General features: G+C 61.7%; 105 protein-coding genes and 1 riboswitch (2 of these 106 cut by a window edge). Of the genes, 48 read left to right on the top strand and 57 right to left on the bottom strand.

What is annotated here, in order from left to right; all coding sequences use genetic code 11:
- The 8 genes from J5286_RS28225 to eutC all read left to right on the top strand — a co-directional run.
- Positions 1 to 608, top strand: the 3' portion of a protein-coding gene (locus tag J5286_RS28225) for an ABC transporter substrate-binding protein (protein ID WP_051110757.1). It extends 625 nt beyond the left edge of the window; 608 of the gene's 1,233 nt are visible here — the last part of the coding sequence; its start codon lies beyond the left edge, outside the window; the stop codon is at positions 606 to 608.
- 150 nt (positions 609 to 758) lie between these two features.
- Positions 759 to 1,145: a c-type cytochrome gene (locus J5286_RS28230; protein WP_209193268.1), complete on the top strand. Its 387-nt coding sequence runs from the start codon at positions 759 to 761 to the stop codon at positions 1,143 to 1,145.
- A gap of 46 nt (positions 1,146 to 1,191) precedes the next feature.
- Positions 1,192 to 1,430: riboswitch (cobalamin riboswitch) on the top strand.
- 245 nt (positions 1,431 to 1,675) lie between these two features.
- A complete protein-coding gene (locus tag J5286_RS28235) occupies positions 1,676 to 2,707 on the top strand; it encodes an ABC transporter substrate-binding protein (RefSeq protein ID WP_209193269.1) in 1,032 nt (343 codons plus the stop codon).
- Between the two features lie 11 nt (positions 2,708 to 2,718).
- Positions 2,719 to 3,744: a FecCD family ABC transporter permease gene (locus J5286_RS28240; protein ID WP_449090086.1), complete on the top strand. Its 1,026-nt coding sequence runs from the start codon at positions 2,719 to 2,721 to the stop codon at positions 3,742 to 3,744.
- Positions 3,741 to 4,511, top strand: a complete 771-nt coding sequence (locus J5286_RS28245; RefSeq protein ID WP_209193271.1) for an ABC transporter ATP-binding protein — start codon at positions 3,741 to 3,743, stop codon at positions 4,509 to 4,511. The genes J5286_RS28240 and J5286_RS28245 overlap by 4 nt, the downstream gene beginning before the upstream one ends.
- A 6-nt stretch (positions 4,512 to 4,517) precedes the next feature.
- Positions 4,518 to 5,321 (top strand): class I SAM-dependent methyltransferase, encoded by an 804-nt coding sequence (locus tag J5286_RS28250; RefSeq protein ID WP_209193272.1) that lies wholly within the window; start codon positions 4,518 to 4,520, stop codon positions 5,319 to 5,321.
- 259 nt (positions 5,322 to 5,580) lie between these two features.
- Positions 5,581 to 6,966: an ethanolamine ammonia-lyase subunit EutB gene (locus tag J5286_RS28255; protein ID WP_209193273.1), complete on the top strand. Its 1,386-nt coding sequence runs from the start codon at positions 5,581 to 5,583 to the stop codon at positions 6,964 to 6,966.
- A complete protein-coding gene (eutC, locus tag J5286_RS28260) occupies positions 6,959 to 7,744 on the top strand; it encodes an ethanolamine ammonia-lyase subunit EutC (RefSeq protein ID WP_209193274.1) in 786 nt (261 codons plus the stop codon). Before J5286_RS28255 ends, eutC begins: the two co-directional genes overlap by 8 nt.
- A gap of 6 nt (positions 7,745 to 7,750) precedes the next feature.
- Here eutC and J5286_RS28265 read toward each other — a convergent pair whose 3' ends face one another.
- The 12 genes from J5286_RS28265 to J5286_RS28320 all read right to left on the bottom strand — a co-directional run bounded on the left by J5286_RS28265 (position 7,751) and on the right by J5286_RS28320 (position 22,127).
- Positions 7,751 to 9,406: a GMC family oxidoreductase gene (locus J5286_RS28265; protein ID WP_209193275.1), complete on the bottom strand. Its 1,656-nt coding sequence runs from the start codon at positions 9,404 to 9,406 to the stop codon at positions 7,751 to 7,753.
- A gap of 13 nt (positions 9,407 to 9,419) precedes the next feature.
- Positions 9,420 to 10,199 carry a 3-ketoacyl-ACP reductase gene (locus tag J5286_RS28270; RefSeq protein ID WP_209193276.1) on the bottom strand — a complete coding sequence of 260 codons (780 nt, stop codon included), beginning with the start codon at positions 10,197 to 10,199 and terminating at the stop codon, positions 9,420 to 9,422.
- The gene (locus J5286_RS28275; protein WP_209193277.1) at positions 10,196 to 11,701 is read right to left on the bottom strand and encodes an FAD-dependent oxidoreductase; all 1,506 of its coding nucleotides are present in this window, start codon (positions 11,699 to 11,701) and stop codon (positions 10,196 to 10,198) included. The genes J5286_RS28270 and J5286_RS28275 overlap by 4 nt, the downstream gene beginning before the upstream one ends.
- Before the next feature lie 21 nt (positions 11,702 to 11,722).
- On the bottom strand, positions 11,723 to 12,838 hold the full coding sequence (locus J5286_RS28280) for an ABC transporter ATP-binding protein (RefSeq protein WP_209193278.1): 1,116 nt from the start codon (positions 12,836 to 12,838) through the stop codon (positions 11,723 to 11,725).
- A gap of 4 nt (positions 12,839 to 12,842) precedes the next feature.
- Complete coding sequence (locus J5286_RS28285; protein WP_209193279.1) at positions 12,843 to 13,778, bottom strand: carbohydrate ABC transporter permease; 936 nt, start codon at positions 13,776 to 13,778, stop codon at positions 12,843 to 12,845.
- Entirely contained in the window at positions 13,775 to 14,728 is a 954-nt protein-coding gene (locus tag J5286_RS28290) for a carbohydrate ABC transporter permease (protein WP_209193280.1), read from the bottom strand. The genes J5286_RS28285 and J5286_RS28290 overlap by 4 nt, the downstream gene beginning before the upstream one ends.
- Before the next feature lie 85 nt (positions 14,729 to 14,813).
- Complete coding sequence (locus J5286_RS28295; RefSeq protein ID WP_018896757.1) at positions 14,814 to 16,076, bottom strand: ABC transporter substrate-binding protein; 1,263 nt, start codon at positions 16,074 to 16,076, stop codon at positions 14,814 to 14,816.
- 104 nt (positions 16,077 to 16,180) lie between these two features.
- Positions 16,181 to 17,695 carry an aldehyde dehydrogenase family protein gene (locus J5286_RS28300; protein WP_209193281.1) on the bottom strand — a complete coding sequence of 505 codons (1,515 nt, stop codon included), beginning with the start codon at positions 17,693 to 17,695 and terminating at the stop codon, positions 16,181 to 16,183.
- The gene (locus J5286_RS28305; RefSeq protein ID WP_209193282.1) at positions 17,689 to 18,468 is read right to left on the bottom strand and encodes an enoyl-CoA hydratase/isomerase family protein; all 780 of its coding nucleotides are present in this window, start codon (positions 18,466 to 18,468) and stop codon (positions 17,689 to 17,691) included. Before J5286_RS28305 ends, J5286_RS28300 begins: the two co-directional genes overlap by 7 nt.
- Positions 18,461 to 20,074, bottom strand: coding sequence for an acyl CoA:acetate/3-ketoacid CoA transferase (locus tag J5286_RS28310; protein ID WP_209193283.1), 1,614 nt, complete (start codon positions 20,072 to 20,074; stop codon positions 18,461 to 18,463). The genes J5286_RS28305 and J5286_RS28310 overlap by 8 nt, the downstream gene beginning before the upstream one ends.
- Before the next feature lie 5 nt (positions 20,075 to 20,079).
- Positions 20,080 to 21,084: a Gfo/Idh/MocA family protein gene (locus J5286_RS28315; protein ID WP_209193284.1), complete on the bottom strand. Its 1,005-nt coding sequence runs from the start codon at positions 21,082 to 21,084 to the stop codon at positions 20,080 to 20,082.
- A complete protein-coding gene (locus J5286_RS28320; protein ID WP_209193285.1) occupies positions 21,081 to 22,127 on the bottom strand; it encodes a LacI family DNA-binding transcriptional regulator in 1,047 nt (348 codons plus the stop codon). Before J5286_RS28320 ends, J5286_RS28315 begins: the two co-directional genes overlap by 4 nt.
- A gap of 271 nt (positions 22,128 to 22,398) precedes the next feature.
- Here J5286_RS28320 and J5286_RS28325 point away from each other — a divergent pair, with 271 nt between their 5' ends.
- Positions 22,399 to 23,565: a dihydrodipicolinate synthase family protein gene (locus tag J5286_RS28325; RefSeq protein ID WP_209193286.1), complete on the top strand. Its 1,167-nt coding sequence runs from the start codon at positions 22,399 to 22,401 to the stop codon at positions 23,563 to 23,565.
- A gap of 84 nt (positions 23,566 to 23,649) precedes the next feature.
- On the opposite strand, the gene J5286_RS28330 is transcribed toward J5286_RS28325, so the two are convergent.
- Positions 23,650 to 25,143, bottom strand: a complete 1,494-nt coding sequence (locus J5286_RS28330) for a Do family serine endopeptidase (RefSeq protein ID WP_209193287.1) — start codon at positions 25,141 to 25,143, stop codon at positions 23,650 to 23,652.
- A 513-nt stretch (positions 25,144 to 25,656) separates the two neighbouring features.
- Between J5286_RS28330 and J5286_RS28335 the strand changes: the two genes are divergently transcribed.
- From J5286_RS28335 to J5286_RS28345, 3 genes are all read left to right on the top strand, one after another.
- On the top strand, positions 25,657 to 26,448 hold the full coding sequence (locus tag J5286_RS28335) for a DeoR/GlpR family DNA-binding transcription regulator (RefSeq protein WP_047504578.1): 792 nt from the start codon (positions 25,657 to 25,659) through the stop codon (positions 26,446 to 26,448).
- A 39-nt stretch (positions 26,449 to 26,487) separates the two neighbouring features.
- The gene (locus J5286_RS28340; RefSeq protein WP_209193288.1) at positions 26,488 to 26,946 is read left to right on the top strand and encodes a YbaK/EbsC family protein; all 459 of its coding nucleotides are present in this window, start codon (positions 26,488 to 26,490) and stop codon (positions 26,944 to 26,946) included.
- A 107-nt stretch (positions 26,947 to 27,053) separates the two neighbouring features.
- Positions 27,054 to 28,088, top strand: coding sequence for a Tim44 domain-containing protein (locus J5286_RS28345; RefSeq protein ID WP_209193289.1), 1,035 nt, complete (start codon positions 27,054 to 27,056; stop codon positions 28,086 to 28,088).
- A 24-nt stretch (positions 28,089 to 28,112) separates the two neighbouring features.
- Here J5286_RS28345 and J5286_RS28350 read toward each other — a convergent pair whose 3' ends face one another.
- Entirely contained in the window at positions 28,113 to 28,784 is a 672-nt protein-coding gene (locus J5286_RS28350) for a J domain-containing protein (protein ID WP_209193390.1), read from the bottom strand.
- Positions 28,785 to 29,134: 350 nt separating this feature from the next.
- On the opposite strand from J5286_RS28350, the gene panC reads away from it, so the two are divergent.
- From panC to J5286_RS28375, 5 genes are all read left to right on the top strand, one after another.
- On the top strand, positions 29,135 to 30,004 hold the full coding sequence (gene panC, locus J5286_RS28355) for a pantoate--beta-alanine ligase (RefSeq protein ID WP_209193290.1): 870 nt from the start codon (positions 29,135 to 29,137) through the stop codon (positions 30,002 to 30,004).
- The gene (panB, locus tag J5286_RS28360; RefSeq protein WP_209193291.1) at positions 30,004 to 30,825 is read left to right on the top strand and encodes a 3-methyl-2-oxobutanoate hydroxymethyltransferase; all 822 of its coding nucleotides are present in this window, start codon (positions 30,004 to 30,006) and stop codon (positions 30,823 to 30,825) included. Before panC ends, panB begins: the two co-directional genes overlap by 1 nt.
- A gap of 303 nt (positions 30,826 to 31,128) precedes the next feature.
- Complete coding sequence (locus J5286_RS28365) at positions 31,129 to 32,202, top strand: efflux RND transporter periplasmic adaptor subunit (RefSeq protein WP_209193292.1); 1,074 nt, start codon at positions 31,129 to 31,131, stop codon at positions 32,200 to 32,202.
- Positions 32,202 to 33,278, top strand: a complete 1,077-nt coding sequence (locus J5286_RS28370) for an efflux RND transporter periplasmic adaptor subunit (RefSeq protein ID WP_209193293.1) — start codon at positions 32,202 to 32,204, stop codon at positions 33,276 to 33,278. The genes J5286_RS28365 and J5286_RS28370 overlap by 1 nt, the downstream gene beginning before the upstream one ends.
- On the top strand, positions 33,275 to 36,358 hold the full coding sequence (locus J5286_RS28375) for an efflux RND transporter permease subunit (protein WP_209193294.1): 3,084 nt from the start codon (positions 33,275 to 33,277) through the stop codon (positions 36,356 to 36,358). Before J5286_RS28370 ends, J5286_RS28375 begins: the two co-directional genes overlap by 4 nt.
- Here the strand turns inward: J5286_RS28375 and J5286_RS28380 are convergent, their stop codons facing one another.
- Together J5286_RS28380 and J5286_RS28385 are read right to left on the bottom strand one after the other, a co-directional pair.
- On the bottom strand, positions 36,359 to 37,567 hold the full coding sequence (locus J5286_RS28380; RefSeq protein WP_209193295.1) for a TIGR03862 family flavoprotein: 1,209 nt from the start codon (positions 37,565 to 37,567) through the stop codon (positions 36,359 to 36,361).
- Between the two features lie 140 nt (positions 37,568 to 37,707).
- On the bottom strand, positions 37,708 to 37,911 hold the full coding sequence (locus tag J5286_RS28385) for a DUF2735 domain-containing protein (RefSeq protein WP_047504555.1): 204 nt from the start codon (positions 37,909 to 37,911) through the stop codon (positions 37,708 to 37,710).
- Between the two features lie 480 nt (positions 37,912 to 38,391).
- On the opposite strand from J5286_RS28385, the gene J5286_RS28390 reads away from it, so the two are divergent.
- The 6 genes from J5286_RS28390 to J5286_RS28410 all read left to right on the top strand — a co-directional run bounded on the left by J5286_RS28390 (position 38,392) and on the right by J5286_RS28410 (position 44,245).
- Positions 38,392 to 39,432, top strand: a complete 1,041-nt coding sequence (locus J5286_RS28390) for a glutamine synthetase beta-grasp domain-containing protein (RefSeq protein ID WP_018896776.1) — start codon at positions 38,392 to 38,394, stop codon at positions 39,430 to 39,432.
- A gap of 260 nt (positions 39,433 to 39,692) precedes the next feature.
- Positions 39,693 to 41,642, top strand: coding sequence for an AfsR/SARP family transcriptional regulator (locus J5286_RS28395; protein WP_348529299.1), 1,950 nt, complete (start codon positions 39,693 to 39,695; stop codon positions 41,640 to 41,642).
- A gap of 120 nt (positions 41,643 to 41,762) precedes the next feature.
- Positions 41,763 to 41,888 (top strand): hypothetical protein, encoded by a 126-nt coding sequence (locus J5286_RS31575; protein WP_280637067.1) that lies wholly within the window; start codon positions 41,763 to 41,765, stop codon positions 41,886 to 41,888.
- Positions 41,889 to 41,899: 11 nt separating this feature from the next.
- On the top strand, positions 41,900 to 43,156 hold the full coding sequence (locus tag J5286_RS28400; RefSeq protein WP_209193296.1) for a YcaO-like family protein: 1,257 nt from the start codon (positions 41,900 to 41,902) through the stop codon (positions 43,154 to 43,156).
- Complete coding sequence (locus J5286_RS28405; RefSeq protein ID WP_209193297.1) at positions 43,153 to 43,896, top strand: TfuA-like protein; 744 nt, start codon at positions 43,153 to 43,155, stop codon at positions 43,894 to 43,896. Before J5286_RS28400 ends, J5286_RS28405 begins: the two co-directional genes overlap by 4 nt.
- A gap of 79 nt (positions 43,897 to 43,975) precedes the next feature.
- Positions 43,976 to 44,245 (top strand): hypothetical protein, encoded by a 270-nt coding sequence (locus J5286_RS28410; RefSeq protein ID WP_018896781.1) that lies wholly within the window; start codon positions 43,976 to 43,978, stop codon positions 44,243 to 44,245.
- A gap of 25 nt (positions 44,246 to 44,270) precedes the next feature.
- On the opposite strand, the gene J5286_RS28415 is transcribed toward J5286_RS28410, so the two are convergent.
- The 5 genes from J5286_RS28415 to J5286_RS28435 all read right to left on the bottom strand — a co-directional run bounded on the left by J5286_RS28415 (position 44,271) and on the right by J5286_RS28435 (position 47,994).
- Positions 44,271 to 44,669, bottom strand: a complete 399-nt coding sequence (locus J5286_RS28415) for a helix-turn-helix domain-containing protein (protein WP_018896782.1) — start codon at positions 44,667 to 44,669, stop codon at positions 44,271 to 44,273.
- 599 nt (positions 44,670 to 45,268) lie between these two features.
- Positions 45,269 to 45,763 carry a cupin domain-containing protein gene (locus tag J5286_RS28420; protein WP_209193298.1) on the bottom strand — a complete coding sequence of 165 codons (495 nt, stop codon included), beginning with the start codon at positions 45,761 to 45,763 and terminating at the stop codon, positions 45,269 to 45,271.
- Positions 45,764 to 45,817: 54 nt separating this feature from the next.
- Entirely contained in the window at positions 45,818 to 46,147 is a 330-nt protein-coding gene (locus J5286_RS28425; RefSeq protein WP_209193299.1) for a chaperone modulator CbpM, read from the bottom strand.
- 2 nt (positions 46,148 to 46,149) lie between these two features.
- Positions 46,150 to 47,067 (bottom strand): DnaJ C-terminal domain-containing protein, encoded by a 918-nt coding sequence (locus J5286_RS28430; protein WP_209193300.1) that lies wholly within the window; start codon positions 47,065 to 47,067, stop codon positions 46,150 to 46,152.
- Between the two features lie 126 nt (positions 47,068 to 47,193).
- The gene (locus J5286_RS28435) at positions 47,194 to 47,994 is read right to left on the bottom strand and encodes an inositol monophosphatase family protein (RefSeq protein ID WP_209193301.1); all 801 of its coding nucleotides are present in this window, start codon (positions 47,992 to 47,994) and stop codon (positions 47,194 to 47,196) included.
- Between the two features lie 215 nt (positions 47,995 to 48,209).
- Between J5286_RS28435 and J5286_RS28440 the strand changes: the two genes are divergently transcribed.
- From J5286_RS28440 to J5286_RS28450, 3 genes are all read left to right on the top strand, one after another.
- The gene (locus J5286_RS28440) at positions 48,210 to 49,223 is read left to right on the top strand and encodes a LacI family DNA-binding transcriptional regulator (RefSeq protein WP_209193302.1); all 1,014 of its coding nucleotides are present in this window, start codon (positions 48,210 to 48,212) and stop codon (positions 49,221 to 49,223) included.
- A gap of 120 nt (positions 49,224 to 49,343) precedes the next feature.
- Positions 49,344 to 50,228, top strand: coding sequence for a helix-turn-helix domain-containing protein (locus tag J5286_RS28445; RefSeq protein WP_209193303.1), 885 nt, complete (start codon positions 49,344 to 49,346; stop codon positions 50,226 to 50,228).
- A 171-nt stretch (positions 50,229 to 50,399) separates the two neighbouring features.
- Positions 50,400 to 52,568, top strand: coding sequence for a TonB-dependent siderophore receptor (locus J5286_RS28450; RefSeq protein WP_209193304.1), 2,169 nt, complete (start codon positions 50,400 to 50,402; stop codon positions 52,566 to 52,568).
- A gap of 105 nt (positions 52,569 to 52,673) precedes the next feature.
- On the opposite strand, the gene J5286_RS28455 is transcribed toward J5286_RS28450, so the two are convergent.
- Positions 52,674 to 52,820 (bottom strand): hypothetical protein, encoded by a 147-nt coding sequence (locus J5286_RS28455; RefSeq protein ID WP_209193305.1) that lies wholly within the window; start codon positions 52,818 to 52,820, stop codon positions 52,674 to 52,676.
- A gap of 283 nt (positions 52,821 to 53,103) precedes the next feature.
- Between J5286_RS28455 and J5286_RS28460 the strand changes: the two genes are divergently transcribed.
- Positions 53,104 to 56,046, top strand: coding sequence for a hybrid sensor histidine kinase/response regulator (locus J5286_RS28460; protein WP_209193306.1), 2,943 nt, complete (start codon positions 53,104 to 53,106; stop codon positions 56,044 to 56,046).
- A 65-nt stretch (positions 56,047 to 56,111) separates the two neighbouring features.
- Here J5286_RS28460 and J5286_RS28465 read toward each other — a convergent pair whose 3' ends face one another.
- Both J5286_RS28465 and J5286_RS28470 read right to left on the bottom strand, forming a co-directional pair.
- Entirely contained in the window at positions 56,112 to 57,053 is a 942-nt protein-coding gene (locus J5286_RS28465) for a dihydrodipicolinate synthase family protein (RefSeq protein ID WP_047504522.1), read from the bottom strand.
- Between the two features lie 128 nt (positions 57,054 to 57,181).
- Complete coding sequence (locus J5286_RS28470; RefSeq protein WP_209193392.1) at positions 57,182 to 57,886, bottom strand: GntR family transcriptional regulator; 705 nt, start codon at positions 57,884 to 57,886, stop codon at positions 57,182 to 57,184.
- Between the two features lie 281 nt (positions 57,887 to 58,167).
- Between J5286_RS28470 and J5286_RS28475 the strand changes: the two genes are divergently transcribed.
- On the top strand, positions 58,168 to 58,782 hold the full coding sequence (locus J5286_RS28475) for a biliverdin-producing heme oxygenase (RefSeq protein ID WP_209193307.1): 615 nt from the start codon (positions 58,168 to 58,170) through the stop codon (positions 58,780 to 58,782).
- A 47-nt stretch (positions 58,783 to 58,829) separates the two neighbouring features.
- On the opposite strand, the gene J5286_RS28480 is transcribed toward J5286_RS28475, so the two are convergent.
- Complete coding sequence (locus J5286_RS28480; protein ID WP_245206612.1) at positions 58,830 to 59,159, bottom strand: hypothetical protein; 330 nt, start codon at positions 59,157 to 59,159, stop codon at positions 58,830 to 58,832.
- Between the two features lie 246 nt (positions 59,160 to 59,405).
- Here J5286_RS28480 and J5286_RS28485 point away from each other — a divergent pair, with 246 nt between their 5' ends.
- A complete protein-coding gene (locus J5286_RS28485) occupies positions 59,406 to 61,415 on the top strand; it encodes a N,N-dimethylformamidase beta subunit family domain-containing protein (RefSeq protein ID WP_245206613.1) in 2,010 nt (669 codons plus the stop codon).
- Here J5286_RS28485 and J5286_RS28490 read toward each other — a convergent pair.
- The 9 genes from J5286_RS28490 to J5286_RS28530 form a co-directional block, all read right to left on the bottom strand.
- Entirely contained in the window at positions 61,412 to 62,194 is a 783-nt protein-coding gene (locus J5286_RS28490) for an ABC transporter ATP-binding protein (protein WP_018896797.1), read from the bottom strand. The genes J5286_RS28485 and J5286_RS28490 overlap by 4 nt on opposite strands.
- 1 nt (position 62,195) lies before the next feature.
- Positions 62,196 to 63,053, bottom strand: coding sequence for an ABC transporter permease (locus J5286_RS28495; RefSeq protein ID WP_113236043.1), 858 nt, complete (start codon positions 63,051 to 63,053; stop codon positions 62,196 to 62,198).
- 24 nt (positions 63,054 to 63,077) lie between these two features.
- On the bottom strand, positions 63,078 to 64,094 hold the full coding sequence (locus J5286_RS28500; RefSeq protein WP_209193308.1) for an ABC transporter substrate-binding protein: 1,017 nt from the start codon (positions 64,092 to 64,094) through the stop codon (positions 63,078 to 63,080).
- Between the two features lie 278 nt (positions 64,095 to 64,372).
- Entirely contained in the window at positions 64,373 to 65,665 is a 1,293-nt protein-coding gene (locus J5286_RS28505) for a cupredoxin domain-containing protein (protein ID WP_209193309.1), read from the bottom strand.
- A 41-nt stretch (positions 65,666 to 65,706) separates the two neighbouring features.
- Positions 65,707 to 66,444, bottom strand: coding sequence for a histidine utilization transcriptional repressor HutC (hutC, locus tag J5286_RS28510; RefSeq protein ID WP_209193310.1), 738 nt, complete (start codon positions 66,442 to 66,444; stop codon positions 65,707 to 65,709).
- Between the two features lie 49 nt (positions 66,445 to 66,493).
- Positions 66,494 to 67,507, bottom strand: a complete 1,014-nt coding sequence (locus tag J5286_RS28515) for a zinc-dependent alcohol dehydrogenase (RefSeq protein WP_209193311.1) — start codon at positions 67,505 to 67,507, stop codon at positions 66,494 to 66,496.
- A gap of 4 nt (positions 67,508 to 67,511) precedes the next feature.
- Complete coding sequence (gene hisD, locus J5286_RS28520) at positions 67,512 to 68,840, bottom strand: histidinol dehydrogenase (protein ID WP_112436544.1); 1,329 nt, start codon at positions 68,838 to 68,840, stop codon at positions 67,512 to 67,514.
- A gap of 230 nt (positions 68,841 to 69,070) precedes the next feature.
- Complete coding sequence (locus J5286_RS28525) at positions 69,071 to 69,841, bottom strand: SDR family NAD(P)-dependent oxidoreductase (RefSeq protein ID WP_209193312.1); 771 nt, start codon at positions 69,839 to 69,841, stop codon at positions 69,071 to 69,073.
- 85 nt (positions 69,842 to 69,926) lie between these two features.
- Entirely contained in the window at positions 69,927 to 70,730 is an 804-nt protein-coding gene (locus J5286_RS28530; RefSeq protein WP_209193313.1) for a potassium channel family protein, read from the bottom strand.
- Between the two features lie 173 nt (positions 70,731 to 70,903).
- Between J5286_RS28530 and J5286_RS28535 the strand changes: the two genes are divergently transcribed.
- Positions 70,904 to 71,113, top strand: coding sequence for a hypothetical protein (locus J5286_RS28535; RefSeq protein WP_209193314.1), 210 nt, complete (start codon positions 70,904 to 70,906; stop codon positions 71,111 to 71,113).
- A gap of 319 nt (positions 71,114 to 71,432) precedes the next feature.
- Here the strand turns inward: J5286_RS28535 and J5286_RS28540 are convergent, their stop codons facing one another.
- The 5 genes from J5286_RS28540 to J5286_RS28560 form a co-directional block, all read right to left on the bottom strand.
- Positions 71,433 to 72,497, bottom strand: coding sequence for an ABC transporter ATP-binding protein (locus J5286_RS28540; protein WP_209193315.1), 1,065 nt, complete (start codon positions 72,495 to 72,497; stop codon positions 71,433 to 71,435).
- Between the two features lie 24 nt (positions 72,498 to 72,521).
- Positions 72,522 to 74,042, bottom strand: coding sequence for a DUF5060 domain-containing protein (locus tag J5286_RS28545; protein WP_209193316.1), 1,521 nt, complete (start codon positions 74,040 to 74,042; stop codon positions 72,522 to 72,524).
- Between the two features lie 36 nt (positions 74,043 to 74,078).
- A complete protein-coding gene (locus J5286_RS28550) occupies positions 74,079 to 74,960 on the bottom strand; it encodes a carbohydrate ABC transporter permease (protein WP_245206634.1) in 882 nt (293 codons plus the stop codon).
- Between the two features lie 5 nt (positions 74,961 to 74,965).
- Positions 74,966 to 75,862 (bottom strand): carbohydrate ABC transporter permease, encoded by an 897-nt coding sequence (locus J5286_RS28555; RefSeq protein ID WP_209193318.1) that lies wholly within the window; start codon positions 75,860 to 75,862, stop codon positions 74,966 to 74,968.
- Positions 75,863 to 75,961: 99 nt separating this feature from the next.
- Complete coding sequence (locus tag J5286_RS28560; protein WP_037185902.1) at positions 75,962 to 77,200, bottom strand: ABC transporter substrate-binding protein; 1,239 nt, start codon at positions 77,198 to 77,200, stop codon at positions 75,962 to 75,964.
- A 232-nt stretch (positions 77,201 to 77,432) separates the two neighbouring features.
- On the opposite strand from J5286_RS28560, the gene J5286_RS28565 reads away from it, so the two are divergent.
- Positions 77,433 to 78,632, top strand: coding sequence for an ROK family transcriptional regulator (locus J5286_RS28565; RefSeq protein ID WP_209193319.1), 1,200 nt, complete (start codon positions 77,433 to 77,435; stop codon positions 78,630 to 78,632).
- Positions 78,633 to 78,659: 27 nt separating this feature from the next.
- Here the strand turns inward: J5286_RS28565 and dhaL are convergent, their stop codons facing one another.
- The 13 genes from dhaL to oiaX form a co-directional block, all read right to left on the bottom strand.
- Positions 78,660 to 79,304, bottom strand: a complete 645-nt coding sequence (gene dhaL / locus J5286_RS28570; RefSeq protein WP_209193320.1) for a dihydroxyacetone kinase subunit DhaL — start codon at positions 79,302 to 79,304, stop codon at positions 78,660 to 78,662.
- Positions 79,304 to 80,320, bottom strand: a complete 1,017-nt coding sequence (locus tag J5286_RS28575) for a dihydroxyacetone kinase subunit DhaK (protein ID WP_209193321.1) — start codon at positions 80,318 to 80,320, stop codon at positions 79,304 to 79,306. Before J5286_RS28575 ends, dhaL begins: the two co-directional genes overlap by 1 nt.
- A gap of 58 nt (positions 80,321 to 80,378) precedes the next feature.
- The gene (gene apnL, locus J5286_RS28580) at positions 80,379 to 82,256 is read right to left on the bottom strand and encodes a D-apionate lactonase (protein WP_209193322.1); all 1,878 of its coding nucleotides are present in this window, start codon (positions 82,254 to 82,256) and stop codon (positions 80,379 to 80,381) included.
- The gene (locus J5286_RS28585; RefSeq protein WP_209193323.1) at positions 82,253 to 83,287 is read right to left on the bottom strand and encodes a Gfo/Idh/MocA family protein; all 1,035 of its coding nucleotides are present in this window, start codon (positions 83,285 to 83,287) and stop codon (positions 82,253 to 82,255) included. Before J5286_RS28585 ends, apnL begins: the two co-directional genes overlap by 4 nt.
- Before the next feature lie 3 nt (positions 83,288 to 83,290).
- Positions 83,291 to 84,355: an ABC transporter permease gene (locus J5286_RS28590; RefSeq protein ID WP_018896822.1), complete on the bottom strand. Its 1,065-nt coding sequence runs from the start codon at positions 84,353 to 84,355 to the stop codon at positions 83,291 to 83,293.
- On the bottom strand, positions 84,352 to 85,896 hold the full coding sequence (locus J5286_RS28595) for a sugar ABC transporter ATP-binding protein (protein ID WP_209193324.1): 1,545 nt from the start codon (positions 85,894 to 85,896) through the stop codon (positions 84,352 to 84,354). The genes J5286_RS28590 and J5286_RS28595 overlap by 4 nt, the downstream gene beginning before the upstream one ends.
- 2 nt (positions 85,897 to 85,898) lie before the next feature.
- Positions 85,899 to 86,543 carry a DUF2291 family protein gene (locus tag J5286_RS28600; protein WP_209193325.1) on the bottom strand — a complete coding sequence of 215 codons (645 nt, stop codon included), beginning with the start codon at positions 86,541 to 86,543 and terminating at the stop codon, positions 85,899 to 85,901.
- A gap of 84 nt (positions 86,544 to 86,627) precedes the next feature.
- Positions 86,628 to 87,569: a D-ribose ABC transporter substrate-binding protein gene (locus J5286_RS28605; RefSeq protein ID WP_018896825.1), complete on the bottom strand. Its 942-nt coding sequence runs from the start codon at positions 87,567 to 87,569 to the stop codon at positions 86,628 to 86,630.
- A 76-nt stretch (positions 87,570 to 87,645) separates the two neighbouring features.
- Positions 87,646 to 88,473 carry a phosphogluconate dehydrogenase C-terminal domain-containing protein gene (locus tag J5286_RS28610; protein ID WP_112943306.1) on the bottom strand — a complete coding sequence of 276 codons (828 nt, stop codon included), beginning with the start codon at positions 88,471 to 88,473 and terminating at the stop codon, positions 87,646 to 87,648.
- Between the two features lie 76 nt (positions 88,474 to 88,549).
- Positions 88,550 to 88,987 (bottom strand): D-erythrulose-4-phosphate isomerase, encoded by a 438-nt coding sequence (derI, locus tag J5286_RS28615; RefSeq protein ID WP_018896827.1) that lies wholly within the window; start codon positions 88,985 to 88,987, stop codon positions 88,550 to 88,552.
- Positions 88,988 to 89,042: 55 nt separating this feature from the next.
- Entirely contained in the window at positions 89,043 to 89,801 is a 759-nt protein-coding gene (locus J5286_RS28620) for a triose-phosphate isomerase (protein ID WP_209193326.1), read from the bottom strand.
- Between the two features lie 2 nt (positions 89,802 to 89,803).
- Positions 89,804 to 91,138 (bottom strand): four-carbon acid sugar kinase family protein, encoded by a 1,335-nt coding sequence (locus tag J5286_RS28625; RefSeq protein WP_209193327.1) that lies wholly within the window; start codon positions 91,136 to 91,138, stop codon positions 89,804 to 89,806.
- Between the two features lie 4 nt (positions 91,139 to 91,142).
- A complete protein-coding gene (gene oiaX / locus J5286_RS28630) occupies positions 91,143 to 92,402 on the bottom strand; it encodes a 3-oxo-isoapionate-4-phosphate decarboxylase OiaX (RefSeq protein WP_209193328.1) in 1,260 nt (419 codons plus the stop codon).
- Positions 92,403 to 92,592: 190 nt separating this feature from the next.
- Here oiaX and J5286_RS28635 point away from each other — a divergent pair, with 190 nt between their 5' ends.
- Positions 92,593 to 93,303, top strand: a complete 711-nt coding sequence (locus J5286_RS28635; RefSeq protein WP_209193394.1) for a transcriptional regulator NanR — start codon at positions 92,593 to 92,595, stop codon at positions 93,301 to 93,303.
- Between the two features lie 117 nt (positions 93,304 to 93,420).
- Here the strand turns inward: J5286_RS28635 and J5286_RS28640 are convergent, their stop codons facing one another.
- Genes J5286_RS28640 through J5286_RS28650 form a run of 3 tightly spaced genes read right to left on the bottom strand, consistent with a single transcriptional unit; the run spans position 93,421 to position 97,092 of the window.
- Entirely contained in the window at positions 93,421 to 95,055 is a 1,635-nt protein-coding gene (locus J5286_RS28640; RefSeq protein WP_209193329.1) for a GMC family oxidoreductase, read from the bottom strand.
- A gap of 13 nt (positions 95,056 to 95,068) precedes the next feature.
- Complete coding sequence (locus J5286_RS28645; protein ID WP_209193330.1) at positions 95,069 to 95,596, bottom strand: sugar dehydrogenase complex small subunit; 528 nt, start codon at positions 95,594 to 95,596, stop codon at positions 95,069 to 95,071.
- Between the two features lie 50 nt (positions 95,597 to 95,646).
- A complete protein-coding gene (locus tag J5286_RS28650; RefSeq protein ID WP_209193331.1) occupies positions 95,647 to 97,092 on the bottom strand; it encodes a c-type cytochrome in 1,446 nt (481 codons plus the stop codon).
- A gap of 291 nt (positions 97,093 to 97,383) precedes the next feature.
- Here J5286_RS28650 and J5286_RS28655 point away from each other — a divergent pair, with 291 nt between their 5' ends.
- Positions 97,384 to 98,289 carry a LysR family transcriptional regulator gene (locus J5286_RS28655; protein ID WP_209193332.1) on the top strand — a complete coding sequence of 302 codons (906 nt, stop codon included), beginning with the start codon at positions 97,384 to 97,386 and terminating at the stop codon, positions 98,287 to 98,289.
- Between the two features lie 273 nt (positions 98,290 to 98,562).
- Entirely contained in the window at positions 98,563 to 100,503 is a 1,941-nt protein-coding gene (locus tag J5286_RS28660; protein WP_209193333.1) for a methyl-accepting chemotaxis protein, read from the top strand.
- 132 nt (positions 100,504 to 100,635) lie between these two features.
- On the opposite strand, the gene J5286_RS28665 is transcribed toward J5286_RS28660, so the two are convergent.
- Positions 100,636 to 100,923, bottom strand: coding sequence for a hypothetical protein (locus tag J5286_RS28665; RefSeq protein ID WP_018896837.1), 288 nt, complete (start codon positions 100,921 to 100,923; stop codon positions 100,636 to 100,638).
- Positions 100,924 to 101,241: 318 nt separating this feature from the next.
- On the opposite strand from J5286_RS28665, the gene J5286_RS28670 reads away from it, so the two are divergent.
- Positions 101,242 to 102,231, top strand: coding sequence for an aldo/keto reductase (locus J5286_RS28670; RefSeq protein ID WP_209193334.1), 990 nt, complete (start codon positions 101,242 to 101,244; stop codon positions 102,229 to 102,231).
- Positions 102,232 to 102,308: 77 nt separating this feature from the next.
- Here the strand turns inward: J5286_RS28670 and J5286_RS28675 are convergent, their stop codons facing one another.
- The gene (locus tag J5286_RS28675; protein ID WP_209193335.1) at positions 102,309 to 103,202 is read right to left on the bottom strand and encodes a LysR family transcriptional regulator; all 894 of its coding nucleotides are present in this window, start codon (positions 103,200 to 103,202) and stop codon (positions 102,309 to 102,311) included.
- Between the two features lie 130 nt (positions 103,203 to 103,332).
- Between J5286_RS28675 and J5286_RS28680 the strand changes: the two genes are divergently transcribed.
- The 13 genes from J5286_RS28680 to J5286_RS28740 all read left to right on the top strand — a co-directional run.
- On the top strand, positions 103,333 to 104,526 hold the full coding sequence (locus J5286_RS28680) for an MFS transporter (RefSeq protein WP_209193336.1): 1,194 nt from the start codon (positions 103,333 to 103,335) through the stop codon (positions 104,524 to 104,526).
- Positions 104,527 to 104,548: 22 nt separating this feature from the next.
- Positions 104,549 to 105,379, top strand: a complete 831-nt coding sequence (locus tag J5286_RS28685) for an aldo/keto reductase (RefSeq protein ID WP_209193337.1) — start codon at positions 104,549 to 104,551, stop codon at positions 105,377 to 105,379.
- A gap of 145 nt (positions 105,380 to 105,524) precedes the next feature.
- Positions 105,525 to 105,620 carry a pyrroloquinoline quinone precursor peptide PqqA gene (gene pqqA, locus J5286_RS28690; RefSeq protein ID WP_018896842.1) on the top strand — a complete coding sequence of 32 codons (96 nt, stop codon included), beginning with the start codon at positions 105,525 to 105,527 and terminating at the stop codon, positions 105,618 to 105,620.
- A 44-nt stretch (positions 105,621 to 105,664) separates the two neighbouring features.
- On the top strand, positions 105,665 to 106,588 hold the full coding sequence (pqqB, locus tag J5286_RS28695; protein ID WP_209193338.1) for a pyrroloquinoline quinone biosynthesis protein PqqB: 924 nt from the start codon (positions 105,665 to 105,667) through the stop codon (positions 106,586 to 106,588).
- Complete coding sequence (gene pqqC, locus J5286_RS28700) at positions 106,551 to 107,333, top strand: pyrroloquinoline-quinone synthase PqqC (protein ID WP_449090040.1); 783 nt, start codon at positions 106,551 to 106,553, stop codon at positions 107,331 to 107,333. Before pqqB ends, pqqC begins: the two co-directional genes overlap by 38 nt.
- Positions 107,333 to 107,626, top strand: a complete 294-nt coding sequence (gene pqqD / locus J5286_RS28705) for a pyrroloquinoline quinone biosynthesis peptide chaperone PqqD (protein WP_112819931.1) — start codon at positions 107,333 to 107,335, stop codon at positions 107,624 to 107,626. The genes pqqC and pqqD overlap by 1 nt, the downstream gene beginning before the upstream one ends.
- A complete protein-coding gene (gene pqqE / locus J5286_RS28710) occupies positions 107,626 to 108,753 on the top strand; it encodes a pyrroloquinoline quinone biosynthesis protein PqqE (protein WP_209193340.1) in 1,128 nt (375 codons plus the stop codon). Before pqqD ends, pqqE begins: the two co-directional genes overlap by 1 nt.
- A gap of 193 nt (positions 108,754 to 108,946) precedes the next feature.
- Positions 108,947 to 110,020, top strand: coding sequence for an ABC transporter ATP-binding protein (locus tag J5286_RS28715; RefSeq protein ID WP_209193341.1), 1,074 nt, complete (start codon positions 108,947 to 108,949; stop codon positions 110,018 to 110,020).
- A 28-nt stretch (positions 110,021 to 110,048) separates the two neighbouring features.
- Positions 110,049 to 111,011 carry an ABC transporter substrate-binding protein gene (locus J5286_RS28720; protein ID WP_209193342.1) on the top strand — a complete coding sequence of 321 codons (963 nt, stop codon included), beginning with the start codon at positions 110,049 to 110,051 and terminating at the stop codon, positions 111,009 to 111,011.
- Positions 111,012 to 111,039: 28 nt separating this feature from the next.
- Positions 111,040 to 112,719 carry an ABC transporter permease gene (locus tag J5286_RS28725; protein WP_209193343.1) on the top strand — a complete coding sequence of 560 codons (1,680 nt, stop codon included), beginning with the start codon at positions 111,040 to 111,042 and terminating at the stop codon, positions 112,717 to 112,719.
- A gap of 204 nt (positions 112,720 to 112,923) precedes the next feature.
- Positions 112,924 to 113,892, top strand: coding sequence for a 3'-5' exonuclease (locus J5286_RS28730; RefSeq protein WP_209193344.1), 969 nt, complete (start codon positions 112,924 to 112,926; stop codon positions 113,890 to 113,892).
- 165 nt (positions 113,893 to 114,057) lie between these two features.
- Positions 114,058 to 114,204, top strand: a complete 147-nt coding sequence (locus J5286_RS28735; RefSeq protein ID WP_209193345.1) for a DUF1127 domain-containing protein — start codon at positions 114,058 to 114,060, stop codon at positions 114,202 to 114,204.
- Positions 114,205 to 114,682: 478 nt separating this feature from the next.
- On the top strand, positions 114,683 to 114,924 hold the 5' portion of the coding sequence (locus J5286_RS28740; RefSeq protein WP_112435316.1) for an LLM class flavin-dependent oxidoreductase. Its footprint extends 781 nt past the window's final position; only the first 242 of its 1,023 coding nucleotides appear in the window; its start codon is at positions 114,683 to 114,685; its stop codon lies beyond the right edge, outside the window.

A 114,924-nucleotide genomic window follows, 5' to 3' on the forward strand; every position in this document is an offset into this window, starting at 1 on the left:
GCGCCGCCATGGCCGGCGATCCCGATGCGCTCTATCTCGTCAGCACCCCCGTCGATGGTGCCACCATCGCCCGCGCCTGGGTTTCCGGCGGTGGCAAGCAGACCTTCCTGTTGAACGACGGCATGAACTCCAAGGACTTCATCGAGAGCGTCGGCGCGCAGTATCTGGAGAACGCCTACGGCACCTCCTCGGGCACCAGCCCGACGGCGTCGACCGAGTATTTCAACGGCAACTACGAGGCCTTCTCCGGTGGTATCTCGCCTTCGGCCCCGGCCGCCGACCGTTCTTATGACGCGGGTGCAATCGTGGCGCTGGCGATCGCCAAGGCCGGCAAGGCCGATGCGGCCGCCATCAAGGCAGCCATGCCGGAAGTTGTCGCCGAGGGTGGCACGCCCATCCACGCCGGCAAGGAAGAGTTCGCCAAGGCGCTGCAGCTCATCAAGGAGGGCAAGCCGGTGAAGTATGAAGGTGTCATCGGCCCTGTCAGCTTCGACACCTATGGCGACATCACCGGTCCCTTCCGCCTGTGGAAGATCAGCAATGGCGAGGTGACGACGGTCGGCGAATTGAGCGCCGAAGAGGTCACCAAGATCAAGACCGCGCAGTAAGAAGCCAAGCGACATGGGAGCTGTGCTCTCATGTCGCACCAGTCCGGTCTGGGCGCATATGTGCTTTGTTGGGTAAGCAGTGTCGTTCGCGGATCGCGCCGTGTAAAACGGCACGATGCATTTGGCAACCAACACGACAGACCGTAGCACATGAAGAAACGTCCGACCCTTTCGTCGATCTGTTCGATCGCCAGCCTGCTCGTCATGACATCCGCGGCATCCGCCGAGGACCTTGAGCATGGACGGCGGGTGTTCAGGCTATGCGTTGCCTGTCACACGGCCGATTCCGATCGCAACGGCTTCGGCCCGCATCTGAAGGGTGTCGTCGGCCGTCCAGCCGGAAGCTTGCCCGACTACCGATATTCCGAAGCGATGAAGACGGCCGGTGCCGGCGGGCTCGTCTGGGACGAGGCTGCGCTGTCGGAATTTCTATCCAGCCCCAAGAAGAAAGTGCCGGGAACGAAGATGAGCTTCGGCGGCCTCTGGGCGACGTCGGAGATCACCGACCTTATCGCATATCTCCGAGCCAATCCCTAAACGCCAAATGTCGGTCCGCCACGGCTTGACGTCTCGGCGCCGGATCGCCTAAGTCACACGTGATGGTTCCCGAAGGGATGACTTCCGACGGGATTAATAGGGAACACGGTGCGGATGACCCGAATGGGGCCAAGACCGTGGCTGCCCCCGCAACTGTAAGCGGATTGCCTGATGTCCTTGTGGTGTTCGTCTCGAACACCATGCCACTGCGAAGCTCTTCGTGGGAAGGCAGATGTCAGGCGCATATTCGCAAGCCAGGAGACCTGCCGTCAAAACAGTGTCCACCATCCCGGACGGGGTTGTCCGGAGAGGAGCATCATATGATGGTTTTTGACGTCAGCCGCTGGCGCGGTCCCGCTTTATTCCCCTCCGCAAATCTCATGTCCGTGATTCCGCGATAGCTTTCGCCGCCGCATGATTTCAGGCGAGCGCCTTGCTGTGTCGTCCTGCATCATCCGCGGCGGTCCCCGCTTCGAGTTTCACAGCCACGGCCAGTCGGCTGCGGGCTTTAGCCATACATGAGGACCAATATGAACCGCATCATCCTGCGAACCGCGCTGCTTTCGATCGCGACGGCTTGCGCTTTCACCACCTTTCTACCCTCCGCCCACGCAGCAGCAACGACCTATCCGCTGACGATCACCAATTGCGGCCAGCAGGTGACATTCGACAGCGCACCGAAGAAGACGGTGTCGATCGGCCAGGGCATGACCGAAATTCTCTACTCGCTCGGCCTTGCCGACAAGATTGTCGGTACGGCGGTCTGGGTCGGGCCGGTGCTGCCCGCCTATGCCGAGGTCAACAAGAAGATCAAGCGGCTGGCGGATAATGATCCGAGTTTTGAATCCGTCGTCGGCCAGGAGCCGGACTTGGTTGCGGCCGAGTTCGAGTGGCATGTCGGCACGCAAGGTTCGGTCGGCAAGCGCGAGCAGTTCGCCGGTCTCGGCATCAAGACCTATGTTTCGCCGGCCGATTGCGTCGCGAAGGTCAACACCGATGGTGGCGACGGCGTGCGCAGCGAGCTCTTCACCATGGAGCTGATCTATCAGGAGATCGCCGAGCTGGCGGAGATCTACGACATCCAGGATCGCGGCGCGGCCCTGATCGCCGACTTGAAGAAGCGCGAAGCGGATGCCGTGGCATCGCTCGGCGGGTCGGCGAAGGATCTGCCTGTCGCCTTCTGGTTTTCCAGCAAGGAAGTGCAGGGCGATGCCTTTATCGCCGGCAAGAACAGCGCGCCGGCCTATATTCTGAAAACGCTCGGCGCCCGCAACGTTGTCAGCACCGAGGAAGAGTGGCCGCTGGTCGGCTGGGAAACGATCGCGCAGGCCAATCCTGCAGTCATCGTCATCGCCACCATGGACCGCCGCCGTTATGCCGCGGACGATCCGAAGGTGAAGATCGATTTCCTTGAAAAGGACCCGGTCACCAGCCAGCTCGATGCCGTCAAGAACAGGCACTTCGTCGAGATGGATGCGCAGTCGATGAACCCGACGATCCGTACCATCGACGGCCTGGAACGCCTTGCCGCCGGCATCAAGTCCTTCGGTCTTTCCAAGTGAGGCACGCGTCGATAGCCCACCGAGGATGGAGAGCGCTGCTCGTACTCTTCGTCCTTGCCGTCGTGGCATTGGGCTTTGTCATCAGTCTCGCTGTGTCTATCGGCGAGATCTCCATTCCTGTCGACACGACGGCCAAGGCCGTTGCGAACCGCTTGCTTGGCACCGGCTTTGAACTCAGCCGCATCCATGAAGGCATCATCTGGGATTATCGCCTGAGCCGCGCGCTTGTCGCCGCCAGCGCCGGAGCGGCTCTTGCGCTATGCGGCGCGGTGCTGCAGGCGTTGCTGCGCAATCCGCTGGCCGAGCCCTATGTACTCGGCATCTCGGCCGGCGCGTCCACCGGGGCCGTCGCCGTCATGATCCTCGGTTTCGGCTATGGCGTGTTGACGCTTTCCGCCGGCGCTTTCGTCGGCGCGGTCGCGGCGTTCCTGCTGGTGTCTTTGCTGGCGGTGGGCTCCGGCGGCGGGACGGACCGTATCATCCTCGCAGGTGTCGCCGGTTCGCAGCTCTTCAACGCGCTGACGTCCTATATCGTCACGACATCGGCAAATGCCGAGCAGGCGCGCGGCGTCATGTTCTGGCTGCTCGGCAGCCTTTCCGGCGTACGCTGGCCGGATGTCTATCTTGCCGCTCCCGTTGCAATCGCCGGCTTTCTCGTCTGCATGCTTTACGCCCGCGCGCTCGATGCCTTCACTTTCGGTACCGATGCTGCGGCGGCGCTCGGCATTCCGGTCGCTGGTATCCGGATCGTGCTGCTTGCGCTCACGGCGCTGCTTACCGCGACGATGGTCAGCATCGTCGGCTCGATCGGCTTCGTCGGGCTGGTCATTCCGCATGCGGCGCGTTTCGTGGTCGGGCCGGGGCATGGGCGCCTGTTACCGGCAACGGCGATATCCGGAGCGATCTTCATGGTGGTCGCCGATATCGTCTCGCGCGTCATCATCCCGCAGCAGGTGCTGCCGATCGGCGTCGTCACCGCGCTTTTCGGTGCGCCGGCGTTCGCGCTCATTCTCTACAAGGCGAGGCGGCCGGCATGAGCATTTCCATCAGCGATGTGCATTGGGCAACGTCAGGCGTGCTTGTCGTCAAGGGCGTCAGCCTCGAGGTCCCCACCGGGCAGACGCTGGGCCTGATCGGGCCGAACGGTTCGGGGAAATCCAGCTTGCTGCGGTTGATCGGCGGGTTGCGCAAGGTGAAGAGCGGCGTCATCGCGCTCGGCGATATCGGCATCGACACGCTGGCGCGCCGCGATATCGCCCGGCGCGTTGCCTTTGTCGAGCAGCAGGCCACGACGGAGACGCAGGTGACGGTCACAGAGGTCGTCCGTCTTGGGCGCACACCGCATCGCGGTCCATTGGCGCCGTGGAGCGCCAATGACGAGGAGGCGGTCGAGAACGCGCTGCGGCAAGTGGGCATGGTCGAGAAGGCGCGGCAGCTCTGGCATACGCTGTCGGGCGGCGAGCGGCAGCGGGTCCATATCGCGCGCGCACTGGCGCAGACGCCAACCGAGCTTCTGCTCGACGAGCCGACCAATCATCTCGACATTCAGCACCAGCTCGAAATCCTGTCACTGGTTGCCAAGCTGCCGATCACCAGCATCGTCGCGCTGCATGATCTGAACCTAGCCGCCATGTTTTGCGACAGGATTGCTGTGCTTAGCCAGGGTCGGCTTGTTGCGGTCGGACCGGCGGACGAGGTATTGACCGAAGGCCTGATCGCCGATGTGTTCGGGGTGCGCGCCCATATCGAGCGCTCGCCGCATCATGGTCGGCAGCATATCCATTTTCTTGGCTGTATTTCTTGAGGTCCGATGTCCATCAGACAAACCAATTTCGATTTGAAGGAAGAGATCCGGGACTATTGGTCCAAGCGCTCGCAAACATTCGATCTTGCCTTCGGCCACAGGATACCGCGTGGCCCGGAGTTCGATGCCTGGCAGCAGCCGATGCGCGATCATCTCGGGCCGACGCCCTTGCGGGTCCTCGAGCTTGCCTGTGGCACTGGCGAGGTCACGGCGGTGATCCACGATCTCGGCCACGATGTGACCGCGCTGGATTTCTCCGAGGCCATGCTGTCAATCGCCAGAGCCAAGCACACCGGCAAGGAACGGTTGCGCTTCGTGCTGGCGGACGCGGAAAACCCGATGGAGCCGGATGGCCGCTACGATGCCATTATCTGCCGGCATCTGGTGTGGACGCTGACCGATCCCGCAAAGGCATTCGGCGAGTGGCACCGGGTCTTGAAGCCTGGTGGCACGCTTCTGGTCTTCGACGGCGACTGGGCGAAGCCGACAAGGCTCGGCCGCGCCGCGGCATGGCTCATCCGCCGGATCGATCGTTTCTGCGGTGCGGACCGGCATTATGACGGCGCGATGAGCGAGCGCCATTCGGCGATCATGGCGGAACTCCCCTTCGGCGCCGGGCTGCGGCCGGACGATCTCGTTCCGCAATTGAAGCAGGCCGGCTTCGTGGGTTTCGAGATCTCGTCGCATGGACCGATCGCGAAAGCGCAGCGGCGTGGCGCCAATCTGCGCAACAAGCTCAGGACGCTGGTCTATCGGCGCTTCATTCTCGTCGCCAAATCCGCCGGCGTTTCGCAAGGTGGCGAGGCCTGATCTATCGCGCAAAGACGGTGGATTTGATGCCGTTGGCGAATTTTGCGGCGTCTTGCCATCGCAGCATGTTGACGTGATCGGCTAGACGAGGTCATCTGCACATAACGGCATGGCGCTCATGCTTGCGGTGATCGGCACGGGAGGCCGGATCATCGCCTTGAAAGGCAGAGCGCCGGCAGTCTCAAGGGAGGAATACGCCTGTCAGCCAGCCCGATCGGATCGGGATGGGCTGAGACCCTTGAACGCTAGGACTCCCGGAATGGCATACAGCACGACGATCGAACGAACGCGCTTCGGCTTTCGCGATCTCAAGGATCTCCTCGCGAAAGCGACGCCGGAACGCTCCGGCGACCAGCTCGCGGGCATTGCGGCCAGTGGACCGGTCGAGCGGCTCGCCGCGCAGATGGCGCTCGCCGATCTGCCGCTGAAGGCCTTTCTTGCCGAAGAGGTTATCCCATCGGAGAGCGACGAGGTCTCCGCGCTGATCGCGAGGCAGTTCGACGCGCAAGCCTTCGCGCCGATCAGTTCGTTCACGGTGGGCGAGTTTCGCGAGTGGTTGCTGAAGCCGGAAACGGATCAGCGGGCGCTCGAAGCCATCACCTATGGCATCACGCCGGAGATGCTGGCGGCCGTTTCGAAAATCATGCGGCTGCAGGATCTGATCGCCGTCGCCGCCAAGCGGCAGGTCGTCACGCGCTTTCGCAACACGCTTGGCCTCACCGGCCGCCTGTCGACCCGTAACCAGCCGAACCACCCGACCGACGATAGCCGCGGCATCGCCGCTTCGGCGATCGATGGTCTGTTGATGGGCTCCGGCGACGCGGTTATCGGCGTCAATCCGGCGACTGATAGTGTCGAGGACTATGTGCGGATCGTCTCGCTGCTCGACGAAATCCGCGAGCGGCTCGCCATACCCACCCAGACATGTTGCCTCGGCCACGTCACCACGGCCATTCGCGCCGTCGAGGCGCGGGCGCCGGTTGATCTGATGTTCCAGTCGGTGGCGGGATCGCAGAAAGCCAATGAAGGCTTCGGCATCGATCTCGCACTGCTGAAGGAGGCGCAGGATGCCGGGCGATCGCTGAAGCGCGGCATGCCGGGCGCCAACCTGATGTATTTCGAAACCGGGCAGGGGGCAGCGCTCTCCGCCGACGCCCATTTCGGCGTCGACCAGCAGACGATGGAGACCCGGGCCTATGCCGTCGCGCGCGAGTTCGATCCGCTGCTGGTCAACACGGTTGTCGGCTTCATCGGTCCGGAATATCTCTTCAACGGAAAGCAGATCATCCGCGCCGGTATCGAGGATCATTTCTGCGGCAAGCTGCTCGGCCTGCCGATGGGCGTCGACGTTTGCTACACGAACCATGCCGATGCCGATCAGGAAGACATGGACACGCTGTTGACACTGCTCTGCGCGGCAAACGTCAATTTCGTCATCACTGTCCCCGGCGCCGACGACATCATGCTGAACTACCAGTCGCTGTCTCACCACGATGCTGTGTTCTGCCGCGAGACCCTAGGCCGTCCGCCGGCGCCGGAGTTCGAGACGTGGCTGCGCGATGTCGGACTGACGAATGATGCCGGCGCGCTGTCCGGCGCACCCGCCATGCTGACCGATTACCTGTCGAGGGCCGCTCTTGTCTAAATCCACCGCCACCGAACTCAGAGCCGATTACCAGCAGGCCACCGTTGATCTGGCCGAGATGACCGATGCGCGCGTCGCACTGGGGCGCTTCGGGTCCGGCGCGCCGACCAAGGCGCAGCTGTCCTTCCTGCTCGATCATGCCCGCGCCCGCGAAGCGGTATGGTCGACCGTCGACGTGAACAGGCTGGAGAGCGATCTCAACGCGCTCGGGCTGGATGTCGTGTCCGTGGAGAGCATGGCCGAAGATCGCGGCAGCTACCTGCGCCGGCCGGATCTTGGCCGCAAGTTGTCGCGCGCTTCGGTCGAGCGGCTGGATGCTCTGCCGGCTGAGGCCAAAGGATGCGACGTCGTCATCACCATTGCCGACGGCCTCTCGTCGAGTGCGGTCGATATCAATGCGGTCGCGCTGGTGCGCGAACTCTCGGGCCTGTTGCGCTTAGCCGGCTTGTCGATCGGCCCGGTCGCCGTCGCCCGCCAGGCGCGTGTGGCGCTTGCCGACGAGGTCGGCGAAATTCTCGGGGCGCGGATGACAATCGTGCTGATCGGAGAGAGGCCCGGTCTCTCAGCGGCCGACAGTCTCGGCGCCTATATCACCTACGAGCCGTCGGTCGGTACGCCGGATTCCCGGCGCAACTGCGTCTCGAACATGCGCGAGGGTGGCCTATCGATGGAGCAGGCGGCGAAGACCATCGCCGGTCTCATCGCCGACATGACGAAGACAGGTGTGAGCGGCGTCGGCTTGAAGGAAGCGCTGGTCAGGCTGCCCAGCGCTTCGTAATCGGCTTCACCGGATGCCCGCCCTTGCGCGCGGCCGCGTGTCGTTGCGCTCGTGCTCGAAGATGGCGCCGGGAAGCGGCATCTTGCCGCGAATGATGTCCGAGCCCTTCTCGCCCACCATGATCGTCGGCGCGTTGGTGTTGCAGGAGGGAACACGCGGCATGACGGAGGAATCGCAAACACGCAGGCCTTCCAGCCCGTGCACCTTGAGATCGAGCCCGACGACCGCGTCCGCGCCCGTACCCATCTTGCAGGTTCCGACGGGGTGGTGATCGGTCTTGGCGTTGGCGCAGCCGTAGTCGAAGAGTTCGTCGTCGGTCATCACCTTCGGTCCGGGAAGCCGCTCGGCCAACACGAAGGGCTTCAGCGCCGCCTGCTGCATGATTTCGCGCGCGATCTTCAGGCCTTCGAGCGACATCGTCCGGTCGTGCGGATCGGACCAGTAGTTCGGGTCGATCAGCGGCGCTGCCGCCGGATCGGATGATTTGAGCCTGACGGTGCCGCGCGAGCGCGGGTGGAGATAGGCCGAGTTCAGCGTCACGCCGGCGTTCTTCAGCCGCTCCACGCCCGCCTCGATGCCCGAACCAAGCCCGAGGTGAAACTGGATGTCAGGGGAACGCGCATTCGGATCCGCATACCAGAAGCCGCCCGTCTCGAAGAGCGAGGAAGCAACCGGGCCCGTGCGGAAGAGAATGTATTCCAGCCCCGCCCAGACGGTCCGGTGCAGTTTGGCGACGCCGTCATAAGTGTGGTCGCCGGTGCACTCGCAAATGACGAAGAGGTCGAGATGATCCTGCAGGTTGCCGCCGACGCCGGGTAGATCGTGGTGCACCTTGACGCCGACAGATGTCAGATGATCGGCCGGGCCGATGCCGGATTGCAGCAGGAGCTTCGGCGAGCCGATCGCGCCCGATGACACCAGCACTTCGCGCGCGGCGCGGATCACCTCGGAGCCCTTGTCCGTCACCACTTCGACGCCGACGGCTCTCGTTCCCTCGATCACGATCCTGCTCACGCGGGCGCCGGTGCGGATGGTCAGGTTCTTTCGGCCCTTGATGGGCGAGAGATAGGCAAGCGACGCGGATGAGCGGCGACGGTTGCGCTGGGTCAGCTGGTAGAAGCCGACGCCCGCCTGCTGCTTGCCGTTGAAGTCGTGATTGTAGGGAATGCCGAGTTCCTGGCCGGCGCGGATATAGGCGTCGCAGATCGGGAGCGCGGAGACAGGCATCGAGACGCCGAGCGGCCCGCCATAGGCGTGGTAATCGTCGGCGAAGCGCTGGTTGTCCTCGGCGCGTTTGAAATAGGGCAGGATCGAGCGGTAGTCCCAGCCCTCGCAGCCATCCTCGCTGGCCCAGAGATCATAGTCGGCGGCATTGCCCCGGGTGTAGAGCTGCGCATTGATGGACGAGCCGCCGCCGATCACCTTCGCTTGCGTGTAGCGCAGTACCCGGCCTTTCATGTGCTTCTGCGGAACGGTTTCCCATCCCCAGCTCGCCACGCCTTTGGTCATCTTGGCAAAGCCGGCCGGCATGTGGAACAGCGGATTCCAGTCGCCGCCACCGGCTTCCAGAAGCAGCACGCTGACATCTGGATCTTCGCTCAGCCTGCTGGCGAGCACGCAGCCGGCGGGACCCGCGCCCGTTATGATATAGTCAAAGCCCATTGGTTCTATCCTGTCACAAGCGGGGAATGGAAAGGCCGCCATCGGCATCGATGACGGTGCCGGTCGCAAAGGCGAAGGCGCCGGAGGCAAGGGCCGAGCAAATCCGACCGATGTCGTCGGCCTCGCCCCAGCGCTTCATCGGCACGAGCCCGCCTTCGATCAGCGCGTCGTATTTCGAGGTCACGCCTGCCGTCATATCGGTGCGGATGATGCCCGGCCGGAGTTCGAAGACGGAGATACCCGATTCCGCCAGGCGCAGCGCCAGCCCTTGAGAGAAGGCGGCAAGCCCCGCCTTGCTGATGCAATAGTCCAGGCGCTCCGGTGAACTCGCCTCGGCCGATACCGAGGTGATGTTGATGATCGAGCGCGGGTGCGGCTTGTCGCCGGATACAAGCATCGCTTTCACTACCGCCTGGGTGAAGAACACGGTGCCGCGCAGGTTCGTGGCCATGATGGCGTCGAAATTGTCAGGCGTCAGTCCAAGGAAGTCACCCCTGACCACGGCGGCCATGCCGGCATTGTTGACCAGGCAATCGATGCGGCCGAAGGCCTGCAGGATCGCGTGAACGGTCTCCTCGTGCTTTTCGACGGCGGATATATCGGCCTGCAGGTAGATCGCGTCGCCACCATGCTCCTTCAGCTGCGCGACGGTCTCGTCCGCGGTCTCCGCGGCGCCGACGCCCGTTATCACGACATTGAAGCCTGATTTCGCCAGCGCGCCGGCGATGCCCAGCCCGATGCCGCGACGGCCGCCGGTGATCACGGCGACGGGCTTGTCCGAATGCGTCGTCATGCTCTCAAATCCTTTGAAGCGATATGGTCGGCGACACGCAATGCCTGGCTCGCCACCGTCAAGGCCGGATTGACGGCCGCCGAGGTCGGTAGGAAGCTTGCATCGACGACGAACAGGTTCTGGTGATCGAAGGCGCGGCAGTAGATGTCGAGCGGAGCCGACGCCGGGTCGCGGCCGATCCTGATGGTCCCGCACTGGTGCGAGGGCGTGCGCTTGTCGAACGGCCGGCTGAGCACCAGCGGAAAACCGATCGACTTCAGGATGTCCTTGAGCTTAGAGACCAGCGACAGGTGAGCATCCCAGTTGGTGCGATGCCATTTCAAGACGATGCGGTCGCCATCCACCATCACCCGGCTTTCCGGACTGGGAACGTCTTCGCTCATGGCGTAGAAATCGATCGCATGGCCGGTGATCCGATTGAGCAGCCATTCCGGGACATTCGGCAGTGATCCCTTCAATACCTTGCCGGAGATGCGGCCGAGCAGCTGGACATTGCCGAGCGGCGGTCCGCCATTGCCGTCGGACAGATAGAAATCGTTGAAGGCGAAGGTCTTCTGGTAGATCGAGGTGTTGCGATATCGCGGCGAGACGCCGATCACGGCCGAGGAGTTGTGGTTCATGAAGTTGCGCCCGACCTGGCCCGACGAATTGGCGAGGCCATCCGGAAACCGGTCATTTGCCGAGCGGAGCAAGAGCACGGCGGACTGGACGGCGCCGGCGCTCAGGATCACGAGCTTTGGATGAAGCGTTCGGGTTTCTCCACCCTGGCGGTAGGTAACGCCCGAGATGCGGCCGTCCGCATCCGTCTCCAGCTTGATGACGCGAGATCCGGTTTGAAGGCGGACATTGTCGTGTTGCAGCGCCTGCGAAAGGGCAGCCGTTTCTGCGTCCATCTTACCGTCGTCGGAGTTCGGGTGTGCGTCCCAAGGCGTTGGCGCCTTCGCCAGCCACTTGTCGATGTCGACACCCAGGGGGAGCGAGAAGGGGTGCAGCCCCTTCGCCTTCAGCCGCGCCCGGACATCGGCGATGGCGGGTTCTTCGCGCACCGGCGGGTAATCATAGGGTGTCGAATGGGCCGGCTCCGTCGGATCGTCGCCGAGCGCCCCGCGCACCCGATACAGCTTCTCGGCGCGACCATACCAAGGCTCCAGCTCCTCATAGGGAAATGGCCAAGCGGGCGAGACGCCTTCGCGATGATGGATTTCCTCGAAATCCTCGCGGCGGTAGCGCGAGAGCACCGCCCCGAAGAATTTCGAATTGCCGCCGACATTGTAGTAGTTGCCGGGATTGAAGCCGGTGCCGTCGGCCTCGTACCAGGTCTCCTTCGGGCGGAAATGGCCGCGCTGGAAGATCGCTCGCTGGTCGCGGTTGACAGGGTGGTCGGCGATCCGTTCGCCTGCTTCGAGAATGAGGATCTCGGCGCCGGTGGGAGCGAGCCCGGCAGCGACGGTCGCGCCACCGATGCCCGAGCCGATGATGACGATATCAGGTGTTCTGTTCATATTGCTGTCCCGCCGTCAGGATCACGCGATCCGCGCCTGGCTCTGCGGGTCGAAGAAGACCACCTTGTCGAGGTTGAATGCCAGCCGCGCGTTCTGGCCGGGCTGAATGCGGGCATCGGCGCGCAGCCGCGCGACGACCTCCTTGCCGCCAAGTTTCGTCACCGCGAATGTATCGGACCCGGCCGGCTCGACCACGTCGATCAGGCAATCGCCCTCGGCAAGTGTGCGCGCGTTGCGGTCGGCGCCATCGGGGTCGGTCAGCGCCTCGGGCCGGATGCCGAAGACGATCTGCCGGCCGGCATGCGCCTGCAGCGCTTCGCGGCCCGGTGCGATCGGCAAGCGGATCGGCTCGCCGCTGGGGCGGGCGAGCGACACGGAGAGGCCCGCCGCGCCCTGTTCGATGGTGCCGGACAGAAGGTTCATGGCCGGAGAGCCCATGAAGTCGGCGACGAACATGTTGGCGGGGTTGTTGTAGATTTCTGCCGGCGTGCCGAACTGCTGCACCTCACCGTCCTTCATCACGGCGATCTTGGTCGCCAGCGTCATCGCCTCGATCTGGTCGTGCGTGACGTAGACGATCGTCTTGCCGGTCGCCTGATGCAGTCGCTTGATTTCGATGCGCATGTCGACCCGCAGCTTGGCGTCCAGGTTGGAGAGCGGCTCGTCGAACAGGAAGAGCTTGGGATCGCGCACCAGCGCGCGGCCCATGGCGACGCGCTGCCGCTGGCCGCCCGAAAGCTGGCTTGGCTTGCGGTCCAGCAGGTGGCCGATCTGCAGCACCTTGGCGACCTTGTCGATCGCCGCCTTGCGTTCGTCGGCCGGCACGCCGCGCATCTCCATGCCGAAGGAGATGTTTCCCGCCACCGTCATGTTCGGATAGAGCGCGTAGCTCTGAAACACCATGGCGATGTCGCGCTTGGACGGATGCAGATCCGAGATGCTGCGGCCATCGACGCTGATGTCGCCCTCGGTGATGGCTTCCAGCCCGGCGATGGTGTTGAGCAGCGTGGACTTGCCGCAGCCGGACGGGCCGACCAGCACCAGGAAGCCGCCCTTTTCCAGCTCAAGATCGATGCCCTTGAGGATTTCCAGTGCGCCGAAACGCTTTCTGAGGCCTGAGATTTCGAGAAAAGCCATGGGATTATCCTTTGACCGCGCCCGCCATCAGACCGCGAACGAAGTAGCGGCCGGCGAGGATGTAAACGAGAAGCGTGGGCATGGCGGCGATCATCGCGGCGGCCATGTTGACATTGTATTCGACCACACCGGTCGAGGTGTTGACGACGTTGTTCAGCGCCACCGTCATCGGCATGGACTCGCCGGTTCCCGCATAGGCGGATGCGAACAGGAAGTCGTTCCAGATGTTGGTGAACTGGTAGATCACGGTCACGACGATGATCGGCAGCGAATTCGGCAGCATGATGCGGCGGAAGATCTGGAAGAAGCTAGCACCATCCACCTGCGCCGCGCGCACCAGTTCGGTCGGGAACGCCTCGTAGTAGTTGCGGAAAAACAGCGTCGTGAAGCCGAGGCCGTATACGACGTGGACGATGACCAGATTGACCGTCGGATTGCCGAAGCCGAGCGACATGCCGATCTCGTTGGTGAGCGTGTTGCCGAAGCGGCCGAGACTGCCGAGAATGGTCGCCATCGGCAGCAGCACCGACTGGAACGGAATGAAGCAGGCGAAGAGCATCAGCCCGAAGACCAGCGTATGGCCGGGGAATCGCCATTTGGTGAGCACGTAGCCGTTCAGCGCGCCGAGGATGGTCGAGATGGCGACGGCAGGCACCACCATCTTGATCGAATTCCAGAAGTAGCCCTTGATGCCGGCGCAGGTCAGACCGACGCAGGTTTCGCCCCAGGCCTTGACCCATGGCTCGAAGGTCGGCGCTGCCGGCAACGACAGCATGTTGCCGCTTTGGATCTCGTCCATCGTCTTGAACGAGGTGACGAGCATGACGAAGAGCGGCATCAGGTAGATGATCGCGAAGATGGCCAGTACGCCGTAGATGAAGATGCGGTTGAACATCCGCATGCGTGCCATGCTGGAGGCATCCGATGTGACCGTGCTCATCGTGATTTCTCCCGCAGTTCCGAATAGAGATAGGGAATGATGATGGCCGAGATAGTCATCAGCATGATCACGGCGCTGGCCGAGCCGACGGCCATTTCGTTGCGCTTGAAGGTGTATTCGTACATGAAGTTGGACGGCAGCCAGGCCGAGCCGCCGGGGCCGCCCGAGGTCAGCGCGACCACAAGGTCGTAGGACTTGATCGCCATATGCGCGAGCACGATGAAGGCGGAGAGGAAGACGGGCCTCAGAAGCGGAATGATGATGCGGCGGTAGAGCTGCACCGTCGAGGCGCCATCGATCTGCGCCGCCTTCATGATCTCGCTGTCGATGCCGCGAAGGCCTGCCAGGAACATCGCCATGACGAAGCCAGAGGCTTGCCAGACGCCGGCGATGACGACGGTGTAGATCACGAAGTCCTTGTTCTTGATCCAGTCGAAGTGGAAGCTCGTCCAGCCGAAATGGTGCAGCGTCTGTTCCAGCCCGAGGCCCGGATCGAGAAACCATTTCCAGGCAACGCCTGTCACGATGAAGGAGAGCGCCATCGGATAGAGGAAGATCGGCCGCAGAATGCCTTCGCCGCGGATCTTCTGGTCGAGCAGGATGGCGAGCAGCAGTCCGAGGCCCAGGCAGATGGCGATATAGAGGAAGCCAAAGATCCCCATATTGGTGATCGACGTGTACCAGGACGACGGCGGATCGCTCTCGAAGGTCCAGCGCCAGAGCCGTTGATAGGCGCGAGGCCCGGTCAGCGCATAGGACGGAAAGGTCTTTGAATTGGTAAAGGACAGATAGACCGTCCAGAGGATGAAACCGTAGACGAAGACCAGCGTGATGGCGAAGCTCGGCGCGAGCACGATTTTCGGCAGCGCGTCCTGCAGCCAGCCGCGCAAGGAAAACGACGTTCCGCGCTGTGCTGTGACGTCTGGTTTGGTGGTGGCGATAGTGCTCATAACATTCATCCCCCTCCCAAGGGTGACGTTGGCAGTCGACATCTTCCCCGCCATCTGAGGCGGGGAAGACCATGCTTGGAGCCGATTACTTGGCGTCGTCGATTGCCTTCACGAGTTCCTCGACAGCCTGGTCGGAGGTCTTGATCTGGCCGTGAACGAACTTGGAGACGACGTCCTTGTAGGCGTTGGCAACGGCCGGAGGCGCGCCATAGCCCTGTGCCAGCGAGCCGAACAGCGTGCCGCCTTCGTTGGCGGCCTTCAGGTCGGCGATGCCCTTCTTGCCGCAGGCGTCGAAGTCGGTATCCGGCACGTCGGTACGGGCGGGAACCGAGCCCTTGACGACGTTGAAGGCCGACTGGAAGCTCTTCGACAGGGTTGCCGTCGCAAGCGCCACCTGGGCTGCCTTGCGATCGTCGGGAACATTGAACATGCCGAACATGTCGGAGTTGTAGATCACGCTGCCGTCGGTGCCCGGGAAGCGGTAGCAAAGGAAGTCGGTGTCGGGCGTCTTCTTGGCGGCGACGAATTCGCCCTTGGCCCAGTCACCCATGACCTGCACCAGCGCATCACCCTTGATGACCATGGCGGTCGCAAGGTTCCAGTCACGGCCGGAGAAGTTCGGATCGACATACTTGATCAGCGTGGCCAGGTTGTCGAAGGACTTCTTCATGGTGTCGGACTTCAGGGACTCCTCATCGAGTTCGTTGAAGGCTTTCTTGTAAAACTCCGGTCCGCCGGTCGACAGTACGACGCTGTCGAACATGGTGGCTTCCTGCCAATTCTGACCGCCGAGAGCGAGCGGCGTGACGCCGGCTGCCTTGGCCTTGTCGAGCAGGGCAACGAGGTCTTCGAAGGTCTTCGGCTGCGTGCCGCCGATCTTGTCCATCACGGCCTTGTTGATCCAGAGCCAATTGACGGAGTGAACGTTGACGGGAGCTGCGACCCACTTGCCGTCATAAACGGAGAACTTCTGCAGCGCTGCCGGAACCGATTTGTCCCAGCCTTCCTTCTTCGCGGTTTCGGTGAGATCGCCCATCACACCGGCTTGCGCGTAGTCGAGAACGGTGTAGCCGAGCATCTGCGAAGCGGTCGGGTAGGTGCCTGCCGCAACCATCGCCTTCAGCGCGGTCATCGCGGCGTCGCCACCGCCGCCGGCGACGGGCACGTCTTTCCACGCGTAGCCTTCCTTCGCCAGGTCGCCCTTCAGCACGTTGAGCGCGGCGGCTTCGCCACCCGACGTCCACCAATGCAGCATCTGCACTTCCTTGACGTCGGCAGCGCGGGCCAAACCGCCCACAGCACCAACTGCCAATGCGACCACGGCGGTCGCCGTTAGAAATCTGCGCATTTGAAAACCTCCCGTTTTCAAGTTCGCGAAACGAGACCCATTCTCGTTCCGTATCCCCCGCCCTCCTCGAGCGTGGTTTCTGCAGACCGGCTCCCCGCCGGCTGTCAGTTCCTGGGCATCCACCAATTGGTGCGGCTGCCGATATGCATGTTGAGCGTCTTCGTCTCGGTGTAATCCTCCACCGCATGGCGGCCGAGTTCGCGTCCGAGGCCGGACTGCTTGTATCCCCCGAACGGCAGCTCCGATGCGCCGTCCATGAAGGTGTTCATCCAGACGGTTCCCGCGCGTACTCTACGCCCGATCGTCAGGCATGTATCGAAATCCTTGCTCCAGACGCCGGCCGAGAGGCCGTAATCGATGGAGTTGGCGATTTCGATCGCCTCCTCGGTGGTCTCGAAGGTGAGGACAGAGAGAACGGGGCCGAACACCTCCTCGCGCGCGACCGTCATCCCCGGCGTGACCTGAGAGAGAATGGTTGGCGCCATGAACTGGCCCATGCCCAGATCGAGCGCACCACCGCCATGGGCGACTTCGGCGCCGGCGCTCTTTGCCGCCGAGACGTAGCCGGCGATCTTGTCGAAATGCTGCGGCGTGATGATCGCGCCGACCTGCGTGGTCGGGTCGAGGGGATCGCCGACCTTCACATGCTTGGCGAGCGCCGCCACGCGCGCCACGACATCGCTGGCGATGGACTTGTGAAGGATCAGACGGGAGCCTGCATTGCAGCATTCGCCGGCGTTGAAATAGGCGCCGAACACGGCCGCGTCGATGAAGGCGTCGAGGTCCGCATCCGGGAACACGATCTGCGGGTTCTTGCCGCCGAGCTCCAGCGAAACTTTCTTCAGCGTCTGCGCCGCATTGGTCATCGTCAGCTTGCCAACGCCGGTCGAGCCGGTGAACGAAACCATGTCGACGTCGGGATGCGACGTCATGATCGCGCCGACTTCGGCGCCCGTGCCGGTCACGATATTGACGACGCCATCGGGAACGCCGGCTTCCTGCAGGATTTCACCGAGCACGATAGTCGAGCCCGAGGTCAGTTCCGATGGCTTGACCACGCAGGTGCAGCCCGCGGCCAGCGCGAAGGGCAACTTCTGGCCGACGATCAGGAAGGGAAAATTCCACGGCGTGATGATCGAAACGACACCGATCGCCTCGCGCAGCACGACACCCAGTGTGCCGTCGCCGAGCGTGTTGTAGCTTTCGCCATGCAGATCGCGGGCAAGGGCGGCGGCATAACGCCAGATGTCGACCGATCCTGCGATCTCGCCCTTGACCTGAGAGATCGGCTTGCCGGCCTCGATCGCATCGAGATAGGCGAGTTCATCGGCCCTGGCGGCAATGAGGTCGGCGGCCTTGAGCAGGATGGCGGAGCGCTCCGATGCAGTCATGCGCGGCCAGGGGCCGGTGTCGAACGCCTTGCGGGCCGCGGTAATCGCGCGCTCGGCGTCGGCCTTCGATCCGGCCTGAAAGCGGCTGACGACGACGCCGTGGCTCGGCGCGACCCGCTCGATCGGTGCGGCATTGCCGGAGATCCATTTGCCGTCGATCAGCATCTTGAAGTCGCGGATCGTTTGATTGGCGAGCGCCTTCGGGGTGACCAGAACCGTCATTACCATTCTCCCTTGAACTGTGCCGGGCGTTTCTCGCTGAATGCGGTCACGCCTTCCTTGAGGTCGCCGGTTTTGGCGACCAGGATCGAGCCGAGCGCTTCAACCGCCGTGCCGTTGTCCTCGCCATTGGCCGACGCGATCATCAGCTTGGTGATCTCGAGTGCGGCGGGTCCGCGTGTCGCGACGCGGCGCGCATAGTCTCGTGCCGCATCGACGGCTGTGCCCGTGGCCACGACCATGTCGACGATGGCGAACTGGCGCGCTTCCTCGGCGGTGAATATCTCGCCGCCCAGCGCCATGCGGCGGACGATCTGCGCGCCGAACCGCTTGACGAGACGCTGCGTGCCCGACCAGCCGGGGATCATGCCGAGGCCGGTTTCCGGAAGGCCGATCTTGATCTGCTGTTCGGCAATCCTGATATCGGCAAGGCCTGCCAACTCGAGCCCGCCGCCGAGTGCGTGTCCGTTCAGCGCCGCGATCAGGGGAACGCGAAGCGTGGCGAGCCGCTCGAAGACACGATGGCCGTAGCGCACCCAGGCATGCCCGAACTCCTGCGGTGCCATATGCCCCCAGGCCTTGATATCCCCGCCCGCCGAGAAGGCCTTGCCGTCACCGGTGAGGATGGCGACATGTACATCCGGATTGGCTTCCACCGCATCGGCGGCTTCCGACAGAGCCTTCAGCATGTCGAGGTCGAGTGCGTTCAGCTTCTCGGGCCGCGATACGGTCATGATGGCAAGAGAGCCGTCTATGTCGACGCGCACGGTTCCGCTAGTCATGGAAGGTGCCCTCCAGAACGCGGGCGCTTTTCACCGGCAGCGACAATCCGATCGGCTCTTCCGCACACAGCCTGGCGTCCATCACCTTGAGGTCCTTGGCGACCGAGAGTGGGAATTCCGACTGATCCAGAATATGCGTCTGCAGGTCGATGCCGGGTGCGATCTCGGTCAGCACGATCCCGTCGGGGGTGAGTTTCATCACGCAACGCTCGGTCACATAGGTGATGTCCTGTCCCTGTTCGATCGCCCGGCGGCCGGAGAAGGTCACGTGCTCGACCTCGTTGACCAGCTTCTTCAGCTTGCCTTCCTTCTCGATGACAAGCTTGCCATCGGCGATGCCGAGCTTGGCGCCGGCGTTGAACATGCCGGAGAAGACGATCTTGCGGGCACGGGCGGTGATATCGACGAATCCGCCGGCTCCAGCCGTCACATGAGGGCGGAAGGAGAGCTTCGAGACGTTGACCGAGCCATCCCGGCCGATCTCCAGGAAGGAGAGCAGCGACGCATCGAAACCGCCACCCTGGAAATAGGTGAACTGGTAGGGCGATGGCATGTAGGCATCGGCGTTCGAGGCGCAGCCGAAGGCGAAGTCGAGCAGCGGAACGCCACCAACTGCACCCTGCTCGATCACCCAGGTAACGGCTCCGTGCTGCCCTTCTTCCATCAGGATGCGCGGAACGTTTGCCGAGATGCCGAAGCCGAGGTTGACGCAGCTATTGGCCTGAAGCTCCTGCGCGACGCGACGTGCGATCACCTTCTGGATGTTGAATTCGGGAACGCGGAACGTGTCGAGCGGGCGGAAGATTTCGCCTGAAATCGCCGGGTCGTAGAGCGTCTGCGTCGTCTGCTTCTGTTCGGGATCGACAATGACGTAATCCACCAGCATGCCCGGCACGCGCACGTCGTGCGGCTTCAGCGAGCCCTGCTTGGTGATGCGCTTGACCTGCGCGATGACGATGCCGCCATTGTTGCGGGCCGCAAGCGCCTGGTCGAGCCCGCCGAGATAGGCGCCTTCGTGCTCATAGGTCAGGTTGCCGTGCGCGTCGGCCGTCGTCGCCCTGACGATCGTGACATCGGGCGCGATCGCCGGGAAATACAGCCAGTCGTCCCCCTCGAAGGAGACACGCTTGACCACGGGCGTTTCCTGGGCGGCGGCGTTCATCGCGCAGCCCTGACGCTTCGGGTCCACGAAGGTGTCCATTCCAACTTTCGTCAGAACGCCGGGCCGCTTGGCGGCCGCCTCGCGGTGCATGTCGAACATCACGCCGGAGGGGATGTTGTACGCCGGGATTTCGTTGCCTGATATCATCTGCCAGATTAGCGGCGGTTCGGCGGTCGATGGGCCGGAAGGGTAGGAGCCGCCGATGATTCGCTTCAGGAGACCCTTGCGCGCGATATGGTCGATGCCCTTGATCCCGCTCATGTCGCCGGCGGCGATCGGGTGCAGCGTGGTGATCTCGCGCGGATGGCCGGTGGCCTCGAAACGCTCGCCGATGGCTTTCAACATCAGGTCGGGGCAGCCGAGGCCGCTGGACGAAGAGACCGAAACGACGGCGCCATCGGGGATCAGGTCAGCGGCTTGCGATGGGGTGATATGCTTGTTCATCTCTGTCAAAGTCCTGTCTTGACCGGCACTGCAGCACCCGTGCGCGCGGCTTGCGCGACCGCGAGGCCCGTTGCCAGCGACCAGATGCCATCCTTGGCTGTTGCCGATGGCCTGCCATTGCCGGCGACGGCGGCGTGAAACGCGGTAAGAGCGGTCTCGTAGAGATTGCCGCCGGTAACCGGCAGCGACTGCTCGCCTTCGGCGGTCCGCAAGGTCACCGTGCCATCCGGCCGCTGGGTCATCACATTGCGGCCGATCAGCGAGCCCTCGGTGCCGTGCACCTCCAAACCGGTGTCGGCGTATTTCGTGGTGAAGCCGTCGTGGAACTGGGCGATGATCTCGTCTTCGAAGCGCATGACGCCCATGACGGCGTCTTCCAGACCTTCCTTGCCCATGCCGCCGGCCTGCGAAAATGCGATCACCTCGACCGGGTTTCGCCCAAGCACGTAACGCAGGGTGTCCGTGTCATGGACGGTGATGTCGAGAATGACGCCGCCGCCGGCCTGCGGCTTGTCGAGCCGCCAGCCTTGCAGATGCGGTGGCAGGTAGACGGCGTGGAACACGCGTGCCGAGAGCGGCTTTCCGATCTTGCCGGCCGCGATTGCGTCACGCATCGCGGTGTGGGTCGAGGCATTGCGCAGGTGGTGGTTGGTGGCGAGAACGACGCCCGCTTCATCGGCGGCCTTGGCCATCGCGTGGGCATCATCGAGAGACAGAGCCAGCGGCTTTTCGCAGAGAATGTGCTTGCCCGCGCGCGCAGCGGCGATTGCCTGGGCGCAGTGCAGCTCGTTGGTCGTCGAGATATAGACGGCATCGATCTCGGGGTCGGAGAGCAGAGCGCCGAGATCGGAGACATGCTTGCCGATATTGTTCTCGGCGGCATAGGAGCGGGCGCGCTCCGGGCTGGTGCTCATGACGGAGACGACCTCGCCGCCAGTGGCGCGAATTGCTCCGATCACCCATTCGCGCGCGATCGTACTCGCGCCGATGAGACCCCAACGAACCGTCATGCCATTTTCCTCCCAGGCTTGTTCATCGCGGCGCCGCAGCTTTCGCGCACGATCAGGCGCACCGAGCTCACGGCCGATTCCGCTTCCGGTTTCCCGGCGTTGATCTGCTTCAGCAGCATTTGTGCTGCGCGTTGGCCGATCCCCTGCGGATCGACCGAGATGGTGGTCAGCGCCGGCACCGTGGTCTTCGCCTCGATCACATCGTCGAAGCCGACGACGGCGAAGTCCTTGCCGGGCTCGATGCGGCGCGCTCTCAGCCCATCGCAGACGCCGAAGGCAACCGCGTCGTTGAAGCAGACGGCGGCCGTCGGCGGCTCTGGCATGGCCATGGCGCGGGCAAGCGCATCCACGCCGCCGGCGCGCGATGGCGCGGACGAAACCACCAGCTCTTCTTGGAAGCCGGTGCCGGTTTTCGACATGGCGTCGCGATAGCCACCCAGGCGCTCGTCGAAGACGGCGGTGTCCGGGAAGCCTCCGACGAATGCGATACGGCTGTGGCCGAGTGCCGCCAGATGTTCGACGGCGGCAAAGGTGCCGGCATGGTTGTCGGAGACAAGCGACGACACCTTGGCGCCGGGAATGTTGCGAACCACGAGCACGACCGGAATGCCGGCCATGACAAGCGGCTTCAGATCAATCGCTTCGGTGCCGCGCGCCGGCGAGATGATCAGGCCCGAGACACCGTGCTCGCGCATCGAGGCGATGACCTCACGCTGGCGATCGATGCTTTCGCTGGTGTTGGACAGGAACTGCACGAAGCCGGCCGACTGCACCACCGTGTCGACGCCCACGGCGAGTTCGGCGAAGAAGCTGTTGGTCAGGTCGTTGACGACGATGCCGATGATCTTCGATCGCGCATTCGCCTGGCGAAGGTTCGCCGCGCCGCGATTATAGACATAGCCCAGTTCCCGCATCACGGCGTTGACCTTCGTGCGGGTGCTCTCATTCACCAGGGGCGAGGCTTGCAGCACCAGCGAAACTGTCGACTTGGAAACGCCGGCAGCCTTTGCGATGTCGATGACGGTGACCCGCCCCTTGCCCATGAATGTCCTCCCTTGGTCTGCGCCAATTTTCACTGTTAATAATTGGAACGTTCCAACTTTGTCAAGCGGAGTTAATCGGACGGCGCCGGTGTCTGCGGGTGAATTCACCGGAAAGCATCTGTTGCGGTGCAAAATGGCGCAAAACAATCAATTTTGTCGCTGGCTTTCGTGTCGAAAGCGGTAAGTGACGCCTTGCTTTTGACGTCGAAAACAGGCTTGCAATTTGGAACGATCCAAATTATTGCATTGTCCACGTCTTGAGGAGGACCCCATGAGCTTGACCTTGAATCTGCCTGACGCCGATGGTGCTGTTCGCGAATATCGCCTTGTTGGAACCCCGATCGAGCGGCCGTCCAAGCCACCGGTATTCAATCGGATTGCCTATGCCGCGGCCCACGTCGTCTCCGATCCGCGCCGGGATTCAGACCCCTGGGGCAAGCCGGCGATCGACTGGGATACGACGATCGCTTTCAGGCGCCATCTCTGGAGCCTGGGTTTCAAGATCGCCGAAGCCATGGACACCTCGCAGCGCGGGATGGGGCTTGATTGGGCGGGTGCGCAGGAACTCATTCGCCGTTCGCTGGAAGAGGCGCGTCATGTCGAGGGTGCCGATCTCGCCTGCGGCGCCGGCACGGACCATCTGGCGGCCGCCGATGCACGCTCGCTGGATGACGTGATCAAGGCCTACGAGACGCAGATCGAATTTGTGGAAAAGCACGGTGGCCGCGTCATCATGATGGCGAGCCGCGCGCTTGCCCGCGTCGCCAAGTCGCCCGACGATTACATCAAGGTCTATAGCCGCATTCTCTCGCAGGCGAAGGACAAGGTCGTCCTGCACTGGCTGGGCGACATGTTCGATCCCAACCTTGCCGGCTATTGGGGAAGCGCTGATTTCGAGCCGGCGCTCGCGTGCGCGCTCGATATCATCAGGGAAAACCGGAGCAAGGTCGAAGGCATCAAGATCTCGTTGCTCGACAATGCCAAGGAAGTGCAGCTTCGCGACAGGCTTCCCGAGGGCGTCATGTGCTTCACCGGCGACGACTTCAATTACGCGGAACTGATCGAGGGTGATGGCAAGCGCTACAGCCATGCGCTGCTCGGCATCTTCGACGCCGTGGCGCCGTCTGCCTCTAAGGCGCTCGCGTTGCTGGCTGCGGGCGATACTTCGACGTTCCGCTCCGTGATCGAGCCGACGGTGCCGCTGTCGCGCAAGATCTTCGAGGCGCCGACGCAATATTATAAGGCAGGCGTGGTCTTCCTGGCGTGGCTGAACGGCCACCAGAGCCACTTCAGCCTGCCTGCCGGCATGCAATCGGCACGCGGCATCAATCATTACGCGGATATCTTCCGCCTGGCCGACAAGGCAAATGTGCTCGATAAGCCGGAGCTGGCGACTGAGCGCATGAAGAACTTCGTGGGTGTCTTCGGCGTGCAATAAGCCAAGCGGGAGGCCGCCCGGCTTATGGTGGTCGTATCAATGAATAAAAGGACCGGCGTGTGGTGACGCCGGTCCTTCCGAACGCTAGGCCGCAGCGAAGGGAACAGCCACGAAGGTCTTGTTGCCGCCTCGCTGTACGAGGAGCAGCACGGACTTCTTCTCGGTCTTTGCTGCATCCGCCACCGCGTTCTTAGCTTCACTCGCGTCGTGAACGGTCTTGTCGTTCACCGACAGGATAATGTCTCCGGTCTGCAGGCCGGCCTTCGCGGCGGGCTTATCTGGCGCCACGTTGGCGATGACAGCACCCTCGACCTTCTGCGACAGGCCAAGCTGCGCGCGGATATCGGGGGTGAGGTCGGCAAGTGCGACACCGATCCTCGGTCCGCTCTGCGCATGCTTTTCAGTGCCGCCGGCACTTGCGAGCTGCTGCCCGTCATCGCCTCCGCCGATCGCAACCTTGAGCTCTACGCTCTTGCCGCCGCGCCAGACCGTCACTGTCTGCTTGTCGCCGGGCGAGAGGTCGGCCACGAGGCGCGAGAGGTCCTTCGGCGATGTCACGCTGTCGCTTCCGACATTGGTCACGACGTCACCGGCCTTGAAGCCGGCCTTGGCAGCGGGCGAGCCTTCCGAAACGTCGGCGACCAGCGCGCCTTGCGGCTTGGCAAGGCCGATCGCATCGGCGACATCCTGGGTGACGCCCTGGATCTGGACGCCAAGATAACCGTGCTCGATGGAGCCGTTCTTCTGCAGCTTGGCGACGATCGTCTTGGCTTCATCCGATGGGATCGCGAAGCCGACACCGACGCTGCCGCCGTTCGGCGAATAGATGGCGGTGTTGATGCCGACGACATGACCGTCGCGATCAACGAGCGGACCGCCCGAATTGCCGTGGTTGATCGGCGCATCGATCTGGATGAAGTCGTCATATGGGCCGCTGTGCAGATCGCGGCCGCGTGCCGAGACGATGCCGGCCGTCACGGTGGTGCCGATGCCGAAGGGGTTGCCGATCGCCAGAATCTGGTCGCCGAGCTTCAGCTTGCCGGAATCGCCCCAGGCGATGGTCGGCAACGCTTTCGGCGCCTCGATCTTGACCACGGCGAGATCGGCCTTGGCGTCGGCGCCGATCAGCTTGCCGGGCAGTTCCGTGCCGTCGTCGAGCGTCACCTTGATATCGGTGGCGTTGGCGATGACATGGTTGTTGGTGACGATATAGCCGTCCGGGTTGACGATGAAGCCGGAGCCGAGGGCCTGCGCATGCTCACCCGATTGCGGTGCCTGATGCGGGACCGGAATGCCCTGCTGCTCGAAGAACTGCTTGAACTGCTGCTGCATCTCGGAATTGTCGGTGCTGTCATCGGCGCCCGATGCCTTCATCGTCGTCACGATGGTCACCACGGCCGGCTTGTCGGCATCGACGACATCGGCAAAAGAACCGCTGCCGTTGGGGGAGGTGGCGACCGACGCCGGCGACGCTACGGCCGGTGACGTTTCGAACGCATAAGGAAGCGAGGCCGCGCCAACGATGATTGCCGCACCGAGAAGGGCTGCTGACCGGCGGCGATTGAGGATGTTTGACATGATGTCTGTCCTTTGGATGTGTTGCTCGATCGCGTGATGGCTTTCACCAGTAGTAGACGCGTGAGATACATATCTGCCGACCAGGATGTATTTTCAAATTAAATATAGATTAGGTAATTGTTACGTTTTCGTCATTTATTACAAGAGTTTAATGATGTGACGCCTAGTATATGTCGCGCGCGCGAATGCGACGACTATCGCAGGCCGAATGCTCTTCTCCGGCCGGTCTATGGGTGGTTTTAAGGGGGGATTTCGACCGCGATCGGCCATGCTTTGTCCTCGGACAAGCTGCCGATCGCGGAAGAGCCTTGGGAGGCATTGCGTGGTCCGCCGCAGGGCTGGGACGCGGGGCTTCCCTAGCGCGGCACCATCGGCGCGTCGATACACACTAAAGTGACCCAAGCCGCGGATTTTGTTATGAACGAAACTCATCATCGTCATTTTGCGCGCTGGCTTGTGCTCTGTTATGGGTATTCGGGCAGAAAACGAAACTGAAGCGAAAGCACTCGCACAATGTTCCTTAGCGACCGTCAAACCGAAATCGTCGATATGGCCAAGTCGAAAGGCCGGATATTCGTCGAGGACCTGGCAGCGCATTTCTCCGTGACGCCGCAGACCATTCGCAAGGATCTCAACGACATCTGCGATGCCCAGATCCTGACCCGCGTGCATGGCGGGGCGGTCTTCCCGAGCGGCACGGAAAACGTCAAATACGAGGCGCGGCGCCAGATCGCGTCGAGCGAAAAGCAGGCCATCGGCCTGGCCGCTGCCAGTCTCATTCCCAACAATGCGTCCCTGTTCATCAATATCGGCACGACGACCGAGGCGGTCGGTGAGGCCCTCATCAATCACCATGAGCTGATGGTGATCACCAATAACATCAACGTCGCCAACCGGCTGAGGCTGTTGCCGGCCATCGAGGTGGTGATTGCCGGTGGCGTGGTGCGCAGCGCCGATGGCGGCATCGTCGGCGAGGCGGCGGTCGATTTCATCCGGCAGTTCAAGGTTGATTACGCCGTGATCGGCGCTTCCGCGCTCGATGAAGACGGCGCGCTTCTCGATTACGATTTCCGCGAGGTGAAGGTGGCGCAGGCGATCATCGCCAATGCCCGCCACGTCATCCTGGTCGCCGATTCCACCAAGTTCGAGCGCACCGCGCCGGTCAGGATTGCCCAGCTTTCCCAGGTGCACACCTTCATTACCGATCGTTGCCCGGTTCCATCCGTGCGGCAGTTCTGTCTTGAGAACGATGTGCGGCTGATCGAAACGAGCACGCAAAGGCAGCCGCAGACCGAGCTGGCGTGACACGCTTTCCAATATTCCCATCAAGGATGATTGTTGCTCATGAGCCTAGAGACCGTCCGCGCATTCCTCAGCGCATCCGCCCCCGATATTGACATCATCGAAACCGAAATGAGCTCCGCGACCGTCGCGCAGGCGGCCGAAGCGCATGGGGTCGATCCGGCGCAGATCGCCAAGACGATCTGCCTGCGGCTAGATGACGCGCCGATCCTGGTGGTGGCGGGCGGCTTGGCGCGGCTGGACAATCGCAAGTTCAAGGACACGTTCGGCACCAAGGCGCGGCTGTTGAATGCCGAAGAGGTCGTCGAGGCGACCAGCCACCCTGTTGGCGGGGTTTGTCCGTTCGGGCTTCCGTCGCCGCTGCGCATTTATTGCGACGTTTCCCTCAAGCAATTTGAAGAGGTGGTGCCTGCCGCGGGATCGACGAATTCGGCTGTCCGGATCGCCACGGATCGCCTGGCGGAGTTGACCAAGGCGACCTGGGTCGACGTTTGCCAATAGGCAGATACACGAACAATTGAACCAGATTCAACGCAAAGCTTAAAACGCGGAAAAAGAAACCTATATAAGAAGGCGAAACTCAACTGTTGCCATATGGGAGACTTTAGATGCCTCGTGCCGTTTCACGTTTTGCCAAGGTTGCGGCGATCGCCGCCCTGACAGGCGTTACCGTATTTGCGTCCATCGGCGATGCGGATGCGCGGCGGGCAGGAAGCTCCGGTTTCGGTAGCCGCGGTACACGCACGTTCCAGGCGCCGCCTGTCACCCGCACCGCGCCGGCCCCTGCGGCTCCGATGGATCGTTCGATGAGCCAGCGCCCTGAAGCCAACGCGCCTGGCGCCGCGACGCAGCCGGCCTTCGGTGGTGCTCAGCAGCGTGGTGGCCTGTTTGGCGGCTTCGGCCGGTCGATGATCGGCGGCCTGGTTGCTGGCGGCTTGCTCGGCATGCTGCTTGGCCACGGGTTCGGCGGCGGCTTTGGCTTCCTCGGCATGCTCTTGCAGTTCGCTCTGATCGCCGGCGCCGTCATGCTCGCCGTCCGTTTCTTCGCCAATCGCGGTCAGCAGCCGGCCTATGGCTCGGCGCGCCCGAGCGGCGTCAGCCCCATGGCATCGAATGGCAACTCGTCTTTCCGCATCCCGAGCATCGGTTCGGGCGCGGCCGGCTTTGGTCTCGGCGGCTCGAATGCCGCTCCGCAGCAGCCGCGCAACGATCAGCCGAGCGACGAAATCGGGATTAAGCCTGACGACCTTGACCGGTTCGAACGGCTCCTGACCGAGGTTCAGACGGCCTACGGTGCCGAGGACTACGGCACGCTGCGCAAGCTGACCACGCCGGAAGCCATGTCCTATCTCGCCGAGGAACTGGGCGAAAACGCTTCCAACGGCGTTCGCAACCAGGTCAGCGACGTCAAGCTGCTGCAGGGCGATGTCGCCGAAGCCTGGCGTGAAGACGGTTCGGACTACGCGACGCTTGCCATGCGCTATCAGTCCATCGATGCTGTCATCGAGCGCGATGGCGGCCGGGTGGTGAGCGGCGACACGCGCTCGCCGACCGAGAGCACCGAGGTCTGGACCTTCGTGCGTAAATCCGGCACCGACTGGAAGCTCGCGGCTATCCAGGGCACCGAACAGCGCGCAGCCTGATATCCATGTCGTTGAAAGCCTGCTTCAGCCCTCCTGGGCTGCGGCAGGCACGACCCAAAGCGGCCGATCTTCGCGCCGCGGCGCGGCAATCGTTGGAGCGGCTTCCTCTTCTGTGAGGAGGCCGTCTTCGTTTTCGCTGACGTCCACTTCATAGGCATAGTCGTAAAGCATCTCGCAGGCGCGCTCGTTGGCCTTGATCTTGGCCTCCGTCTCGCTGATCGCAGAGGCGATGGCTTTGACGCGGGCGCGCAGCATCGAGCCGAGAATATCGGTCGAAGGCCGCTTTTCCAGGCGCTCCAGGTGGTGCTCGATACGCGCGGCGTGGCGCTCGAGTTCGCGCTTGGAAAACCGCGCCTTGCGCATGTCTTCGGAGAGATCGTCACGCATCCGCGCGAGCGGATCGAAGGTGCCCGGCTCGCGCTCATCCAGCGTCAACTCATTGACGAGCTTCTCGATAACGATCAGCGCCTGCAGATCGACGGGATCGGCGAGTTCGACGTCATAGCCGGTATCGTCGAACACCTTGCGGCGAACGGGATCCAGCAGCAGTTCATAGGCCTTTTGCACCCGCCCGAATGCGTCGGGATCGCCACCGGAATCCGGATGCGTCGACTTCGCGCGCCTACGGTAGGCAGATTTGATCTGGTCATCGCTCGCGTCCCTGCGGACACCGAGAATCTCGTATGGATTGGTCACTGTCCCTCCGCTGCTGTCGGACATCGTCGTGACACCCGTGAAGGGCATTCGTCTATCAATGCCGTTCTTCTACCATCACTGGGGCAGAGTTTGGACAAAAGAATACATAAGTTTGCGTGAACGCCCGGATTGGCTGAAGGCATCCACCGTCTGTCCACAGTTTGATTGGACGCACCTGCTTGCCACATCGTTTTCCGCGCGGAAATCAGATCCATAGGAAAATCGGATGCCGAAGGAATGCTTAATCGATATAATGCCGGCGCTTGCGTTGACGCTGTCAGTCAAATCGAGTTCTATCCGCCACCTTCTTGCACTAGCTCTGCTGGTGGAGAGCTTCGGAGGACGGTTTCGTGCGTATTATCAAATCGATAGCGGATCTTAGGGCGTGCCTGAGGATCGATCGACGTGAGGGCAAAAAGATCGGTCTGGTGCCGACCATGGGCTTTCTGCATGTCGGTCACATGGAACTCGTCTCGCGCGCCAAGGCTGAAAACGACGTGACCGTGGTGTCGATTTTTGTCAATCCGCTGCAGTTCGGCGCCAACGAGGATCTTGCGCGTTATCCGCGCGATCTCGAGCGGGATTCTGCGCTTCTAAAGAATGCCGGCGTCGACTTTCTGTTCGCGCCCGAGGTGACGGACATGTATCCGCGCCCGATGCTGACGGTTGTCGATGTGCCGGAGATTGGCCGGCAGTTGGAGGGCGAGGTTCGCCCAGGTCATTTTGCCGGTGTCGCGACTGTCGTCACCAAGCTCTTCAATATCGTCCAGCCGCATGCCGCCTATTTCGGCGAGAAGGATTACCAGCAGGTCGTGGTGATCAAGCGGATGGTCGAGGATCTCGCGCAACCCGTCAATGTGGTCGCAGTGCCGACGGTGCGCGAGGCCGATGGCCTGGCCTGCTCCTCCCGAAATGTCTACCTGAGCGAGACGGAGCGCGCCGCGGCCGTCATCGTGCCGCGGACGCTCGACGAAGCGGCCAGGCTCTACGCCGGAGGCTGTAATGACCCCGCGCAATTGGAAGCCGCTTTGAACCGCTTTGTCGCATCCGAACCCCTCGCAAGCGCTGAGGTCGTCGCCGTCAGGCATCCCGAAACACTCGAACCGCTGACCTCGTTGCAATCGGCGCCGGCACTCGTGGCACTTTTCGTGCGCATCGGCAGCACGCGGCTGCTCGATAATCGCGTCATTGGCCTGACAGCGCAGTCGAGGACCGCCTGATGAGCGCGCAGGGCAAGCAAAAGCGACTGACCACGGCCTCGATCCGCTCGATGAAGGGAGGAGATCGCGTCGTTTGCCTCACCGCCTACACGACGCCGATCGCGCGCCTTCTGGATCCGCATTGCGATCTGCTTTTGGTCGGCGATTCCCTAGGCATGGTGCTTTATGGCATGGAGACGACGGTCGGCGTCACGCTCGACATGATGATCGCTCACGGCCGCGCGGTCATGCGCGGCACGTCGCACGCGTGCGTCATCGTCGATTTGCCGTTCGGCAGCTACCAGGAATCCAAGGAGCAAGCCTACCGCAATGCCGTCCGCATCCTGCAGGAAACAGGCTGCGACGGGGTCAAACTCGAGGGTGGCGAGGAGATGGCCGAGACAATCGCCTTCATGACATCGCGCGGCGTGCCCGTCTTCGCTCATATCGGGTTGATGCCCCAGCTGGTTAACACGGCTGGCGGCTTCCGGTCGCTGGGGCACTCGGAGCAGGAGGTGACGAAGATCCGCCGCGATGCGGCGGCGGTGGCCGATGCGGGCGCCTTTGCCGTCGTCATAGAGGGAACAGTCGAACCGCTGGCGCGCGAGATCACGGCATCTCTTTCCATTCCCACCATCGGCATCGGCGCGTCTGTCGCCTGCGATGGCCAGGTGCTGGTGTCGGATGATATGCTGGGCTTGTTCAGCGATTTCAAGCCGCGCTTTGTCAAGCGCTTTGCCGAGCTCGGTCCGCTCGTGTCGCAGGCGGTGGAGAACTATGCCGCAGACGTCCGCGCCGGCCGCTTTCCGGGCGTCGAACACACCTTCCCGCCACGCAAGTGAACGCGTGCGCCTTTTGCACGCTTGAGCGATCTTTCGTCGCGGGCCTTCCGCGGAAATTGCATCTTTGCGGAAGTGCGCTACAGTCAGCATGCTTCATGTGCAAGTCGTTTCCTGATGATGTCACAGGTCGCGTTCTGGTGAAGCAATGACGGTGTGATGTCGATCCCGGTGCGTTCGCAGCGGTTATAAGACCTTTTAGGAGTGAATTCATTGCTGTAGCCTTAGGCCATCCGCCGACAGGTCCTCAGCGCCAATAAGGCCTACTCTGCTTGTGTCAGTTTGGAATTCGGGGGAACTCCTAAGATGCACATCAAGACGTTCAGCCTGCTTCTTCTATGCCTCTCGTTTACCTCCTGCCAAAGAGAAGGCGGCGAGCCCGCCGAACTGACCATTCCAGTGCATGCGGAGCCGGTCGCGTTTCAGGATTTCCGCTACAGTATCAAGCTCACCGGCGCGATCGCCGCCCATATTGAATCCAATCTCTCGTTTCGCGTCAGCGGCAAGGTCACCGAGTGGACCGCCGATGTCGGCGCGCACGTAACCGCCGGGCAGGTGATCGCGCGGGTCGATCCGCAGCAGCAGAAGGCCGATGTTGAGGCCGCGCAGGCAGCGCTCGTCGCAGCGCAGGCCGATGTCGAGCAGGCGACCTCGGAGTTCGAGCGGCGCAAGACGCTGCTTGCCAGCGGTTCGATCTCTAAGGAATCCTACGATCAGGCAGCAACCGCCCTCGATACGTCGAAAGGTTCGCTCGACAACGCCAAGGCGCAGCTCGGCACGACCAAGGATGCGCTCGGCTATACAGAGCTGAAGACGGATGCCGATGGCATTATCACCGCCCGCAATGTCGAAGTCGGCCAAGTGATGCAGGCTGCGCAGACGGCGTTCACCCTGGCGCAGGACGGGCCGCGCGACGCGGTGTTTTACATCTACGAGACGCTGCTGCAGTCAAAACCCGATGCGCCGAGGGTCGAAATCGCGCTCGTCAGCGATCCTAATGTCACTGCCTTCGGCAAGGTCAGCGAGATCTCGCCGACGATCGACACCTCCACCGGCACCGTGCGCGTCAAGATCACGCTCGAAGAGACGCCACCGAGGATGACGCTGGGGGCACCGGTAACGGGCTTCGCGCAATCGGCGCCGACGAAGATGATCATCCTGCCCTGGACCGCATTGTTTGCCATTGACGGCAAACCGGCGGTCTGGATCATCGATCCGAAGGATGAAACCGTCAGCCTAAAGCCGGTCAAGGTTGCGACCTACGAGACCGGCCGCGTGATCATATCGGGCGGGCTCGATGTCGGCGAAATGGTCGTAACCGATGGGGGCAAGATGCTGCGACCGGGTCAGAAGGTGACGGTCGAAGGAGGGCAGAGCTGATGCGGCGGTCTTCTTTCCCGAAGCTTCTTGTCATCCCCATGATCATAGCGCTCAGCGCATGCAGCGAAGAAAAGGAGAGCGCGCCCCCGATAAGGCCGGTCCTGTCTAGCATCGTCGAGCTATCGGACTTGCCGACCCCGAGCTTTGCCGGAACGGTCGCGCCGAAGACGGAGACACCGCTCGGCTTTCGCGTCGGTGGGCTGATGGTGGCACGCGACGTCAACACGGGCGATGTCGTGACGAAGGGCGAGCTACTGGCCTCCCTTGAGCCGACTTCGCTGGAGCTTGCGGTCAGATCGGCACAGGCGCAGCTAGCCAATGCGCAGGCGCAGCTAGCCAATGCGAGATCCACCGAAGAACGTGCCCGCGCCACATTCCAGGGCGGAACGGCTACCAAGTCCAGCCTCGAGAGCAGCGTTCAGGCGACCCAGGCCGCGCAATCGGCAGTGGTGCAGGCACAGACCACGCTCGACAAGTCGAACGAGGATCTCTCCTACGCGCAGCTTCTCGCGACCTTCGACGGGGTCGTGACCGCCACCTCCGTCGAAGTCGGGCAGGTGGTATCGGCTGGCGAATCCGTGCTGACGGTCGCCATGCCCGGCGAACGCGATGCGGTCATTGACATTCCCGAGGGCGAACTGATCCCCGCGATAGGGGATGCCTATTCCATCCTGCTTCAGATTAATCCATCGATCACGTCGGCAGGTGTGGTGCGCGAGGTGGCGCCGACAGCAGATGCCGCCACACGCACCCGCCGCGTTAAGATAGCGCTGCAGAACCCGCCGGATGCCTTCAGGATAGGAACAACAATCACGGCTATCCGGCAGGCCCGCGATATCAAAAAGCTCTTCGTGCCGGCTTCGGCAGTCCTCAATCAGGACGGCAAGACCCTGGTCTGGATTGTTGATGAGAAAGCCGAAACCGTTCGATCCCAGGAGGTGAAGCTGCGTGACAAGACGTCGGCGCATCCGGAGGTGGTCTCGGGTCTGGAGCCGGGGACACGCGTCGTCATCGCCGGCGTTCATAGCTTGAAAGAGGGGCAGAAGATCAAGGTCGAGGGTGGTGCGCGCTCATGAACAAGTTCAACCTCTCCGACTGGGCGCTCGAACACAGGTCGATGATCTGGTACTTCATGATCGTCTTCGCACTGCTCGGGATTTTCTCCTACATGAACCTCGGGCGCGAGGAAGATCCGAACTTCACCATCAAGACGATGACGATCTCCACGCAGTGGCCCGGCGCTTCCGCCGAGGAGACCACGAGGCAGGTCACCGAACGCATCGAGCGCAAGCTCGAGGAATTGGATTCGCTCGACTATACCAATTCGCTGACGATCGCGGGCCAGACGACGGTGTTTGTTTATCTGAAAGATTCCACCAAAGCACGCGATGTGCCTGGGATCTGGGTGAACGTTCGTAACATGATAAGCGATATCGAAGGGCAATTTCCCTCGGGCGTGCAAGCGCCTACCTTCAACGATCGCTTCGGCGACGTTTTCGGTAACATCTACGCCTTCACCGCCGACGGATTCACGCAGCGCCAGCTGCGTGACTATGTTGAGAGCGTGCGCCGTAGTATCCTGACTGTCCCCAATGTTGGGAAGGTTGATCTCGTCGGGGCGCAGGACGAGGTAATCTTCCTCGAATTCTCGACCCGCCAACTCGCCGCGCTCGGCATCAGCCAGGCTGATGTCCTCAACACGTTGCAATCGCAGAACGCGATCACGCCATCGGGCGTGCTGCAGGCACAAGGCGAGCGTGTCAGCCTGCGTGTCAGCGGCCAGTTCACCTCGGAAGACAGTCTGCGCAGCGTCAATCTGCAGGTCAACAACCGCTTCTTCCGGCTGAGCGACATCGCGACCATCACGCGCGGCTATACGGATCCGCCCACGGCTCTCTTTCGCGTCAACGGCATGCCGGCGATTGCACTGGCCATCGGCATGAAGCAGGGCGCCAATCTGCTTGAGTTCGGCAAGGCGCTGCAGACCGAGTTGCGCAAGGTGCATGCGACGCTGCCGATCGGCATTGAGCCACATCTCGTCGCCGACCAGCCTGTTATCGTCGAAGAGGCGGTGTCGGGGTTCACGCGAGCGCTGGCGGAAGCGATCATAATCGTGCTCTTGGTGAGCTTCGTCAGTCTCGGCTGGCGCGCGGGGCTGGTCGTTGCCTTCGCGATCCCGCTGACCTTGGCGATCACCTTCGTCTTCATGGAATATGACGGCATCTCGCTGCAGCGCATCTCGCTCGGCGCACTGATCATCGCGCTTGGCTTGCTTGTCGATGACGCGATGATTGCCGTGGAAATGATGGTCGCGCGGCTTGAAGCCGGCGATCCGATCACCAAGGCTGCGACCTACGTATACTCGCATACGGCCTTTCCGATGTTGACGGGAACCTTGGTCACCGTCTCGAGCTTCATGCCTGTCGGGCTCAACAACAGCGCGGCCGGCGAGTTCACCTTCTCGCTTTTTGTTGTCATCGCGGTGTCGCTGGTTGTGTCGTGGATCGTGGCGGTGGTGTTCGCGCCCTTGCTTGGGGTGACCATCCTGCCCAAGACGATGAAGAGGCACGAGGAGAAGAGCGGATGGTTTGCCAACGGCTTCGCGAAGATCCTCGATGTCTGCATGCGCTTCCGCTGGGTTACCATCGCGGCGACGGTCATCGCGTTTGCCTGCGCGGTCTACGGCATGCGCTTCGTCCAGGAGCAGTTCTTTCCGTCGTCCGACCGACTGGAACTGATTGTCGACTTTTCACTACCCAATAACGCCTCGATCAACGAAACCGATCAGCAGATGGCGAAGTTCGAGAAGGAGAAGCTGCAAGGCAATCCCGATATCGAGCGCTGGTCCACCTATGTGGGGCAGGGCGCGCAACGCTTTGTGCTCTCTTTCGACGTGCAGCCGCCGAGCCCGTCTTTTGGTCAGGTGGTGATCATTACCAAGAGCCTTGAAGTACGCGACAAGCTGCGCGTGGATCTTCAGGAGTATCTTACCAAGACCTTCGTCGGCACCGACGCCTATGTGAAGCTACTCGACATCGGTCCGCCGGTCGGCCGCCCAGTCGCCTACCGCCTCAGCGGTCCTGATATCGAACAGGTCCGCCAGCGCGCGCTGGAACTCGGCGCGGTCATGAGTCAGAACCGGTCGCTTGGCGATGTAGTTTACGACTGGAACGAGCCGCAGCGTGTGGTCAAGGTCGATGTTCTCCAGGACAAGGCGCGTCAACTCGGCGTCACCTCGGAGGATATAGCGTCGGCACTGAATGGTATTGTAGGCGGCGCGTCAGTAACGCAGGTGCGCGACGATATCTATCTGATCACTGTTCTCGCGCGCGCCCAGGCATCCGAGCGGCGGTCGATCGAGACGTTGCGCGACCTGCAGCTACGCACCAGCAACGGCAACTCTGTTCCCTTGGCGGCGATCGCGAATTTCCGCTACGAGACCGAGCCGCCGAGGATCTGGCGCCGCGACCGCCTGCCGACAGTCACGATCAAGGCCGCCGTTATCGACAACAAGCAGCCGGCGACGGTTGTCGACCAATTGGCCAAGCCTATCGATGCCTACACCGCCCAACTGCCAACAGGTTTTACTGTCGAGGTGGGCGGCAGCGTGGAACAGAGCGCCAAGAGCCAGGCGCCGATCGCCGCCGTGGTGCCGATGATGCTGTTTACGATGGCGACCATCCTGATGATCCAGTTGCAAAGCTTCTCGCGGCTGTTTCTGGTCTTCGCGGTCGCGCCTTTGGCCCTGATCGGCGTTGTGATCGCGCTATTGTCGAGCGGCGCTCCGATGGGCTTCGTGGCGATCCTTGGCATCCTAGCCTTGATCGGCATCCTGATCCGAAACTCGGTAATTCTTGTTGTGCAGGTGGAGGAACTCAGGCGCGAGGGGCATCATCCATGGGATGCGGTGCGAGAGGCGACGCAGCATCGAATGCGGCCGATCCTGCTGACGGCGGCGGCGGCGAGCCTTGCGCTGATCCCGATTTCACGCGAGGTGTTCTGGGGGCCGATGGCCTATGCCATGATGGGCGGCATCATCGTCGGCACGGTGCTGACGCTGCTCTTCCTGCCTGCGCTTTATCTTGCGTGGTTCCGGATCAAGCGGCCGGAAGGCGAGCATGCAATGGAAGAGGAAGTGACTGGAGGCGCAGGTTGATCAGGTCTGCAGCCAGTCTGCGATGCCGCGCGCGGCCGCACGACCGGTCGCGAAGCACGCGGTGAGCAGGTAGCCGCCCGTTGGGGCTTCCCAATCGATCATCTCACCGGCGACGAAAAGGCCGGGGCGCTGCTTCAGCATGTAATGCTCGTCGATCCCATCCCATGCGATGCCGCCCGCCGACGAAATGGCTTCGGCGATCGGGCGCGGGGCGACGACGGGTATAGGCAGCGCCTTGATCAGCCGCGCTAGCCGCGCAGGGCCGCGCAGGTCGGCATCATCGCCGCATTCGCGAACGAGGTTAGCCTTGACGCCATCAAGGCCGGCGCCTTTGCGCAGCCGGTTGGCGAGGCTCGTCTTGGCGTCCTGCCTGGCGAGATCGCGCTCGATCCGCTCCAGCGTCCGCCCGGGCATCAGGTCGACGATGAGTTCGGCAGGCTGTCCAGATGCCAGTGCGTCTCGCAATGCCGCGGCATGGGCGTAAACTAGGCTACCCTCTATGCCGTGCTGGGTAACGACGAACTCTCCCTGCGTCGATCCCGCTGGAGACGTTGCCACCACGGATTTGACCGCAGCGCCGGCGAAGCGCTCGCGAAACACCGCGCTCCAGTCGACATCGAAGCCGCAATTGGCTGGTTGGAAATCGTGAACCGTAACGGCCTCATTTCGCAACCAATCGACCCAGCGACCGTCCGAGCCAAGCCGCGGCCAGCTCTGCCCGCCAAGGGCGAGCAGGGCGGCATCGGGTCGGATGACGAGGTTGCCTTGGGGCGTTGCGAACAGATAGCCGCCGTCGGAAAAACCCTGCCATCGATGGCGCGTGCGGATTGTCACCCCCTGCGCGTCCAGCCGCCTGATCCACGCGCGCAAGAGGGGTGATGCCTTCATCGCCACGGGAAAGACGCGCCCCGAGGTTCCAACGAAGGTCTCGGTCTCCAGATCGGCGGCCCATTGCTTGATGTCGTCAGGGCGAAAGGCGTCGAGCGCATCGCGCAGGCGCTGGTTGGCGCTGCCGAAGCGCGTCGAAAAGCGTTGATAGTCTTCGGAATGAGTGATGTTGAGGCCGGATTTTCCCGCAAGCAGGAATTTGCGGGCGACCGTCGGCATAGCCTCGTAGACCGTGACACTATGTCCGGCTGAAGACAGAATCTCCGCCGCCATAAGCCCCGCCGGTCCACCGCCGATGATGGCTACCTCTTTGTCCGACATGTATTCGCCCGCAATTGAACTCGCAGGCCCGTCATGACGCGTGCGCTGGATATACGCAACCCCGCCGAGGCGGAGCCGCGTGCAATCACGTTAGATGCCGATGCGAACAGGGCGCACCGATGCTCGCCGACAAGACGGCGTCAGTCCACGAAACGCGGGGTAAAGCGCGGTTGGGCCGAGGCTTCTTCTTCTTTCATGGCGTCTTCGTGGTACCAGCAGCTGTCGTAGACGCAGGGTTCCAGATCTTTTTCCAGGTCAACCTTCTGGCGAAGCGCCGATGAAGCGAAGCGCTTCGTCGGGAAAGCGTAAATCGTTGCCGACTCGTGATGCACACCAGTAACCATGTCATGCCTCCAAATTGAGTCCGCCCTAAAGCGTTAAGAGAGACAATAACACAGCTGCACAGAGAATGCTCTATATGATTGAAAAAAGTGCAACAAATGTTTGAATCGTGGGCAATCGCGATTTGAGCAGCTTTATATCAGAAATCCAAAGAATACAAAAAATATGCATATGCTTAATAAATAAGCAATACGGGCATTGTGCGGAAAAAACTGACGGCGCCGCTGTTCATCCTTTTCCAGCGCGAGGTTCGATCAATAGGCGGCGTAACCGCTTGAGTCCACTGGCACTTCAGGGCCTGCTCCGATTGCCTCGCACCTGTTCTATTGGCGCTGCAACGGCCCCTTCCGCCTTACCGTTTCACCCCTCGTCGCGAACTGGCACGCTACATGCATACTCATTGGCATCCCTCCACGGGCGAGGCGGCCTCGGCTTCCGCGTCCCTGGGACCTGCTGACACCTATGTTTTGAGAGACTCGCAAATGACCAAGTATAAGCTCGAGTACATCTGGCTCGATGGATACACCCCGGTACCGAACCTTCGTGGCAAGACGCAGGTCAAGGAATTTGCAGAATTCCCGACGCTCGAACAGCTGCCGCTCTGGGGCTTCGATGGCTCTTCCACGATGCAGGCCGAAGGACGCAGCTCCGATTGCGTGCTGAAGCCCGTCGCCGTTTATCCGGACCCGGCTCGTACCAACGGCGTACTCGTCATGTGCGAAGTCATGATGCCTGATGGCGTTACCCCGCATGCGTCCAACAGCCGCGCAACCATCCTCGACGACGAAGATGCATGGTTCGGCTTCGAGCAGGAATACTTCTTCTACGAAAACGGCCGTCCGCTCGGCTTCCCGGAACAGGGCTACCCGGCTCCGCAGGGTCCTTATTATTGCGGCGTCGGCTCCAGCAATGTTGGTCCAGTTGCGCGCGAAATCGTCGAAGAGCACCTCGACCTCTGCCTCGCTGCCGGCATCAACCACGAAGGCATCAACGCCGAAGTGGCCAAGGGCCAGTGGGAATTCCAGATTTTCGGCAAGGGCTCCAAGAAGGCCGCTGACCAGATCTGGATGGCTCGCTACCTGCTGCAGCGCCTGACTGAAAAGTACGGCGTCGATATCGAGTATCACTGCAAGCCGCTCGGCGACACCGACTGGAACGGTTCGGGCATGCACTGCAACTTCTCGACCAAGTTCATGCGCGAAGTTGGCGGCAAGGCCTACTTCGAAGCTCTGATGGCGCAGTTCGAAAAGAACCTCGATGCCCACATCGCCGTTTACGGCCCGGACAACGACAAGCGTCTGACCGGCAAGCACGAAACTGCTCCGTGGAACAAGTTCTCCTACGGCGTTGCCGATCGTGGCGCTTCGATCCGCGTTCCGCACTCCTTCGTCAAGAACGACTACAAGGGTTATCTGGAAGATCGCCGCCCGAACTCGCAGGGTTGCCCTTACCAGATCGCTTCCCAGGTTCTGAAGACGATCTCGGAAGTTCCGACGGCTGGTTTCGCTTCGGCTGCCGCCTAAGCCAAATCCTGATTGATTGTGATGGCGCTGGTCGAAAGGCCGGCGCCATTTCTTTTGGGTCACGGCTGATGTGCCTCGCATTGGCACGGCGATCGATGGTCGCTGCGATTTCTTCCCGCCGATCCCGATTTTTCTAAACCCTGTTTGCGATCGCCATCGTCTAACGGTTGAAAAACTCAACCGAACGGCCGCATTCCTTTTGCGTTATAGTCTCTTTTCACTATACTTGTGTTGGATCATCCAAACGCGAGTTACCCTTGGTGTCAGTGGCTAAGCACAGCCTTCTGCTTCGCTTGCTCGGAAAGCCCGCGCTTTTCGCCAATGACGGCGAGATCGTGCTTCCGGAAAAAGCCTATCCGCTCCTGGCCTTCGTCGCTGCATCATCGCAGTTCTCGATGGAGCGTGAGACATTGCGGGGCATGCTCTGGCAGTCCGACGTGTCGAAGCAGCGTGCCGGCAGTCTCAGACAGCTCCTTGCCCGGATCGATCGCAGCGTGCCGGAAGGCCTTCCCCGCCTGATCACCGCCACCAACACGCATATTGCACTCAATGCCGAGCACTGGGCCACCGATGTGCTGCTGCTGCGGGATGCCACGCATCCGCTGGCGCGGAGCGATTGGGCCCTGCTTCAAGGCGAGTTGCTCGAAGGTTTCCGCGCGCCGACGATGGAAGCCGATGAGTGGGTGACGATCGAGCGCCGCCGCATCGCCGAATGCCGTGACGCGCATCTGATGACGCTGCTTGATTCGCCCGAAAAACTGACGCTCGCCGATACCGTATTGCTGGCCGGCCTGCTTGTGGCCACGGATCCGGCGAACGAGGCGGCCTGCCGCGCACTGATGAAGGCGCATGCGACGGCGGGCGATCTTGGCTCGGCGCGGCAAGCCTATTTCCGCTGCCGCAACGAATTGAAGGCTGAGTATGGTGCCGAGCCGGATGCGGCAACCCAGGCGCTCGCGCTGGAACTCGGCATCATTGCACCGGTGGCACCTGCCGTGTCGGAAACTGCCGCCGTTAGGCCCGCGACCGCCGACCCGGTTGGCCAGCCGCGCGTGCTCATCCTTCCGCCGGAAACGATGCTATCAGAGCCGCTGCTGCAGCGTGTCGGCAGAGCTTTGCTCGAGGATGTCACGATCGGCCTCAGCCAGCAGCGTGGCTTCAAGGTCATTGCGGCGCATACGAGCGTCGAGATTCTGAACCGCAGTCTCGCCAGCGGCGAACTGCAGCCCATGCCGCCGGAATTGCGCTTCGATTACACCGTCTACGTGACGATCCACGGCCGCGAAGACGAGATCTACGCGACCTGCCGGCTGACCAAGACATCAACCGCCGAAGTGCTTTGGGCGATCGACCTGCCGCTCGCCATGCAGAAGGTCAACCAGTCCTTCGGCCAATTGGCACGGCGCATCGTCATGACGCTCGCCGATACGATCGAGCGGCGCGAATTGACGGATATGATGCACGATGTCTCGCCCTCGGCCTATCGGCTCTATCTCGAGGGCAAGCGGCTCGTATCGAAGACCGATCTGCAGCACCTCCGACAGGCGCGCAAGTGGTTCAAGTCGGCGCTGTCGAGACATGATCGCTTCTCCTCCGCCCATGCCGGCATGGCCCGGGTGCTGGGGATGGAGTGGCTCGTTCGCGGCATGAAGGACACAGCACTTCTAGAAGAGGCCGACCGCTCGGCATGGCAGGCGCGAGACAGCGATCCGAACAGTGGACGAGCCATGCGCGAGCTCGGCTTCGTCGCGCTCTATCGCCGCCGCTTTGCCGATAGCCTCGATTTCTTCGCCGAAGCGCAGATGCTCAATCCGAATGACGCGGATATTCTGGCCGATCACGCGGATGCACTTCTGCATGACGGGCAGAGCGACCGCGCGCTGGAACTCAGCCACGCCGCGCTGAAGCTCAATCCACTGCCGCCGGATTATTACTACTGGAACCTGGGCGGCATTCATTTCGTCCAGGAGAATTACGCCAAGGCGATCGAGGTGCTCGATCGCGTCAAGGACCGGCCGGCGACCTCGCGTCTGCTCGCCGCGGCGCATGCCAAGAACGGCGACAAGGCCACCGCAGCGCATTACGCCTCGGTTGTCCTCGAGAATTTTCCGGATTTTCGCACGGAAGATGTCTGGCGTTTCGTGCCGGATCGCAACCCTGACGATACTCGCCAGCTGATAGACGGACTCAGGATGGCTGGCCTGTCCTGAAGTGCTACAGATGGCGATTTTGGCCGTTAATTAGCGAAATTTCCAGTCACACCGGAATAACGCCGGCCGTTCACAGTCTCTCCTGTTCGCAGCAAATGCTGCCACCAAAAGGAGAAAACCATGACCAACGCAATCAAGTCCACCGTTCGCCTCTCCGCTGCTGCCCAGGCCGTCCTCAAGCAGAACGCCGTTCAGCTCGACACCAACGCGACCGCGAACATCGTTCACGCTCTGAAGTTCCGTTGAGGTTTTTGCGAATGTCTGTTCAGGCAGCACTCACGGATCTGGCTGGGGATCTAAGTCTTTCCGCGGCGGGCGTCAGCGCCTACCACGACCGCTCCCTGACGCCTGGACAGACATTCGCGGCGATCAAGCCGCACTTTGCCGAGCTTGGAATAACGCGCGTCGGCTTGTTGACGGCGCTCGATCTTCTTGAAATTCCGGTCGCCTTCGCGACCCGCCCCAATAGCTACACGCTGTCAGTCTTCCAGGGCAAAGGCATCGACGAGGACGCCGCAATGACCTCGGCTGCCATGGAGGCGGTCGAAACCCGCGTTGCCGAGATGCAGCCGGATGATCTGGTCATCGCCACGCTTGCCGGCATGAAGGCCGAGCGCGCGCCGTTGATTGATCTCGATTCCGTTGCGCGCTGCGTGCCGGACGAAATCGATACAGGCCCGCTCGCCTGGAGCGAGGGCCTCGACATCATGAACGACCAGCCGGTTTTCGTTCCGTGGTCACTTGTTGGCCTTGATCATCGTGGCACGCGCCCTTCCGGCTTCGAGCAGTCCAGCGACGGCCTGGCATCGGGCAATCGCCCTGCCGAAGCCGTACTTCACGGTCTGTGCGAGCTGGTCGAGCGCGATGCATGGGCGCTGACGCAGCTTCGCCCCTTCGATGAACTGCGCGGCTCGCGCATCGATCCGGCCGGCTTCGGCGATCCCGTTATCGAGATCATCACCGACCGCATCGCCCGCGCCGGCATGCGGCTCCTGCTGCTCGACATGACGACCGATATCGGCGTGCCGAGCTTCCTCGCCGTCATCGTTCCCGGCGACCTCGGCGACCGCGTTGATGCGCGCTGGACGAATGTCTGTGGCGGCTGCGGCTGCCATCCGGATCCGGTCCGCGCGGCACTGCGCGCCATCACCGAGGCAGCGCAGAGCCGGTTGACGGCGATCGCCGGCAGCCGTGACGACTTCTCGCCTCGCGTCTACCAGCGCCTTGATGGCGACGGACCGATGCAGCAGCTGATCGAACTCTGCGACGAGGCGCCGGTCGCGCCGCGCTTTGCCGAGCCTGCCAAGCGCAGTATCCAGCAGACGATCCGCCACATTCTGGATCGGCTGCGTGCACGGGGTATCGAGCAGGTCGTGGCCGTGCCGATCCCGCATCCGCGCCTTCCGGTTTCCGTCGTCCGCGTCATCGTGCCCGGCCTCGAGGTCGATGTCAGTGGTGAATTCATTCAACTTGGCTTGCGCGCGATCGGCGCCATGCAGGGGGCCCAGGCATGAGAGTCATTTTCGCAGGACCAAGCTTCGGCCGGGATCTCGACAGGCTTCAGGCCGAGCATCCGTCGATCGAGTTTCGCGGGCCAGCCGCTCGCGGCGATATCCTGCAGGCGGTGCGCGACGGCGCGCGCGCCATTGGCATCGTCGATGGCTATTTCGGCGAGATGCCGTCCGTCTGGCACAAGGAAATCCTCTTCGCGCTCGAGCAGAACGTCGTCGTCGCCGGCGGCGCCAGCATGGGGGCGCTCAGAGCCGCCGAATGCTCGGCGTTCGGCATGGTTGGCATCGGCTCGATCTATCACGACTACGCCGATGGCCGGCTCATCGACGATGAGGCCGTGGCGCTGGTCCATGCGCCGGCCGAGCTGGGCTGGCTGCCGCTCTCCGTTCCGTGGGTCGATTATCAGCCGACCATCGACGCGCTGAGCAGGCAGGGCCTGCTCTTGTCGGGCGAATACAAGAAGCTTCTTCTCTCGGGCCGCGCGCTGCATTTCTCCGAGCGGACCTATCCGAAGGCCGTGGAACGCTGCGCGTTCGACAACGCCGCGCGCGCCAAGGAAATCGTGCGTTTGATTCGCGCGAACAAGATCGAGCGCAAGCGCGCCGATGCCGATATGGTTCTCGACTATCTTAACAGCGTGAAATTCACCGCTGGAAAGCGCAGCTGGGGCTTCGCGGCAACGTCACACTGGGAGATGCTGCATGCTGAAATCAGCACCCCGGTAACGCCTGTAACGCTCTAATAACGCCACGCCTGAATGATGGAAGCACTGAAGCCCCAAAGTGGTGTTTGGGGCGTCTCAGAGAGGCGGAGCGGACGAGATGAACATTCAGACGATGGACGAGGGAAGCGGAAGCGAATATGCGAGGATATTCCGCTTGCTGTCGGCCGCGAAGGACGAAGCGCAGAAGCTCAAGTTGAACAACCTGACGCATCTGACGAACATGGCTCTGCTGCAGGTCGTCATCGATTGGGATGGAATCGACCCGGAGCGCGAGCTGGACGTGAATCTGGAAAAGCTGATCGGCACCAAGACGAAAGTGGCAATGAAAGACGCACGAGAAAACCTCGTAGTCTTGGAGCGCCACTAATCGTTATGGTATCCGCGAAGCCGCTTTATTCGGCGGCTTCGCTTTCGATCTGCTCCATGCCGGCAATCGCCTGCACCAGCTTGACGATCTTCTTGCGGACCTGCTCGTTCTTGATCGACAGGAAGGCAGCGTTCAGGAGCACGCCGTCGCGGGATACGACGAATTCGTCGCTCGGAGTCGGATTGTCGTTGGCATTGGCCGAGATATCTTCGAAGAAGGAGCGGACGTCGACATCGAGCGCACCGGCGATTTCGACGAGCATGCTTGCCGAAACGCGGTTCGAGCCCTTCTCGTATTTCTGAATCTGCTGGAACGTGACGCCGACGCGATCACCCAGTTCGGTCTGCGAAACCTTGCGCATCAGGCGCTTGATACGGATCGTCTTGCCTACATGAACGTCGACGGTATGCGGTGCTTCTTTCATGGCCTTATCCTTCTAACGCCAGTGCGGCGTGCTTATTATTCCCTGCGGCAACCTTACCAAGATATTTGAACGGATCAATTGTGCCGCCCATTTTTATTCCCGCCAACTCATGTGCCTGAAGACCCTGACTTTCAACTGAAAACAGCGCTTGGAACAGCAAATTTGTGTGACGTCGAATGCAATCATAAGTAAGTATTCCAGTTCAATCTGACCAAACGGGGCTTATATACATCCTCCGGTAGATAAATCGCCGGAATTTGAGATTCGCATCGAAGGCCGTTATATCCGCTGGGAACGTTCCTTTTAGGGCTTTTCCGCGCGGTAACAAAACGGTGTACGCGGCGAATTGACGATTGGATTAGTGCTTGCTGAACTTATTGTTGTGATCTGCGTTTGTTCGCGTTGGCAAGCGAAAACCCCTGCTGAGCAGTGCTTTTGACGTAAGGTGCTGGATGAAAACATGAATCCGGCTGTCGTTTTCTCGCAAATTTCGAGCGCGGGGATCGATGCATCGCTTCGCCTGGACGAAAGATTTATCTGAAGAAATTTGCGGGAGCGGCCGTCGATCAATTCTTCATTAGTACACTACCGAGAGTGGATTATTTGTGTATCGGATCGATCCACCGAACGTCTTCCGGCTTTTCAACCGGTTCAATATCGAGATTGACCACCACAGGCTCCTGCCCGGACCGGACGAGGACGCATTCCAGCGTCTCGTTTTGGCTCGCATTGATCTCCTGATGCGGCACGTAAGGTGGCACGAAAATGAAGTCGCCAGGCCCGGCCTCCGCGGTAAATTCGAGATTGTCGCCCCAGCGCATGCGCGCCTTGCCCTTCACGACATAGATGATGCTTTCGAGGTCGCCATGATGGTGCGCGCCGGTCTTCGCGTTGGCGTGGATGGTGACCGTACCAGCCCAGATCTTCTCAGCGCCGGCGCGAGCGTTGTTGATCGCCGTCGCGCGGTTCATGCCCGGGGTCTGCGCGGTATTCGGATCGAGGGCATTACCCGGGATGACCTTCACGCCGTGCTCGCGCCAGTCGATGGGTTGATGCGAATGATCGGCGTCGTGGGAGCCGTGATTGTTGCTCAAGTCGGGTCTCCTTTCCTTGTCCGGTCGCTTTTATGGGCCGCAAGCCGGAGCCGTTCAGCCCGCTCGCGTGGAAAGCGCGTCGAGCTTGCGGCGCAGACGGCGGCGTACGTCGTCGTCCTGCTGCTCCATGGCGCCAAGCATGTCACGGACGGCGCCGCGCAGCCCGTGTATCTGGTCGACGAGATCCATGATGAGATCGACGCCTGCTTCGTTGACGCCCATGTCGCGGGTGAGGTCGAGGATCAGCCGCGCCCGCGCGACATCGTCGTCGCGGAACTCACGATCGCCGTCATGGGCTTCGGGGATCAGCCAGCCCTGCTCGATCCACACGTCCACCACGGTCACGTCGATCTTCAGGGTTCGGCGGAATTCAAGATCATTCATGGCTACTCCTCCATGCCTTTTCTCGGATTCTGCGGATTGGCCGGCGTCCAGTCGCTCATGAATTCGGCAAGCTTCTGGTCCGGCTCATCCGGCAAGACGACTTTCAGCGACACATAGATATCGCCGGCGCCGCCACCGCGCTTCGGCGCGCCCTTGCCCTTCAAGCGCAAGACCTTACCGCTGCTGGAATTCGCGGGCAGCGTCAGATTGACCGCGCCCGATGGCGTCGGCACGCGCACCTTGCCGCCGAGCACCGCCTCGGGCAGCGATATCGGCAGATCGATGCGGATATCATCGCCATCGCGGACATAGAACTTGTGCGGGCGAACGCGGATCTCCACCAGCGCGTCACCCGGCGGACCGCCGCCGATCCCCGGCTCGCCCTTTCCCTTCAGGCGCAGCGTCTGGCCGTCGCGGGTTCCGGCCGGGATCTGCAAGTCGAGTGCCGGGCCATCCGGCAGGCGTATCTGCGTCTTGGTGCCGTTGATGGCGTCGAGAAAATCGACCTCCATCGAATATTGGCGGTTCTGCCCCTGCGAACGGAACTGCCCGCCGCCGCGTCCACGGCCGGAGAAGAAGCTTGAGAATATGTCGTCGCTGTCGCCGAAGTCGGCGAAGCCGGCATTGTTCTGGTAGCGGCCGCCGGCGCCGGCCTGCGAGGCGTAGTCGCGATAATAGTTGCGCTGCGCCTGCTCGGCGCCCGTCATGTCGATCTCGCCCCTGTCGAAGCGCTTGCGCTTGTCCTCGTCGCCGACGATCTCGTAAGCGGCGGAGATTTCCTTGAACCGATCCTCGGCCTGCTTGTCGCCGGGGTTGAGGTCCGGGTGCAGTTTCTTGGCGAGCTTGCGGAACGCGCTCTGGATCTCTTTTTGCGTAGCGTCCTTCTTGACGCCCAGAAGCTCGTACGGATCTCGGCTCATACATGTCTCCGTTCAGCCGGCGCGGATCGCCGGCAATCTTTGACATATATATAGGTTGCAAAATCGCGCGGGACGAGAGGCGCGATGTCGCTCCTGTTCTCAAATCAATCGCCGCGGCGAGCGTATTTAGACGCCGGCGATCTTGCGGAGATCGTCGATCGCGCCGGGTCCCGCCGCGAGCACCTTGGCACCCTTGGTCAATCCCTCACCACTGGTCGGGAAGGGATGGAACCAGCCGCCGGCTTCCTTGACCAGGCAATATCCGGCGAGGCAGTCCCAGGCGTGCATGTAGGGTTCGTAATATCCGACGAGGCGGCCAGCGGCGACATAGGCGAGCATGAGCGCGCCGGAACCGTTGCGGATGAAATTGCCGCCTGCGTCCAGCAGTTCCTCGACCATCCTGGCGACCGTGGCGGGCGAGACATGGCTGTTCGCGCCGATACCGGTCACCGCGTTGCGGATATTGCGTTCGGGGCTGAGCGCGAGCTTTTTGCCGTTCAAGGTGGCGCCCATGCCGAGGGCAGCGGCGTAGATTTCATCATGGCAAGGCGAGGCGATGACGCCGACGACAGGCACGTCGTCGTGCAGCAGGCCGATCGAGACGCACCAGTTCGGCATGCCGTTGACGAAAGGGCTGGTGCCGTCGATCGGATCGATCACCCAGGTGAAGCCCGACGTGCCCAGTGTGAGACCATACTCTTCGCCGAGAACGCCATCCCCGGGATAGGCTTCCGCGAACCGCGCGCGGATCAGGTTCTCGACCTCCCGGTCGGCGATCGACACCACGTCCTGTGCATCGCGTTTGGTCTCAATCACCAGCGTGTCGCGACGCTTGAAGTAGTCGAGCGCCACGGCGCCTGCCTCGCGGGCAACGGCCTCGGCAAGGGCCAGACGTGCTTCGAGCCCTGGAATAACGCGCAATGTCATCGCAACATGTCCTTTATCGGAAACGATGGCTGGATACAGCCGCTGAAAGTCGCGCTCGCAAGCCGCTTGGGGCATCGTTGCAAGCGCGTGCAAAGCGAACACTTCGCCGCGCGCGATGTCAATATTCGTCATGAAAACTTCATATTGGCTGAGGTCGTTATGGATTGCACGCAAGTGCAACTCGATGCAAAGGTGCGTGCAACAAAAGGATTGCCATGCCGTCTAAATTATTCGTCAGCGCGCAGGAAGTTGCCGAGAGGGCAGGGGTATCGCGTTCCGCCGTATCGCGAACCTTCACGCCGGGAGCGAGCGTTTCCGCCGATACCCGCAGGCGCGTGCTGGAAGCGGCCGAGGCGCTCGGCTATCACGTCAATCACCTAGCCCGCGGCCTGATGCGCAACGAGAGCGGCATCGTGTGCCTGATCGTTTCCGATGTCGCGACGCCCTATCGCTCGGCGCTTTTGCGGGAACTGACAATTCAGCTGCAGAACGCCGGCAAGGTCGCGATGTTCGTCAACACCGATCGCTCGGATGGCAGCGTCGACCGCGCTTTGCAGCAGGCGATCCGCTACCGGGCCGATGCGTCGATCATCCTCTCCGGTCTACCGGACAAGTCGATCACCCAGCTTTGCCTCCGCAGCGGTCAGCGCCTAGTCCTGATCAACCGCGATGACGACCAGCCCGGCCCCTTGAAGATCAACCTCGACGACTATGAGTCCGGCGGCAGGATCGCGACCGCATTCGTGCGCGCGGGATGCAAGACGCTCGCCTTCGCGAACTCCGAAGCGGGGACGCCGAGCCTGATGGGCCGCGAGCGCGGCTTTATCGCCGCAGCCACGAAGCTCGGTCTCGAGGTCGTCGTCGAGCGCTATGGATCGACGGGATACGAGGCGGGCCGGGTGCTTGCGCAGCGTATGCTGACGCGCGCCGAGCGGCCGGATGGCGTGTTCTGCGCGACCGATCTGCTCGCCTGCGGTTTCATGGATGCCGCGCGCCACCAGTTCGGACTGTCGATCCCGGATCAGCTGTGCGTTGCCGGCTTCGACGACATCGAGCAGGCGTCGTGGTCGTCGTTCAATCTCACGACTTTCGCGCAGCCGGTGATGGCGATCGCCACGCAGGCGGTGAAATGGCTCGCCTCGGGCGGCCATGAGGACGAGCCGGAGGAGGCTCATTCTGTCCGCTTGAAAGCTGAACTGATCTGGCGCGGGTCCATCCGCAAGGGGTGATCGAGATCGTACGGCCAACGCGCCCTAAAATATGGGGGGCTTTTTTAGCGCGGGATTGCGTTAGATCAACGCTTGCCTTAAACTTGAGTTTATTAAGAAGGTATAGCGCGCGCCCCATCCATGACATTTCAACCCCGCATGCAGAACAAGATCGAAGGTTTCTCCGTTGTCGGCGGCCTTCACAGGCGATCCTGGAACGGCATCGTCGCGGATGTTTGGGATGTGGAATGCGCGCCCTATGCCGGCGGCTACTATGTGTCCAATGATCCCAGGCTCTTCATCCTGCTTGATATGAACGGGGCTGGCCGCTCGACGATGAAGCTGAGTTCGAAGGGCGCGGGCGCCGCGGAAGAGGACGAGAACCAGCCGATTTCCTATGTGCCTGCGGGAATGGAACTCTGGGCCAATCTGAAGAACGTGCAATTTCTTCGTCATCTCGATCTGCATTTCGACGCCGAGATCGTGGCGCGCCGGTTGATGGAGGAGCTCGATCCCGATCGGCTGACGAGCCCGCGCTTGCTGTTTTCCGACGAGCGCGTGCTGACGCTGTCGCGCATGATCGCGGCCGAGTGCATGAATCCGGCACCGCTGCACGATCTCTATGGCGACGGTCTGGCGCTGGCGCTGATCATCGACGTGATGAAGCTTGGGAAGAGCGAAGTGCGCAAGCGCAGCAAGCTCGCTTCATGGCAATTGCGCAAGGCAACGGATTTCATCACCGAGAATTGCATGCGCAATATCCGGCTGGAGGAGCTTGCGACGCTCGCCGGGCTCTCGCAATCCCACTTCAGCCACGCCTTCAAGGCCTCCACCGGCATGGCGCCGCATCAGTGGCAGATGAATGCCCGGCTGGAGCGCGCGAAGGAGCTCCTACTGCACGGCGATCAGCCGCTCATGGTCATCGCCGCAGAGACCGGGTTTTCCGACCAGGCGCATTTCACGCGCGTCTTCCGCAAGAATATCGGAACGCCGCCCGCGACGTGGAAAAAGGCCCACGTTGCCTGAACGACACAGCATGTGAGCATTTGGCTGCACGTTGAAAAATTGCCCAAGAACATTCAATTCGTCCGGGATCGCGACAAGCTGGGCCGTTAAAATTGAGTTAATCACTCATCTTATTCGTGATGTTGGCCGGGCCGTTGGGACGACGGTGGCGTGAGTAGGGTGACAATGTATATGGGTGCGAGAGCAGACCGAGTGATCTTCAAGGCAAAGCTTCTGGCGGGTGTCGCCATCTTCGGCGCGAGCGCCACATTCGCGGTGGCGCAGGATGCAACCGAGCTGAAACCGGTTGTTATCCAGGGTGCAGGCAATTCGGCGGCCGACGGCGCCAGCGAGGCGACCGGCCCCGTGAAGGGCTATGTGGCCAAGAAGAGCACGGCGGGCTCGAAGACGGATACCCCAATCAACGAAATACCGCAGTCCGTCTCCGTCGTCGGTCGCCAGGAGCTCGATGATCGCGCCGTCGTCAACAAGGTCGATGAGGCCCTGCGTTACACGGCAGGCGTCGCCACGCAGACCTTCGGCACCGATCCGGATACCGACTGGTTCTACATCCGTGGTTTCGATGCCGGGCAGAGCGGCATCTATCTCGATGGCCTCAACCTGTTTTCGTATGGTTTCGGCAACTTCCAGATCGATCCCTTCATGCTGGAGCGCGTCGACGTCCTGAAGGGGCCGGCTTCGGTTCTCTATGGTGGCGCCAATGCCGGCGGCATCATCGACATGATCAGGAAGCGTCCGACCGACGATCCGCTCTATTATACCGAGATCGGCATCAACTCGAACGGCAACGCTTTCACCGGCTTCGACGTTTCCGACAAGGTCGGGTCGAGTGATACGATGACCTATCGCCTGACCGGCAAGATCGCCGGCGGCGACGGCTATACCGATTACACGCATGACCTGCGCGGCTTCGTCATGCCGCAGCTCACCATCTCGCCGGATGACACCACGAGCCTGACCGTCTGGGCCTATGCCGGTGGTCTCGATCAGGTTCACACAGGCAACGGCTTCCTGCCTTACGAAGGCACGGTCGTTGACCGGCCGGGTATCGGCAAGATTTCGCGCCGCTTCTTCCCCGGCGAGCCTGACATCGATACCGGCCGCTACGACCAGCAGATGATCGGCTACGAGTTCGAGCACGAGTTCGACGGCGGCTGGAAATACTCGTCGAATGCCCGTTACGGCCATCTCGGTAAGTATGAGCGCCTTGTCTATCCATATCTGTGGTCCGGCCCGACAGACCTTCAGCTCCTGAACTTCGAGGGCGACACGTCCGTCGATACGCTGGCCTGGGATAACCGCATCGAAAACACCTTCGATCTCGGTAGCACCGAGCACAAAGTCATGCTGGGCGTGGATTACCGCCTCTACCGTATCGACAACGTGCAGAACAACAAGTTCGGCTCCGGCTCGCTCAGCGTGACGAACCCGGTTTACGGCCTCCCGCAACTGCCGATGGACCCGCTCTACAGCGAGCAGGTCACCATGAACCAGATCGGCTTTTATGCCCAGGATCAGATCCATTTCGGCGATGGCTGGCTGGCAACGCTCAACGGCCGCTACGACCACGTCAACACCGATTTCAAGGATCGCTTGGCCTCGTCGAACAGCTTCGAGGATTCAGACGGCGCCTGGAGCGGCCGCGCCGGTCTCGCTTACGAGTTCGACAATGGCCTGACACCCTATGTCAGCGCCGCGACCTTCTTCAACCCGATGGTCGGCCGTGGCGGACACGGACCGCTGAAGCCGGAAGAAGGCGAGCAGTATGAAGCCGGCATCAAGTATGAGCCGACCTTCATGGACGCGTCCTTCACCGCCTCCGTCTTCCACATCAACAAGCGCAACAACTCGGTTTCGATCCCGGTCGCGCCGTGGACGGACCAGCTCGGCGAAGTGGAATCGAAGGGCTTCGAGCTGGAAGCCAAGGTCAACATCGACGATAACTGGAAGCTGCTCGGCGCCTTCGCCGCGACTGACGTCACCGTTAAGCAGAACGACCCGAATCCCAGCCTGATCGGCAAGACGCCTTACGTGGTGCCTGACTACACGGCTTCCATGTGGGTCGATTACACCGTGACGAACGGCCCGCTCGAAGGCCTCAGCCTTGGCGCCGGCGTTCGCCACAAGGGGCGTTCCTGGGCGGATGAGGCCAACACGCTTCGGGTTCCGGAATCGACCGTGTTCGACGCGGCCATCCGCTACGAAAAGGAAAACTGGACGGCATCGCTCAACGTCGCCAACCTGTTCGACAAGGAATATGTCGAGGCGTGCCGCACCAACGGCGCCTGCGGCTACGGCGATGCGCGGACCTTCACTTTCAAGCTTGCCAAGAAGTGGTAAGCTGACCCTACTTGCGAAAACGGCTGGAGGGCGATTTGCTTCGCTCTCCAGCCGTTTTCGTTTTAGCGGGGTCGTGTCTTAAATACGTCTTGCGGGGTGGCCGGATCAGCCAGCCAGCGTGAAATAGAGCCAGGCCGCGACAAAGGCGGCGATCACCACGACGATCGAGATCAGCTTGCGCAGCCATGGGCGTGGCGGCTTCGGCGTCTTCTGCGGCGCGGGCTTGCGGAACTGGATGACGTTATCGCTCATCTCGCCTGTTTCCTCGTTCTAACGGACGACATCATGCTCCCATAGCAGCGTCAACTTAAATGAAAAAGCCGGTGATCGCGCCGGCTGTCTTTTTTCTGCTGATGGCAACCGAAGTGCAACTCCAACGGCCGTCATATCAGCTTCTACATTTTGCGGTTTTCCGGTGCGTGTCTGCGCCAGGATATTATGCCTGCCGGCGTGCCTGTTCTCGCCCCAGCGCCATGGACAGGGCCATTCCTGTCCCCTATGAAACAAGAGAATTTCTGGTTCATTTGGTGGCTTTATGACTTATCAGTTCACGTCCGGCCATTGGCCCATCGGCGGCGGCGAAACCGGAGAACTTGTTCGCCGTTTCGATTGGGCGGCAACCTCGCTTGGCCCGATCAGCGAGTGGCCGCAGAACCTGAGAATCAAAGTCAATTCGATCGTCAATTCGCCCATCCCGCAGGTGCTTATGTGGGGCGATGATCACGTGATGATCTACAACGACGGCTACGTGGAAATTGCCGGCAACTATCATCCGCGCGCGCTCGGCGCGACGGTCCCCGGCATCTGGCCGGAGATCTGGGATTGGAACAGCAAGATTCTCGAGGCCGGCTTCCGCGGCGAAGTCCAATCCTACCGCGACCAGAAGATGGTCCTGCATCGCCACGGCGTGCCGGAGGAAGTCGTCTTCGACCTGTTCTACACACCGATCTACGACGACGACGGCAAGGTGAATGGTGTTCTCTGCACGGTGCTCGAAAACACCGACAAGGTGAAGGCGGTGGCTGAGCTCGCGGAAAGCCGCGAGGAGCTGAAACGGCTGACGGATGCGCTTCCCATCCTCGTCGGTTTCATCGATCGCGGCCATATCTACCGCTTCGCCAATCAGGGCTACATGGAATGGTTCGGCCTTGAGGCTGATGATGTCGTCGGCAAGCATGTTTCCGAGGTAATCGGTCAGTCGAGCTACCAGACGCGTCTTCCTCTGGTCGAGCAGGCCATGGCCGGCGACCGCATCATCACCGACACATCCATCACTCGGCCGGATGGAACGGATCGCAACGTCGAGATACGCTATGTGCCCCGACGAACATCGGGCGGCGATGTCGAAGGCATCTATGTTGTGATGATCGATATCGAGGATCGCAAGCGCTCCGAAGTCGCGCTGCAGCGCAGCAACGGCCGCTTCCGCGCGGCTGTGAACGCCGTTCACGGCGTGATCTGGACGAACGCCGCCGACGGACGCATGCTCGGCGAGCAGCCGGCATGGTCGGCGCTGACGGGACAGCCTTTCGAGAACTACCAGGGTTACGGCTGGGCGGATGCCGTTCACCCGGATGACCAGGACGGCTCGGTCGAGAGCTGGAAGGCGGCGGTCGCGGCAAAGGCGACCTATGTTCACGAGCACAGGGTTCGGCGCGCCGATGGCGTCTACCGAACCTTCGCCATTCGCGGCGTGCCGATCTTCGACGCTTCGGGCGAGATCGAGGAGTGGGTCGGCGTTCACACCGACATCACCGAACAGCGCGAGGCCGAGGCCAGCCTTCAGGAGCACGCCACCAGCCTTGAGCGGCAGGTCCGCCACCGCGTGCGGGCCGAAGAGCAGCTGCGACAGCTGAACGAAAGCCTCGAGGCACGGGTCGAGGCTGAAATCGCCGAGCGCCATCAGACCGAGCGCGCGCTGCAGCAGGCGCAGAAGATGGAAGCGATCGGGCAACTGACGGGCGGCGTGGCGCACGATTTCAACAATCTCTTGCAAGTGGTCTCCGGCAACCTGCAGCTCCTGTCCAAGGATCTGATGGGCAACGAACGGGCGGAGCGGCGCCTGGCCAATGCGCTCGCCGGCGTCAATCGCGGCGCGAAGCTCGCAAGCCAGCTGCTCGCCTTCGGCCGGCGGCAGGCGCTGGAGCCTCGGGTCATCAATATCGCCCGCTTCATCGGCGGCATGGACGATCTGTTGCGTCGTTCGCTGGGCGAAGCGGTCGAGATCGAAGTCATCACCAGCGGCGGGCTGTGGAACACTTATGCCGACCCGACACAGGTGGAAAACGCGCTGCTCAACCTCGCCATCAACGCGCGCGACGCAATGAGCGGTTCCGGCAAGCTGACCATCGAGATGGGTAACGCGGCGCTCGACCAGGAATATGCTCGCAGCCATCAGGAGGTCATGCCCGGCCAGTATGTGATGCTTGCGGTGACCGATACCGGCACCGGCATGTCGCCGGATATCTTGAACAAGGTGTTCGAGCCGTTCTTCTCGACCAAACCCGAGGGCAAGGGGACGGGGCTCGGGCTTTCCATGGTCTATGGCTTCGTCAAGCAGTCGGGCGGACATGTGAAGATCTATAGCGAAGTGGATCAGGGAACGACGGTGCGCATCTACTTGCCGCGTTCCGTCGCCGATGAGGACCGCGAGGTCACCGTCCATGGCGGGCCGGTGGTCGGCGGCACGGAAACGGTGCTTGTGGTCGAGGATGACGAGGAAGTCCGCTCGATCGTCGTCGAGACGCTGTCCGATCTCGGCTACAGCGTATTGACCGCCAAGGACGCGCAGGCCGGGTTGAATGTCATCGAAAGCGGCATGCAGATCGACGTGATCTTCACCGACGTCGTCATGCCCGGACCGCTGAAGAGCAGCGAGATGGCGCGGCGCGCGAAGGAGCGGCTGCCCGGTGTGGCGGTGCTCTTCACCTCAGGCTACACGGAAAACTCGATCGTGCACGGCGGAAGGCTCGATCCTGGCGTCGAGCTGCTGTCGAAGCCCTATACGAGAGAAGCTCTGGCGCGCCGGCTTCGGCATGTGATTGCCAACCAGAAGCAGATCAGCCATGCATCCTCGCCGCGAAACACGGCGCCGATCGATCAGCCCGTTGCGGCGGTGGGTCCGCGAATCCTGCTTGTCGAGGACGATTTCCTGATCCGCTCCAACACGGCCGAAATGCTGCTCGATCTCGGGCATCAGGTGACGGAAGCGGCGGATGGCGAGGAGGCGCTGGAGTTCCTGCAGGCTAACGAGATCGACGTGCTGGTCGCGGATATCGGGTTGCCAGATATCAACGGCATTGACCTTGCCGTTGCCGTGCTTCGCCAGCATCCAGACGTCGCCGTCGTGTTCGCGACGGGCGAACACAGTCTGCCGGCTGGCGCTCCCGCCAAGGCCTTCCTGTTGCGGAAGCCCTATTCCGAGATGGAACTGAAATCGGCTGTCGAACGCGCGTGGGCGACCAAGCGTCAGGGGTAGCCCGACCCCGCGAACGACGACGCCGGCCAAACGATTGGCCAGCGCATATGCTGTTGTCGTAAAACTCAGGCAGCGTTCGGATAGCGCGAAGCGTACCAGTTGCGGAAGAGTTCGTACTGCTTCTCGAGATGACGGCGCTGCGAGGCGCTGAGCTTGTCGCTCTCGTTGAAGTGCAGCGAGTAGCGATCGTCCCCGTTCAGCACCAAGAGATACTTGTAGTGCAGCACGAGATCCGGGCCTTCGTCATAGGTCGAGAGCACCATCAGTGCTTCTTCCAGTTCGCGCGCATCGCGGCGTGCTTGCGCGTCGCCCTTGGCGGCCTTCTCGCAGAGCGAGACGAGGTGCAGGACTTCCTTGGGAAGCGCGTTGCCGATGCCGGTGATCGCGCCGCCGGCACCGCAATTGACGAAGCCGTGGTAGACGCCCGTGTCGACGCCGACCATCAGGGTCAATGCGTCATCGCCTGCGGTGATGTTTTCAGCCGCATAGGTCATATCAGCCTTGCCGCCGAATTCCTTGAAGCCGACAAGGTTGGAGAAGCGCGAGCGGAGATCGAAGAACAGGTCGGCGCGGGTCGCGAAGCCGTAGTATGGGCTGTTGTAGATGACGGCTGGCAGGTCCTTGCCGGCGGCGAGTACGGCCGAGAAGTGATCGCGCTGCGCGGCGACGGAAGAGCCGCGCGACAGGACGCGCGGGATGACCATCAGGCCCTTGGCGCCGACCTTGGCGGCGTGCGCGGCATGGCTGACGGCCGACTGCGTGTTGATCGCGCCGGTGCCGACGACGACAGGCACGCCCGCTTCCGCGAGCCGCTTCACGCCTTCCTGGCGCTGTTCGTCGGTCAGAAGCGGCCAATCGCCCATCGAGCCGCAGTAGACGACGCCCGACATGCCAGCCGCGACGAGTTCCTTGCCCTTTTCGACCAGCGCGTCGAAGTTCGGGCTGCGGTCGGGATTGCACGGCGTCATCAGCGCCGGGATGCAACCTTTGAAAACTGAATCTGCCATCTGTATTTTTCCTCTTTTGATCGCCGAACGAAGGCCAGAAGGAAGCTCCGCCCATTTGCTGAGACAGTATCTATCATCGCGCCGACTTGTTGTCGACAATAAAAATACAAAGCCGACTCGCTCGAGAACTAGAGCGGCAGCTGTGCCGTCTGTCGGTTGTCGGCGGTGATGTAGGAGCGGATCTGGCTGACGATCTGGTCGGCATGGGCCGCGGCAAGCCTATCGGCGCCGTCGATGTCACGATTGATGACCGCCTGGATCATATCCTCGTGCTCGCCAACATATTGGCGCGGCAGCACGTCGTTGAAGGACGAATAGTAGAGCCTGAGGATCCTGCGGCCCTGGTCGAGCAATCGGGTGAAGAGATCCGTGTAATAGCGGTTGCGGCCGGCCTCGGCGATGGCGACGTGGAAATCGCGGTTGGTGGCGATCATCCCCAGCACGTCGCGCGCCTCGACGGCGGTCTGGAATTGCAGCTGCAGCGCCCGGATGCCGTCGATGTCGGATGGCTGATGATTGGCTGCCGCGAGCCGCGTCGTCACGCGGTACATCAGCGTCAGCGCATCGAAGACTTCGCCCAACCCGAGAAAGTCGATGTTGGAGACAATTGTTGTGCGATTGGTGAGTGTGGTGATCAGGCCCTCGGCCGCCAACCGCACCAGCGCCTCGCGGATAGGGGTGCGCGACAGCGAAAAACGGTCCGAAAGCTGCTGCTCATCGACGGGGCTGCCCGGCGCCAGCTTGAGCTCGATAATCTCGTTGCGCAGGGTTTCATAGACCGTCGAGACCCCGTAGCCTCGCTTGTGTACCGGCTGCTTCTCCGTGTCATCCACCAACTGTCGTCCTCCATAGGGTGCCGCAAATTCTAGTCTCTTGCTGCATAGCAGGGAAAAACTGCGGTAGCATCAAATAATATATTCCATGTCGACAACGGCCCATGCGTCGCGCATAAAAAGATGAGGGCTATTGTCATGAATCAAGCGGCCATGTTGGCGTCTTGATATGGCTCGCTCCGTCTCCACGAGATCTTTAGTCTTGTGGGGTGGATGGACGAAAGTGCCGTTATAGATTTATTTGCTAGGCCCGAGGGCCAACTGATTGAAGGGTTGAATGTATGTCGATTGCGACTGAGATCTCGCCGGTAACCGAGGACACGCGCACCAAGCGACTGAAAGCCGCGACGCATGCAGCACATGAGCGCCTGGACAAGCGCATCATGCAGCTCAATCCTTTCGCGGACCGGGAGAGTTACGTTCGCCTCGTCACCATGCAGTACCTGTTTCACCGGGATCTCGATGCCCTGTTCTTCAATGAAGAGCTCGACGCCTTGTTGCCGGATCTCGCCGGTCGCCGGAGGCTGGCTCTCATCGAACAGGATTTTGCCGATCTCGGCGTCGCGATGCCGAACGCGGATAGCGCACCGATATTCGCCAAGGGAGAGAAGGTCGCGCTTGGGGAAGCCCTCGGATGGCTCTACGTGATCGAAGGCTCCAATCTCGGCGCCGCCTTCCTGTTGAAATACGCGGCCAAGCTCGGCCTCGACGAGAACATGGGCGCGCGCCATCTCGCCGGCGCGCCGGAAGGGCGTGGCCTGCATTGGCGCACGTTTACGGCAGCGCTCGATAGCGTGGATCTGAGCGATGATGAGGAACGGGCGGCCATCGCCGGAGCGGACGCCGCCTTCGCGCGTGTCTACGATTTCGCAGAACTCGCCTTCGTCGGGCGCTGACCTCGCCTAGCCCTATCGCTCCAACCTGTGCCGGCGGCCCAGCCGGCTCAGGTCAGGATCAGGAAATTGGCGCAACTCGCATCGACGCTTCCGATGCGGATTCGGTGTTCGGTCGCGGCGGACAGCGGCCGGAAAATAACCCGCTTGGCGGCCTTCGCGCGACGCAGCAATTCTTCACCGGCAAACAACAGCCCGTCTTTCTCTGTCATTTCGTAGGCGACATGGCCGTTATGCCCGTCATCGGCAATAGTGATCGTCCCCAATCCTGAACGCATTATGTGAGCCTCCCTCGCATTGCGCATATCGTGCATTAGGGAGATGAAAAGTTCAATGTACTGAATGGGTTGTCCACCCTTTGGCGAAGGGGTGGCGGACAAAGAAAAAGCCTCGCGAAGGGCGAGGCTGAAGTTTCGGCCGCATCGGGGAAAACGAATGCGACCAAAGCGCTCTTAGCCTATTGCCTGCGTCGTTAACAGGCCAGAATCTGTCGGTTTGGTACGCATCGCAAGAATATCTCGGCCGGCTCTGTGCTTGACGGCGCAAAGATGTATAGACAAAATTCCGCCTGATAACTGGGTCGCCATCGGATTGCCGCCCGACTTTGAGAATACGGGGGTGCCGGCATGCGAAAGCGATTGAACCACGACGCAATGGCTGCGGTTGGTTTCATCGAGCCGTGGAGCGTGAAGGCCGGCTCCGCCACGGGCGCTTTTCTCTCCTGCGTCGATCCGAAGGCAAGCGTCAGGATCGTCACGCTTGATCGCGACGAAGCAGTGGCAGTCGAATGGGAGATCGAACGGCATTCGGATTCGCTTTCGATCCGCGAGTACGAGCTCGGCTCCTGGGCCGAGATTCCGGCTACCGCTCTTCGGTCCGACGTCTATGAACTGTCCCTCGAAATCCACTTCACCAGGAACGAGACAACCAAGCCGGTTATCGCGATCGGTCCCCTGCTCTTGAACCTGGAGCCGGATGGCCGTCTGGTTGCCGTGGTCGAGGGCGAAAGCCATACCATCGCCGAAGTCCGTAACGAGCGATGGTATCAGCTCGACGTCTCCGTTTCGCCGGGCGCGGTAGGTTACAGGGTCAGGCGTGCTGACCAGCAGGTCGCAGCGGAACGTACGATCCCGCGCGTCGCGACGGATATCACCGGGCCGATCTGCATCGGCGGCGTCTCGGATCGATCGCGCCAGACCTTGAACGCCAGGCTCGGCCGCATCCGGCTCACCAGCGCCGACCACGAGACGGAATGGCGCTTTCCCACCCGTGGCCCGGTAAGCGATATTTCGTCCGTGCAGCAGGGCGCCCCTGCGATCATCCTCCACAATACGCCGACATTTGCGGTCGCCTCGCCGCGCTTTACCGGCGAGATCCATGATCCCCGTCTGGCCCCCGATCATTTTGATGCCATCCACCTGCACGACGATGACTTCGGCGGTTTCGACTGGGCGGCGGATCTGACTATCCACATCCCCGACGATGCCCGATCCGGCGTCTATGCGCTCGAGATAAGGACCGATCGCAGCGTGGAGAGGCTGCCTTTCTTCGTTCGCCCGAGGGAGCCTCAATCGAACGTGGCGGTGTTGCTGCCGACCGCGACCTATCTCGCCTACGCCGACGAACAACTGCCGCCGCATCGCTACCCATGGCATGGCAGCGACCGCGCGCATCTGTTCGCGATCGACAACAATTTCCTCAGCCTCTACGACACGCACAGCGATCTCAGCGGCGTCAGCTTGACCTCGAGCCGGCGCCCGCGCGCGACGCTGAGGGACGACTATCATTACCCTCTGTCGAACTCGCCGCATCTGCTCTCTGTCGATCTGCAACTGCTAAAGTTTTACGCGCGGCATGGCATCGCGGTCGATGTGCTGACCGATCGCGATCTTCACGACGAAGGCGTCGACAGCCTCTCGCCCTATCGCCTGGTGCTGACAGGCAGTCATCCGGAATACTGGTCGTCGACGATGATGAACGGGCTGGATCGCTATCTCGGCTCCGGCGGCAGCCTCGGCTATCTCGGTGGCAACGGCTTTTACTGGGTGGTCGCCTTCGACGGCGACAAGATGGAACTGAGGCGCGGAAAGAACGATATCTGGAGTGGCCGGCCGGGTGAGATGCACCTCTCGATGACGGGCGAGCCGGGCGGAAACTGGGAAGATCGCGGCAACCGCCATCCTCAGGCGCTTGTTGGTGTCACCTATGTGATCATGAGTTTTGGCCCATCAAGACCTTATCGCCGCTTGGAGGGGAGTTACGGCGCCGAATATGCCTGGTTGTTCGATGGTGTCGGCGAGGTTTTCGGCAATAGCGGCACGGTTCTTGGCGGTGCGGCGGGGTATGAGGTGGATGCGGTGCTGCGCTCGGAGGAAACGCCCGCCAACCTGGTTCGGCTGGCGGTCGCCGATGGCTTCGACGACAGCTTTCAGGTGCGCCCCGATCTCTGGCTTGCCTATGGTGAAGCAGAGCGGGCCGCGATGCGGCGATCGGATATGACGATCTATCGGCACGAGGCCGGCGGATTGGTGTTTTCCGCCAGTTCCGTCGCATGGATCGGCGCGCTGCCGGCGCCGGGAGAAGACAACGACGTCGGCCGCATCATGCTCAATCTCGTCGGCCGCTTTACGGTCTAAAGCGCGTCGTCCTGCTGCGAACCAGCGCGGATCGCCGCCAGCACTTCCTTCTGGATGGAAATGAAGTCCGAGGTCGAGATCATGTCCTGATGTCGCGGGCGCGCCAGGCCGACGTGGAAAGTCGCGTTGATCCGGCCGGGATTGATGCTCATCGAAATGATGCGGTCGGAAAGGTAGACGGCTTCTTCGACGTCATGGGTGACGAACAGCACCGTCAGGCGATGTTCTTCCCAGATCTGCGTCAACAGCTCCTGCATCTGGTGGCGCGTCAGCGCATCCAGCGCCCCGAAGGGCTCGTCCATCAGGAGCATCTTCGGCCGATAGGACAGCGCGCGTGCGATGGCAACCCGCTGCTTCATGCCACCGGAGAGCTGCGAGGGGAAGGCATCAGCGAAACGGTCGAGCTTTACCAGATTGATATGGTGCCGCGCGACTTCCCTGCGTTCGGCGGCCGAAAGGCCTGCCGCCTGGAGCGCGAACTCGACGTTCTGCTGTGCCGTCAGCCAGGGCAGCAGCGTATAGGACTGAAAGACGACACCACGGTCGAGGCCGGGGCCGACGATCGGCGCGCCATCGGTCAGGAGCACGCCGTCATTGAACTTCTGCAGGCCGGCAACGATCGACAGAAGGGTGCTCTTGCCGCAGCCGGAGGCGCCGACCAGCGACACGAACTCGTTGTCGGCCAGTTCCAGATCGATGTCGCTGAGGGCGTGAACACTTCGCTTGCCCGATCCGTACCACTTGTTGAGCGATTGGATCTTGAGTTTCGGTTCAGTCATATCAATGTCTCGACGTATAACGGAAGAAAACACGCTCGAGAGCCTTCATGCTTTGATCGGTGATCAGACCAAGTATGCCAAGAAGCAGGATGTAGCCGATGATCGTCTGCGTCTGGAAATAACGCTGGGACACCACGATGCGGTAGCCAAGCCCCGAGGTGGCCGCGACAAGCTCGGCCAGAACAAGCCAAGTCCAGGCCCAGCCCATGCTGATCCGGAGCGTGTCCCAGATCCCCGGCAGCGACGACGGCAGAACGATGCGCCAGAGGATCTTCGGTTCCGACAGGCCGAGTGTTCGCCCAAGCCCGACGAAGTCTGGCGGCACGCGCTTGACGCTGTCCATCACCATCAGCACCTGCTGGAAGAACGTGCCGATCCAGATGATGACGAATTTCTGGATGTCGCTGGTTCCAGCCCACAGGATCGTCAGCGGTACGAAGGCGACGACAGGCATGTAGCGGACGAAGTCGATAAACGGTTCGATCGCCGCTTCCCAGGTGCGGTAGCAGCCGATCATGATGCCGATCGGGATCGCCATCAGTGACGCCAGCGCGAAGCCGACGAGCATTCGGTAGATGCTGATGCCGGCATCGTTGAGCAACGTCCCGTCGAGTGCCAGCTCCACCATCTTGGTCCAGACAGCGCCTGGGCTCGGAAGGAAGATGGGCTTGACCCAGCCGGTCGCGGTCGCTGCCCACCAAAAGGCAAACAGCAGTGCGAAGACGCACACCGCGATCAGGAGGAACGTTTTTGCGCCGAGCGGATCACCGATGCGGAATGCACTGGGCGGTCGCCCGACACCCGCGCGCGAGGACGCGCGGGTGTCGGTGCTGGCAGACGAGGATTGTGATGCCGACATGGATGATCCGTCTTGAGTAGCGCGTTACTTGTTGGCCGCGTCGACGAAGGACGAGTCGATCATCTGTTCGGCCGTCACGTCCTGGGTCAGGATCTTCGCGAGCTTGGCAGCCTTCAAGACATCGACGAATGTCTTGGTCTTGAACTCGCCGGCCAAGGCCTTGGACGCTTCGGCGGTCGTGTAATACTGCACGCCGTCGAATGCGGTTGCGAGGTCCTCAGGCGAGGCGCCCACGGCCTTGGCGATGATCGCGCGGTCCTCGGCGGTGTTGGCCTTGTAGTCGGCGAGCGCCGCGTCCCAGGCCTTCAGCATGGCCAGAACCTGGCCCGGCTTGGACTTCAGAACGTCTTCGCGAACAACCAACACGTCCGATACGAGGCCGGGATCCTTGCCGGCTTCGAAGAGAAGCTTGATGGCCTTGTCCTGCGCGCGTGCGGTCGAGATGTAGGGCTCGTAGGTCACGGCAACCGGAACCCGGCCGGCGATCAGAGCGGAACCCGCATCGGCGGCCGGCATTGGAACGCGGGTGATGTCGTCGATGGTCATGCCGTTGGCAGCGAGCGCGTAGTTCAGCAAGATGTCGCTCGTCGTGCCTTCTTCATAGGCAACGCTCTTGCCCTTCAGATCGGCGACGCTGTTGATGTCGTTGCCGGCGAGAATGGCGTCGGCGGTCAGGCTGAAGTCTAGGAGCGAGACGATCTTCACCGGCAGGCCGGCGGCGACCATGCCCATCGCGGTGTGGGTCGCGATGTTGGCTGCATCCAGCTGGCCGCTGGCGAGCGCCGCGTTCAGGTCCTTGTCTTCGGTGAAGTTGACGAGTTCAACTTCTTCGAGACCGGACTTCTTGAACAGATCCTTGCTGGCGGCGACGTGCCACTGGCCGTAGCCGAGCCACGGCTCGATGCCCAGCTTGAAGGTGCCAGCTTCCGGCTTGGCGGGAATGTCAGCTGCTGCAGCCGGGACGGCCTGCGTGAGAGCGCCGATCACGCCGGCGACGATGGCCAGGCGCGACATGTGAGACTTGATGGATGCGTATGTCATGGTAACCCCTCTTTTCTAAGATGATGTGTTCGCTAGGCTCGAAGCCGAGACGTCATTCGTGCGTTTTGTCTGTTCAGCCTATATTTTGGGCGGTCGGTCGAACAGCATTATGTATAGTCATTTCTTTGCCCGAACTTGTAAATGTGAATCTGCGTGATACCGCCAATTGGCGCCTCGCAAAGTCAGAAAACCTCTACCCCTCTATGAATGTGCCTGTCGATTTCGGCAATCGCCGATGTCGCGTTTTGGCGAATTCTTGATGTTCGAAAGCGCTCATCTCATGCCTGCTCCGGATCGATCGCGTCGAGGAACCGGGTCACGATATCCGTGTCCTCTATCGGCTCGCTGCCCACCATGACAGCCGTTGAAAAGCCGATCAGCGAGGAGGTCGGATTATGCGTGGCCGCGCCTGCGCGAAGGTTCATCACCAGCGTCGGGCAGAGGAAGAGCCCGAGCCGGATTACCGTCCTCCAATCCGCTGGAAGCAGCGCTCGGGTCTTCAGCTCCGTAAGCAATGGCTTCCAAAGCGCAGTTGCCTTGATGTCGAGAAGGCCCTGACGGACCGCGCTCGGCTGCCAGTCGAAATCGGCATGCAGTGTGCCATCTGTGTAGCGCGCCCGGGCTTCGAATTTCTGCTCGGCCAACGCCGGCTCGTAGAGCCAGAGCGGGTGCGCGAAGATGTTATGGAAAGTGGTTTTAACCTCGGCAAGGAGCGTCGGAATGTGCTCGCCGGCGAAAGCCGGGTCGAAGAAGGCGAGCGATGCGCCGTCCTCGCTCTTGCGATACCAGACGTTTGCGTTGTGGGCGTCGCCATGGGCGGTGACGCCGCCGGCATCGGCGAGGCGAAGCGGCGCAAGGCGATTGTGCGCATCGTCAAAAAGCTCGCCGACCGTCTTTTCATAGGCGATGCCGTTGACGACGAAACGCGCCGCCGCGAATTCGCTCCAATCGAGCGAAACGCCGGGGAAGGCGAAGTGCTTGCCGATGTAAAAGCTCTCGTAGCGCCCACCCGGGAATGTCGCGCCGGGTTCGCTGACGAGGCGGGCGGAAAACAGCCGGTTCACGGGTTCCTCAGCCACCTGCTCCGGCGTCACCGGGTGCAGCGTTTCCAGGTAGACCTTGAGCACGGCCTCACTGAGCTTGCGCTCGGCATCCACCGCCTCAGCGGCTGCCGCCGTGTCCGGCTCGAGATCGATCGCGCGCAGGACGTCGGAGAACCTGGGGTCGAAGCGGCGCTTGTAGACGAGGATCTGTTCGCCGGGCAGGGTCGACATCATCACCGGCTGATCGACGGGAAGTCCCGCGCGCGTCAGGATGTCGGCGCGGTAATACTCGCCGCCCATCTTCTCCTCGCCTTCCTCCTGGTGGAATTTGAAGAAGTATTTCTCCTCGCCGCTTTCGAAGAAGCCGTTCAGCGAGTTCAGGCTGTACTGGTCGAAATTGATCGCGAGATTCTGTGCATCGAGCTCGAACAGGTCGAAGAGCAGCTCGGCGAGAAGTGTCTCGGCCACGCCATCGCGCTTCTTGGCGTGATCGCGGATAATGGCGGTTCGGCTGTTCGTCTGGCTCATGAAATGCGCTTCTCGAATAAACTGGGTGTTGATGCGTGTTGTCAGGCAGGCTTGTGGGTCGGGCGATACCGGCTGCCGAGGGAGTAACGGCTGCCGACATGAGTGAAGGTGTTGACGGTCGCGACCGTGGCGCCGGTCCAGGTCTTGCGGTGCAGGACGAGGCAGCTGTCGCGCTCGGGCATCTGCAGCAGCCGCGCCTGCTCCGGCCCGGCCGGCACCGCGCTGATCAAGTGCTCGACCTCTGTCAGCGGCGTGCAGCGCTGCAGATATTCCAGCGTCGCGATCGAGGTGAAGTCCTGATCGAGATAATGCGGGACGAGAGCGGGGTTCACATACCGCTCCTCCAGTTGCACCGGAATGTCATTTTCGAAATGCACGACGAGTGAGTGGTCGACGGGCTTGGTCTGATCGAACTCGAATGAGCTGACAATCGCGGCTGCGGGATGCTCTACGCGCTCGAGCAGGATGACACCGGCGCGATGCTTGCCGCCGCGATCTCGGATCTCGTTGATGATGTTGCTGACTTCGATCAGCGTCGACTGCGCCTTGGGCGGCGCGACGAAGGTGCCGACGCCCTGGACCCTGCGAAGATGGCCTTCCGAGGTGAGTTCGCGCAGCGCACGATGGACGGTCATTCGGGAGACGCCCAGCGAATTCACGAGATCGTTTTCGGAGGGCAGCCGGGCATTCTGCGCCCACTTGCCGCTGCCGATGTTCGCCAGCACAAAGTCCTTGACCTTCTCGTAGAGCGGCGATGCCGAATCCGAAAGTGCACTCAATGACAAACTCTCCAGTTCGTTCTCGTGAACGGCTATCGCGTGGCGAACCTCAATCCGCGATCTCGACGATGGTCTTCAATTTCTGGCTCTGGCCCTTGAGCAGCCGCTGATAGGCATCCGGGACATCGTCGAGCGAGGCCAAGATCTCGCTGAATTCGATGAGCGCCGGTTCCAACTCAGGCAGCAGGGCGATCGCTTCCGGCAGCTCGGACGCGAAAGCGTGGCAGCCGACCAGCGATATTTCCCTTTCGACCAGGATATTCGGATCGAGATCCAGCTTGCCATGGCTGATGCCGACAAGCGCCAAGGCGCCCCCACCGGCAAGCAGATCAAGGCCGGCGGCAATCGCATGAACATTGCCTGTCGCATCGATGGCATAGCGTAGCCGTTCGCCATTCAGCGCGCTGTCGATCGCGGCCTTGTCCAGAGCGACAGCCGTCCCGCCACAGATGCGCGCGACCAGCGCCGCGCGCTCGGCATTGGTGTCGGCAAACAGAAGCTTGCCCCCATGAAGCCTCGACAGCAGCAGCCCGCTCAAGCCGCCGATCGTGCCGCAGCCGATAACGAGAACCGGTTCATTTTGTCTTGGGTTGAGCCGTCTCACGGCATGCAGCGCTACCGCCAGCGGCTCGGCCATCGCCGCGACCTTGGGTGCTAGCGATGGCTCATGCTTGAAGAGCAGCTTTGCCGGCAGCTGAACATGCTCGGCAAACCCGCCGTCGCATGCTTCGCCGACGAAGCCCAGCGCCTCGCATATATTGCTGCGGCCGGACATGCAGGCGGGGCAGGTGCCGCAATAGACGCGCGAGTCGGCCGCCACGTAGTCGCCGACATTGAGATGCTCGACACCTTCGCCGACATCGGTCACCCGGCCGCAAAACTCGTGGCCTGCCGTCGACGGGCGCCTGCTGATCCACTGGCCGGTGCGATAGTTGTGCAGATCGGAGCCACATATGCCGGCGGCGCGGACCTCCACATTGACGAAGTCGCTGGGTGGCGCCGACGGCGGGTCGATCGTTTCGACCCGCAAATCCCCAGCATCGTGGAGGCGCACCGCTTTCAAGGGCTCAGCCTTTCGTCTTCAGGTAGGCGTCGCGCACGTCGGATACGGCGTTGGCGTGCGAAGAGAAGCCTTCGTACAGCGCAAGTTTATGAGCATGCGCGGCGAACTCGGGATAAGCAGGTGCCGTGACGTAGCCGATCGAGCTGCGCTTGACGAAGTCGGTCACCGAAAGCGGGCCATAGGTGCGGGCCCATCGGCTGGTCGGCAGAACGGCGTTCGGGCCCAGGCAGAAATTGCCGATGCTGACGGGCGTGTGCGGTCCGAGCAGGATCTCGGCGGCCTCGGTGATGTGGCCGAGATGCGCGAAGGCGTCGGTGGAGAGAATTTCCAGGTGTTCGGGCGCATAGGCGTTGACGAAGGCGTAGCTCTCCTCGATCGAGGAGGTCAGCACGACGCCGCCGCACTTTCCTGTCAGCACCGTCTTGGAAAAGCCGACGCGCTGTTCCGTCATCCGGCCCCAATGCTCCGGGAGCGCCGCGATGGCTTCTTCCGCAACACGGCGGCTGTGGGTGACGAGATAGGCGGACGAATCCGGGCCGTGCTCGGCTTCGATCAGGAGGTCGAGTGCTGCAAGACCGCCATGCACGGTGTCATCGGCGAAGATCATCGCCTCGGAAGGGCCGGCCGGCAGGCCTGTGTCGATCACGCCGGAGAGGAGGCGTTTCGCGGCGACGACCCACGGGCTGCCCGGTCCGACAATCTTGAGCGCCGGCTTGATCGTTTCCGTGCCGTAGGCGACTGCGGCAACGGCCTGCGCGCCGCCAACCTTGTAGACGGTGTTGACCCCGGCAAGACGGGCCGCGACCAATGTTGCGGCATCAACGCTTCCATCCGGCGCCGGCGGGGTGACGATCGCAAGGTTCGGCACGCCGGCAACCACGGCCGGAACCGAGGTCATCATCGTGACCGAGGGGAAGGAGCCCTTTCCGCGCGGCACGTAGAGCGCGACGGACTGGATCGGCGTGAAGCGGTCGCCGGCGAAGGCGCCCGGGCGAATTTCCTTCAGCCACATGGCCTCGGGTTTCTGCTCCTCGTGGAAGGTGCGGATGTTCGATATGCCGAACTTGATCGCCTCGATGACGTCGTCCTCGACGAGCTTGAAGGCAGCATCGAACTCGGCCTCGGTCACCTGGATCGAGCTCTCCGACACGTCCGCCTTGTCAAGCTCGCGGCCGAAGCGCGCAACGGCCCGGTCGCCTTCCGTGCGAACCGCCTCGAGGATCGGGCCCACCTTCTCGATAAAGCCGGAGATGTCGGTCTCCGATCGGCGAAGCAGAGCCGATTTCTCGTCTGAAGAAAGCTTCGAATATTCGTAAAAGGAGACTTCAGTCATTGTGCACGTAACCTTGTTGGCGTCTTGGGCAAGCGCCGGCGAAAACCCAGCAATGGGCACAGCTTCGCCGCCGATGTCCGTTCGATCGGCTGTCTACTCAAACCAGTGGCTCAGGTCGAGGATTGATGTTCCGCTTTATTTATTTTGACCGAATGAAACATGTATATACATGCCATGTCAACGCACTTTACGCCGAGAATTGTGCGCCGCAACTGATACCCGATCACGCGTCAGATGGAAGCGAGGAAACCGCCATCGACAGGCAGGCAATGGCCGGTGATATAGCCCGCCGCATCGCTGGCGAGGAACACGACGGCGCCCCCGAGATCGGCTGCTTCGCCAAAGCGGCGCTGGGGGATCCTTGCCAGCATGCGCGCCTGCCAGTCCTCGTCCTCATAAAAGCCGTCGGTCATCGCTGTCCTGAAATAGCCAGGCGCGATTGCGTTCACCCGGATACCGGCCTCTGCCCATTCGGCGGCGAGCGCACGTGTCATCCCGAGCAGGCCGGATTTGGATGAGCCGTAGGGAACGGCAGTGGGTACGCCGACAAAGGACGTCAGCGAGCAGAGATTGATGATGCTGCCGCCGGTCTCCTGCTTGGACATGCGCTTCGCCGCCGCCTGCGACCAGAAGAATGCGCCCTTGAGATTGGTTCCGACAATGCGGTCCCACAGCGCTTCGTCCACATCCAGCGAAGGCGAGACCTGCTCGATGCCGGCATTGTTGACGAGGATGTCGATCCCGCCGGTCAGAGCGCAGGCGTGTTCCAGCGCGGCGTCGATCGAGGTAAGGTCGCTGACATCCTGCGCGACGGCGATGCAGTGCACACCCCGGCCTTCAACCTTTGCCTTCGTATCCTGCAGCGACGCCAACTCTCTCGCCGTTATGCAAAGGTCCGCGCCCGCATCCGCCAGCGCAAGGGCGATCGCCTGGCCAAGGCCGCGACTGGCGCCGGTCACGACGGCGACCCGCCCCTTCAGATTGAATGAATGTCCGGACATGTGATCCCTCCGATGTTGCGCCGAGGAAAGCATCTTTCCGCGATCATATCTATACATATAACGGTCGTGGATGATGGCGCCGCTGTCACTGGCCTTCGTCGGGGATGTTCAGCAGATGTCCGCAGGCCTTGCAATGCACGGCGTCGGCATCATGGCGCTGCAGGCCGCATTGCGGGCAAGGGAAGTTCACCTTGTAGGGTCGAACGACCGCCTGCGCGAGGCGGACGAAGAGCGAAATGCCGACGATCATGGTGACGATCGATGTCAGTTTTCCCATGACGCCTGGCAAGGTGATATCACCAAAGCCTGTCGTCGTGACCGTCGCCACGGTGAAATAGAGGGCATCCACGAAGCCTTCCCATCCGCCCTGGCCGTAGAAGAATGTCGTGTAGACGAAGCCGGTGACGATGAAGAGGAAAACCACGAGGTTGACGCAGGCGCGCACGACGTCCAGCAGATGCGCGCAGCCAAGCCGCCGCAACCCCTCCTTCAGAAATGGGCTGTTGCCGATCGCCCAAATCCGCATGGCCCGCAGGAAGGTGAAGTTGAAGAGCAAGTCCGGGAGCAGCAGTGTCGCCAGGATGAAGAGATCGATCCAGCTCATCGGGCGCTTCACGAAGGTCTTTACGCTGCCGGCGACGATGGCCTGGGCGATCAGCTCGATCGCCACCCACACGGCAATCATATAGTCGATGATGAGGTAGGAAGGCCCGGTCCGCAGATATGGGCCGAACAGGAAGAAGGCCAGAATGGCGAGGTCCACAAAGGCAAGCAGACCCTGCAGCTGAAGCGAACGGATATCCCTTCCGCGCTGCAGCCAGTTCAGTTGCTTTCGGAGTGTCTTGACGATGCCGACTGCATCGCCTGAATCGGTATGCGCGTTGCTCATGCGCCAGAACTATCAATCGCTTTCAGCTTTTCAACCGCCAAGCTGGACGGAGATAGAATCTGGGCGGCAACATACGGCAACTGCAACGTGTAGTTTGCCTTGATCCTGCCACGCTGGCGACATTTGGGTGTTACATGCGCGTAGTATCCCTCCTTGCAACAAAGGAGTGTGCCATGCAGGACATGACCATGTCGGAAGTGTTGAGGGATCCGATGATCCGCCAGATGCTGCGGGCCGATCGGATCAGCCTCGGCGTTTTCGCCGAATTGCTCGAAACGGCGGCCAAAAAGCGCGCGCATGCCTTTTCCGCAAACAGAACGGCCGCGTTTTGCGCCGGCATGCGTGCCGAAAAGGCTGAAACACAGGCCAAGACGGCGTCTTGAGCCACGGTCTACCGACGCCCGGTTTCGGGCGTTGAAAGCTACTTCATCGCATAATCGAAAGTTATGGACCCGTCCCTGCCCCGTAGGGACGGGTTTACCGATCCGTAACCCCACGGACCACGGTGTTTGGGACCGCTGTCCGTTTGATGGCATTGCTTCATGTTGCCATGCAACTGAAAGTACGTTGCTTGGTTAGCTGGTAAGGTTACCAGCCGCGCGATGGGGACAATACATGCCTTGAAGGCAATACTGCCTGCCAAAGCCTTGCATCCACCGTTCTGAGCCGACGGATGCAAGATCTTGTTCGTGGCGTTGCAGTCTAGATGCGGCGCTGCGTGGCCTTGTCGAAGAAATGCACGTTCGGCGATTTCAGCGAGAGCTTGACGACCTGGCCCGGTGTCAGGTCGGCGCGTTCGCGCATGACCCAGGTGATCTCCTTGCCTTCGACCTCAAGCGCGACATGCGTTTCAGACCCGGTCGGTTCCACCACGCTGACGGTTGCCGGCACGCCGCCGTCTTGCGCGAAGGCGAGGTCCTCAGGGCGAATGCCGACGATGACGTCGCGGCCATCGGCGTTTGCAGCGCCCTGCGAGAGCTCGACCTGTTGGCCCGATGGCAGTACCAGTCGCGGTGTGTCGCCACCCGTCAACTTGCCTTCGAGGAAGTTCATCGCCGGCGAGCCCATGAAGCCCGCGACGAAGACATTCTGCGGCCGGTCGTAGAGTTCCAGCGGCGTGCCGATCTGCTCGACCTTGCCGCCCTGCAGCACGACGATCTTGTCGGCCATGGTCATGGCTTCGATCTGGTCGTGCGTGACGTAGACGATCGTGGTCTTCAGGCGCTGGTGCAGGGCCTTGATTTCCGCGCGCATCTTGACGCGTAGCTTGGCGTCGAGGTTGGAGAGCGGCTCGTCGAAGAGGAACACCTTCGGATCGCGCACGATGGCGCGGCCCATGGCGACGCGCTGGCGCTGGCCGCCGGAGAGCTGCGCCGGCTTGCGGCTCAGCAGCGGCTGGAGGCCGAGGATGCCGGCAGCCTCGCCGACCTTCTTGTCGATCTCCGCCTTCTTCGCGCCGGCCAGCTCCAGCGCGAAGCCCATGTTCTGCGCGACCGTCATCTGCGGATAGAGCGCGTAGTTCTGGAACACCATCGCGATGTCGCGATCCTTGGGCTGCAGATTGTTGACGACGCGGCCGCCGATCGAGATCTCGCCCCCGGTGATTTCCTCCAGCCCGGCGATCATTCTGAGCAAGGTCGATTTTCCGCATCCGGACGGGCCAACGAGAATGACGAACTCGCCATCGGCGATATCGACGTCTACGCCGTGAATGATGTCGACGGCACCGTAGGATTTCTTGACGTTTCTAATGGCCAATCCGGACATAGAATTCCTCCCTGTGAGACCTGCTCAACGCTTGCTGCGCACGCGAAGTGCCAGATATGGCTTGCCCGGCAGCTCGACGCCGAATGCCGCATCCGCCTTGCCGCCGCGCACGATCGCGCCGTGGCGTGTCGGATGCGGGATCGGTGCTTCTACCTTCTTGGCGGGTGTGATCGTCATGTTCCACGTGTCGATGATGTCGACCTCATAGTTGTCGCCGTCTTTCGGGAAGCCCGAGGACCAGACGACGGGCTGATGCTCGCCGAGATAGATGTAGCGCAAGTCGGTGCTGCCATCACGCACGCCGGAAACGCGGGTCCACGGCCATTCGCCGACGGCGCCCATGGGATCCAGACCGTGTGTCACGTCCTGCTCCAGGAGGTCACGGAAGAAGCCGATGCGCTTCCACGCTTCGCCACGCAGCTCGCCGCCCTTGGCCCACCAGATTAGGTCATCGGGATGCGAATAGGTCTCGCCGTGGCCTGCATAGCCGCCGCGCGTCACGGTGATCCAGAAGCGGTGCACCAGTTCCTGCGCCGTCAGGTTGCCCCAGCACTGAACAATGTTGCCTTCATACTCCGGCTCGTCGTTGACGACGGGTTTGCCATAGGCGTCGCGCCAGGTCTGCGTCAGCTTGACGTCGGGGTTCTGAATGCAGGTATGCGTAACCCATGGCTTACGGTGATCGAAGTTCATCGATACTTCGCCGTTGTGGATCGACTTCAGGTGCTGGTAGGGATCGTTTTCTTCCAGGATATGGAAGTAACGGTCCCACTGCTCGACCGGCTTGGTGTCGAGCAGGAAGTCGTATTCGTTGGCGAGCGCCCACCAGACGTTGCGATAGGCCGCAAGACGAGCCGCGAGATAGGCGACATAACGGAAGTCCTGCTCGGCCGACATGTCGGCATAGCCCCAGCGATCGTAGGGGTGGAACATGATGATGTCGGCTTCGATGCCGAGTGCACAAAGGGCTGCGACCTGCTGTTCGAAATGGCGGAACATGACCGGGTTCGGACGATCGAAATCTTCCTTGCCGTCGGCGCCATTTTCAAATGAGGGATAGAGCGGTTCGTTGGTGTTATAGGGGTAGTCCTTTGGGAATACGCCCATGCGGATCTTGTTGAAGCCTGCGGTCTTCAGCGTCTCAAGCGTCTGCGCCTGCATCTCGAGCGGCTGGTGCGTCCAGGCATAGCAGGTCGTGCCGAAGGAGAGGAACGGCTTGCCGTCGGCATAGGCGAAATGGAACTTGTTGCGCACCCGAACCGGGCCATGGTTGCCCGCAGACGGTGCGGTCGCTACGAATGCGCCGGTCTTGCCGTTGAGCTCAGCGGTCTGCGAACGCGTCTGGAACGACCATTCGCCTTCGACGTCAGGCATGAAGCGCACGCGATAGACGCCATCGCCATCATAAAAGCCCGGCACGCGAACTTCGCGGCTCTTGTGGGTGAAGACGGCATCGAGGCTCACGTCGATATAGGGATTGCCGCCGGACGGGCCGTTGAAGGCCGCTTCGAACACACCCCATTTTTCGACTGTTGCTGTGGACATGAAAGATCTCCTCGAAAGACTTTAAATTTCGGTCGCTCAGCCTTTGACCGCACCAGAAGTGAGGCCGGAGACGAAGTACCGTTGGAAAATGAGATAGACGAGCGTCGCGGGCAGGACCGTCATCACGATGGCGGCGTTCAACTGGCCGTAATCGCTGGAGAACTGGCCCTGGAAGGACATCAGCCCGAGCGGCAGCGTCCACATGTGCTGGTCCTGAAGAAGCACGAGCGCCATCGCGAATTCGTTCCAGGTGGACACGAAATCGAGGATGAGGAGCGCAGCCAGAACCGGCAGGCAGACCGGCAGGAAGATGCGCCGGAAGATGGTGAAGTGAGTGGCGCCGTCGATGAGTGCTGCCTCGGACAGCTCTTTCGGCAGGCCCTTGAAGAAGCCGTGCAGGATGAAGACCTGGTAGGGAACGCCGAAGGCGATGTAGGGCAGGATGACGCCGGGATAGGTGTCGATCAGGCCGAACGAGTTAACCAGCGTGAAGAGCGGCGCCAGCATGACCTGGAATGGGATCATGGTTCCGAAGACGACGATGAGCAGCAGGAGCTTGCTTACTTTCATCTTGATCTTCGCCAGTGCGTAGGCCGCCATCGCCGACATGGCGAGGCCAAGCGGCACCTTGAAGACGGTGATGATCACGCTGTTCATGAACGACTCGGCGAAGTTGCCGCGGCTCCATGCGCTTGCGTAGTTCTCGAAGGCGAACTCGACCGGCGGCATGAACGCGCCGGTGCTTGTTACCGCCGCCTTCGTCTTCAGCGATGTGAAGACGATGAAGACGAAAGGTGCGAACCAGATAAGCGCGACGATGATCAGCGCGATCCACAGGCCGATCAGGACGGGGTCACGGCCGGGCTTGTTCGTGGTGGTGATGGTTTCAGACACAGAGATCGGTCCTGATGATGTCATCGTCATTATTCGGTGTCCTCATGCTTCTGCGTCCAGCGCAGGTACGGCACGACGATCGCGATGGTGATCAGCAGCAGGACGACCGAGATGGCGGCGCCGCGACCGAAGTCGAAGATCTGCATCGCCTGCGTGAAGGCCCAGAGCGCCAGCATCTGCGTGGATTGCGCCGGTCCGCCGCCGGTGAGGCCGTAGACGATATCGAATGCCTTCAGCGACGAGATGATCGAGAGAACGAGCACGATCGTCATCGTGGTGCGCAGCGCCGGGAAGGTCACGTGCTTGAAGATCGCCCAGCGGCCGGCGCCGTCGATGCGGGCGGCTTCGATCAGCGTCTGCGACACGTTCTGAAGGCCGGCGAGGAACAGCACCATCGAGAAGCCGACGGACTGCCAGAGATAGGCGACGAAGACCGAGTAGAGCGCGATGTTCTTGTCGCCGAGCCAATCCTTGATCCACATCTGCAGACCCATATTGGTCATGAGCTGGCTGAACAGGCCGAAGAAGGGATCGTACATCCACTTCCACATCGTCGCGACCGCGATCGGCGCGATGATGACGGGGAGGTAGAAGATGGCGCGAAACGTGTTGCGGCCGAAGATCTTCTGATTGAGCGTCAGCGCGAGAAGAAGGCCGACCATCGGCGGGAAGGCCACCGACATGATGGTCCAGATGACCGTGTTCTTGAAGGCGACCCAGAACACCGGATCGCGCGCGAAGATGTACTGGTAGTTCGCCAGACCGACGAATGGGCGTTGCGGATCCAGTCCGTTCCATTTCTGGAAGCTGAGGACCACGACGTTCAGCATCGGGTAGAGCGCGAAGACCGCGTAGATCGCCATGGCAGGCGCGAGCAACAGGAGCGCCTGGAAGCGCGGGTCGTGTGTTCGATTTTTCAGTGACATGGGTATCTGCTCCGCGCGACGTGTGTCTGGCGAGTGGCATTGGATTGAGCGGTGGTCGGTCCCAGCGAGGTGTGGGACCGACCAATGTCCTGGGAGGACTTAGGTGCGACCGGCGATGAACGTCTGCAGCTGCTTTGCTGCATCGGCCGGTTCGGTGTTGCCGGCTGCGACGTCGTTGATCACGCGGAAATACTCGGTCGTGACGTCAAGCGGGAAGGCCTGGTCGCCGTTCATGTAGACCTTGCCGTAGGTCTTGAAGACATCCAGCCATTCGGCTTCCAGCGGCTTCTGGTTCGCGTACTGGACGTTCTTGTTGACCGATGTCGAGCTGATCTGGCCGACGAGATCCTGCTGGACCTTGGTCGACAGGAAGTAGTCGAGGAACTTCGCGGCGAGATCCGGATGCGGGCTCTTGGTGCTGATGTAGTTGTACTCGGCAAAACCGTAGAGGCGCTGCGTGTTGGTCGGGAACGGGAACATGCCGTAGTCGTCGAGGTTGGCGCCGCTGGTTTCCAGCTGGCTGACCAGCCAGTCGCCTTCGAGCATCATCGCCGCGCGTCCTGCCGTGAACAGGCTATAGGACTGCTTGTTGTCGATGCCCATGAAAGGCTGCAGCGTATAATCCTTCGTCCACTTGGCGAATTCGGTGAAGGCGTCGGTGGCGCAAGGCTCCGTGGACCAGTCCGCCTTCATGGCCTTCAGCGCGTCGTGCTTTTCGGCACCGCATTTCGTTTCCAGGATGACGTCCATCAGGCGCATGACATGCCAGTTGACCGATCCGCCGAAGGTGAAGGCGGGAATGCCGGCAGCTTTCAGTTTTTCGGCGTCGGCCAGAAACTCTTCATAGGTCTTCGGCTCTTCGGTGATGCCGGCCTGCTGGAACAGCTTCTTGTTGTAATAGACAGCTTCGCCCTTGAAGGTGAAGGGAACGCCATGCTTGCCACCCGGATAGAGGTCTGCGAATGCGGCAGCAGCCGGCAGCAGCTCATCGTTCCACTTGTATTCGGTGTAATATTTGTCGAGCGGCGCCGAGAGGCCAGCCTTTACATATTCGCCGCCCAGGCCAAGCCCTGCCCAGCTGAAGTAGATGTCGGGGCCCTTGTTCGAGCCGGCCGCGACACGCAGCGCGGTCTTGTGCTCATCGATGGCGCGCTGAACGATTTCAACCTTGGTGCCGGGATTTGCAGCTTCGAAGTCGGTTGCGACCTTCTTGAGCGCGACGTTGGCGGCGTTGTTGTCGAAGTTCAGCGTCCAGAGCGTCAGGTCTTCCGCCTTCAGGCTCGTGGCAGTGATCGCGAGCACGGATAGCGTGGCCATGAGTGTAGTCTTGATCGTCATTAAACCCTCCCTTGTGCGGTCCTCTCCGCTAATGTGCACACTCTCGAAAATTCCGATTGGAGTCAAGACTTATTTCGAAAATGAACAAAGTCGATTGCATAAATAGCCATAGTCGGGCTTAATATTTCGAAACGGCGGATAACGCTTATGAAATAGGCGCGATTATTTTCTAATCAGAAATATGTTGCCGTCGAGTGGCGAGTCAGGCCTATTTCATGGAGAGGAGCTATGAATGGTTGGCATCAGGGAACTTTTCGAGGATCAGACCGCGCCGGCGGGGCGCATCGTGCGCGCCATCGCGGCAATCGGGTCGGCGACCGCGACGCAACTGGTGAAGTCGACGGGGTTGGCGCGGTCGACCGTGTCCACGCTTCTCACCGAGCTGAAAGACAGTGGCGTCGTTCTCGACGTCGACACGAAAAGCAATGGTTTCGGACGACCGTCGCAGCTCTTGTCGTTGAACCCGGCGGCGGGTCGCTGCGCCGGCGTGCTCCTCGGGCTTGGTGAGATTCGGATCGCGATCTGCGATCTCGCCCACACCGTGTTGTCTGACATCTGGTTCGCGATGGATACGGACTATACGCCTGATGACGCCGCCAGATGCGTGCGCGCCAGCCTTGAGGAGCAATGTGCCTTGCTCGGCATTGATATGTCCGAGCTGCTGGGTGTGGGTTTGGCGATTTCCGCGCCTGTCTCCTATGACGGCGAAATCCTCAACGGCTCCATCTTGCCGACATGGTGCGGCACCAATATCGCCAATGTGTTTTCCGAGCAGCTCGGTTGCCCGATCCATGTCGAAAACGAGAGCCATTGCGGCGCGCTTGCGGAAATGACCTGGGGAGCCGCGGTCGGGGAGACCAACTTCGTCCTTTTCAAGTTCGACCTCGGCATCGGCGGCGCCATCGTCATCGACAGCACGGTGCAGCGCGGCGCTCATGGATATGCCGCCGAGTTCGGCCACATGTCGCTTGATCCCCGCGGACCGCTATGTCGCTGCGGCAATCGTGGCTGTCTCGAGACCTTCGCCGGCGGGTTCCAACTGCTCAGATACGCCGAGCAGTCCTTCGGCGCGCCCGTCAGCATCGAGCAATTCGTCGAACGCGCGCGCAATGGCGATCCCGGATATGCGCGGCTTGTCGATGATGCAGCCGAGATGGCGGGCTGGGGAATGGGGATAGCCTTTACCATCCTCAATCCGCCGCTGTTCATCATCGCCGGCAAACTGGCTGAGGTCGGGGAGAGTTTCATCGATGGCCTAGAGCGAAGTTTCGCCCGCCACTCCGTCGCCCCGCCCGCCCATTCTCCCGAAAAGCGCAGGCCTCGCTTCGTGGTCGGCACCTTCCGCGGCAACGACGACACGGTCATGGGCGCGGTGGCGCTCGTGCTGAGGCAACACGGACGGATCGCCAATGAAGCGTCGCCCGTTTCCTGATTGCCGAAACGGCGGTTCGGCGAAGGCCTATTCCGCCGACAGGGCGTTTCGGATGCTCGATATGACCATGGTGGCGGACGCCGCTCCAGGGTCGATATGGCCGAGGGACCGCTCGCCGAGCCGCGCCGAGCGCCCTTTGCTCGCAACCATTTCCTTGGTCGCATCGCGACCCTGTTCGGCCGCTTGCAACGCCTGCGAAAGGCATTGCCGCAAGCTGTCGCCGCGTGCTCTGGCCTCTTCGCAAGCCGCGGCGGCCGGTGCCCAGGCATCCACCATCGTCTTCTCGCCGATCTCGGCCTTGCCGCGGTCCTGAATACCTTTTGCCAGCGCGGCGAAGACGTCGAGCAGATCCTCATCGCTAAGAGTAGCCTTGCCCTTCACCGCTGCGCCGGCGCGCATGAAGGCGGTCGCGTAAAGCGGGCCGGAAGAGGCGCCGACAGCATTTAGGAACGCCTTGGCAGCCGTGTTGAACAGCGTGGTCGGGTCTGTAGCGGCAGCGTCCAGCGCGTCGGTCGCCTTGGCCGCAGCCGTAAAGCCGAGCTCCATCGCGATCCCATGGTCAGCGTCGCCAATGACGCCGTCCAGCTGGCACAGATTGTCTCGTTCGGCGGTCATCACATCGGCGATGTCCTGGAAGAGGCGCTGAAGATCCTTGGTGGTCACGTCACCCATCAGATCGCCTTTCCGCTGCGAAACATCGCGCAGTCGCAAGGATGATCGATCAGCGTCTGCAATTCGTCATCGAGCGCCATAAGCGTGACCGATGCGCCGGCCATTTCGAGAGAGGTGCAATAATTGCCGACGAGCGAGGTGTGAATGACAACGCCAGCCTCGTCCAGCCGTGCCTTCACCCGGCGCATGATGATGTAGAGCTCCATCAGTGGCGTCGAACCGAGCGAGTTGATCAGGACGGCCACGCGCGTACCCGGCGCGATGTTGGCATCCTTGAGGATCGCATCGAGCAGTTCGTCGGTAACAGCATCGGCCGGTCTCAGCGTTTCGCGCGAGACGCCAGGCTCGCCATGGATGCCCATGCCGACTTCCATCTCATCGCCGCCGATCTCGAAATTCGGCCGCAATGTCTGCGGCAGCGAGCAGGGGGACAGGGCGACGCCCATGGTGAAGGTGTGGTCGTTGGCCTTGCGCGCGACGCGCTCGACCTCGTCGAACGCGTACATCAGATCACAGGCAGCACCGGCCGCCTTGAAGACGAAGACGTTGCCGGCCACGCCACGGCGCTTTTCTTTCTGGTCGCGCGGTGCGGAGGCGACGTCATCGGTGGTCACGACGGTGCGCACGTCGATATCGTCCATGGCAAGCATTTCAGCCGCCATGTCGAAGTTCATCACGTCACCGGCATAGTTGCCGTACATGAAGAGAACGCCGGCGCCATGATCGGCCGCCTTTGCACATTCGATGATCGGATCGGGCGGAGGCGAGGCAAAGACGTTGCCGACAGCGGCCGCGTCCGCGAGCCCCTTGCCGACGAAGCCGAGGAAACTCGGCTCGTGGCCGGAGCCACCGCCGATCACCAGCCCCACCTTGCCATCGCGAGGCCCGTTTTTCGCAACAATCGATCGCGGCGATCCTTCGATGGCGTAGAGATGATCGGGATGTGCCGCGAGGATGCCCTCGAGCATTTCGTCGACCGCCGCGCCGCCGTCATTGATAAGCTTTTTGGTCTTCACGCTGGTCCTCCCGATTGCTGCGTCTGGAAGGCTATAGCTACGCCTTCCAGACGCAAGATCAATCCGAAAGCGCGACGGAGGTCGCCTGATTTGGGGAAAGAGTGAGCACGCCGCCCATCAGCGCGTCGGAGAGCCTGAGCGATCCCAGATCAACCTCCTGGTCCTGGCCGGTGATGTTGACGATCCAGAGTGTTGCGCCCGTCGCCGCCTTCGTCGCGAACGCAAGAACGCGCGATGGGTTGGAAGATAAGCACTCCCGCCACTCGGTGCCGGCGAGACCGGCGAGTGTTTTGACCGCGTTGAAGAGCGGGCGGCGCCCATCGGCGGTGAAGGGCTCATCCTGTCCGGCAAGGAGGCCGAAACTTCCGGTCACAGCCGAGAGCGTCAGGCATTCCAGCTCGGCGTCCAGCACCTTCGACACATAGCCCATCGCGAAGGCTTCCGCGAAAAGAACGTTGTGACGCGGATCGGTGTTGGCCATCGGTATCCGGCCGCCCTTCGGGTTGTCCATGGTTCGGCTCCCATAGGGATTTTGCCGCATGGGAATGGTCGATGGGCCGATACGATAGGGCTTGTCGCCATAGATGGCGCGGACCGATCGCGTGATGAAGGGCAGGGCCTCCAATGTCTGCATGACGCTGAGGTCGTCGGCGGCATGGACGATCGGATTGGTGCAATGGCTGATGAAGGCGAGCGGCTCTGAAGGAACGCGCTTGCGGTTGAGTTCGGTGAAATAGCTGAGCATGCCGCCGCCGATGCGGATATCGGGGAATGCCGCATGCGCGGCCTCGTAGACATCTTCGAGCGGCGGGCATTCCGGCCACTTGCTGCCCGGCGGGGTGGATTGGCGGTCGACCGATGGCGAGATTATGATCGCGTCCGGCTTGAAGCCGGCATCGCGCATCTGCGTTGCGATCAGCTTGGTTTCGTCGAGGAGCGGCTGCTTGCACGGCAGGGCGATCTCAAGCGTCGAGGTACCGGGATGAAGTCCGGCCACCTCGGCGAAGCGCTTGAAGGCTTCCGCCCCATGGCCGGCTGTCGGGTCAAAGTGGAAGAGCAGTTCCTGCGGCTTGATCTCGTCGAGCACCGCGCTCGCCTTGACCACGGCGTCCGCTTCTTCCGGCGTTACGATCATGCCGATCGCGGGCATGCGTCCGCTGCGCTCGCCGAGCGTCAGTGTCGTCAGCGACGAATGCCCATTCGTCGTCGCGGCCAATGGCTTCGGGCGCTTGTCGGCAATATCGAGGACGATGCGCTGTTTGACCGTTTCATCCGCCGGGATCTGGTAGGGCCAGGGCAAAGCGAGTGGGCGCACATAGGTCTTGTAGGAGGCATCCGACCAGTTGCGCTGGTCTTCCATCTCGAACACGTCACCTTCCATGCCGCATCGCGCGGTCACGTTGGTCATGACGGTATGGGTGATCGCGCTCATGTTCATGAACGGCTGCCACGGTTCGATCAGGTCGGGGAACCGCGTTTCGACGCGCTGTCCGTCGGCATGCTCGACGGTCACGGGCGCGCCGGCAACGCCGACGATCGGGTGGAGAATGCAGAAACCACAGCGGTTCGTTTCAAAGCCCGTACCGGAGATGGCATCCGCTTCGAAAACGAGTGGCGAGCCAGCTTGCGCCGAGATGCGCACACCGATCGCCAGCTCGGTCGCATCCGGTCCCTTGCAAAGGGCGGTGTAGCGAACCGAAAAGGCATCGTCGCCCTGCTCGATGGTCAGGTCGGCGATCTCGGGCGAATAGGTGCCCCAGTCGCGGTCACGCACGAGATAGGAGACGGCGCGCAGCACCTCCACGCCGTCATAGGCGATCGAGCGCAGATTGCCGTCGCTGAGATCAGCGGTCAGCCTGCCCGCAGTGAGGCGGACCGGTTTCTGCTCGAGCGCATGCGTTCCGTAAATGCGGAAGCTGTCCGACGACGTGCTCATCGCAGCATCGCCTTGACATCGACCGTCTGGCCGCTGGCTGCGCTGTCATAAGCGGCCTCGACGAGTGCGAATGTCTTGAGATTGTCCGCGCCCGAGGTCGAGGTCTCGCCGCCGGCGGCCAGCCGTTCGGCCCAGTGCTGCTGAATGGCGTAGACGCTTTCCTGGATATTGTGCCAGGGGCGCGATGCCCATGAGAGCAGCGTGGGCGACACGTCCGAGATCTCGGTGCCGTTCTTGCCGGTCACTTCGAGCTTGTAGCCCTGGACCAAGCGGATGCTGCCTTCGGTGCCGTCTAGTTCGATCAGCGTCTCGGGGAAGGGCTCGGTCGAGAGCTTGGAGGCATAGCTGACATCGACGATCGAGGTGGCGCCGTTTTCATGGTCGAGCAGGATCGTGGCGACGTCCTCGCCCTTGATCTTGGGGTTGACCCGCTTCGTGCGGGCGCTGAGCGCTGCCACGTCGCCCAGGATATAGCGGGCGATATCGAGCGTATGGATGCCGAGATCTTCGATGATGAAGCGCTCGCCTTCCGCGAGATAGGGCTGACCCGAAAAGACGTCATAGCCCGAACGGAACGAGAAGCGGCCCCAGAAAGGCTGGCCGATGGCGCCGGATTCCAGAACCTTCTTCACGGCCTGGATCGGCGTCTGCCAACGGAAGTTTTCGTGTACCATCAGGGGCAGCCCGGCATCGACGCAAACCTTGACCATGGCCTTGGCGTCGTCGAGCGTCTTTGCGAATGGCTTCTGGCAGATCGCCGGCACATTATGCGCGGCGGCCATCTCGACCAGAGCGCGGTGGCTCTGGACGGTGGTGGCGATGTCGACGAAATCGAAGCCGCCATCGGCGAACATCTGGGCCGCATCGCTATAGCGCCTGTCGATGCCGAACTGGTCGCCGACGATTTTCAGCCGCTCGGGGTCGCGATCGCAGATCGCCACGATCGAAGCCCCGGCCACGTCCTGCCACGCATGCATCTGGTTGACCGCGAAAAAGCCGCAGCCGATGAGTGCGCCATTCAATTCCGTCATTGCTTATCCTGCCTTTGCCATTTGCATGAGAGTCACGCGCTGTTGCAGACGGCGCTGCGCCTGATCCACAACAACCGCGATAATGATCACCAGCCCCTTGATGACCATCTGCCAGAAGGACGATACGCCCATCATGACCAGTCCGTCCGACAGGATGCCAATGACGAAGGCGCCGATGATCGTGCCGCCGATCGTGCCGCGCCCGCCCGACATCGAGGTCCCGCCGAGCACCGCCGCGGCGATCGCGTTCAATTCGAAGCTTTCGCCGGTGGCCGGATGCGAGGCCATCAGTTCGGACGAGATGATGAGACCGACGATGGCTGCGCACAGGCCCGAAAACATGTAGACGAAGATCTTTACCACATCGACCCGGATGCCTGACATGCGCGCTGCACGCTCGTTGCCGCCGACGGCGAAGATATGCCGGCCGATCGGCGTCGAGCGCGCCACGTAGGCGGCAATTAGGGCGAGCACGATCAGAATCCAGATCGAGACAGGCAGGCCCAGCATGCGGCCGGCGCCGAAGACGTCGAAGCCCGTCGTCATGTATTCCGGCTTGCCGACGAGATTGGGGAAGGTCTGACCGTCAGAGGAGAGCAGCGCGAGGCCGCGTGCGATATAGAGGGTGCCGAGCGTCGCGATGAACGGCGCGACGTTGAGCTTGGTGATTAATAGCCCGTTGATCAGGCCGATCGCCAGACCGACGGCCAGTGTGATCAGCACGATCTCATAGATGTTGAAGAAGATCGTGTAGCCGATCGGCAGTTCCACGCCGTTGAGGATCAAGGCGCCGGCGACCATGCCGCACAGGCCGACGATCGAGCCGACCGAAAGGTCGATGCCGCCGGTAATGATGACGAAGGTCATGCCCATGGCCAAGAAGGCATTGAGCGCGACGTGCTTCGACATCAGGATCATGTTGGCCGTGGATGTGAAATTCGGCGCGAAGATCGCGAAGAAGATGATCACGGCAAAAAGGGCGATGAAGGTTCTGAGCTTCATCAGGGTGAGGAGAATGGAGCCGCTCGAACGCTTTGCCCCGAATGTGGATGAGGTGTCCGCCGTCATGACGCGAGCTTTCCCTGGTGTCCGTGACCTTTGGCAGATGCCGCGATGATAGCCTCTTCCGTTGCTTCGCTTCGATCGAAGACGGCGACCAGCTTGCCGTTGCTGAGAACGGCGATGCGGTCGGAAAGGGCCATGACCTCTTCAAGGTCTGAGGTTGAAAACAAAATTGCAAGGCCCTTGGCGGCCAGTCTGCGCATTGTGCGGAACACGTCCGCCTTGGCGCCGACGTCGATGCCGCGGCTGGGCTCGTCCATCAGGAGAACCTTCGGATTGGTCATCAGCGCCTTACCGATGACCACCTTCTGCTGGTTGCCGCCGGACATCGAGGTGACTTCGAATTCCGGGTTCGGCGCCTTGATGGAGAGATCACGGATCATGTCGTTGATGCCCTGCCTTTCGGCACCGGCCTTGATGTGAAAGAGCCGCGTGAAGTGATCGAGGCTGGCAAGCGTCAGATTGCTGGCGATGGATAGCACCTGCACCAGTCCTTCGCGCTGACGGTCCTCGGGGATGAGGGCAAGGCCCTTCCTGATCCGCCCCGTCGTGTCTTGCGCGCGCACTTCCTGGCCGTCGATGAAGATCTTGCCGGTCGAGTGTTTGTGACGGCCGATCACGCATTCGAAGAACTCGCTGCGTCCGGCACCCATCAGGCCGTAGATGCCGAGGATCTCGCCCGCGCGCACCGAGAGCGAGACGTGATCGACGGCCAGTCCGCCGGTTCTGCGTGGCAGGCTGATCTCCTCGGCGCGGAAGGCTTCTGGCCCCAGTTCGTGGTCGGCCGCCTTGGCAAAATCCTTGGCGTCGGAGCCGATCATCGAGCGGACGATCCACTTGGTGTCGATGTCGCGGACCATTGCATGGCCGGTGATCTGGCCGTCGCGCAGCACGGTGATGTAGTCACCGATCCGCATCAGCTCTTCCAGCCGGTGGGAGATATAGACGATGGCCACACCCTGCGCCTTCAGTTCGGCGATGACCTTGAACAGGATCTCGACTTCGGCCGCCGAAAGTGCCGATGTCGGTTCGTCCATGATCAGGATGCGGGCGTTGAGCGACATCGCCTTGGCGATCTCGACCAGCTGCTGCTGACCGATCGGCAGGTCCTCGACCATGGTTTCGGCATTGATGCCGGCATCCAGCCGTTTCAGAAAGGCGTTGGCCTTTTCGATCTGTGCCTTGTGATCGATGCCGCGAATACCGCGGGTGATCTCGCGGGTGGCGAAGATGTTTTCGGCCACCGTCATGTTGGCGAAGAGATTGAGTTCCTGGAAGATCATGCCGATGCCGTGCGCCTGCGCGTCGGCCGGGCTGTCGAAGGAGACCGTTTCGCCATCGAGGATGATGCGTCCAAGCGTTGGCCGCTCGACGCCGGCGATGATCTTCATCAGCGTCGATTTTCCAGCGCCGTTTTCGCCCACCAGCACATTCACCGCGCCACGCCGGAGCTCGAGGTCGGCGCGCTTGACGGCGACGATGCCGGAATAGACCTTGGACACCTCTTCGAGGCGCAGGATAACGTCGTGTTCGATCGTCTCGCTCATCGCTACGGCCCCACCGTCAGTTCGGCCGGGGTCACCAGCGGCAACTGGCCGGATGCCGGCAGCGGGAAGGCGCCGGTGACCGTGACGCTCTTGCCGGTCAGACCGTCGCGCGGTAGCGGCGCCAGGAGGGCGGTGTTGATCTTCTCGTTAAACGCCTTGCCGAATTGCGCCCACTCGATCTGGTTCTTGAACTCGTTGAAATTAACGAATTCCAGCGTGTCGCGCAGCGCCGTTCCGCGCACGGCGGGACCGATCTGCACCTTGGCGTCGGCCTTGCCATCGCCATCGGCGTCAACGTCGATCGTGGCCGCGCGCGATGCCGTATCGGCCGCGACGACCTTGCCGCTCAGCTTGACCGCATAGGTCCAGGGCGCGCTCGCCTGTTTGCGGGGATTGCCGTATTTCTCGCCGGCCTGATCCGGGCTCGACGCGGCAAGCGCCACGACGTCCTTAAGCTCACCGGCCCGCTTTTGCAGATAGGGAATTGCCTGCGACTGCCAGATGGCCTCGACTTTTGCCGCGGGATCGAAGGCGCTCTTTGCGGTTTCCGCAGCCTTTTCTTCCGCCGTCGGCGTTTTGATGATTTTGCAGCCCGGCAGTGCCATCGCAAGCAATGCGATCACAACCGCGCTTCTGACCCTCGCCATCCACGAAACTCCAATCTTATGGAATAGGATAAAGAACGAAGAGCGCAAATGAGTGCGCTCTTCGCCATTCGTCTCAAGCTGTCGTTACTTGGCGATCGCGAAGGTTTCGAGCTTGGAGGCGTTGTCGGCGTTGATGAGAATGCAATCCATCAGCTGCTTCTCTTCCTTGGGAAGAGTCTTGTTCTTGATGTAGGCATCGGCCTGTTCGACAGCCATCTGCGCCTGTGCGTAGGCGGGCTGCAGAACGGTGGCCTTGATGCCGCCGGACTTGATGGAGTCGCGGACGTCGTTGGAGCCGTCGAAGCCGACGACGATCACGTCCTTGCGGCCGGCGGCCTGGAGGGCGGCGATAGCGCCCATGGCCATCGTGTCGTTACCGGAGATGACGCCCTGGATATCCGGGTTTGCCTGCAGGATGGTTTCCATCTTGGCGTAGGCTTCCGTCTGGCTCCAGTTGGCCGACTGCTTGGCGACCGACTTCAGGTCCGGATAGTCGTCGATGACGTCATGATAGCCCTGCGAGCGGATGCCGGCATTGGTGTCGGATTCCTTGCCGACGAGCTCGACATAATTGCCCTTCTCGCCCATCAGCTTGACGAATTCCTGCGCACCCAGCTGGGCACCCTGGTAGTTGTTGGAAACGATCTGTGCTGCGGCAACGCCCGTGGCGTTGATTTCGCGGTCGATGAGGAACGACGGAATGCCCGCGTCCTTGGCCTTCTTGACGGCTGCAACGGTCGCGTCAGCGCCGGCGTTGTCGAGAATGATGGCCTTCGCACCGCGACCGATGGCGGTGTCGATCATCTGGGATTGCTTGTTGGCGTCGTCGTCATGCGTCATGACGAGCGCTTCATAGCCCAGTTCCTTCGCCTTGGCTTCAGCACCTACGGCTTCAGCCTTGAAGAACGGGTTGTCGTGTGCGGGGGTGATGATGGCGATCAGGTCCGCCGAAAAAGCGGGCATGGCAACGCCGAATGCAAGCGCGCTGGCAAAGGCAGCGACGGTCAGTCTACGTGTCAGTCTCATTGGTTTCCTCCCAAAAGAAGCCCTGTTCCCAGCAGGGCGGTGAAAGGGGAGGGGTTGCCCCCTCCCGGGATCGGTATCAGGTGATACGCTTGATGCTGTCAGCGATCTCCTGAGGTTCGAAAACGCGCTTCCAGTCGTCCTTCATCAGGGCGGGAATGCCGAATTCGATAGCCTTGTTGCAAGCGTCCGAGAACACGCCCTGGACTTCGCCGAAGATGACGGCGCCGAGTACGTTCAGGTGGCCGAGCAGGAAGTCGCGGGCAGCTTCTTCCGGAACGCCGCGTGCGACGCACTCATCCATGGCCTGCTTCATGACGACGAGCAGCGAAGCGGCAACGGTCTCGGAGAGACCCGGCTCCAGCATCGCCATCTGCTCGACGGTGACGCGGTGCGAGCGCATGACCGGTGCCCAGATCGTCTTGGCGATTTCTTCGCCGACGGCGTAGGCTTCTTCCGGACCCTGCATGAGAGCCGAAACGATGTGCTGCTTAGCGAAGAGGCCGCCGAAGTGGTCCTTCTTGGCCTGCATGTCGGTTTCGTCGTTGAAGATCGGCGGATGGCACGGATGCGTGACGAAATACGTCAGATCAGGACGCTCCGGGAAGTGGCCAGCGAATGGCGCGGCAGCGTCAAGCGCAACAACCATGGTGCCGGCCTTGAGCTTGTCGTTGATGCTGGCGGCAACCTTGCCGATATGCGTGTCCGGAACGGCCAGGATGACGACGTCGACGCCATCAAGCGCTGCGTCTACGTCCACGGTCGAAAGGCCGAGGTCGTCCTTCAGGCGTGCCTTGCCGACATCGCTGATTTCGACGTGGCGAACGTCGTAGCGCGAACCCTTGAGGTTCTTTGCAAGCCGGTAGCCCATTTTGCCGCCGGCGCCGAACAGAGCAATGGAAGTCATGTTTCCTCACTTCGTGTTTTGCTGGAATTGTTAACGTTGCTGGTATGATGAGTCAATCACCACCCCAGAATAAGTATTACTTAACCGCGTCGAGCCTGTTGATGGCGTCGACGTTGCCTGCCGAAGCGCCCTTCGGATCGAATTCGGAGGCGAGCCACGTGTCGACGATCGACTTGGCAAGTTCCGGACCGATCACGCGTGCGCCCATGGTGATGATCTGTGCATTGTTGGATTTCGCGGCGCGCTCGGCCGAGTAGGTGTCGTGCGTCAGCGCGGCGCGAATGCCGGGAACCTTGTTGGCAGAAATCGAAACGCCAATGCCGGTGCCGCAGATCAGAATGCCGCGCTCGTGCTGGCCGTCGACGATGGTCTGCGCGAGGTTCTGCGACAGGTCGGCGTAGAAGCCGGCCTGGCTGAGATCGTGCACTTCGAGGCCCGCCTTGGTGGCGAGGTGGGCGGCGATCACGTCAAGCAATGGCTTGCCAGCGCTATCCGCTCCGATGGCGATTTTCATGGTCCGTGTCCTTTCAATCATTCGGGGGCTGGATGAGTGGAATTGGTGGCTGCGATCAGATGACCGCGGCAACGCGCTTCAGAATGTCGAGATAGCCTTCGACGGCCCAGGCAGAGCGGCCGATGAAAAGGCCGTCGATGTGCGGCTGCGTGATCAGCTCCTCGCAATTGCCTGGATTGACGCTGCCGCCGTAGAGAACCGGAACCGCGCGACCGAGCGCCTTGGCGGCCACATCAGCGATGCGCGCGTGGCGCTCGTCGGCGTAGTCAGCGGTCGCCGGAATGCCGTTGACGCCGATCGCCCAGACCGGTTCGTAGGCAAGCAGGATCTCCGCGTCCTTGCTAGAGCTAGTGACGCGCGCCAGCGCGCCCTCAATCTGGCGCTTCAGTACCGCGTCGGCATCACCGGCATTGCGCTCGGCAAGCGTTTCGCCGATGCAGATCAGCGGGATCAGGCCGTGATTGACGGCGCTCTCGACCTTCAGGCCGACGGTTTCGTCGGTCTCGCCGAAGTGTTCGCGACGCTCGGAGTGGCCGAGTTCGACGATATCGAGGTTGCAATCCCTCAGCATCGGGGCCGAGATCTCGCCTGTCCAGGCGCCGGCCGCGTCCCAGTGCATATTCTGCGCGCCGACCTTCACCGAGCTATCGGCGAGAGCCTTCTTGACTTCGCGCACCGCTGTGAAGGGCGGGATGACGAAGCGCTGGATATCCGCATGGCGATCGCCATCGGCAGCGGCGAGCTTTTCGGCAAAGGACAGAGCTTCGCCAAGCGTCTTGTTCATCTTGAAGCTGGTGCCAACCCAATAGCGCATGTTCAAGCCCTCCGTCCGTCGCGGATCTGTGCGAAATAACCGTCGGTTCCGACCTGGCCTCCCTTGAGCGCGATCTGCAGCCCGTTCGTCGGCGCGTAGTTGCCGTGCGCGGTGCAGAGCGGCGAGCCGGGTGTCTGCGGCAGCGGCAACAGGGTCGTCAGAGCATCGACGCGCAGCTGCTGCAGCGCGTGGCTCGACGTGTCGCCGCCGGCGATGACAGCGCGGGGCAGCTTTTCGGTTTCGATCAACCGGCGCAGGATCGTGCCGAGAGCGGAGCCGAGGCGATGGCGGGATCCGGGAATACGGTCGATATCGGTTCCCTTGTCAGACGATGAGCCGAGCGCCGTATGAAGGATGACGCTGCGGCCATCCTTCAGGCGCTTGACGCCCTCAGTGACAGCGGTGTCGATGGCGCGGTCACCGCTTTCGCCGACGAGGTCGAGCGGATCGACGGCAATGCCGTCAAAGCCGTTTTCCGTCGCGTTGCGGATCTGCCGTTCCGTGGTGGGCGATACGCTTCCCGAGACGACGGCGAGGCGATCGACCTTGCCCGGTTCAGCAAAGGTCGTCGGTTCGCCAAGCAGGCCTTCAGCCTTCCACGCCTGCAACAGCGCGTATTCGACGCCGGAAGAGCCGGCGGTGAACAGGCCGCCGTCGCGTTTTGCCCGCCAGACCTGACGGCCGGCCAGAGCCTGCGACTGGGCGCTATCCACGTCGATCAGCAGGATGCCATCGAGGTCGGCGATCGTCTTGTCGATGCGCTGGTCGGCATCGGCGGCCGCGGTGGTGACCAGATCGGCGAGTGCCACGGGTAGCGCTGTCTGCTTTGCCAGATGCAGCGTCAGGTCGGCTTCGGCCATCGGCGTTACCGGATGGCGGCTCATGACGGGATGGCGGTCGATGCGGTAGTAGCGATCCTGATAGGCGGCGAAGAGATTGCCGAAAGCCGTGAAGCGCTTCAGCTGCGGGGCGCCGACGATGACAGGAACCACCGGCTGGCCATAGAGCGCCTTGCCGATTTCGATCGCCTTGCCGATGTTGCCGATCGCGGGGCTGGAATCGAAGGTCGAGCAGACCTTGTAATGGCAGATGTCGGCATCGAGCGCCTTCAGCCACTCAAAGATCGCGGGCAGATGCTTTTCCATCCACTCCGGCGTTTCGCTGCGGCTGGTGCCGGCGATGCCGAAGGCGCGGTAATCGGCGAAACGCTTGGCGGTTTCGGCGCTGGGGATGCCGAGAAACAGCACGGTCGGTACGCAGTTGGAGGCGAGCGCTTCCATGACGTCGGCCGAGCCGGTGAAATCGTCACCGTAATAGGTAAGCAGAGGTTTGGTCATGGTCTCAAGCTGCCTTGCCGTCGCCGAACTTCGCGATCGAGGCCGCGAGTTCCGGGTGATCCTTGGCGTATTCGTCGAGCGGGATGTCGGCGACCGCCGCCTGCCAGGCCTGCTGCACGGCGCGAACGCCGGCCGCCGGGCCACCTGGATGGCTGACGATGCCGCCGCCGCATAGATAAAGAAGATCGGTGGTGCGGCCGGTGCGGTTATAGGTGTCCGGCGCCTGGCCACCCCACTGGCCGGAGCCAGCGACCGGCAGCGGGCAGTCGGCCTTGCTGAACAGCGGCGTGCTCACGGCCTTGAAGGATTCGACGAAACTGTCGTCCGGTTCCCAATACTTGATGCGGATGCCGTTGATCTGGAACTGGTCAACGCCGAGCAGGCGCCAGAACTGCTGGTAGACCTTGAAATCGAGGCCGGCGCCGGGATCGCGGGTCAGGATGTCCCAACCGTTGCGGTGCGCATGCAGTACGAGGCCCGAGCGCTTGCGCAGGAAGCTCATGCCGCCGAAGCCGATGGAATTGATGTTGACGACGGCGCAATTGCCGCCGGCCTTCAGGACGAGATCGTGATTGCGCATCATCTCGTCGGGATCGGCATGCGAGATGCCAAAGGCGTACATGACCTTCTTGCCGGTCTTCTGCTCGTGATCGAGGATCCTCGGCATGATGGCCGCTACGCGCTCCTTGAGCGGCGAATAGGCCGGACTCATCAGCTTTTCGTCGTCCTTGATGAAGTCGACGCCGGACTCGATCAGTTCGCCGACCAGCTCCGCCGTCTCATGCGGCCGCAGGCCAAGCGCCGGCTTGACGATCGTGCCGATGATCGGCCGACCTTCGACGCCGGTCAGCCTACGGCTGCCGGGCAGGCCGAATTGCGGGCCGGGATGGGCTGTGGCGAAGGCTTCGGGCAGCTTCATGTCGACGATGCGGATGCCGCTCATGCCCTTGATCGAGAATACGCCGCCGATGGCGATGGTCATCAGGGCGGAGAGATCCGTGCCGATCGCGTCCATCGGGAAGGCGATATCGGCATCGGCGCGGTGAATGGGGCCGCTGCCGGGTGCTACTTCCGGCCAGGTCGGATATTCCGCATCGGGCAGGTGACGGATGGCGATAACTCGCGCGGCGACGCGCGCTTTCAGCTCTTCCGTTTCGCCGGGAACGGGGACGAACGTGCCGGTCGACTGATCGCTGGCGATCTTGGCGGCCATGGCCTCGACGCTGCCGGTCGTTTCGATGCGGTAGGTAACTGTGATCATCATGAGGTTTCGTTGCTCCTCCTGCCTAGGCCTAAAGTTTGCCATGGCGTCAACTCATGAACTGGTATAATGAGTATTCCAATTTCTGCAATGAAAATTTTTTGAAAGAGCACTGACCGATTTCAGACGACGGCCTTTCGTGCCGGGACGCTAGCATGCATAAAGGAGGGATATTGTGAGCCAGCGAGACACCATGAGCCAGCCAATCGAACAGATCGTGCGTCGCAAACTATCCGATGAGGTTTTTGATCGACTGGAGCGAATGATCACGTCCGGCGAGCTTCGCCCCGGCGACGAGATGCCTTCGGAGCGGGTGCTGATGGAGCGCTTCGGGGTTGGAAGGCCGGCGATCCGCGAGGCGATGCAGTCGCTGGCCAACATGGGCTTGGTCAACATCTCGCACGGGGAGCGCGCCAAGGTTCTGCAGCTGACCGCAAGATCGATTTTCCGCCAGGTGGATCTGACGGCGAAGATCATGCTGGCGCAGTCCGCCGACTCGCTCGATCACCTCAAGAGCTCACGCATCTTCTTCGAGCGCGGCATGGCGCGCGAGGCGGCGGTCAAGGCCACGCCCGCCGACATCACCGATCTCCGCGATATCATCGAGGAGCAGCGCCGGTCGCTTGGCAACGCGGAAGACTTCATCGCCGCCGACATGCAGTTCCATACGCGTATCGCGCAGATCTCGGGCAACCCGATCTTCGTCGCCGTCAGCGAGGCAATGCTGGCATGGCTGAAGGCCTATCACACGGACATGCTCATCTGGACCGGCAAGGAGAAATTCACGCTGGTGGAGCATGAGCAGATCCTCGACTGTCTGGCGGCTAACGATGCGAATGGCGCGGAAGCCGCGATCTTGAAGCACCTCGAGCGCTCCAGTGCGCTCTATACCAATCGCGACTGACGTCGCTTTCATCGGTGAATACGAAAACAGCGACCGGCCTGCGAGGCGGTCGCTGTTTTCGTTTTGAGATCGGGAAGGTCTCGACCAGTACGGCCGAGACCTTCGTGAGCGCTAAAATCAGATCTCCTTGATCAGCTGCTCGGCAATACGCACGCTGAGCGCCGCACCCGTCAGTGTCGGGTTCATGCACGATGCCGACGGCATGACGCTGGTGCCGGCGATGAACATGTTCGGGTGATCATGGGTGCGGCAATCGCGGTCGACGACGCTGTCCTTCGGATCGTCGCCCATCCGGGTGGTGCCCATGACGTGCTGGCGATTCTGCCACTTGACGTCGGTCGACAGAACCTCGGCGTCGAGCAGCTGGGCGATCTTGTTCAGATCTTCCAGGCCACGATCGCGACCGGCGTTCCAGTAGTCGGTGACCGAGTAGTAAAGAACGGGAACCGGGATGCCGAGCGCGTCGAACTTGGTCTTCGACGGCGTTACGCGGTTTTCGGCGAGCGGCAGCGGCTCGAAATCGATCGCCCAGTTCAGCGAGCGGGCCGAATACTGGCGGATCATCTCATCGAGCTTGGAACCCATGATGCCCTTCTTGATGAAGCCTTCGGTCATCTGGGCTGTCGGTACCGTGTTGCGGACCTTGATCTTGTAGCTCGGATAATCCTTGCGGAAGGCGCCGTCGCGCTGGTTGAGATAGACCAGGAGCTCGGTCGGGCCTTCGCCCGGCCACATGTCCTCCTTGGTCAGCATGTTCATGCTGATGCCGGTGTGGTCCATGAGATTGCGGCCGACCTGATCCGACGAGTTGGCGATACCGTTCGGATATTTGTCCGAGGTCGAGATCAGCAGCAGCTTGGCGGACTCGATGCCGTAGGCGGCAAGCACGAAATAGCGCGCCGTCAGGCGATGCTCGGAATTGTCGGGCTTCTTGTACCAGACGGCGGTGATCTTGCCGTCGTCGCCGGCTTCCACCTTGTAGACAGGCGAGTTGTCCAGCAGCTTGGCGCCATGGCGTTCGGCTTCGTCGATGTGCATCGAGCCGTCATACTTGGCGCCGATCGGACAGACCGGATTGCAGTTGTTGTTGCCGGCGCAGACCGGGCGGTTGCCGTAGGGGCGCGAGGCGCGGCCATGCGGCTCAAGTACCGGGTTGAAGCCGCCAACCGAGAGCTTTTCAGCCAGCGTCGTGAACATGTAGCTGGAATTCAGCTGCTTCATCGGGAAGGGCATGGAACGCGGCGGCATCGGGCCACCGCCCTGGCCGCTTTCGTCCTGGCCGTCGGTGCCGGTGACGCCGAGCTCCAGCTCCGCCTTGTTGTAATACTCCTCCAGATCGTCATAGCCGATCGGCCAGTCGCGGCCGCGGCCGTAGAGCGACTGGATCTTGAAGTCGTTGGGGATCATGCGCCAGAGCGCCGAACCGAAGTGCCAGGTCGTGCCGCCGACGACGCGCAGGTAGGAGGTGTTGTATTTAACCGGGCCTTCGTATTGCAGGTAGTCGCCATAGGTTGACGGCGCCCAGGGCATGCTCGGGAAGGGGGAGCCTGCGCCCTGCAGCTTGGCGTTTGCCAGCGAGAGCTTGACCGGAGCGTTGCGGAAGGTCTCGACGATCTCGCGGCGATCGACACGCGGGCCGGCTTCGAGAATGATGACTTTCTTGCCGGCCTTGGCGAGCTGTGCGGCGACGATGCCGCCCATGACACCCGATCCGATGACGATCAGGTCCGCATCATATGCGTCGTTTGCCATTGTCTATATCCTGTCAGATCTTGCTGCCGGGCTTCGGTCCCCAGGCGTTCGGGCCGGGACCGTAGGTCGGAATGGGAAGGAGGCCCTTGGTCGGGCGGTACATGAGCGATTTCTCGTAGGTGATGAGTTCCGCGTCCTGTGGCTCGCCGACCACGCCGAGATACCAGGCGGAGACAATCTTCGCGGAAGTCTTCATCTCAGGCTCGGCGGGCTTGGAGGCGAGAAAGCCATCCATGTCCTTGGCGCCGGACTGGCTCACCGCCTGCTGCAGGGCGGCGATGTCGGCCTTCAGCGTCTTGCTGCGCTTGGAGAGTGCCGCAAGGAAGCGTGCGCCGAGCACGGGGTCGAGCTCGTAGCCGGTCAGGAATTCGGAAAGCTTGGTAAAGCCCTGGACGTCATCGTCGGCCGCGAACGCTGATACGGGCGCTGCGAAGGAGGAGAGGACGGCCAGTCCCCCGACGGCCACGGTGGCGCGCAGGAGGTCTCGGCGGTGGAGGGGCCGGCTCATGAGAGAGCCCGCATTGTTCGGGTCGATTGGCATCGCTGATATCCTCGATGAGGCAGTCAGAACTGGGAGAAAGGGTGAAACGATCAGGCGCGGGCCGGCTGCCGCCTGCGGCGGGCAACGAGCAGCGCGATGACGAGCGCGGCGAGGATCAGCGCCACGGCGACTGCCGGAACGATGAACGGTGCAACCGCAGCCAATACAGGCTTCTCTCCACCCTCGCGGACACGCAGGACGTCGGCTGCGGTGACGGTCACCTTGCCGTTGCCGAAATGACCAAGCACGTAGTTGCTGACATCGGCGACGTCCTTGTCGGAAAGACGATCCGTGTAGGCGGCGTTCTCGCCGAAGGCCGGCATGAATGTCGGTACGCCGTCGATGGTGCGCGACAGGCCGAACAGGATCGTTGCGATCAGATTGTCCGGGCTGTTGCCGCCGGTTGCGGTATTGTGGAAGAGCGAAGGATAGTGGTCGTTGCCCTCGCCATCAACCTGGTGGCAAGCGGCGCAGGAGCCGCTGAAGATATGGAAGCCCTTCTCGGTCACGGCCTGGCCAGGCAGGCCACGTAGATCGAGTTCGGCCGTGGAGGGCTTGCCGACGTCGTAGCGCGGCGTGGCTTCGCCAGTGGTGATCGGCTTCGTATCTTTCAGGTAGACGACGAGCGACTTGAGGTCGGCCTCGGTCAGGTGCTGCATGCTGTGCTCGATGGCTTCCGCCATCGGGCCGGCCGCCTGAGCCTTGCCTGCGACATGGCCGGTGCGCAGATACTGCACGAGTTCTTCGTCGGACCAGCCACCGATGCCATCAACCTTGTCGGAGGTGATGTTCGGCGCGAACCAGGAGCCGATGGAGCCGCCCGAAAGCGCCTGGCTTCCGTTCTCCGCCATGAAGAGATTGCGCGGCGTGTGGCAGGTGCTGCAGTGCTCGAGAGCCTCGGCCAGATAGGCGCCACGGTTCCACTCGGCGGACTTGGATGCATCCGGCTGGAAGCGGTCCTTGTCGAGGAAGAGCAGGTTCCACACCGACATCGAGGCGCGGATGCTGAACGGGAACGGCAGCGCGGTTTTCTCCGGCGCGTGGTCGATCGGCTTCACGTCCTGCATGAAATAGGCGTAGAGCGCCGAGATGTCCTCGTCGGAGATCTTGGCGTAGGCCGTGTAAGGCATCGCCGGATAAAGATGGCTGCCATCCTTTGCAACGCCGTCGCGAACAGCGCGCGCGAAGTCTTCCTCGCTGTAGTTACCGATGCCGTCGGTCTTGGATGGCGTGATGTTGGTCGAGAAAATCTTGCCGAGCGGCGATTCGATCGCATAGCCGCCGGCGAAGGGCTGTCCGGAGTTCGGCGCGGTATGACACGCTGCGCAATCGGCCGCGGTCGCGAGATAGCGTCCCCTCATGATCAGGTCGTTTGGCGTCGCTGCTTGATCTTGCGCCGAGGCTGCGCCGGTGATCGACACCAGCGCGGACAGACAGAGTGCGATCGATCGCAGGCGTTTGAAGGGAAGCCGAGAGGGTGCGGTGTGCAAGTGCATTATCGACGTGCTTTCATCAAGCATGAATAAACGACAACAGGCTTTGCATCACCTCCCACGAGCGTAGCCGATCCACGTCGCCGCGAGGCTGGATGCGACAAGCACCGGTTAAAGCCAATGTTAGAAAAGCAAATTACTGAAATTGCTTTGCAAATTCACTCTAAAGGAGGAACTGACTTTATGCGTCGATGTGTCACGTTCGCGACTTGGCAATCGTCATAGCCGCGCTATACTGCGTTTGAAAATCAATTTGTCATACAAACAGTTTTCACGAAGAATGAAAGCTTCAATGTGAAGTTCGACCTTATCGATTTGCGTATCTTCCTGGCTGCCGTCGACGGAGGAAGCCTGACGGTTGCGGCCAAGCAGAACAATGTCGTCGTTGCCGCCGTCAGCGCGCGCTTGAAGCGGCTTGAAGAAGCCTTTGATCTCGAACTCTTCGAGCGCACTGGCCGTGGCATCAAGCCCACTTTGGCGGGCGAGATGCTGGCCAGCCATGCGCGGCAGATCATGGACGATGCGCGCCGTATCGAGGCCGACCTCGATGCCTTCGCCGATGGCCGCAGTGGCCGCGTCAGGCTGCTGTCCAACACCAATATGCTTGCCGAGCATCTACCACAGGCGCTTGGTGCCTTTTTGGCGCAGAACCCCGATATCAGCGTCAGCGTCGAGGATAAGCCGAGCCTCGAGGCGGTGAACATGTTGAAACAGGGGCAGGCCGATATCGCGATCGTCGCTTCGTCCGCCGATATGAACGGCCTCGAGCGTTTCCGCTTCGTCCCCGACCGGCTGGTGTTGATTGCCCCAGGTGACATGGCGATGCCGTTGGGGCCAATCGCGTTCTCGCGGGTTCTCGATTTCAAGCTCATTGGTCAGCAGGGCGATCCGGCGCTGATGCAGTTCCTCAGACGCCACGCCAACGAGCTGGGGCGCACCCCGCATTTTCGGATGCTGATCAACGGTTTCGAGGCGACATGCCGTGTCGTGGAGCAGGGCGCCGGCGTCTCCATCGTGCCGGAAAGCGCTGCCCGACGCTATGCGGGCCACATGAAGCTCCAAGTCTTTCCGATCGACGAAGCCTGGGTCGAACGAGAGCTATATGTTTGCGTGAAGAACGAAATGCAACTTCCGGGATACGCCAGAGCGTTGCTGGTGCATCTCAAGAATTACGTGCGCGATTTTGATGAGGTTGCGTGAGCGCGGAGGCGCTCTGCTGGCCAGTAAGGCCGCGATTACATGAATTCGCGCGCCGATGTCAATATAGACGGGCATGAACGTGGTGGTTTGAATTTATACATTGTTAAAGCATTTAAGATTTTAACTATATGCAAGACATCGGCAATCGCTCGATCTGCATGACGCAGCCAGTCTAACTCCCAAAAATTCAGCGAGTGCGCACATCGCGGCGATGTGGCGTCGTATCATTCATTCATACCGGCGCCTGGATCAGGCCACCGCATAGGTTTTCTTATGTTGCAAAATTGGAAGATTAAGACCAAATTTCTCGTCGCCATCGCTCTGCTGGCGCTCATCTCGTTCTCGGGCTTGATGTATGTCAGCGCCAAGTTCCGCGATGCGAACCAAGCCTATACGGGTTTCCTGCAGCATGAGAGCGAAGCGGCGATGCTTGGCGCCCGCGCGGCGGCCGGTATCTGGACGTCCACGACCTGGATGGCGCGTCTAATGACCATCGAGCCTGATTCCCCGGCTTTCGATAATGCCGCTGGTCTATTCGCATCGAACTACGATGGTGCCAGGGCGAGACTTGTGCAGGTGCCCGAACTGGTGCCGAGCCGCAAGGACGCCATTGCCGAACTGCTGGCCGGCAGCGATCAGGTCAGGAACATCGGCGATCAGCTTGTCCAGGCGCGCAAATCCGGCAATGAAGCGCTGGCGCGGAGCCTGATCGAAAAGGTCGATAGCCTGATGGGTGCCCTGTCGCCAAAGTTCGGTGACAACAACACGGCGCTGACGGAGATGCTGAGCAAGGGCGGCCGCGAGCTGTCGGATTCCGTCTTGTCCACTATTCTGAACAGCATAATCGGCCTTGTCGTCGGTATCGCGGCCGCGCTCGCATTCGCGCTCGTGGTCGCCACCAAGGGCATAACCGCCCCGATGGCGCGGCTGCGCCAACGTATGGTTTCGCTTGCCGAAGGCGAAACGGCCGAGGAGATCAACGGCGTCGGCCGTCGTGACGAGATCGGCGATATGGCCGGCGCCGTGGCAATCTTCCGGACCAATGCGCTCGAAACACGGCGTCTCGAACAGGAAGCCGAAACCAACCGCAACATGAGCGAGAGCGAGAGAGCCGATCGCGAGGCGCAGAAGGCGCGCGAATCCGCCGAGCTTCAAAAGGCCGTCGATGCGCTTGGTGGCGCTCTGCAGCGCCTGTCCGATGGCGATCTGGCTTGCCACATCGACACGCCGTTCGTGGCTCATCTGGAAACGCTGCGTGCCGACTTCAACAACTCGGTCACCAAGCTGAACCAGGCCATGCAGGCCGTTGGACACAATGCGCGAGCAATCTCAGGCGGGGCCGAAGAGGTCCGCTCGGCCGCTGACGACCTGGCCAAGCGCACGGAACAGCAGGCAGCCTCGGTCGAGGAGACCGCGGCTGCGCTCGAAGAGATCACCACAACGGTACGCGATGCGGCCAAGCGCGCCGGCGAAGCGAGCGACCTCGTCGCCCGCACCCGCACCGGCGCGGAGAAGTCCGGCGAGGTCGTTCGCCAGGCGGTCGATGCCATGCAGCAGATCGAGCGGTCTTCGAGCGAGATCTCCAACATTATTGGCGTGATCGACGACATCGCTTTCCAGACCAACCTCCTTGCGCTGAACGCAGGCGTCGAGGCTGCGCGTGCGGGCGAGGCCGGCAAGGGCTTTGCGGTGGTCGCGCAGGAAGTGCGCGAGCTCGCGCAGCGCTCCGCCAAGGCGGCAAAGGAGATCAAGGACCTGATCACCACCTCGGGCCAGCAGGTTCAATCCGGCGTGACCTTGGTCGGTGAAACGGGCCAGGCGCTAGAAGTCATCGTAAACGAGGTCCAGGAGATCAATCGACATGTTCACGCGATCGCCGAAGCGACACGCGAGCAGTCGATCGGCCTGCAGGAAATCAACACCGCCGTGAACACAATGGACCAGGGGACGCAGCAGAACGCCGCCATGGTCGAGGAATCGAACGCGGCGAGCCACAGCCTGGCAAGCGAAGCGCGCGCGCTCGCAAAGCTTCTGGAGCAGTTCAAGCTCGGTGGCGCTCCGTCGGCACCGGTGTCCGCGCCAGTTGCTGCCAGCCAGCATTCCCGTCCTGCAGCATCACCCGCACGCCAGCTTGGGAACAGGCTCGCCAAGGCCTTTGGCGGCGGCGGGGCCGCTGCTGCGGTCCGCCAGGAGCCGGAGTGGTCGGAGTTCTGAGTCTGCCGGTTGTGCAAGGCTTATGCGCCTCAATAAAGAGAGCTCGCTTCTGGCGGGCTCTTTTAGTATTCGCGGCGAAATTTATGTAAGATTATGCTTACTTATGTCTCGCTGCACGCAAGCCGCCCGGCGTCAATGAAGCGTAAGTGTTTCCGGCCGGTGGGGGTCGCGGAACCGGAATTGCTCGATCAGCGTCATAGCCTGCTGCAGCAGAAATTCCGCGGCCTTGAGGTCCGTGCTCGCCAGCCCGTGGACACTGCTGCGAATTGTCAGCGCCAGGTCGCCGGAGCTCGCGGCGAAGCCGGCATTGCCCTCGATCAGTGCTTCCTTTGCGCTGGTCTCGAGCGCATCGGCGACGGCGGCCAAGATGTCCCGCCGCTCGCGGACACTCATCTGGTTGATCGTCTTGGATCCCTTCATGGTGGCTTCCCCAAAGGCGCGTGGTGAAAGTGCCTGCTGACATTGATGTAGGCGCAATCCACGGTTCATCAATGCGTGTGCCTCTTCCTTTGGATGTCGGATACCGCTCAAACTATCGCCATTCATGAGCTGGAGATATAAATTCATGCCGAAATGATGATCTAATATGGGTGCTCCGGTGGTGCTATTTTCGTGGTGTTGAAATGGATCCGGCATGATCAGCCGCTGGGACCGCGGCGTGGCGCGTGGTTTTCGAGGCCAAGCGGTGGCTGCTGATGCCGGGGAGTAACGGGCGAAGCCGTTCACGAGGAGTATATGATGCAAAAGCGGACACTTGGAAAAAGCGGACTTGAGGTCTCTGCCCTCGGCTTTGGCTGCATGGGTCTGAACTTCAGCTACGGCCATGCGCTGAGCACAAAGGACAGCGTCACACTGGTGCGCCAGGCCGTCGAGCGTGGCGTGACGTTCTTCGACACCGCCGAGGTCTATGGACCCTACACCAACGAAGAGATTGTCGGCGAGGCGCTCCGGCCGATGCGTGACCGGGTAGTGATCGCCACGAAGTTCGGCTTCAATATCGTCGATGGCAAAATGGCCGGCGTTAACAGCCGCCCCGAGCAGATCCGCAAGGCGGCCGAGGGCTCGCTGAAGCGCCTCGATGTCGATGTCATCGACCTGCTCTACCAGCACCGCGTTGACCCCAACGTGCCGATCGAGGACGTCGCCGGCACGGTCAAGGATCTGATCGCGGAAGGCAAGGTGAAGCATTTCGGCATGTCCGAGCCGGGCGCACAGACGGTCCGCCGCGCCCATGCGGTGCAGCCGGTCGCCGCGCTGCAGAACGAATATTCGCTGTGGACGCGCGGGCCGGAGACCAACGGCATTCTCGAAGCCTGCGAGGAGCTTGGCATCGCGCTGGTTGCTTACAGCCCGCTCGGCAAGGGCTTTCTCACCGGCGCGATGAACAAGGACACGAAGATCGGCGAAGGCGATTTCCGCAAGATGCTGCCGCGCTTCACGCCGGAGGCGATGGAGAAGAACCAGGCGCTGATCGATCTGCTGAAGCGCATCGCCGAAGACAAGAAGGCGACGCCGGCGCAGATCGCACTGGCATGGCTGCTGGCCCGGAAGCCCTGGATCGTGCCGATCCCCGGCACGACGAAGCTGCATCGCCTCGACGAAAACCTCGGCGCGGCCGACGTGGCATTGAGCGCCGACGATCTCGCGCAGATCGAGACCGCCGCAGCCGCCATTCAGGTCGAGGGCGAGCGTTATCCGGAGCAGTTGATGAAGACGACCGGTCTCTAAGATACGAGCCCGGAATTGGAACATGAAACGGCGCGCCTCGGGTGCGCCGTTTTCGCTTGGTTGGCCGACGTTCGTGGCTAGATCCGCTCCACGAGAAAGTCGATCAGAGCCCGGATCCGGCTCGCAAGATGTGGATGGCCGGGATAGACGGCGTGGATATGCTCGATATCCTCGGGATTGAACGCTTCCAACACCGGTACCAGCCGCCCTTCGTCGATATGCTCCTGGACGTGAAAAGCGCCCACCCGGATCAGCCCGACGCCGGCAAGGCACAGATTGCGAATGGTCGGCCCGTTGTTCACTTCGACATTACCATGGACCGCCTTCGAGAAGGCCTGCCCGGTTGCGGGATCTCGGAACGGCCACTCTTCCCATGTTTGCCGGAAGTTGAAGGTCATGCAGTTGTGCCGGTCGAGATCGACGGGCTTTTCGGGATTTCCCATGCGCTTGAGATAGCTAGGGGCCGCCACGACGACGCGCCGGCTGTCCATCAGCTTGCGCGCCTTCAGCGAGGTGTCCCGTAGATTGCCTGAGCGGATAGCGACATCGGCCCGCTCCTCGACGATATCGATGATCCCATCGGTCAATGAAAGATCGAGCTGGACGCCCGGGTAGCGGGCCAGGAACTCCGGCACCAGCGGGACGACATGGCTAATCCCGAAGGCGACTGAGGCGCTCACCCGTAGCCGTCCGCGCGGCGCGGCTTCGCCGCCTGTCGAGACGATCTGCTCTGCTTCCTTGATGTCTTCGAGAATGCGCTGCGCGCGCTCAAGATAGACCTCGCCCTCCGGCGTGAGCTGCAGGCTGCGCGTGGTTCGGACGATAAGGCGGGTCTTCAAGCGTTCTTCCAGCCGGCTCACCAGCTTGCTGACCGCCGAAGGCGACATGCGCAGCAGGCGGCCGGCTGCCGAAAAGCTCTGCAGCTTCGCCGTATGCACGAAGACTTCCATCTCGCCGACGGTGTTATCCACTGCTCGCTCCTGTGAATTCAATTCATAACTATTGAGGCAATGTAGCTGCTTATCGCGATAATGTCAGTGGTCCATATTCCAGCCATCCCAAATCGCCACTTGTCCGGCATCGCCACTGGATGGATTCACAATGCCCCTTGCCCTGTTTGCCCTAACGGTCGCGGCTTACGCGATCGGCACGACGGAGTTCGTCATCGTCGGGCTCTTGCCCACCGTTGCCAATGATCTCAATATCGATCTGCCGCTCGCCGGCCTGATTGTCAGCGTTTACGCGCTCGGCGTCACATTCGGCGCGCCGATCCTGACCGCGCTGACCGGTCGCCTCGATCGCAAGCTGCTGCTTCTCGGTCTCATGGCCCTCTTTATCCTCGGCAATACGATGGCGGCGCTCAGCCCGGGCTACGCGCCTCTGCTTGTCGCCCGCGTTCTCTCCGCCTTCGCCCATGGCGTCTTCTTCTCGGTCGGCTCGACGATTGCCGCCGATCTTGTTCCAGAAAACAAGCGCGCCTCGGCGATCGCCATGATGTTCATGGGCCTGACGGTCGCGATCGTCACCGGCGTTCCCCTAGGCACGCTCATCGGCCAGACATTCGGCTGGCGCGCGACATTCGTGGCCGTCGCCGGCCTCGGTGTCCTTGCCTTCGTGGGTCTCTGGATACTCCTGCCGGCAAACCTCAAGAAGGCGCCGGCGGCAACGATCGGCGAGCAGGTCAAGGTTCTCGGCAGCGGCCGTCTGCTGATCGTCTTCGCCATGACCGCTCTCGGTTACGGCGGCACTTTCGTCACCTTCACCTTCCTGGCCTCTATCCTCGAGCAGGTCACCGGCTTCCAGGCCTCGGCCGTCAGTCTGATCCTGGTGCTCTATGGCATCGCGATCGCCATCGGCAACATCGCCGGCGGACGTCTGGCCAACCGCGATCCGATCAAGGCTCTGGCCTGGCTTTTCACCGCGCAGGCCGTAGTGCTCGCCATCTTCAGCTTCACAGCGGTGTCGCCATGGCTGACGATCCCGACGCTGGCCGCCCTTGGTTTCCTATCCTTTGCAAATGTGCCCGGCCTCCAGATTTATGTCGTGCAGCTTGCCGGCGTGGTTCGCCCGGCAGCGGTCGATGTCGCCTCGGCCTTGAACATCGCCGCCTTCAATCTCGGCATCGCGGCGGGCGCCTGGGTCGGCGGCATCGTGGTTGCCTCGTCGCTCGGCCTTGGGGCCACGCCATGGGTCGGCGCCATCTTCGTCATCGGCGCGCTTGTTCTCACGCTCTGGAGCGGCTCGCTCGACCGCCGGACGCTTGCTTCAACCAAGACCGCCGCTTCCGCGGCCTGATATGATCGAAAGGAAAACCCTCATGAAACTCGTCAACGCCAATGGCGCGTCCATCCCGGCGCTCGGATTCGGCACGTTCCGCATGGAAGCCGCCGATACCGAACGGATGGTCTCTCATGTGCTGAAGACCGGCTACCGCCACGTCGATACCGCGCAGATCTATGGCAACGAAGCTGCCGTAGGGCAGGGTATCGCGTCGTCGGGCGTGGCCCGCGCCGACATCTTTCTCACCACGAAGGTGTGGGTCGCGAACTATGAGCGCAACGCTTTCCTGGCCTCGGTCGATGAAAGCCTGTCCAAGCTCAAGACCGATTACGTCGATCTCCTGCTGCTGCATTGGCCGAACACCGCCGTTAGCCTGGAAGAGCAGATCGCCTCGCTGAACGAAGTCGCCAAGGCAGGCAAGGCACGCCACATCGGCGTCTCCAATTTCAACACGACGTTGATGAAAAATGCCGCGCGCCTGAGCGAACGGCCGCTCGCAAACAATCAGGTCGAGTATCATCCTTATCTCGATCAGCGTCCGGTCATCGAGGCGGCGCGCGAGCTGGGCATGTCGCTCACTGCCTATTACGCAATGGCCGATGGCAAGGTTCTGAGCGATCCTGCCCTCAGCGACATCGCGGCCGCGCATGGCCGCTCGATCGCGCAGATCGTGCTTCGCTGGATCGTCCAGCAGGGCTTCGTCACGCTGTCGAAGACGGTCTCGGAGACCCGCGCTGCTGAGAACGCCGCGATCTTCGATTTCGCCCTGAGCGATGAAGACATGGCGCGCATCCACGCGCTTGCTCAGGCCGACGGCCGCATCGTCAGCCCCGACGGTCTGGCACCTGAATGGGATCCAGCAGCCTAATATGGACGCTTTGCCCGCCCGATCTCGCGATTGTGATGGCCTTGCGACATTGGGCGGGCAGCCATGCTGAAAACGCTATTGCAGTGCAGCATGAGTGGGCCTAGGTGAACCCTTGTAAGATAAACCAGCATGAATGGAGACACACATGTCTTGGCACGCCCCTAAGTTCATCGAAGTCAGCTGCGGTATGGAAATCAACCGTTACGCTCCTGCCGATGGCAACGAACCGATCCTTTTCTAAGGTCGGCTAAACCCAATTTGACTTGTAATGTTTGAGGTCCGCGCGTGACAGATTCATCTGGCTTTCGCGGTCTGGTTCTTGGGGCCGCCGCGGGCGGCGGCCTTCCGCAATGGAATTGCGGTTGCCAGAATTGCCGCCTTGCGCGCGATCCGGCATCCGGTGTCAGGCCACAATCGCAATCATCGCTCGCCGTCAGTCTCGATGGCCATAGCTGGGCGGTTTTAAACGCTTCTCCCGATATCAGGCAGCAGATCATCGACAATAGCGCGCTGCATCCCAAGGCGCTGCGCGACAGTCCGATCAAGAGCGTGCTGATCACCAATGGCGATATCGACCACCTGGCCGGCCTGTTGATCCTGCGTGAAAAGCAGCCGCTGGACATCTTCGTGACGGCGGCGATCGCCGAGATCATCGACGACAATCCCGTCTTCCGCGCGCTTGATCCCGCCTTTGTAAAGCGCCACGCAATAACGCTCGAGCAGCCGTTTTGGCTGCTCCCGGGCGTCGAGGCCCGGTTGTTTGCTGTCCCCGGCAAGGTGCCGCTGTTCATGGAAAATGGCGAACCCGAGCTTCAGCTGGAAGGCGAGCAGACTGTTGGTGTCGAACTGATCGGCGAGGGCAAGCGCGTCTATTACATTCCGGGCTGCGCCCATATCAGCGATGACCTCATCGCACGGATCGACGCCGCCGACGCCTTGTTTTTCGATGGCACCGTGTTCACCGCCGACGAGATGATCACGCTTGGCGTCGGCCAAAAGACCGGGCAGCGCATGGGCCATATGGCGATCAGCGGGCCCGATGGCAGCTTCGCCACTCTGTCGAAGCTCGATATCGCCAAGAAAATCTACGTCCACATCAACAACACCAATCCGATCTGGCGGGCCGGGCCCGAGCGCGACATGCTCGAGGCGAGCGGCTTCCAGATTGGCCATGACGGCATGGAGATCGACTTTGACGCAAACACCTGACCGGCAGGCATTCGAAGCGCGGCTGATGGCGATCGGCGCGGATCGGTATCACGACAAGCACCCGTTCCACAAAATGCTGCATGGCGGCCAGTGCACCATGACGCAGGTACGTGCCTGGGTGATCAACCGCTATTGCTACCAGAGCCATATCCCGATGAAGGACGCCGCCTTCATGTCGCGTCTCACGGACGCCGACATGCGGCGCGCCTGGCGATCCCGCATCGAGGATCACGATGGCGGCCTCACCGAAGGTGGAGGCATCCGCCGCTGGCTGAAGCTCGCCGAAGCCGTCGGCCTCGATCCTGATTATGTGGCCTCCGGTCGCGGCATCCTGCCCGCGACGCGCTTTGCCGTCGAAGCCTATGTTCATTTCGTTCGCGAGAAGCCGCTGCTTGAGGCCGTCGCGTCATCGCTAACGGAGCTTTTCGCGCCGAAGATCCATGCCGATCGTATCGCCGGGCTGTTGCAGCACTACGCTTTTGCCGACGATCAGGCGCTTTCCTATTTCCGCCAGCGTTTGAACGAGGCACCCGTCGATGTTGCCTTCGGCCTTGCCTATGTGCTCGACAACGCGAACACGGTGGAAAAGCAGGATGCGGCGGCGGCCGCATTGACGTTCAAGACCGAGGTGTTGTGGGCGCAGCTCGATGCGCTACATTTCGCCTATGTTACGCCGGGCCTGATCCCGCCGGGTGGCTGGAATGGTCGCGAGGGCGTAATCGGCGAGCTCGAGGAGATCGCGTGATGAGCGAAGATACGGTCGCGATAACCGGCAGCATGGTCGTCAAGCTGGCCCGTGGCGTGCGTTTGCGCCACGATCCGGTGCGCGGGCAGACCGTTCTGCTCGCACCCGAACTCGCGATGGCGGTGGATGAGATCGCCGTGAAGATCATCGAAGCGCTCGATGGCGAAAGAAATCTCGACACGATTGCCGACGACTTCGCCGCCGAATTCCAGGCACCGCGCGAGCAGATCGCGACCGATGTCCTGGCGTTCATCCGCGAACTCGCCAATCGTCGCATGTTGCAGGTGCTGTGATGGGCGTCGAGGCAAGGGTCGTCAAGCAAACGGTCGCTCCGCTGTCTTCGGTAGCGCCGCCGCCGATGGCGCTGCTTGCAGAGCTAACGCATCGCTGTCCGCTTGCCTGCCCCTATTGTTCCAATCCGCTGGAGCTCACGGGCATCAAGGAAGAGCTGTCAACCGAGGAGTGGATCCGTGTCTTCCAGCAGGCCGCCGAAATGGGCGTGCTCCACCTTCATCTTTCCGGCGGGGAGCCGGCCTCGCGCCGCGACCTCGTGGAGCTGACGGCAGCGGGGGCGGCGGCCGGCCTTTATACCAATCTCATTACATCGGGCGTCGGCCTGACCGAAAAGCGGCTGCTTGAGCTTGCCGATGCCGGCCTCGACCATGTGCAGCTCTCGCTGCAGGGAACGAACCCCGCGAGCGCCGATCGCGTAGGTGGCTACAAGGGCGGCTACGATCGCAAGATGGCCGTCGCCGCCTGGGTCAAGGCAAGCGGCATACCGCTCACGGTCAATGCCGTCTGCCACAAGCAGAACATGGACCAGCTGGACGATATGCTCGATCTCGCTGTGAAGCTCGGCGCCCGGCGTATCGAGATCGCCACCGTGCAGTTTCACGGCTGGGCCGAAAGAAACCGCGCCGCATTGATGCCGACGCGAGAGCAGGTCGAACGGGCCAACAAGACCGTCATCGAGGCCCGCAAGCGGCTGGAAGGCATTCTGGTCATCGACTACGTGCCGGCCGACCACCACTCGTCCTATCCCAAGGCGTGCATGGGCGGCTGGGGGCGGATCGGTTTGAACGTCACGCCTTCGGGTCGGGTTCTGCCGTGCCACGCGGCGGAGACGATCCCTTCGCTGACCTTCGACAATGTTCGCGAGAAGTCGCTGTCCGACATCTGGTATCACGGCTCCGCCTTCAACGCCTATCGCGGCGAAGACTGGATGCCGGAGCTTTGCCGAAGCTGCGACCGCAAGGCGATCGACTTTGGCGGCTGCCGCTGCCAGGCAATGACGCTTGCCGGCGATGCCAGCGCAACCGATCCCGTCTGCATTCGCTCGCCGTTGCGCGATGCGCTGACGCTACAAGCCGACAAGGATGCGGCGGCCATTCCTGGCGAGTTTGTCTATCGCGGCCGATAGAGGGTTGTCCTCAAGCTTTACGAAATCACAAGCTGTTGGAAACACAGCGGCGCGGATCGCGCCCGCCCGCCCGAATGCGGGCGGCTTGCCGCGCCACAACTCTGTGATGTCATACATCCTACGTTAACAATTGCGTCACGAAAGTGTCATTCCGTCTGACTATAAGCGGCTAAATTTCTTTCCGTTGATAGTCATGATAACCAATTTTTCTGCACAACCAGCCGCCGTGTCGGTGTCGGGTCTCAGCCTGCATTTTGGCTCAAACACGGTTCTTGATAACGTCGATCTCGCGCTTGAAAAGGGCAAGGTTCTGGCGTTGCTCGGCCCGTCCGGTTGCGGCAAGACCACGCTTCTGCGTCTGGTCGCAGGCCTGCTGGCGCCGACCAAGGGTAGCGTAGAGATCAACGGAAGCGTGGTGGCCGATGCCGCCGGTGGTCTGTTCGTGCCGCCGGAAAAGCGCGGTCTCGGCATGGTGTTTCAGGACTATGCGCTCTGGCCGCATTTGAGCGTCGCGGACAATATCGCCTTTCCGCTGGAGATGCGCGGCGTCGGCCGCAAGGATTGCGAGCGGCGTGTTGCGGCAGCACTTGAACGGGTCGGTCTCGGCGGCTTCGGCGTCCGGCGCATCAGCGATATGTCCGGCGGGCAGCAGCAGCGCGTTGCAATTGCCCGCGCCATCGTTGCCGAGCCGGCTATCGTCCTTTTCGACGAGCCCATGTCGAACCTCGACCGCGAGCTTCGTGAGACCATGGTGCGTGAGATCGGCGCCTTGATGTCGGATCTTGGCCTCACCGCGATCTATGTCACCCATGATCAGAGCGAGGCGTTTTCGCTGGCCGATCAGGTTGCCGTTATGCGCGGCGGTGTTATCGAGCAGATGGCGGCGCCCGAGACGCTGGTGAGCGCGCCGGCGACGCCCGAAGTCGCGGAATTCCTGCGCCTCGGCTGTGTCGTTCCCGTCGCCCGCGATGAGGGCGGTCTGCGTCTCAACCAGACCGGTATCGTCCTCAAAGACGACAATGCTCCCGCCGGCGCGACCCATGTGTTGCTGCCGTCTCAGGCCGTGCGCCTGACGTCGGGGGAAGGCTTTCCCGCCGAAGTCGTCCACTCGCAGTTTCGTGGCGATGGCTATCTGACCACGGTTGCGCTGGGCGCCCGGCCGGCTGCAAGCGAACTCACATTCCTGGCGCGTCAGCGCGCTGTCGCGGGTGAGGTGGTCAACCTCGTCATCGATAGCGGAGACATGCGCTGGTTCACGCGTAACTAAAGCATATCAAACACTTATGGAGGCACATATGAGCAGATCATTTCTTGGTGCGGGCTTCGCCCTCATCGCTGGCGTACTTGCGGCAGGCGTCGCCCACGCTGACATCACCGTCTATTCCGCCGGCCCCGGCAGCCTGATCGAGAAGCTTGCCGCCGGCTACACCAAGCAGACCGGCCACAAGGTCGAAGTGTTCCAGGCAACGACCGGCAAGATCATGGCGCGCATCGAAGCCGAAGCCGCCAATCCCGTCGTCGACGTGCTGATTTCGGCCTCTTGGGATACGGCGACCGATTTCACCAAGCGTGGCTGGCTGGTGTCCTACACGAGCCCGAACGCTGCCAAGGTTCCTGATTTCCTCAAGTCCGAGACGGCTGTTGCCCAGGGCGTTTCCGCACTCGGCATCGCCTGGAACCCGGCAAGCAACACGCCGAAGCCGACCGAATGGGCCGATCTCGCAAAGCCTGAATACAAGGATCTCGTCAACCTGCCGGATCCCGCCCAGTCGGGTGCCAGCTTCGAACTGGTGGCCGCGCTTGCCGGTAGCCAGGGCTGGGACCTCTTCACCAAGCTCGATGCCAACGGCGCAGTTGTCGCCGGCGCCAATGCCGAAGCCCTGAACCCGGTTCTCCAGGGTGCGAAGGCCGCCGTATTCGGTGCCGTCGATTACATCTCACTCGCCGGCAAGGCAAAGGGCGAGTCGATCGACGTTATCTTCCCGGCTTCCGGCACCGTCGTCGCGCCGCGCCCGGCCATGATCCTCAACTGGTCGAAGCATCAGGATGAAGCCAAGCAGTTCATCGACTACATGCTGTCCGACGAAGGCCAGAAGCTGGTCGCCGCCACCTACCTGATGCCTGCCCGTAGCGACATCCCTGCAAACCGTCCGCTGGTTGCCGATCTCAAGGTTCTGCAGATCGACGCCGCTGCCGTTTACGGCAAGCGTGACGAGACGCTGAAGGAATTCGGCAAGATCTTCGCTGCCGGCAACTGAGACTGAAGAGTAATCGAGACTGAAGAGCATGAAAGCGAACGGCACAGCCGGCACCGGGCCGATAGCATGGGCGGCGACATCGGGTTTGATTGTCGTCGTGGCCGTGCCGTTCGTCTTCATCGTCCTCCAGGCGATTTTCCCTGAACTGGGGCGGAGTTCTCTCGCCGCCCCGTTCCTGCACCTTCCCGAGATGTTGTCCGATCCCAAGCTTTTGCGGATGGGCGGCAATTCGGTCATTCTCGGCATCTGCGTCATGCTGGCGGCCGCGTTGCTGGCCGTGCCGCTTGCCGTCTTTCGCGCCTTGTTCAAGGTACCCTTCGCTATCTTCTGGGACGTGGCGCTGCTCGTTCCCTTCATGATCCCGCCCTATATCGCGACGCTCGGCTGGATCATGACGCTGCAGCCGCGCGGCTATCTGCAGCAGTTGACCGGCATTCACCTTGCGCCCTTCCTGTTTTCCCTGGCGGGGATGACGACGGTGATGGCGCTCAACACGTTTCCGCTGGTCTATTTCGCGGTCTCGCGTACGATCGAGGCGGTCGGCGCGCGCTATGCCGATGTGGGCCGCGTGTTCGGCGCGTCTTCCTGGCGCGCCTTCTGGCGCATCACGCTGCCGCTATCGACCCCGGGGCTCGCCGCCAGCCTGCTTCTGGTCTTCGCCGCGGCGATCGAGGAATATGGTACGCCGGCGGCACTTGGGCGGCGTTCCGGTTTTGATGTGCTCGTGACCGAGATCGATCTGCGTATTTCCGACTGGCCCATTGACCTTGCCGGTGCCGCTGTCTTCTCGCTGATGCTGGTGATCCTGTCGCTCGCCGCCTTTATGGCGCAGCGCTGGATCCTCGCTCGCCGCTCCTATGTGACGACAGGCGGCAAGCCGCAGGCCAAGGACAAGCGCCCGCTTGGAATACTCACCATTCCGGTGCTCATCCTCTTCGGCCTCGTGACGACGCTTGCCACCGTAATTCCGCTTCTGGCGATCTTGGCCACCGCGCTGTCGAACACCATCTCTGGCGGCCTCGCCGTCAGCAACCTCGGCCTCTCCAATTTCGCCGCGATCGCCGATAACAGTGCCGGCGCGCTCCGGGCGCTCGGCAACAGCTTCGCGCTCGGATTGGGCACGGCCCTGCTCACCGGCATGCTCGGCGCCGTCTCGGCATACGCGGTGGCAAAAACCCGGTTCCGCGGCCGCATGATGCTCGATATTCTGACGGCCCTGCCGAACGCCTTGCCCGGCGTCGTCGTCGCCGTGGGGCTTATCTTGGCGTGGAACCAGCCGGTGCTACCGATCACGCCCTATAACACGCCGCTTATCCTGCTTCTCGCTTATTGCTGCATCCTGCTTCCGCAGCCGATGCGCTACACCACGGCGGCGCTGCACCAGATCGGCGACAATCTCGAAGCCGCCGCGCGCGTCTGTGGCGCCAGCGCCTTCACCGCGTTTCGCCGCATCCTGCTGCCGTTGATCGCGCCGAGCCTGGTCACGGCGATGCTGCTTGTCTTCGCGGTCGCCACCCGCGAACTCGTCGCGTCGATCCTGGTCGCGCCCGTCGGCATGCAGACAATTTCGGTCTTCATCTGGCGGCAGTTCGAACAGGGATCGATCGGTCTCGGCATGGCGATGGCCTTCGTTACCGTCGTCCTGACGACGCTGATCCCGCTGGTTCTGTTGTCGCTTCTGAGGCGCAGCGGGCTCGTCGCGGAGTAGTTTCCCGCTTCGTTGCCGACCGTGACGGGGCCGCCGATCCCCTCGTTTTGTCCACAGCCTATGTGGGCTTTGCCGGCGCAGGCTGCCTTTGCTTGCCGATTATCCTTGCCGATCGGCTCGATTTCCCCATTGTTTTTACGGGTATATCCACTCGATTCGTTCGCTGCGGCGGCGAAACGGGGACGACGGCAGAGATCAGGGATAATGGCAGAACAGTTCGACATGTTCTCGGGCGGCGCAAGCCAGTCCTCCGGACAGACGGCGCGCAAGGTATCGCTGAAGAGGCAGCCTCCAAGCGATGTCAGCGAGCAGGGCATGGTCGATTGCCTGCTTGAAACAGGTCGCTACCGAATCTTGAAGAAGCTCGAGCCACGCGCCGTCGCAGCAACACCGCGCCCCGGCTTTCCGCTCCGTGGCGTCATCCTCGATACCGAAACCACCGGTCTCAGTCATCGCAAGGATGAGATCATCGAGATCGGCGTCATCGCTTTCAGCTTCGACCACGATGGCAATATCGGCGACGTCACCGGCGTGTACGGCGGCATGCAGCAGCCGACGGTGACGATACCTTCAGAGATCACCAAGCTGACGGGCATCACCGATGCGATGGTCGCCGGCCAGGAAATCGATCTCGGGGCGCTGCAGGCCCTGATCGAGCCCGCCGACCTGGTCATCGCCCACAATGCGGGCTTTGACCGGCCGTTCTGCGAGGCCTTCTCACAGATTTTCGCCGGCAAGGCCTGGGCCTGTTCCAATGCGGAAATCGACTGGTCGGCCCGTGGTTTCGAGGGGACGAAGCTTGGCTATCTTATAGGCCAGGCGGGTTATTTCCACGATGGCCATCGCGCCGTCGACGATTGTTTCGCATTGCTCGAAGTGCTTTGCCAGGATGCGGGCGCTGGCACCGCGTTTTCGGAACTCTATGCGGCCAGCCAACACGCGCGCATCCGCATCTATGCCGAAAACAGCCCCTTCGACATGAAGGATCACCTGAAGGCGCGCAGCTATCGCTGGTCGGACGGCAGCGACGGTCGTCCGAAGTCCTGGTGGGTCGAGGTGGATGAGGAAGCGCTTGAGGATGAGCTCGCCTTTCTCCGGTCGGATATCTACCGCTGGCCGGACGCCGATCCGCCAATCCGACGCCTGACGGCCTTCGAGCGCTTCAGGGCGTAATTCTCGAACGTTCACGAGGGTGTGACCTCTGCATTTCATGCATGGGTGGCGTGATGTATTGTCGCTGTTTTGCTCAAAAAGAAGCACCTATATTAGCGACATCAAACGACGCCGGAGCCAATCACGGTTGCTGACGTCAAGCGAACCTCAGGAAAGGGGATCATCATGAACGTAGCACGCAGCCCGAACAACTGGCGCAAGTACCGTCAGACCGTCACTGAACTTGGCCGCATGAGCAACCGCGAACTGAACGACCTCGGTATCGACCGCGGCGACATTCGCGCCGTAGCCCGCGCTTCGGTAGCGCTCTAAGCCTTTCGCAGACACATTCAAATCCGGAAACGCCCGCTCGATCGCAGCGGGCGTTTCCGCGTTTTAGTCCGCGAAACAACTCACATGCGCGACGATTTTTATTCCATGCGCCTGATGCATGGCTGCACTGCACAATGATGCCTAGAAAATGAACAGGAATTGGATATAGTCAATTTCAACGAAGCGATGCACCTCCTCCCGCAAAGCTTCGTGGTTCAGGCGCCGCACTCCTCCTCCCAGGGTCGCCTGAGGAACAACAGCACTCCTCCTCCCAGCTGTTGTTCGGTTCTTTTCGAAAGCCTGCCGCACCTCCTCCCGCGGCAGGCTTTTTCGATTCTGGGCCATACTTATAGACGTGAAACTGACGTTCAACGCGACGATGCGTTGACACTGTGGTCACACCCGGACCGCTGTATCCGCGGCCGGAACTGTGCGATGAAGCATGAATTCGTCAATCACGCTTCCACGGTGCTATATCATGAAGAAAATCGGTTTCCTCTCCTTCGGACATTGGACACCGTCGCCGCAATCCGGGACACGCTCGGCGGGCGACGCGCTTCTCCAGTCCATCGATCTTGCGGTTGCTGTCGAAGAGCTTGGGGCCGACGGCGCATATTTCCGCGCTCACCATTTTGCACGCCAGCTCGCATCGCCGTTCCCCCTGCTTGCCGCGGTCGGCGCTAAGACCAGTCGTATCGAGATCGGCACCGGCGTCATCGA

This window comes from Rhizobium sp. 16-488-2b (genome assembly GCF_017741815.1).
Classification (GTDB): domain Bacteria; phylum Pseudomonadota; class Alphaproteobacteria; order Rhizobiales; family Rhizobiaceae; genus Rhizobium.

Coding starts and splice junctions, on each gene's coding strand:
- J5286_RS28230 (WP_209193268.1), top strand. CDS start 759: ATGAAGAAACGTCCGACCCTTTCGTCGATCTGTTCGATCGCCAGCCTG.
- J5286_RS28235 (WP_209193269.1), top strand. CDS start 1,676: ATGAACCGCATCATCCTGCGAACCGCGCTGCTTTCGATCGCGACGGCT.
- J5286_RS28245 (WP_209193271.1), top strand. CDS start 3,741: ATGAGCATTTCCATCAGCGATGTGCATTGGGCAACGTCAGGCGTGCTT.
- J5286_RS28250 (WP_209193272.1), top strand. CDS start 4,518: ATGTCCATCAGACAAACCAATTTCGATTTGAAGGAAGAGATCCGGGAC.
- J5286_RS28255 (WP_209193273.1), top strand. CDS start 5,581: ATGGCATACAGCACGACGATCGAACGAACGCGCTTCGGCTTTCGCGAT.
- J5286_RS28265 (WP_209193275.1), bottom strand. CDS start 9,406: ATGGGCTTTGACTATATCATAACGGGCGCGGGTCCCGCCGGCTGCGTG.
- J5286_RS28270 (WP_209193276.1), bottom strand. CDS start 10,199: ATGACGACGCATTCGGACAAGCCCGTCGCCGTGATCACCGGCGGCCGT.
- J5286_RS28275 (WP_209193277.1), bottom strand. CDS start 11,701: ATGAACAGAACACCTGATATCGTCATCATCGGCTCGGGCATCGGTGGC.
- J5286_RS28280 (WP_209193278.1), bottom strand. CDS start 12,838: ATGGCTTTTCTCGAAATCTCAGGCCTCAGAAAGCGTTTCGGCGCACTG.
- J5286_RS28285 (WP_209193279.1), bottom strand. CDS start 13,778: ATGAGCACGGTCACATCGGATGCCTCCAGCATGGCACGCATGCGGATG.
- J5286_RS28290 (WP_209193280.1), bottom strand. CDS start 14,728: ATGAGCACTATCGCCACCACCAAACCAGACGTCACAGCACAGCGCGGA.
- J5286_RS28295 (WP_018896757.1), bottom strand. CDS start 16,076: ATGCGCAGATTTCTAACGGCGACCGCCGTGGTCGCATTGGCAGTTGGT.
- J5286_RS28300 (WP_209193281.1), bottom strand. CDS start 17,695: ATGGTAATGACGGTTCTGGTCACCCCGAAGGCGCTCGCCAATCAAACG.
- J5286_RS28305 (WP_209193282.1), bottom strand. CDS start 18,468: ATGACTAGCGGAACCGTGCGCGTCGACATAGACGGCTCTCTTGCCATC.
- J5286_RS28310 (WP_209193283.1), bottom strand. CDS start 20,074: ATGAACAAGCATATCACCCCATCGCAAGCCGCTGACCTGATCCCCGAT.
- J5286_RS28315 (WP_209193284.1), bottom strand. CDS start 21,084: ATGACGGTTCGTTGGGGTCTCATCGGCGCGAGTACGATCGCGCGCGAA.
- J5286_RS28320 (WP_209193285.1), bottom strand. CDS start 22,127: ATGGGCAAGGGGCGGGTCACCGTCATCGACATCGCAAAGGCTGCCGGC.
- J5286_RS28325 (WP_209193286.1), top strand. CDS start 22,399: ATGAGCTTGACCTTGAATCTGCCTGACGCCGATGGTGCTGTTCGCGAA.
- J5286_RS28330 (WP_209193287.1), bottom strand. CDS start 25,143: ATGTCAAACATCCTCAATCGCCGCCGGTCAGCAGCCCTTCTCGGTGCG.
- J5286_RS28335 (WP_047504578.1), top strand. CDS start 25,657: ATGTTCCTTAGCGACCGTCAAACCGAAATCGTCGATATGGCCAAGTCG.
- J5286_RS28340 (WP_209193288.1), top strand. CDS start 26,488: ATGAGCCTAGAGACCGTCCGCGCATTCCTCAGCGCATCCGCCCCCGAT.
- J5286_RS28345 (WP_209193289.1), top strand. CDS start 27,054: ATGCCTCGTGCCGTTTCACGTTTTGCCAAGGTTGCGGCGATCGCCGCC.
- panB (WP_209193291.1), top strand. CDS start 30,004: ATGAGCGCGCAGGGCAAGCAAAAGCGACTGACCACGGCCTCGATCCGC.
- J5286_RS28365 (WP_209193292.1), top strand. CDS start 31,129: ATGCACATCAAGACGTTCAGCCTGCTTCTTCTATGCCTCTCGTTTACC.
- J5286_RS28370 (WP_209193293.1), top strand. CDS start 32,202: ATGCGGCGGTCTTCTTTCCCGAAGCTTCTTGTCATCCCCATGATCATA.
- J5286_RS28375 (WP_209193294.1), top strand. CDS start 33,275: ATGAACAAGTTCAACCTCTCCGACTGGGCGCTCGAACACAGGTCGATG.
- J5286_RS28380 (WP_209193295.1), bottom strand. CDS start 37,567: ATGTCGGACAAAGAGGTAGCCATCATCGGCGGTGGACCGGCGGGGCTT.
- J5286_RS28385 (WP_047504555.1), bottom strand. CDS start 37,911: ATGGTTACTGGTGTGCATCACGAGTCGGCAACGATTTACGCTTTCCCG.
- J5286_RS28390 (WP_018896776.1), top strand. CDS start 38,392: ATGACCAAGTATAAGCTCGAGTACATCTGGCTCGATGGATACACCCCG.
- J5286_RS31575 (WP_280637067.1), top strand. CDS start 41,763: ATGACCAACGCAATCAAGTCCACCGTTCGCCTCTCCGCTGCTGCCCAG.
- J5286_RS28400 (WP_209193296.1), top strand. CDS start 41,900: ATGTCTGTTCAGGCAGCACTCACGGATCTGGCTGGGGATCTAAGTCTT.
- J5286_RS28405 (WP_209193297.1), top strand. CDS start 43,153: ATGAGAGTCATTTTCGCAGGACCAAGCTTCGGCCGGGATCTCGACAGG.
- J5286_RS28410 (WP_018896781.1), top strand. CDS start 43,976: ATGAACATTCAGACGATGGACGAGGGAAGCGGAAGCGAATATGCGAGG.
- J5286_RS28415 (WP_018896782.1), bottom strand. CDS start 44,669: ATGAAAGAAGCACCGCATACCGTCGACGTTCATGTAGGCAAGACGATC.
- J5286_RS28425 (WP_209193299.1), bottom strand. CDS start 46,147: ATGAATGATCTTGAATTCCGCCGAACCCTGAAGATCGACGTGACCGTG.
- J5286_RS28430 (WP_209193300.1), bottom strand. CDS start 47,067: ATGAGCCGAGATCCGTACGAGCTTCTGGGCGTCAAGAAGGACGCTACG.
- J5286_RS28435 (WP_209193301.1), bottom strand. CDS start 47,994: ATGACATTGCGCGTTATTCCAGGGCTCGAAGCACGTCTGGCCCTTGCC.
- J5286_RS28440 (WP_209193302.1), top strand. CDS start 48,210: ATGCCGTCTAAATTATTCGTCAGCGCGCAGGAAGTTGCCGAGAGGGCA.
- J5286_RS28445 (WP_209193303.1), top strand. CDS start 49,344: ATGACATTTCAACCCCGCATGCAGAACAAGATCGAAGGTTTCTCCGTT.
- J5286_RS28450 (WP_209193304.1), top strand. CDS start 50,400: ATGGGTGCGAGAGCAGACCGAGTGATCTTCAAGGCAAAGCTTCTGGCG.
- J5286_RS28455 (WP_209193305.1), bottom strand. CDS start 52,820: ATGAGCGATAACGTCATCCAGTTCCGCAAGCCCGCGCCGCAGAAGACG.
- J5286_RS28460 (WP_209193306.1), top strand. CDS start 53,104: ATGACTTATCAGTTCACGTCCGGCCATTGGCCCATCGGCGGCGGCGAA.
- J5286_RS28465 (WP_047504522.1), bottom strand. CDS start 57,053: ATGGCAGATTCAGTTTTCAAAGGTTGCATCCCGGCGCTGATGACGCCG.
- J5286_RS28475 (WP_209193307.1), top strand. CDS start 58,168: ATGTCGATTGCGACTGAGATCTCGCCGGTAACCGAGGACACGCGCACC.
- J5286_RS28485 (WP_245206613.1), top strand. CDS start 59,406: ATGCGAAAGCGATTGAACCACGACGCAATGGCTGCGGTTGGTTTCATC.
- J5286_RS28490 (WP_018896797.1), bottom strand. CDS start 62,194: ATGACTGAACCGAAACTCAAGATCCAATCGCTCAACAAGTGGTACGGA.
- J5286_RS28495 (WP_113236043.1), bottom strand. CDS start 63,053: ATGTCGGCATCACAATCCTCGTCTGCCAGCACCGACACCCGCGCGTCC.
- J5286_RS28500 (WP_209193308.1), bottom strand. CDS start 64,094: ATGACATACGCATCCATCAAGTCTCACATGTCGCGCCTGGCCATCGTC.
- J5286_RS28505 (WP_209193309.1), bottom strand. CDS start 65,665: ATGAGCCAGACGAACAGCCGAACCGCCATTATCCGCGATCACGCCAAG.
- hisD (WP_112436544.1), bottom strand. CDS start 68,840: ATGACTGAAGTCTCCTTTTACGAATATTCGAAGCTTTCTTCAGACGAG.
- J5286_RS28525 (WP_209193312.1), bottom strand. CDS start 69,841: ATGTCCGGACATTCATTCAATCTGAAGGGGCGGGTCGCCGTCGTGACC.
- J5286_RS28530 (WP_209193313.1), bottom strand. CDS start 70,730: ATGAGCAACGCGCATACCGATTCAGGCGATGCAGTCGGCATCGTCAAG.
- J5286_RS28535 (WP_209193314.1), top strand. CDS start 70,904: ATGCAGGACATGACCATGTCGGAAGTGTTGAGGGATCCGATGATCCGC.
- J5286_RS28540 (WP_209193315.1), bottom strand. CDS start 72,497: ATGTCCGGATTGGCCATTAGAAACGTCAAGAAATCCTACGGTGCCGTC.
- J5286_RS28545 (WP_209193316.1), bottom strand. CDS start 74,042: ATGTCCACAGCAACAGTCGAAAAATGGGGTGTGTTCGAAGCGGCCTTC.
- J5286_RS28550 (WP_245206634.1), bottom strand. CDS start 74,960: ATGACATCATCAGGACCGATCTCTGTGTCTGAAACCATCACCACCACG.
- J5286_RS28555 (WP_209193318.1), bottom strand. CDS start 75,862: ATGTCACTGAAAAATCGAACACACGACCCGCGCTTCCAGGCGCTCCTG.
- J5286_RS28560 (WP_037185902.1), bottom strand. CDS start 77,200: ATGACGATCAAGACTACACTCATGGCCACGCTATCCGTGCTCGCGATC.
- J5286_RS28565 (WP_209193319.1), top strand. CDS start 77,433: ATGGTTGGCATCAGGGAACTTTTCGAGGATCAGACCGCGCCGGCGGGG.
- dhaL (WP_209193320.1), bottom strand. CDS start 79,304: ATGGGTGACGTGACCACCAAGGATCTTCAGCGCCTCTTCCAGGACATC.
- apnL (WP_209193322.1), bottom strand. CDS start 82,256: ATGAGCACGTCGTCGGACAGCTTCCGCATTTACGGAACGCATGCGCTC.
- J5286_RS28585 (WP_209193323.1), bottom strand. CDS start 83,287: ATGACGGAATTGAATGGCGCACTCATCGGCTGCGGCTTTTTCGCGGTC.
- J5286_RS28590 (WP_018896822.1), bottom strand. CDS start 84,355: ATGACGGCGGACACCTCATCCACATTCGGGGCAAAGCGTTCGAGCGGC.
- J5286_RS28595 (WP_209193324.1), bottom strand. CDS start 85,896: ATGAGCGAGACGATCGAACACGACGTTATCCTGCGCCTCGAAGAGGTG.
- J5286_RS28600 (WP_209193325.1), bottom strand. CDS start 86,543: ATGGCGAGGGTCAGAAGCGCGGTTGTGATCGCATTGCTTGCGATGGCA.
- J5286_RS28605 (WP_018896825.1), bottom strand. CDS start 87,569: ATGAGACTGACACGTAGACTGACCGTCGCTGCCTTTGCCAGCGCGCTT.
- J5286_RS28610 (WP_112943306.1), bottom strand. CDS start 88,473: ATGACTTCCATTGCTCTGTTCGGCGCCGGCGGCAAAATGGGCTACCGG.
- derI (WP_018896827.1), bottom strand. CDS start 88,987: ATGAAAATCGCCATCGGAGCGGATAGCGCTGGCAAGCCATTGCTTGAC.
- J5286_RS28620 (WP_209193326.1), bottom strand. CDS start 89,801: ATGCGCTATTGGGTTGGCACCAGCTTCAAGATGAACAAGACGCTTGGC.
- J5286_RS28625 (WP_209193327.1), bottom strand. CDS start 91,138: ATGACCAAACCTCTGCTTACCTATTACGGTGACGATTTCACCGGCTCG.
- oiaX (WP_209193328.1), bottom strand. CDS start 92,402: ATGATGATCACAGTTACCTACCGCATCGAAACGACCGGCAGCGTCGAG.
- J5286_RS28635 (WP_209193394.1), top strand. CDS start 92,593: ATGAGCCAGCCAATCGAACAGATCGTGCGTCGCAAACTATCCGATGAG.
- J5286_RS28640 (WP_209193329.1), bottom strand. CDS start 95,055: ATGGCAAACGACGCATATGATGCGGACCTGATCGTCATCGGATCGGGT.
- J5286_RS28645 (WP_209193330.1), bottom strand. CDS start 95,596: ATGCCAATCGACCCGAACAATGCGGGCTCTCTCATGAGCCGGCCCCTC.
- J5286_RS28650 (WP_209193331.1), bottom strand. CDS start 97,092: ATGCACTTGCACACCGCACCCTCTCGGCTTCCCTTCAAACGCCTGCGA.
- J5286_RS28660 (WP_209193333.1), top strand. CDS start 98,563: ATGTTGCAAAATTGGAAGATTAAGACCAAATTTCTCGTCGCCATCGCT.
- J5286_RS28665 (WP_018896837.1), bottom strand. CDS start 100,923: ATGAAGGGATCCAAGACGATCAACCAGATGAGTGTCCGCGAGCGGCGG.
- J5286_RS28670 (WP_209193334.1), top strand. CDS start 101,242: ATGCAAAAGCGGACACTTGGAAAAAGCGGACTTGAGGTCTCTGCCCTC.
- J5286_RS28680 (WP_209193336.1), top strand. CDS start 103,333: ATGCCCCTTGCCCTGTTTGCCCTAACGGTCGCGGCTTACGCGATCGGC.
- J5286_RS28685 (WP_209193337.1), top strand. CDS start 104,549: ATGAAACTCGTCAACGCCAATGGCGCGTCCATCCCGGCGCTCGGATTC.
- pqqA (WP_018896842.1), top strand. CDS start 105,525: ATGTCTTGGCACGCCCCTAAGTTCATCGAAGTCAGCTGCGGTATGGAA.
- pqqC (WP_449090040.1), top strand. CDS start 106,551: ATGACGGCATGGAGATCGACTTTGACGCAAACACCTGACCGGCAGGCA.
- pqqD (WP_112819931.1), top strand. CDS start 107,333: ATGAGCGAAGATACGGTCGCGATAACCGGCAGCATGGTCGTCAAGCTG.
- pqqE (WP_209193340.1), top strand. CDS start 107,626: ATGGGCGTCGAGGCAAGGGTCGTCAAGCAAACGGTCGCTCCGCTGTCT.
- J5286_RS28715 (WP_209193341.1), top strand. CDS start 108,947: ATGATAACCAATTTTTCTGCACAACCAGCCGCCGTGTCGGTGTCGGGT.
- J5286_RS28720 (WP_209193342.1), top strand. CDS start 110,049: ATGAGCAGATCATTTCTTGGTGCGGGCTTCGCCCTCATCGCTGGCGTA.
- J5286_RS28725 (WP_209193343.1), top strand. CDS start 111,040: ATGAAAGCGAACGGCACAGCCGGCACCGGGCCGATAGCATGGGCGGCG.
- J5286_RS28730 (WP_209193344.1), top strand. CDS start 112,924: ATGGCAGAACAGTTCGACATGTTCTCGGGCGGCGCAAGCCAGTCCTCC.
- J5286_RS28735 (WP_209193345.1), top strand. CDS start 114,058: ATGAACGTAGCACGCAGCCCGAACAACTGGCGCAAGTACCGTCAGACC.